Consider the following 115,343-nt stretch of genomic DNA (forward strand, 5'->3'; position numbering starts at 1 on the left):
ACGAGGACGTTCCCCGCCTGATCCAGGACCGGTTCGTTGCCGAGCATGAAGCGACGCTCGCCCCCGTCGGGCGCGTGATCATCGACGGACAGCGTACACAGCGTTGCCGCGTTCTCCTGTTCGATTGCCTCGGCATAGGCTTCCTTTCCGACGAAATCGGCGTCCTTGACCCCGTGAAAAGCAAGTCCTGCTTCCGCAGGATCGTACTCCAGTTCCAGCTCGTGCCCGAACAGCCGGTACCCCTTTTCGAGACGGCCGGTTGTCCCGTAAACGCCCATTCCGGCCGGACGAACGTCGTGGTCCTGACCGGCCTCCCAGAGCACATCCCAGAGCCGACGCCCCTGTCCCATCGGAGCGTAGATCTCCCAGCCTCGCTCGCCGATGTAGGAGAGTCGCATCGCCCAGGCGTCGACCTCGCCGATCGTGACTTTCTGTGCGGTGTACGGTTCGAACGCCTCGTGAGACATGTCCTCCTCGGCGACGCTGTCGACGAGGTCCCGGGCGTTCGGTCCCCAGACGCCGACCGTACACAGCGACTCGGACCGATCGATCAGCGTAACATCTGCCTCGTCCGAGATGTGGTCGCTGAACCACGCACGGTCTGAGCCGCCGGCAGCACCGCCGGTAATGACCCGGTACCGCTCCGGACCGAGTCTGGCGATCGTCAGGTCGGAGACGAACCCGCCGTTCTCGGCGAGTATCGGCGTATAGACTGTCTTTCCCACGTCGACATCGATACGACCGACGGCCATCCGTTCCAGATAGTCGACGACATCCGATCCCCGGAAGTCGAAGATGCTGAATCCCATATCGCCGATCATCGACACGTGTTCGCGGGTGTGGAGGTGCTCGGCGAGGATGATCGGTGACCACCAGCGAGCGTCCCACTCGTTCGGTCGGCGGAAGTCGGCTAGTTCGTCTTCGTACCGATCCAGCAGGTCGCTGTTGGACTCGTACCACTGGGGACGCTCCCAGCCGGCAGTCTCGAAGAACCGCGCCCTGAGATCCTGCTGCCGATCGTAGAAGGGACTGGTCCGGAGTTCGCGTGCGGACTGATACTGCTCGGCCGGATGGACGATATCGTAGATCTTCTGGAACCCCTCGCTGGCCCGCTCCTCGACGAAGGATCGAGAGTTCCCATACCCGTAGAAGCGGTTGACATCTGCGCCGTGAAGATCGATATCCGACCAGCCGCGGGTCATCCACTGGGCGACCGCCTCACCGATCGCCGGAGCCTCCTTGATCCAGACCGCGGCACACGACCAGAGTCCCTCGACGTCCTGGAGCGGGCCCAGTAGCGGTCCGCCGTCGGGCGTCTGTGATAGTAGCCCGTCGATCTCGTGGCGGATACCGGCCAGCGGATCATCGAGGAGGTCGGGGACCATCTCCAGCGCGTCGGCCATCGACTGTTCGAACGCGTCTTCGGTTAGGGGCGGTTGTGTCGGGGAGAGTGGTGCCTCGTCGATCGACGGAACGTCCTCGATATCCCAGAGGATCGGGCGGTGCTGGTAAGAGCCAACCTCCAGGTCGTTGCCGTGCTGGCGTTCGTACATCTGGGTGTCCATGTCTCGGACGACTGGGAACGAGATCTCGCCCTCGTAGTCCTCGAAGAACGAAATGGGGCCGACGCTGACCATCTGGTGGACTGCCGGCGTCAGCGGGATGTCGACGCCGGCCATCTCGGCGATCTTCGGACTCCAGAGCCCAGCCGCGATGACAACCTCGTCGGCAGCGACGGTGCCCCGATCGGTCTCGACTGCCGCTATTGTCCCGTCCTCAACGTGGAGGTCGAGTACTTCGGTGTTTGGCGAGACGTGGAGACCACCGTCGGTGTACTCCTCGGCCCGCGCTCGCATCACCTCGCCGGCGCGGAGGGGGTCGCAGGTGCCCGCGCCGGGACTGTGGAACCCCGCCTCGACGAGATCAGTATTCACGTATGGGACCAACTCCTCAACCGCCTCCGTCGTCAGCAGTTCCGCAGGTTCTCCCCACGCTTTCGCCGACTGGACCCGTCGCTTGAGTTCCTCGACACGCTCTTCGGTGCGTGCGACCTCGATGCCGCCGCTTTCGGTGAACGTGTCCATATCTCTGTACTGCTCGATACTCCGCTGAGTAAGGTGGGTCATCTCCTTCGAGTGCTCCACCGGCATCAGGAAGTTCGAGGCGTGGCCGGTCGACCCACCGGGGTCAGGAAGCGGCCCCTTGTCGATGACGACAATGTCTTCGCGTCCCTCCTGAGCCAGATGGTAGGCGAGACTGTTCCCGACGATGCCGCCGCCGATGATCACCGTCTTCGCCTGTGAGGGCAGCGAGTTCGAGCTCATTGATGTCCCACCATCGTTTGATATCTCTGTACGCTGCACTCCCGGTTCCCGACTACGGCTTGCGGACTGGTAGCTTTCGACATCGTAGTTCCGTCTCGGAATAGGGTGGTTCGCCGGATAAATCAGCCACCACTGTACTGAGGGTCTTTAAATTACGGTCCGGTATTATACAATCTCAGCGGCTCTTCTTGCCGATCATGACAAAGACAGACCAATCACCTGAATCCGGTTCGGACGGTATCGAAACTCGTCATAATCTTTTTCTGATAGAAAGGGGGGACTGTGCTGGGGCTGTCAATCCGATTCGCCGTCCTCGATGACGGTGTACGAACCGAAATCCTCGACAGAACCGACCAACGGTGCACCGAACGCAAACCAGACGTGCGTTTTGTCCGTCGTCCGATTGAGTAGATTTCACACTGTGTCGGGATTGACACGAACGATGCCCGATCGGGGGATATCGTGGACCTCCCCGTCGATAAGGAACTGTCCGCTGTCAGCGCGACGAACACCTCCTCTTGGCCGTCATGAGCGTGACCGTCGTCTCGCAACTGGTGAACTGGTCGTCTGGTACCGACGCCGGTCGAACAATAGCGTAGCTGTCGCTCAGAGACATTCCGTCAATTACGGCGGTCAGTGGCCGCTCGTGTCGCTACGCCGGACCGACTCCCGGAACTGTTCGCGGTCCTCGTCACCGAAAGTCCCCACCTGCTCTCTCGTCGTCGTTTCGGTCGCTGTCTCGACGCCACGCATCACTTCACACATGTGGGTCGCGGTGATCTCGACGGCGACGCCGTGGGCGTCCAGTTCGTCGGCCAGTCCAGTTGCAATATCCCTGGTCAGTGTCTCCTGGGTTGTCAGTTGACGCGCCGTCCACCGCACGTAGCGGATCAGCTTCGACAGACCAACCATCTCCTCTCCTGGCCGGTAGGCGACGTGTGCGACGCCCTGGAACGGGAGCATATGGTGCTCGCACATGCTATTGAGCGGGATACCAGTCTTGACGACGAGACCGTCACTCTCGCTCTCGAACGTTCGCATCTCCGGCTTTGCCTCGGAACGTGCTCCCTCGGTCAGCGTCTCGAACATTTCGGGCACGCGCCGACTCCACGTGTCGGAGATCCCGCTTTCGTCGGGGTCGCGTCCGATGGCCTCGAGAAGGAGTCTTGCCCCTTCTCGTGCCTTCTGTTCGTCGAACTCCCTGTCGGCGATCGTTTCGCTGCCGGTTTCGTATCCGTGATCGGGGTGTCGCTCCCGTGAATCCATTATAGATACCAAGTGGCAAACGAGATATAAATCCTCTGACGACCGTGGAAAGTGCCACCCTGTGAGGCCTCGGCTAACAGTATTAACAGTGTGAAATACAGGAGATAATCCGCCGAATATGTCGAAAGGAAACAAGGAATTGTTTGGGCACCAATTTCGCCGGGTCGTCATACCGGAGCGGCGGCTATCGTCACGCCGAGAGAGTTAGCAAGGTCAGTCGTCGCCGGGGACACTCCCCCTACCGGCGTCCGGTGTCTTCAGGACCGTCTCGTCCGTCTCCGGGCCGATGGGGTCGATGCGGACGCTCGACACTTTGTACTCGGGGATGCCAGCCGTCGGGTCGAAGGTCTCTCCGGTGAGTTTGTTGACCGCCCCGGCCGCGAAGTGCATCGGGATAAACAGCGTGCCGGGGCCGACGCGGTCGGTGATCTGTACCTTCACGACGATATCGCTCCGCCGGGACTCGACACGGACGTACTCGCCATCGTCAATACCTACCTGGTCGGCAGTCTCTGGGTTGACTTCGACGAAGCTCTCGCCGACGTGGCTCATCAGGCCCTCGACACGGCGGGTGATCTGGCCGGTATGCCAGTGGTAGAGGACCCGTCCTGTCGTCAGCGTCAGCGCGTACTCCTCGTCAGGAATATCGCCCGGATGGCCGCCGTCAGCCGGGACAAACCGCGCTTTGCCGTCCTCGAAATTGAAGTTGCCGTCCTCGTAGTCGTAGAGGTACGGCGTCCCATCGTGGTCTTCGTCCCAGCAGGGCCACTGGAGGCCGTGTTGGTCACCTTCTTCCAGGCGATCGTAGTTCACGCCCCCGTAAATCGGGGCTAACGAGTTGATTTCCTCCATGATATCGCTGGGGTGGTCGTAATCCCACTCGTAGCCCAGTCGGTCGGCCAGTTGCTGTGTGATCTCCCAGTCCTGGCGGGCTTTCCCGGGCGGGTCAGCCGTCGGCCGGACTCGCTGGATACGACGTTCAGTATTGGTGAACGTGCCGTGCATCTCCGGCGATGTCGCCGCCGGCAGGACCACGTCTGCGTGGTTGGCTGTCTCGGTAATGAAGATGTCTTGAACGACGAGGAAATCCAGTTTCTCGAGTGCCTTTGCGGCGTGCTGAATATCCGGTTCCGAGAGTGCGGGGTTCTCACCGACGACGTACATCCCACGGAAGTTTCCTTCGTGGGCTTCGGAAAACATTTCGGGAACTTTGAGGCCCGGCTCTTCTGGTGGGCGCTCACCCCACACCTTGGCGAACTTCTCGCCGACTTCGTCGTCGCTCGGGTCCTGGTAGCCGGGGAGACTTCCGGGGAGTGTCCCCATGTCGCCGCCGCCACCTTGGACGTTGTTCTGGCCCCGGAAAGGTGAGAGTCCGGCACCAGGCTTGCCGAGCTGGCCGAGCACCAGCGCGAGATCGGCCATTGCGAGCAGGTTCTGGGTACCGTGGCTCTGCTGAGTCATTCCCATTGCCCAGCCGAAAACGACGCTGTCGGCCTCCGCGAGGGTCTCGGCGGCCGAGGCGAGCTCCTCCGGCGGAACACCGGCAAGCTCTTCGACTTTCTCGGGCGTGAACGCCGTGACCTTCTCCGCGACGGCGTCGAAGTTCTTCGTGTTGCGCTCGATGAACGCCTCGTCGTGGAGGTCGTGCTCGATGATGTACCGGATTATCCCGTTGAGCCACGCCACGTCGTAGCCGGAGTTCGTCCGGGTGTACTGGTCGGCGTGATCGGCGATGCCAACTTTTCGGGGGTCGAAGACGACGAGATCTGCACCATCCTGGACGTTCTGCTTGATGCGGGTCGCGAGCACCGGGTGGGACTCCGTGGTGTTCGACCCACTGATGAGGTAGGCATCGGCCTCGCCGATGTCCTCGTTAATCCGGTTGGTCATCGCCCCGTAGCCAAGCGTTTGCTGGAGGGCGGCGACCGTCGAGGAGTGACAGAGCCGCGCGCAGTTGTCGATGTTCTTCGTTCCCAGCACCTGGCGGGCAAACTTCTGGACGAGGTACGCTTCCTCGTTGCTCCCCTTCGAGGAGGCCAGGCAGCCAACCGCGTCGACGCCGTGTTCGTCCTGAATCCTCGAGAGCTGCTCTGCGACGTAATCGAGTGCGTCGTCCCAGCTCGTCGGTTCGAGTTCGCCGTCGTCAGTACGGACCATCGGCTTCGTGATCCGCTTCTTGCTGTTCGAGAATTCGTGGCCAAATTTCCCTTTCACGCAGGTCGAGTAGTTGTTCGCGGGTGCGTCGTCGGGGTCGTCGACCGGGACGACACCCAGCGAGTCGCCGTCCTTGCCCCACATCTCGAACCGGCAGCCAACCGCACAGAAGCCGCAGGTCGTCTCATGCTTGTCGATCTTGCTCAGTCGGTAGTCACTGACGTCCGTGGCGATATCGAACAGCCGGCCTTCTGACAGCGTATTCGCAGCAATGCTCTCGGCGGTGTGTTCGCCGGCGAGGAACGCTTTCTTGCTGTACTCGTTCGCCAGGTCGCCGGCGCGGCGCTTGGCCGCCGACGCGAACTTCGCGAGCCCCTGTTTCTCGTCTGCGCCCGCCTCGGCGCCGAAGGTCCGGTTGGGCGCAGACGTGTCGTCGATCGTCTCGGCGTCCTCGTGTTCGATGATCTTCCCGATGGAGTTGCGCTGGGTGAATCCCGGGAGCGGTAGTGTCGCCGGGCCGCCGATCCCCTTCTCGGTGAGTGACCCCGTCGGACAGACCGTGGCACAATGCCCGCAGGAGACACACTCCGAGTCATCCATCGTCTCGGCCTCGGACTGGAACCCGATCCGAGTGTCCTCGCCGTGACCTTCGATCCGGAGCACGCCCTCAACCTGGACGTCGTTACAGGCGTCGACGCAGCGATTGCAGAGGATGCACTTGTTGCGATCGATCTGGATGAACGAGGAGGTGTCGTCGATCGGTTCGTACTGGTCGCGTTCGTCGAAGACACCGTAGCGTGGGTGATCGACGCCCTCGCTGATCGCCGCGTCTTGCAGTTCACACCGGCCGTTCCCGTTACAGGTCGTACACCGGAGATTGTGATTCGACAGGACGAGATCGAGGTTGACGCTTCGGGCCTCCTCGACGTCTGGCGTATCGGTCGAAACCTCCAGACCGTCGAGCGCCGGGAACAAACACGATGGGACCATTCCGTGGTCCTCGGTCTCGACCAGACAGGTGCGACAGGTGCTTCGCGGGCCGCTCTCGTCGCTACAGTCTCCATCACGGTCGTAATAACAAAGCGCTGGAATGTCGGCGTCGTCTTCGACACCCTCGGCACCCGGGTCGACGCTGACAATCTCGTCGTCAAGATGCTCCAGGGCGTCGATGATCGTCGACCCCGGCGTTACGGTGACAGGGTTGCCGTCGACTATGAGTGTCGACGGATCGGTGTCGTCAGTGCCGACATCCGGATCGTTGGCGGTCCCCGTCTCGAATTCGCTGGTCACCGGTGTTTCGGGCTGGGGATCGACGAGGTCTGGGACTCCCGGGAACGGTTTGTCGCTACTCATAGTTTCTCCGTACAGGTGCCGCTCGGACAATGGCCGTCGATGTGCGCGCGAAACTCCGGTTCGAATTCGTCGATTGCGGTCGTCACGGGTCGGGGTGCGTGGGCCCCGATCTGACAGTTGCTCGACCGGCGCATCACCCGTCCGAGTTCCTGGATCTTGTCGGTCTCGAACGAACCCTGGTAGATATCACGCAGGAGCTCGGCGAGCTGCTTGGTGCCTTCTCGACCGGGAACACACCGACCGCTGTTTTCTGTGGCCGCGAAGCGTGCGCGTTCGCCGACGGTCGCGACCGCACAGCGGTCGTCGTCGAACAGTTCGACCACGCCGTCGGTGCCCAGATCCGCGGCTCGCAGCGACTGAGCGGTTGGCGCAACATCGAGATCCCTCGTGATACCGCCGAGGATTCCGCCGACACAGGCCATCTTGAATCCGTTTGGGAGGTCGACTGCCTCGCGTGTTGCATCGAGGCTCGCGGCAGATCCGAGTTCGATCGTCGCCGGATCAGCCACGTCACCAGTGACGGTGACGATTCGAGTGCCGGGGTCGGACGAGTCGGGGTCGACACTGTCCGTCCGTGCGATTACCCGCTGGACCTGTGCGACCGTCCGTGGCGAGTGGACGACCGTCGGGCGACCGTAGAGACCGTATTTTGCCGGCGAGGGCGGCTGGAGGCGTGGTTCGATACGGTCGGCCCCTTCGAGGGCCTCGATCGCCGCAGTTGGTTCACCCGCTCGGAACTCGTCCGGACCCGCAACCAGCTGTGGAACCACAGGCAAAGACCCTGCTGCCGCGTCTACGGCCCGGCGGAGGCGGTCTTGCAGTGCGGTGTCGTCCTCGTTCAGGAGGATCACCGCGTCCTCGGCGCCGACGTAGTCCGCAATAGCTGCTAGCCCATCAAGGACGGCCATCGGTGCCCCGTCAAGCAGCGTATCGTCACTCCGGGGGAGGGTACTTGCTTCGTTCGCGTTGACGACGACGACCGGCTCGCCATCGGCCTCGCGTGCAGTCTCCCAGACATCCGCGACGGGATCGTCGGTAGCCGTGTCACCGCGCCCTCGTCCGAGGAGTCCGGCGTCGGTCGCTTCGGCAGCCGTCCGATCGTCAGAGACGAACGACCACTCGTCCGGACCGAGCGGATCGATCCAGCCACAGGGCCCCAGTACCGTGCGTAGCCCGACCGCCAGGGGCCCATCGTCGGGCATCGGAAGCGATGTCGCTTCCGGGTCGTGGTCGACGACCGCATCGGCACCGTCTGTCGGCAGCGTACCACTTTCCAGTGTTTCGACAAGTTCTCGGACGACCGACGGCTGTGGGTCGCCGTAGAAGGCTGTCCGGCCCTCGCGGGTAATCATGACAAGCGGTGTGTATGCGACAATTCCTGTCGGTCCGGTTTCGATGACCTGGGCAGAATCGGCCGCATTTTGGGCCGCAGTTACGAACTGCTCGGCAGCGACCCGGCACTCGGTCGAGATCCGAACAGCTGTCGACCAGTTCGGGTCACTGTCATTTTGTGACATAACAACGGGTATCGACTGACGGCGTAAAAATCCCGACACTACCGCTGTACTGTCATTAGAACAATCTGTTCGGGTTCATGTTGGTCACCATCCTCGAATGACCATATAAATTATACGACGCCGTCGGATAGGCCACGCTGAAGGTCGAGGTTCTTTGAATGAGCAAGCCATTACCCAAACCGTGACGACGAATCCACACTTCGAGGAGGTCAAAGACGAGGCGTCGGAGGCACTCACCGAGGAAGAGTTGCGGTCTGTCTACACGGGGATTGTCCACGAAGACGGCCGCCACGAGTACTATCTCGGGAACGATACCGAAACAGCAGAGGAACTACGGGAATCTGCGGCAGTTCACCTCGGAATGTTGCTGCGTGTTCTCGCCGACCGCTCGGAGAGCAGCGTAGACGAGCTTACTGATCTCGCCGCCGAGCGGGCTGATCAGATGGAACTGCGGTAGTCTGCGAGCGCTATTCTGTCGACGCGATCGCTTCGATCTCGACGGCGGCGCCCTTCGGCACTGCACCTGCACCGATCGCACTCCGAGCAGGAGGTTCGACCTCGAAGAACTCGCTGTAGGCTTCATTGAACGCATCGAAGTCGTCAATGTCGTCGAGGAAGACGGTCGTCTTGAGGACGTCCTCGAGCGAAAGTCCCTCGGATTCGAGAATCGCCGCGACGTTTTCCAGACACTGTCGCGTTTGGTCGCCGACCGACTCGTCGTCGAGCAGTTCGCCGTCTGTGGTCAGTGGCAACTGGCCAGCAGTGATCAGGATATCGCCGTTCGTAGTCGCCTGGCTATACGCGCCCACTGCGACCGGTGCATCGTCAGTGCTGATAGTACGCTTCATCTAGCGACTCGTACCTCGCCACTCGTCATAAATCCCGGTCGCTATCGGGAACTCTCGCATATCCTGCTTCGCTGCTAACCATTTGTGTTAGATCGGTGTTCCGCACTGGGACTACTGGTTGATGATCAAGATAGCCGCCACCGCCAGCCCGATACCCGCTATCTTCGTGCCCGTTATCGGCTCGTTAAAGGCGACGACGCTGATCACAGCAGCGGTGATAAAGTACATTCCTCCGATCGTCGAGACGACGGTTGTCGAACCAACTGTCGTACCGACGAACGTCGAAACGACGCCTACCGCCGCTGCGATGCCAGCAGCAGCCGCGAGGAGGATCCCTCGATTCGTGACGACGAAGGATGCGTCGGTACCGACCGCGTAGATGCCCGTTACGACAGCAGCGGTCGCGTAGGAGATGAAGGCCGCCGTTTCCGGATCCATCGTGCTTGAGGCCGCGCTGCCGAACGCGATCCAGAACCCCCATGCGATCATCGTTCCCAGGCCAAACAGGACGGCTGGGTTCATAGACACCCACCGGATAGTGGAGTCGCTCGGTGTCTTCGGTACATAGACTGCCGCCCGTTAGCGGTCGGTCGCTGTTGTCGGGACATTATTGATTCGGTATGAGAGCCTGATGTTTCACTCTACTCACTGACGCGTGTCTTTTTATATCGAGTAGTATAACAGTATGATTGTGGCAGACGCACGAGACGGACCCTCTGAACCGGCGCTGGACGAGGTATTCTACCATGTCGAGAGGGTCCCGTTCGTCGAATGGGGCGAGTTCTCCGGTGCCAAGCCCACAGTGATCCTGACCGGCATCGTCACACTACTCGCGTTCGTGACGGGGTTGTCGAATCTCAGCCAGGCCACGCTGACACTCAACGGGCCCCTCACCGCAGTTGTCGACGTACCGATGGGATTCGCACGGTTCGGTGGCGTCCTGTTCGCGTTCGTTCTCGGCATCGTAACGGTTGGCCTGCAGCGACGGAAGCATCTCGCGTGGCGGGGCGCAATCGTCGTTGTTCCCGGACTCTTGGCGCTCCTTCTCACAACGGTACAAACGACGGACATCCCACTGATTCTGACCATCGCCGTGACGTATCCGCTCTTGCTCCGTAATCGAGAGCGCTTCGATCAGGGAATCGATCTCTCTCCGCTACAGATCGCGTCACTGTCGGCAATCTTCGGCGTCGTCCTGTACGGGACCGTCGGCGCGTATGGGCTCCGCAACCAGTTCCTCGAACTGAACAGTTGGAGCGATGCGCTCTACTACGTTATCGTCACGATTGCCACCGTCGGATACGGCGATATCACACCCCTAACAGCCCAGGCCCGATGGTTCTCGCTCTCGATCATCATGTTTGGCACCGGCGCGTTTACCGTTGCCGTAGGTGCGCTCATCGGTCCAGCTATCGAATCGCGAATGGCGAAAGCGGTCGGAGTCATGACTGCATCAGAACTCAAACTTCTCGAGGACCATGTGGTCGTCCTCGGATATGGCGACGTCACTGAATCGCTCCTCGACGAACTGACTGACGAGACGGAAGTCGTCGTGGTAACACCAGATGAGGAAGTCGTCGCGGAACTTCAGGGACACGACGACCTGAATTTGCTTACCGGCGATCCAACCGACGAGAGTGTCCTCGAAGACGCAGGCGTAGACACCGCAAGCGGGGTCGTCGTCGGCAGCAACGACGACGCAAAAGATGTGTTGGCAGTTATCGCAGCAAAGAACGTCGATCCCGAGATCCGTATCGTCGCGGCGGCAACACAGGAAAAACACATCGAGAAGTTCCGCTCCGTCGGCGTCGATGAGGTCATCAATCCCCGATCGATCGGTGGTCGGCTCCTCGGCCAGTCGGTACTCGAGGGGGCAGAGTCACAGACACTGCTTGGCACTGACGAGGTGCAGCCAGAGGACCCCAGCGAGGCCGATACGGCCGACTGACCCGTATTGGGGGTAGTAATATACGTATTCGTTACATAGCGTCGAAATGTGGCTGCTTCCAACACCCGTGGTATCGAGGCAACTGTCGCCCGACTGTTGATACCACTATGTGTAACCTCGGGCGCAGTGATCCTCGCGGGGTTCTTTTTTCCGACGTTCGTTGGAAGCGCGGTGACCGGTCTGGCGTGGCTCTCGCTGTCACTCGTGTTCTTCAGTTCGGGACTCGGATACATCGCGCTCATTCCATACTCGTCGGACGCCGAAGAGACATCGGCGGCTGAAATTCTCCTCCGGGTTCGTCAGACGAAACTTCGGAACGCTGCCTCGGAGTTTTTCTCCCGGAACGAACCCGTGGCGCTGCTCGTCCCGGTCACGACGTTCGCCCTCTTTTTTGGCCTGCAAATCGCCCTTCCGGCACAGACAACGGCGGCCGTATCGGGCGTCTCAACGGCGGTCCTGCAAAACGGCGGGCCGCTGTTTCTCGCTGCGATGCTTCTGGCCGTCTGCTACTGTTTCTTCCTCCTGCTCGGACCCTGGGGTGATATCAAGCTCGGCGGGTCCGAGACGGAGCCGACATACACGTATCCCACGTATTTCACGCTGATTTTCACCGCCGGTATCGCCGCTGGACTGGTGTTCTGGGGGCCGGCAGAGGCGCTCTTCCACTACGAGAGTCCACCGCCATACTTCGATGCTGCGGCCCAGTCGGGTGGCGCTATCGACAGTGCCCTCGTGTACAGTCTCTTTCACTGGGGCGTTTCCGCCTGGAGCGCCTACGCCGTCATCGGCATCCCCATCGCTTACTTCGTGTTCAACCGCGGCGCACCGCTTCGCGTCTCGACGATTCTCGCCCCGTTTCTCGGGATCGATGGGCTCGATTCCCCGTGGAGCAAAGTCGTCGACACGCTCGCCGTGTTTGCGACGATCGGGGGCATCGCTACCTCGGTGGCGCTGGTTAGCGAGCAGTTCCTCGCTGGCATCGACTACCAGTGGGACGTTTCGATGGGCGAACTCGGACCGATCCTGTTCGTCGGCGGGCTGACGCTGATCTTCGTCATTTCGAGCGTCACCGGGATCCATCGCGGTATCAGGCGGATCGCAGGACTCAACATCGTGTTGTTTGCTCTGTTTGCACTCCTCATCGTCGCCGTAGGGCCACGTGATTTCATCGTCCAGCGCGGTACGGCGGCGCTGGGGACGTACGTTGCCGAGTTCGCCCCACTCAGTCTCCACATTGGGGACGAGTGGGTCGCCAATTGGACCGTCTGGAACTGGTCGTGGTGGTTCTCCTGGGCCCCCTTTGCCGGATTGTTCATCGCCGCACTCTCGCGAGGCCGGCGGGTTCGAACCGTCGTGTTCACGAGTGTGATCGCGACCTCGGCTGCGACGATCGTCTGGTTCCTGCTACTCGGCGGGACGGCACTGTTCGTTCAGCACTCCGGACAGGCCGACGTACTCGCCGCAATCGCAGCACGCGGTGGGTCGGAGGCCGTCGCCGGCTTCCCGTTGTTTGCCTCGCTCCCGCTCGGTGAGCTCCTGATGTTCCTTTTCTTGGCGCTTATTCTGGTGTTCATGACTACCTCGGCGGACACGTCGACGCTCGTCGTCTCGATCCTGTCGGCCCGACGCGGCGTGTCACCGTCGACCAGCCATATCGTCTTCTGGGGCGTATTACAGGGGACGGTCGCTGTGGCGGTGCTGACGATCGGCGGCGCGGAAACGCTGCAGGCGCTCGCTGTCCTCACCGGAGGTCCATTCGCTGTCATCTCACTTGTTGCGGTGGGCGGGTTAACCGTCACCTGGTATCGCCACGAACGCGGCCACACGTCGCTGATTAGGCGTGTGCTCGATCGACTGCCGACGATTCAGGCGCACCACGATATCGACCCACCAGAAGAGGACTAGACAGACAGGGCTGGTTCGACGCCTACGCACTCGCGATGTTGGTACAGAAGTTCTCGACGATACGCTTGCCCGCGTCGGTGAGGATGCTCTCGGGATGGAACTGGACCCCGATGTGAGGTCTGTCGACGTGCTGGACGCCCATGACGATCCCCTCTGTATCGTTCGTGTGTGCGGTCTCGGTCAACACGCCCGGGAGATCCTCGTCGTCGACGGCTAAAGAGTGATATCTGCCGACTTCGAAGGGGTCGTCGATACCGTCGTACAGTGCCGTGTCGTCGTGGCGGACCTCTGAAGATTTCCCATGTACGACCTCCGGTGCGTGGCCGACGGGTGCACCGTGGGCGGCACAGAGGGCCTGGTGACCCAGACAGACTCCCAGCGCCGGGTACGTCGTTTCTGCGAAGATATCGACCGAGACGCCTGCATCGGCCGGTGTGCCGGGGCCGGGAGAGACAATGATCCCCTCTGGATCGAGCTCGCGGATGCCTGCAATGTCGATCGCGTCGTTTCGCCGAACGGTAACGTCATCGAATTCGCCGACGTACTGCACGAGATTGTAGGCGAACGAATCGTAGTTGTCGATGATGAGTATCATCAGGTCCCCTCCATCGGATCGGTAGTGGATTCGACGGAGAACGAGCCGTGTTCGCCGAGCGCCTCGTCGACGGCCGTCACGAGTGCCCGCGCTTTATCGAGCGTCTCTCGGTACTCTGCCTCCGGATGCGAATCGTGGACGATCCCACTACCCACTCGGAGCCGGTACTCTCCCTCGTAGTGGACCAGAGTCCGGATCGTGATGTTCAACGTCGCCTTCCCGTCGAACCCGAAGACCCCGATACTACCGGTGTAGGGACCGCGCCGTGTTTGCTCGACCTCGTCAATGATCTCCATCGTCCGCGGTTTCGGTGCGCCGGTGATCGTCCCACCGGGGAAGACGGCCCCAACGGCGTCAGAGATACTCACCTCGTCACGTAATTGCCCCTCGACAAGGGAGACGAGATGCATGACTTCGGAGTACCGATCGACCCGGCGGTACTCGTCGACATCGACGGTGCCGTACTCGCTTACTTTCCCGAGATCGTTACGCTCCAGATCGACGAGCATCGCGTGTTCCGCCCGCTCTTTTTCGTCACTACAGAGGTCTTCCTCAAGCTCCTCGTCGGCTGCCGGGGTCTCGCCGCGGGGGCGCGTTCCCGCGATCGGTTCGGTCAGGAGTTGATCACCATCGACGTCCAATAGCAGCTCCGGGCTCGCACTGACGAGGTCGACACCGGGGAATTCGAGTAGTCCAGAGTAGGGTGCCGGGTTCACTCGTCGGACGGCGTCGTAGGCCTCGACCGGGTGGACCGCCGCCGGTGCGGTCAGTCTGTGGGAGACGTTCGTCTGGAACGTATCACCGTCACGGACATACTGTTTGATCTGGCGGACTCGGTCGGCGAAGGCCGCTTCGCCACACTCGCTCTCGAAGGCTGCCTGATTCATCGCCATCGGCTGTGCCTGGATGTGCCTGTCACCGTGAAGCGCATCTTCGGCGAGCGTCCGAGCGGTCTCCAGACCGTTCTCGTACACCTCGGCGAGGTCCCCGTCGACAACAGGACACGCTGTCACGCGCAGTTCAGTCTCGCCATCACGGGGTTCCGTCCAGGCTGCGACAACGTCGAAGACCCCTAATTGGAGGCGGGGGAGTCCATCGGCGACCGTTGTCGTCGGTAGCTCCTCCAGTTCCCGAGCGATGTCGTAGGATAGCCAGCCGAACGCCCCGCAGGGGTACGGAACGTCGCAGTTGCCCCGAACTAGTTGCTCCCGATTGAGGAGCTCATCGATAGTCTCGATGCTCCCACTTCCGTTCTCGCTGCTGTCCGCCATTTCCGGACTGACCTCGACTCGTTCGACTGGATCGACACCGAAGTAGCCCCATCCCGACTGCCCGCCAGTCGTTTCCAGGTAGAAGCCATCAGTATTACTGTCACGCGCACGACGGTACGCCTCGAACGGGTCTGAAACTGTGACTCGCACTTCGATCGGAACGCGAGCACCGACCGGTGCCGACCTCGCGGTCTCGACGAACGATATCTCGTCGGTAACGATATCTATGTTATCCATTTTTATAATTTTATGTTGAGAGATAGTTTTCTCTCAAATATGTGCCTGTGTACCACAAGCGCTGATCCGGACAAAAACCTTGCGTACGCCGCATACTTCGAGATTTCATCGCCGCTCCGCCGATGGCCGATCGGCTCAATAACCGACGTTATTTCAAGGGGTGGACTATTCCACAGTGTCGGTTATAATACATGGTGCCGAGTAAGATAGCGAACGCTGGACAGCAAGCCGGGAGCTGATTGCCTATCAGTTTCGACCGTGCCACCGGATACTGCCTCGCCGACAGCGACACCACCCAAACAATGACCACAATAATCGACGGCAACGAGATTGCCGACCAGATCACGGCCGATGTAACGGCCTGCACCGAGACGCTCGCGAGCGAAGACGTAACACCGGGACTCGCGACGGTGCTGATGAGCGACGATGGGGCCAGCGAGACATACGTCTCGATGAAACAGAAGGCCTGTAAAAAGATCGGCATCGAGGGCTTCCACCACGAGATCGATCCGGACGAGCCCGCAGAAGTCCTCTTCGACACGATCGACAGTCTGAACGAGGATCCGACGGTCCATGGCATCCTCGTCCAGATGCCCGTCCCCGATCACATCCCCAAGCGTGAGGTCCTCGAGCGCATCGACCCGATGAAAGACGTCGACGGGTTCCACCCCGAGAACGTCGGTCGACTCGTCGCTGGCAACGCACGCTACAAGCCGTGCACGCCACACGGCGTCCAAAAGATCCTGTCGAAATCCGGGATCGAGACGGAGGGGAAAGACGCTGTCGTCGTCGGTCGGTCAGACATCGTCGGCAAACCGATGGCGAACCTGCTCATCCAGTATGGAGCCGGTGGGAATGCGACAACGACAGTGTGTCACTCCCGGACGAAGAATCTGGCCGAGAAGACGCGGAGAGCCGATATCGTCATCGCTGCGGCCGGTGTCCCCGAAATGATCGACGGATCGATGCTCTCGGAGGGCGTGACGGTGATCGATGTCGGGATCAATCGCGTCGACGCTGACACCGAGAAAGGGTACGAACTCGTCGGCGACGTCGAGTTCGAGAGCGCCAAAGAGAAGGCCAGCGCGATCACGCCGGTGCCAGGCGGCGTCGGGCCGCTCACGATCGCGATGCTGATGTACAACACCGTCAAGAGTGCGAGCCTGCAGTCGGGTGTCGATGTCGATCTTCCGTAATTCTCGTTGACACGCCCGATCGATGGGCTCGTTCATACCACTGAATCTTTCTCAGCAACGAATTTCGGTATCTCGCAACGATACTGCTCGCGCCCGCAGTGACGACGCAACCGTGATATGAAATTTGTTTTATAGTTTGGGTTCTCCGGATCGGTCTACACCGAACTCTAGTATGACAGAGTAGCCCGATCACCGCTTTTCCACAGCGCTACACACGGGACACGTTATTTCGACAGTCCCGCTTGAATCCCGGCCCGATTCGATCATGTTGTGGCCCCGTGCACAGCGTTCGTGCATGTACACCTCATGATCACCGTGGTCCCGCAGGAGGAGATCAGAGGTCTCCGCCGTCAGGACGATGCCGTTACAGAAGTAACACTGTTTACTCATGGGTGATACATACCGAGTCCAAATAGAAATAGCTATTCCCGATCCAGAAAGGATGGCAACTCCCCGATTTTGATTCTCGATAGCGTCCGCCCTCATCTGTAATTATTTGCTTTGGGAGCGACAACAACTAATCATGAAATACAGTTACACTGGCGACACGCACGAACAGTTGTCCAGCGCCTATCAGGCCGACACTGACCCGTTCCCGACCCACACACAGATGGAGTTTCCTGAGCGGGAGCACCGACGTAGAGAGGTCGAGATTCTGAAGGAGCTGTTCTTTCCCACATGCTGGAACGCGACCAATCTGGTCCGTAACGAACTCGCAGTACTGAGTCACCTCGACGAACTCGGTGGGCTCTTTTTCGCGGGAATCAGGCCGTACGCGAACACCGACCCTGCGGAGAGGGTCGCCGTCATCATCGATCGTCTCCCGTCGATCCGTGCACGACTCAAAAAGGACATCGAGGCGGCGTACAAGGGCGATCCCGCGGCCAAGACGTATATGGAGATTATCCGGTCGTACCCCGGTTTCCTCGCGATCCTGGTCCAGCGGGTCGCTCACGCCATCTACGATACCGGGGCGACTGAGTACGCCCGGGAGCTAACCGAATACGCGAAGACAGAGACTGGGATTGACATCCACCCCGGTGCCGAGATCGGCGACTACTTTTTTATCGACCACGGGACTGGCGTCGTCATCGGTGAGACTGCGACCATCGGCGAGTGGGTACGAATCTACCAAGACGTAACACTCGGAGCACTGCACTTCGAGGAACACGAGAGCGACGAAAACGCGTTAAAAAAGGGGTACAAGCGACACCCGGACATCGGTGATCAAGTCGTTATCGGGGCCGGGACCAAGGTGCTGGGTGCGATTACCGTCGGCGACCACGTCAGTATCGGCGCGAACTCGTGGGTTACAGAGGACGTCCCAGACGATACGAAAGTATTCGTTACCGATCACCCGACTCAGGAGCGAAAGGATACAGACCGTTGAGGCTGCGATTCAGCTGGGTCGGACGAGCATCCAGACGGTAGATGCCTACCCACTGACCATCGAGATCGGTGTTCTGGGCGTGGGCGCCAATCTTGGTGTGACGTCTGTTAGTTGCATTTTGGCACACCTACTCCTTCAATATTATCGGGGCAAATGGTCGACACACGAGCCGTCGACGACGCCACCGTCGAAACGTGGCACCCCCAATCTGTATGAATTCACTCCCCTACCCGGTGATCGTGACCGGCCGGTCCGCTGAGAGGAAGATATCCTGCGTCGTGCTTCCCAGCAGTACTTTCTGGACACCCGATCGTTTCCGACCACCCATCACGATACTATCGGCATCAGCGTCGTCAGCATGTTCGAGAATTGTCTCAGCGACCTCTCCTCCGGTTGCAACCCGCTCGACAGCGAATCCTTCGGCCTCCAGATGCACGGCGGCCTCGACGGCTGCGTCGACATCAGCGAACTCGTGCTCGGGAGCCCCCTTGTAATCTTGATGCGGGAATACGTACAGCACTGTTATGTCGATCTCTTCTGGGTTGCTAGCGAGCTTAGTTGCATATTCGGCCTGTTTCAGCGCTCGGTCCGTGTCAGTGTCGACGGGGACGAGCAGGTTCTCAATGGAGTCACCGAATACCATTCCGTCACCAGTTATTGTGACTGGCACCTCTGCGGAAAGCGCAACGTCTTGGACCGTACTCCCCAAAAGCATCTTCGCAACTCCAGACCGCTTTCGTCCGCCCATGACGATTTCGTCGATACCGCGCTCCTCTGTCATATGCATGATCCGACTGGAGACGGTCCCGTTGTCGATGACCCGGTTGACAGGGATATTCTGTTCTTCCAGATACTCGGCCGCTTCGACGGCCGCGTCCACTTCTGAAAACTCCACGGTATCAGCTTTCTTGAACTCGTCAGGGGGTGTTACATACAGTACAGTCACATCGACTTCCGTGGCCGTACGCGAGAGGCGGGCAACGTGTTTTGCCTGATGGAGTGCTCGATTTTCGTCTGTATCGACTGGAACGAGTACTTCGTACATCACAGTTATATATCCACCCTTTGTGACAAATAACCAAGGGGGGAGAGTTTCCCGCCCCCCTGTTTCGAGGAGTTCTGACGGACAAGACGATAGCGACTATCTGGATCGGGAACGACGCTTGAAAAGGCATCCAACAGTCCAGATGTAACTACCCTCTAGTGCACGTGTACATGGGTCGAACGGCCACGGGGGATTATTATCACGCCGCACCCAGAGAAGCCATATGAATGAAGTTGATTTACTGGTTATCGGCTCCGGATCGGGACTAGATGTCGCAAGCGTCGCCGTGAATCAGGGCCAATCAGTCGCAATCGTCGAGAAAGGTCCACTTGGGGGGACATGTCTCAACCGTGGGTGCATCCCGTCGAAGATGCTGCTTTACCATGCGGACATGGTCGAAACGATCGAACGGGCCGCCGAGTTTCATATCGATGCCGAAATTACCGACGTCGAGTTCTCGGAGATCGTTCGCGAGGTGAACCAAGATGTTCAGGCTGATTCGAACTCGATCCAGCGGGGGTTGCGTTCGTCCGATCAACACGATCTGTACGAGGGGGAAGGCAGATTTGTCGACGAACGGACAGTCGAAATCGTTAGCGGCAACGACGAGGGGAGTCGAATCCGGGCCGAAACTGTGCTTATCGCCGCCGGGACCCGGCCCGGAATTCCGGACACTGAGGGGATCGAGGAGGTCGACTACCTGACGAGCACCGAAGCACTCCAGCTAGAGACCCCACCGGACCATCTTGTCATCATTGGCGGGGGCTACATTGCGGCGGAACTCGGCCACTTTTTCGGGACGTTCGGGAGCGACGTGACGATCGTCGGACGTCGGCCGACGCTGCTGCCGGAAGCCGACGAGGAGGTCGCAGAGGCATTTACCGAGCGCTACGACGAACGGTTTACAGTTCATACCGGCCACGCGGCCACCGCGGTGTCGGAGGCCGATGGATCGGTAACTGTCGAGGCTCGGCCCGACGAGTACGGTGAGGATCCCGGCGTCGTCGGCGAGGAGTCCGTAACGGTAACCGGGGACGAATTGCTCGTCGCTGCGGGACGGACACCGAACACGGATCTCCTCGATCTGGATGCTGCGGGCGTCGAAACGGACGACCGCGGGTTCGTCGAAACCGACGAGTATCTCCGGACGACAGCCGACGGAGTGTGGGCGCTCGGTGATATCGTCGGAGAGTACCTGCTGAAACACAGCGCAAACCACGAGGCGCAGGCCGTCGCCCGGAACATCTTCGGATCCGAACTCGAACCAGTCGATTACACGGCGATGCCCTTTGCGGTGTTTGCCTCTCCAGAGGTTGCCGGCGCCGGTGCACGCGAAGGAGAACTCAGGGAAGAGGGCAGCGAGTACGCCACCCGGACGTACCAGTACGACAAAACGGCCCGTGGCAGCGCGATGAAGGCCGATGGATTCCTGAAGGCGATCATCGATCTCGATGGGGAGATTCTGGGCTGTCACATCATGGGCCCGGAGGCCTCGAACCTCGTTCAGGAGGTCGTCGTGGCGATGAAAGCCGGCTCTGGCAGCGTTCAGGACATCCGTGATTCGATCCATATCCATCCGGCGCTGTCCGAAGTCGTCCAGCGCGGCTTTTCGGGACAGTTCGAGCGCGGAAACGGCGGTCACTCACACTGATCGGCGATTGACTGTCCCGGTGAGCCGTGAGTCGGGGACATAGGCACTGATCCTTGTTGACACGGGCTGAAGATGATATATAAATCTTGCTCGCAGTCGTATCTCCCTCACACGACTACATCCAACATATACCGTCACGACCAGTAGGAAAAGACGTAATGACGAAAGCAGCAGTTATCATTCTCGCAGGGACGGAAGGCCACGAAAACGTCGGTCGACTGGTGAACGGTCTCGAAACGGCCAAGGAGTTCGCCGAGACCGACGGCGACGACGTCGAGGTAATCTTCGACGGGGCGGGGACACAGTGGGTTCCCGAACTCGAAGACGAAGACAGCGACTATCACGACCTGTATCAGACCGTCCGCGATGACGCCGCCGCCTGTGAGTTCTGTTCCGGTGCGTTCGGAGTCGAGGACGCCGTCGCCGATTCGGGCGTCGTAACGCTCGATGACCACGACGGTCACCCCAGCGTCCGTTCGCTGGTCGACGACGACTACGAGATCATCACGTTCTGAGGACCACCTGCGACCGTCCGGCTATCCTGTGGCTGCTCCTGGCGGTGCTCCGCCAGCTGTCGGTTCATGCATTGATCGGCGGCACGGCCTTGCTCGTGGCACCCTCTGGAGGGATGGTCGACCTCTCAGCGGCCCCACTCGACGGGACGCCATTCGGGGACTTCCTCGTCACGGGGTTCATACTCTTCGTCGTGTTTGGGGTCGTCCCGGCAGTCGTGTGCTACGCACTATACACGCGACGCTGGTTGGGGTGGCTCACAGGCGTCGGCGTTGCCGTCGCGATGCTGATCTGGGTAGTTGTAGAGGTGGCCGTGAGCTTCGATCGGCCGACAATTTACCTGAACCTCGGAACTGCCGGGGCGATCCTGATGCTTGCCTCGCGTCCGTCAGTTCGCCTCAAGGGGCTGGACACAGAGAGCTCATGACTGCGGTGAACCTGCGACGCGATTTTAAGGGAACACCACTGATTGGACATACGATATGGAACTCGTTTCAGTCGCTGCAGTGGCAGCAAACGGCGTCATCGGACGGGGCAACCAACTACCGTGGCCGAGTATTCCGGCCGACAAGCAACAGTACAGGAACCGGATCGCGGACTGGCCGGTGATTCTCGGTCGACGAACGTTCGGCTTTATGCGCGATGACCTTCCGGGAAGCGCTCAGATCGTGTTGAGCCGATCAGAGTCCGACTTCGATATCGAGTCGGCCCATCACGCAGCAGGGGTCGACGAGGCAGTCAGGATCGTCGACTCGCTCGGGGAGGGTCGCGCCTACGTAATCGGCGGGGCAGACATTTACGAGCTATTCCAGCCAGTCGTCGACCGAATGGTGCTCAGCCGTGTGCCCGGCGAATACGACGGCGATGCGTACTTCCCGGACTGGGATCCTGACGAATGGGAGGTCGCCGAACGCACGTCATACGACGAATTCACCCTCGAAGAGTGGGTCCGAGAACGGCGCTAACTAGCGTGTGGCCTCTTACTCGTGGCGACTGCCAGGTGAACGGCGAACACAATATATCACTCCTGGTACAACTCGAGCGTGTAGATGCGCTGTCTGGCATCCATAAACGAGATCCGTGACGTGACGATGTCGTTCTCCTCGAGTTGGGTGAGCGCAGAGCGAACGGTCCGCCGCGGGAGGAGCGTCGCTTCAGCGAGACTTGCCTGTGTACTATCGCCCTCGTATTCGAGAACCTTCGCGACTAGCTTTGCACTCGGCGGCAGATCGCGTAAGTCGGACGATTCTGGCTGGGTTGAGTGGGATGACTGGTCGATCATTACTACCAGATACACGAGTGGAACCGTTTTAACAGCAGGTCGGATATGCAGCTCAGTCGCACATCTGTCCACTCGTCGGCCGTCACTCGCCCCCAGCGGCCCACTCCAGAAGCGGTTCGAGCCGAGTGCTCACTTCCTCACCATCCCGGGTCAGCGAATACTCGACACGAGGGGGGATCTCGTTGTACTGGGTTCGAGAGATCAGACCAGCGTCCTCGAATTCATCGAGTCGTTTCGAGATGGTGGACGTACTGGCGCTCGCGAGATGGTCCTCGATCTCCGCAAATCGGAGTGACTCGTGAGCCCCGATGATACTGATCAGTTGCATCGCGTATTTCTGACTGAGCGTGTCGATGACACCGGTTAGCGGACAGTAACAGGTTCCGTCCACATTGCAGGTGGGAGCGGGTTGTGAGGTTGGATCTGCCATAGCTTCGTAGCCTCCTACGTACTCCATTGCTTTGGACTCTACAGTATAATTACTTCGCATTCTAAATCAAGCGTAATGACTCAGAACGTCCGTTCGTATGACCTCGTGATTCTCGGCGGCGGGGCGGCCGCCTTCGCAGCCATCACCGAAGCGAGTCGCCGCGGACTCTCGACGGCGATGGTGAACACGGGGCTACCCATCGGTGGGACCTGCGTGAACGTCGGCTGTGTCCCCAGCAAACACCTCCTCGCGGTCGGCGAGACCGCAGCCACTGCTCGGGAGAACCCGTTCGATGCCGTCCAGTACAGCGACAAACCGACAGTCGACTGGGCTAGCGCACTTGACGGTACCGACGAACTCGTCGACCGGTTCCGACAGACCAACTACGTCGACGTCGCCGACCACTACGAGACCGATATCTACGAGGGGTACGGACGGCTGGTCGACAACAAGGAGCGTAACTCCTCCGGCAATCAGCCGAGAGCAGACAGTACCCGGACACGGTCCGGTCCGACTATCGAAGTCGTCGATGGAACCGACGCAGGAGTACGGATTACCGGCGAGAAGGCGCTCGTCGCTACCGGGAGTTCACCATGGGTACCGTCAATTGAGGGCCTCGACGACGTTGACGAGCGAAGCTCGTCAGCCCATCAGACGCAGTCTGATGACGTCGAGTACTACACCAGCGAAACCATCCTCGACGAGCGCGACTTACCCGAAGACATCGTCATCATCGGCGGTGGATACATCGCGCTCGAGTGGGGGCAGATCCTCCACCGCGTTGGCGTCGATGTCACTATCCTCCAGCGTTCCGAGCACGTCCTTTCGGACATGGAGGGCCTGCTGGGGCGGGAGATACAACGGTCCTTCGGGGAGCAAGGTATCGAGGTGGAGACCGGTACCGACTTCCAGCGCGTACACTCGCCGGAAGTCAACGGGACAGCGCCACAGGACGGCCTCTCCGTCGAGACCGTGATCGACAGCAATACTCGCGAATTCGCAGCCGAGAGCCTCTTTGTCGCGACTGGCGTCCAGCCCAACAGTACAAACGCCGGGTTGGACGAGGCCGGCATCGAGACTGCCACCGACGGCACCGTCCGGGTCAACGAGTACTTCCAGACGACGAACCCCGACGTGTACGCGGCCGGTGACGTCATCGGCGACCCCGAACTCGAGACAGTGGCCGCCAAGGAGGGTAACCACGCTGTCAGGAACGCGTTCGGCAACGCGGAACAACGCTCCGCGGGCCGTTCGAGCGGCCCACGAGAAGACAACGAGGGGGCCACTATCGACTACGGTGCGGTTCCCGAAGTCGTATTCACCAGTCCAGAGGTGGCCTCGGTGGGCATCACCGAACTCGACTACGCCGACGAACACGGCACCTGCTCGTGTCGAACCGTCCAGATGGCGGATGTCCCCAGAGCAAAAGTGGTCAAAAACACCGACGGCCTCGTTCAGGTAGTCAAACACCACGAGACCGATGAGATTGTTGGCGTCCACATGGTCAGCTCCCGCGCCGCCGACATGATCATGGAAGCCACCCTGGCTGTGAAGTTCGGCCTGACCGTCGACGACATTATCGATACTGTCCACCCCTTCCCGACGTTCAGCGAGGCGTTCAAACAGGCCTGTCAGGCGTTCCGGCGTGATACGTCGACGATGAGTTGCTGTATCGAGTGAGACACGGCCACGGATCGGAAAACCCGCTCCATCACCCGCCCTTCCAGATCAGCCACCGTGGGTAGCGTCCCCGACCTTCCCTGACCGCGGTAGCTAGCTCCGTTTTGTGATCCGGTAGTGTAATTCGGCCACCAACACGGCATGGGTTGATACTGAAGCGCCTTCCTACTATACGTGGATGATAGTACTACACGCGACGTTTCCACTCGACCCAGCGAGCCGCGATGATGCACTCGACCTGATCGAGAATCTCGTCGAACAGTCACAAGAGGAAGACGGGATTATCGAGTACGAGGCCGCCACGGACGTCTCAAACCCAAACATGGCTCGATTCTTCGAGCAGTACGAAGACGACGCCGCGTTCGAGGCCCACTCTCAGACAGACCACTTCCAGGAGTTCGAGGAGGCACTCCCCGACCTGCTCGCGGGAGAGCCCGAAGTCCTCCGGTTCGAGGTCGAATCAGCGACCGAGCTCGAACTTTAAAAGGACTGTTCCGCACGTGTTTTTTGCCGTGAGCAGTTCGGCACGCACTGGTCAACAGAAGGCGTTCTGGTGAGTTCTGCTACGACCGGGGAAGCGTCGGTTTCGTTCGGCAAACCAGACACGGGAGCGGATAGTGTAAACAAGGCAGTCAAAAAATAATACTACGAACTCACCGCCAGCGTCCGTTTCGGCTGTCAGCGAGGTCGCTTCAGCACCGCGCTCTCGAACGTGGCCGGTACTGGTTCGAGTGCCGTTATCGATTCCCACCTCCGAGTGGTCGGACGTATGCGACCGTTAGCAGCGCTATAACTGCCACGGTGATCCCAAATCCGGGGATCGTATCCGACTGGTCGCTATCGGCGTCATCGCTCGTTCCGTCGTCCGTTTGCTGCTCGGTCGTCGGGTCTTCTGTGCTGTCGTCCGGAGAGTCATCAGACTGATCCTCATCGCCCTCGTCTGCCTGCTTATTATCACTGTCGTCGCTATCGTCACCAGTCTGGTTCTCCTCATCGTCGTCCCCACTGGTGTCATCCGCACCGTCATCATCCTGGTCCCCATCACTGTCGTCTCCGTCCTCGTCAGCCGGTTCCTCGTCGTCCGCCTGCTCCTTCTCGTCCTCATCGGACTGATCGTCTTCATCGTCGTCGATGAGGAACGTCAGGTCCTGTTTGACGACTCCATCTGCGTCCGAGAGTTCGATGCTCTCGACGGCCTGTTGACCGCTCGGGGACTGAACGGTGAACACTACCTCCTCACCGGCACCGCTGTCGACGGTCAGTTTGCCGTCACCGGCCGCGGGGCCACCGAATGCACCGTTTCCTGAAACCTCGACCGAGTCCTGAACCTCGTCGTCGACGATGGCAAAGACCGTTGCGCCCGCTGATACCGGAGCGCCCGACTCGTCCTCGGCCGTTCCGTAGATGTTGATTGGTTCACCGGGAGCCTCCTGACCGGCCGCGACTGCAGGCCCGCCGAGCAACGTAAGCGAGACGAGGACGACAGCCACGACGGCACCGATTGCGATGCGTGTGGCCTGTGTACCGTCTCTACACCGACGACACGCATCAGATCTGGCGAGATGACATCGACTCATATCACCAATTGACCCGAACATGGCCACGCTGTCTACGCGCCCCCGTTACGAAGTTCGAAGAGGCCAGGGAACGCCTCGGTGTCGAAATCGTCGGTCACCGGAACGAACTCGACTCCGTCGTTGCTTTCGTCGTCCTGAACCTGATCGTCATTGAATCGGAACGTAGCACCCAACGCATCAGCAATCTCGTTGTGATTAGCTGTCTCGTCGAAGTCATTGTAGTCCGACTGATCGTGAAGGAAGACGACGCCACCGTCGTTAACGAACGCTGTCAGTGCGGTGAGTTCGCTGTCCGTGAACGCTCCCGGCGAGGTGATCACGACCGCGTCGGCGTCCGGGAGATCGTTTTCGATGTCCGTCGTCGCCTGATAAGTGTAGCCGTTCGCTTCTGCTGTACTCGCAAACGTGGCGAAGGAACTCCGGTCATAGAACTGACCGTGGCCTTCGTCGTGGAGTACGGTGCCACTTCCGCCGAGTTGGTCGTCGTAGAGGTTCAACAGGAACTCGTCGTTACCGTAGGCCTCGAAGTCGGTGCCGTCACCGACCAGCGGCGCGGTTATCCCGACGACAGTACCGTCAATCGCAGCGAGAGGAATGTCAGTTCCGTCGGGATACGAGACGGCGTCACCGTTTCCATCGCTGTCGGTGTTGTACGCGGTCGACTTCGCAGAGACGGCTGTCACCGACTCGTCAGTGAGTGGCTCGCCGTTCTCGTTCAGCAGCGTCGACGCCGAGTCGAACACCAGTGGGTCGATAGTCTCGTTCGTCACCGGTTCCGTGGTTGATCCGTCATCAGTGACGGGTGTGAACAGCCCCGGGAACGCGTCGTCGAAGTTAGCTGTAGTCGGTACAGCCGAATCGCCTGCGAGGTTGTTCGTCTCATCGGTGACAGGATTCGCTGTGAAGCCGACGTCCGTCCCGAGGTCGGACAGCAACGGGTCGAAGTTGTCGAGCGCGTCCGTGTCCGCAGCAGTGCCGACGAGGATGGCTGCCCCGCCAGCGTCGGTGTACTCGTCGATCAGGGATCGTTCGGCGGCAGTCAGTTCGCTCGTCGGCGTCGAGATGATCAGCGCACGGGCTGCCGGCTCGCCGCCGTCAGTGAGCAAGTCAGGTCCAGCCTCGCTGGTCAGCTCCGTCGTTGCTTCGAGTCCAATGAACTCATCTTCGGCCGTCGATTGCCCCTCGAGATAACGCATGTAGTATGCGGTGTCCTCAGCGGAGACCGCGAAGTCGGCGGCGAACTGGCCGTGACCGCCGTCAACGACGACCGGGCCAGTCCCCGTTCCGACGGTGTCAATCACGTTCGTCATGAACGGGTACGCACCGTATTCGTCGGTCCCAGGGCCACCCTCCCCGCTCTCGAAGCCTTCTTCGATCAGCGGGCCGCCGACGACTGCAACGCCTGCCTCGGCATCAAGTGCGACCAGTGGGTCGCCGTCTTCCGAGCGAACCGGAACGTCACTGCCGGTTACTTCGACCGGGTCCGGGAAGAACAACTGTTCGACAGGCTCGTCACCGACTTCCGGTGTGGCCGCCGGATCGGAGATGTTCCACATCCCGCGGTTCGCCTCACGCGCGCTCGCTTCGAGGTCCAGATATTTGTCGTGACGCTCGAGTCCGGAGTCGTACACCCGCGCCCAGCCGTCCTCGATCACTGCGGCGTTGTAGACGGTGCCATCCGACAGTTCGAGAACGCCGAGCAGTCGTCCGAAGTTCCCGCGAAGCCCTTCGTTATCGTCGAACGAGAGTGTGACCGTCTCGCCTTCGAGGGTGTCCTTCGCGTACGCACTTGCGCTGTCAGCCTTCGTTTTGAGCGCCGGTCCATCGTCGATTCCCTCGTACTCCACGAGTCGTTCGTCCGTAGACCCGGTTTCGGGCGTGTCGATCCCAAGAATGCGAACCGTATCGACTGTCCCGTCCTGGAACTTGACGTCTGCAGTGTCGCCATCAGCAACGCTAACGACTTCGACCTCGTAGCTCTCTGACGTCTCGAGTTCCTGGCCGAGGCCGCTTCGGTCGACGAACAGTTCGGGGAACGCTTGGGTGTTGGCGTTCGTCGTCTCCGGCAGGAAGCTACTGCCGGCGTTTGCCGTCTCGTCGAACACCTGATCGTCGTTGAACCGGAACGAGGCGTTCACCGCATCAGCAATCTCGTTGTGGTTGGCCGTCTCGTCGTAATCACTGAAGTCCGATTGGTCGTGAAGGAAGACGACACCACCATCGTCGACGAAGTCGCTCAATGCGTCGAGTTCGCTGTCAGTGTACGCCTCCGACGGCGAAGTGATCACGACCGCATCGGCGTCCGGAAGTTCACCCTCCAGATCCGTCGTCGCCTGGTGGGTGTAGCCGTTCTCCTCGGCGTACTCTGCAAACGCCTGGAAATCGTCACCGCCGTTGTCCGCGAGGGTGTAGTACTGGCCATGGCCCTCATCGTGAAGCACGGTACCGCTTCCACCGAGCAGTTCGTCGTGGAGGTTCAACAGATACTCCTCGTTGCCATACTCCGCGAAATTGGTCCCAGTCGTCGCGAAGGGGCCAGTGACGCCGACGACAGTGCCGTCGACAGCAACGACGGGGATGTCCGCCTCGTCGGGGTAGGAGACGGCATCGCCGTTGCCATCTTCATCGCCATTGGTCGCCGTCGACTCGGCGCTAAGCGCGATGATTGAGTCGTCAGTGAGCGGATCTCCAGCATCGTCAAGCAGGCTCGAAACGGAGTCGAGAATGATCGGGTCCGTGGATTCAGCCAGTTCGAGCGTCGCGGTATCCTGATCGTCGGGCGTCGAAACCGTGTGCTCGACCGTCTCACCGGGGCCGGCCCCGAGCGTGCTCGCGTCGACCACGAACTCGACGGTCTGGCTATCGTCACTGGCAACGGTTACATTCTGCGTCGCGACCGTTTGGTCCGCGACGACGAGTTCGACATCGACACCAGTCTGCTCGGTATCAGCAGTGTTCGTCACCGCTGCCGGAATGGTAATGGTCTCACCTGCAGGTGCGACTGCTGGCGCGTTGTTCTCAATCGTGAGAGCACTCTGTGACCCACTACCGGCGAGAACTCCCGTTCGATCCACACGGTCGTACGGCGGATCGACGATTGCCCGGTCGACCCCACTGTCGGACCCGACGTACACCCAGTAAGGCTGGTACGCACCGATCTCTGTGCTCGGAGTGAGTTGTGAGTCGAATTCGACATCGAACACCGTCAGCGTCCCGGCATCGACGTCGGGAAGGTCCGTCTGGAGCGAGCGCGAATCGCCCTCTTTGGAACTGTCGATTGCGAAGTTCGAACCGACGAAGTTCCATCCTGTAGGCATTTCGACGACCCCGGGAGCCGGGGCGTCGTCGGTGTACGTGTAGCCGAGACGCGCCTCATCGCCGTTCGCGACCACGTAGATCCCACCGTGGAGGGACCGCGCGGACTCGAAGGTGAAATCTGTGACGGTGTCGTAGGTCCCCTTCTCGGCATCCCAGGCGTTCACCGCAGCGACGTGCTCGACCGAGAGTGTCGCTGACTGCGGCACTGAGGCGAGATTGTAGCCATCATCGAGGTCGACCGCCTCGTGCACAACTGTGACCGTTGTGGGCTCCGAGACTGTGGCACCGGCAAGTCCGACCTCGGAACTCTGGTTTGCGGCTATATTTAGCGTGCCAGGGTCAAACTCTGCCGAGGCGGTTCCGCTCTCGACAGTGGTCTTTGCAGCTACCTGGTCACCAACGGTGAATGCCACCGTCTCACCGTCAACAAAGGTACCGTCTCTGGTCACATCGTTTGCCGTGACAGTGACCATCCGTTCGTCTTCGACCGTACCGAGGAACTCGACGTCTATCTCGGTCGAAGCCACCGAGAGATCCGCAGTCTTCTCCTGAGTATCCAACTGCGAGAGCGATCCGTCGACCGGCGCGCTCGAACTTCCCGCCATCGCACCGACCCCCGCCGTGGCCGCCATGATTGTGAGTATCAATACTGCTGCGAAAACTGACAGCCGGACAGCCGTGGAATACAATGAATCGTCAGGAGTCATACGATTCCCCTCCGAAGATACCAGTCGCCAACCAGTTTCTGTTCGTTACCTGTGCCGACATCACAGTTGAGTGACTTATCACGTTTCCAGGATTCGCTTGGTGGTATTTAATTTCTACTAGTTGTAATATATATCAGTTATTCCAGTATAGAATACTATGTTCCGGTCTGTTCGGGTGCCAAGGCTGTACAAAACTCTGTGGAGTAGAGTGCGCCCCAGCAGTCGGCCGCAGATTTATTTGTCCAGATGGGTGATTTCTACCGCTGAAGGTTCCACCACTCCTCCTGTGTGAAATACCCCGCGCACGGTGGCGCGGGGCGTCCGTGTTTAGTCCTGCACAGCTGAGGCAACGGTCTTTAATTCCTCTCGCGCTTGACTCTGAGAGTCTTGCGCCGACGTTCCGTGTCGGTGAACACCCGAAGCGTAAATTGCTCCGTGAGAGTCGGGGCCTCCACCAGCCCCCGATGCCGCCCGTCTCATCTTCTTCACGCGGGGAAGCTTGTTGAGAGACGGCACATTTCCAGTTTCTTCGTCTAACCAGTTCTGCACAACGCACACCGCCGCCTTCCTATCAGCGTGGTCTTGAAAACCACACTTCTCGCACTTGAACCGTTTCTTGTGGCGATTCCCTCGTTCAGTGTGCTGGCACTCCGTTCTCGGGCATCGCTGACTCGTGTACTCAGGGTCAACCTCGTCAGAGGGAATCCCGTCCCACGCAGCTTTGTACGACACCATGTTTTGGAGTGCAGCGAACGGCAGTGAGTGGAGGCGACGGTTCATTCGCGTTCCGTAGTCGATGGAGTCTCGCATGTCTTTGAGGTCTTCAAAGACAAAAAGCGGGTTCGTGAACTGCAACACCCATTCAACTACTCGACGCGATACTTTGTGCAGACAGTCGTGAACATAGTCGCGTTCTTCAGTTTGAACGACCGTCTCGAACGCGGTCTGTCCTGCTTTCTGCATCCGCTTTCGCTTGGTGAAAAACTCGTGGCGCTGTTCTTTCACCGACGGATACTCAAACACTACTGAGTCCTTTATTGCGCCGTCACGACTCATCGCAGCGAGAGCGATGCAGTCCTCGTTCACATCTACGCCAACAATCGTATCTGCATCGACTTTGTTGGCGACTCGATGCGTCTCGTGTGTGACGGTAACGTGGAGCCGCCACTCGTCGTGTTTGTGAACAACTTCAGCCGTTCCAACCCGCCACTCATCGTCGTTGAACGCTGTCTGGAGTCGGTCGAAGTGGTCGGGGCTGCCACGGAGTTCACCTTTGAGGTGGGTGCCTCTCGTGGCCGTGACTCGGAACCGAATTAACCCACCATCTTCGGGGAATAGGCGGTAGCCTTCTTCGTGGTTCATCACCATCGGGTACATCCCGTCGATGTAGGGGTATGGCCGACCCCAGTCGTCGTCTTTGTTGTCGTGGTACGTTTCGATTTCCCCCAGTGCCTTGTCAACGATGAGTTGACTGGTGTTTTTGACGTGGTTCGCGTTATCCACGACAGTTGATTTGATGTCACTCCAGTCACCGCCTTGTCGGTCGAGGCGGTTGGTTTCGTTGCGGATACGTCGTGATTCGAGACAGCCGGTTTGCAGGTCGTCGTCACTCCCCGTGTGGATGTCTAGTCCGAACGACAAGGTTTGGGTGAGTTTGGACGACTGCACTGTATTCTGGTATGATTTGGGACTTGTTAAAAGTTCGTGTTGTGACGCGCTTCACCCCCGACCACGGTGGGTCGGGGTACTCGCGCTGCTATCCTTTATAGATATTCAGTTTTGGATTCGGGCGACTAGTGCCGGCCCTTCCAGCTGTTGGAGACGACAGAAAAGGATCCTCTGGGAACCGGCTATGGAACGTTCCGACGACCGTTGCTAACGTTGCACTCCGAGCGGATTCTTGCAGCTTTTGCAGAGAAAGAGATCCTTGTTCTCGTGGAGATTGAACCCGCCGTCATCCTCCACCTCGAACTCTGGGACCTCGTGTTTGTGTGCCTGTTCGAGTTCCTCCATCGATTCAGCCTCGTCACCGCATTCCGGACAGGTGATTGTGTCACCCATACACACAGATTATGCAGGGAAACAATATAAAAATAACCACGCAGTGCGGGTCGGATATTGTCACACACGCTGTGTGACACGCCGAACCCGTGCGCGACTGGCACCTCGGACGCCGTTCCGTCCCTGAGGTGTGAATAGCTCAAATATCGTTGTTGACCCCTTCCCACGTCTTTATCCCACGGCTAAAGCCGTGGGCTTTCGCCTGTACTTTCGTAATGATTCGTTCACCAAGGAAGTCACAGTTGGGTTTCTCCAAACGCTTCAGGAAAAGTCTGGCAAGAACTTCATCATGGTACTGGATCAAGCGCCGCATTTCATCGGCAACAAGATCAAGGACTTCGTTGAGGAGACAGCCATCGACGTGGCATATTTTCCCGCAGGATCGCCTGATTTGAATCCAACCGAAACGTGCTGGCGACAGTTCAGGAAGACCGTTGAAAATCAATACTTCGGAAGTCTCGACGAACTTCGAGCCGCTATCCGGCCAGCACTGGGATCAATCGATCCATCTTGAATCTATCATAGCTCTGTCGATGAGTACAGCTTTTGTGGACCCAGAGCCGATACCGGAGCTACTGATGAGGCCCGGTATTCAGCACTATCTCGCTAAATTATAACTTTTAAATACTATATTAAGAATTGAGCTATTTGTTGTTAGATGTGTTTGATCTACCGTTCATAAAGCCGAACTACAGCCCGAATATCCACAGAGCCCGAATCACATTGCGGTTGATAAAACCGCGATCCTCCTCAATAGCCAGCAGTATTGACTGTATGCTGCTGTCGATCCAGAGACCCACAAAATACTCCATACACGCTTGAATCAGCCACTATTTCCGTTCTCGCTCAGTCGCTCCTCGCCGCACTATAGGAGAAACACAATATTAAGAAAACGGTGTTTCTCCTCGATGGTGCGACCTCACTGCAAACGGCGCGCAAACGACCGACCACGATTTCAGATACGGAAAACGAGGAAATCGAAACAGTGTTGAAACTATAATTTAAGATATAAAACGACCAACTTCTTTGTCAAAAAATAATTTTAGACACGCCGGAACGAAAACTGCCGATGACTAGCACCGATCCTTTGCCTTCACATGGAATCAGCGTATCTGAACACGATCTATTTAATAAGCCTCGATGCATTGTACCTCACTATCGAACGGACCCGAAGCAGTGATCGCAAATCGAGATGGATGTTCGTAGTGTAATTCGACGATATACCTAAGTATACTACCATTATTACGTCGTTTTCTTCTATAAAAAGACTATAGTTAGCCATTGAATCGTTGGTCTCGGATGATTGATAGGCGTAGTTTATGAAGGAGGATGTTGTGGTATTTCACCAGGCGCAGTAAAAACACGTTTTCGGATTCGGAAGTTTATGACTGCTAATAGCACAGATCCGTTTGAAAAGACGGATTTAGACCCGAAGTTCGAGGCGCTTGTCGAGGAGACTCCCGACTTTGCGCTTTTTTTGCTCGACCCCGATGGATACATCATAAGTTGGAACAGGGGTGCCAGACAGATCACGGGATACGATACCGAAGAGATCCTCGGTGAAGAGGTCTCTATTCTTGCTCCTACAGATCTCGACGAACGCAACGAGCCATGGACCGCAATCGAGGAGGCGACCGAGAATGACGGATATCGTATCGAAGACTGGTGCCGTCGAAAAGACAGGTCCTCATTCTGGGCGAGTGGAGTTATCAAGCCAATCCAAGCGGAGGATGACTCGCTTCGTGGGTTCGTAGTAATCGCCCAGGCCCTCACTGAGCGCAAGGAACATACGGGCAATCTCGAGGCCATTTTCGACCATACGGTATCTTCCACCCCCGCCTCAGATGAGTAACGGTCTGTACCGGCGTCTGGATCGTGCCCGTACTTTCAACACTCATTAGTTTAGTTATACAAACTCGTTTTCGGTTACGGTTAACTATCCCCTCGATCAAAAAGACATATGCTCATCGTAGGAAGTGACGATGGAATATATCGGACGGATACTCTCGAATCAGCAACCGCTGCTACCGCAAAAAAGGTTCACGATACCGGGCGCGTTCTGCGGGTGCGGGAGTTCCCTGACCACCGAGGCGTGTTCGCTGCTACGAAAACCGGACTGTATTATTCGACAGACGGGACCGAATGGACGGACCTGAATGTCCCGCAGGAACAGGTGTATTCGGTAGGTTGTCGCTCCCGTGATCAGACATTGTTCGCGGGCACGCGGCCAGCGCACGTCTTCGTCGCGGATACGGCCGATCAAACCCCACCGTATCAGGATCTGGAGTGGGAAGAGATCAACGCCTTCCGTGATCGGGCGGAGCGAAACGAGTGGCAACTGCCTCGGCACGAGAATACGGCACAGGTCAGGGATGTTCTCGTCCCTTCGGAAACCCCTGATCGAATACTCACTGGCATCGAAGTCGGAGGAGTCCACATCAGCGACGACGGAGGCGACTCGTGGCACAAGTCTGAGGGTGCGGACGACGACATCCACGAACTCCACGTCATCGGGCCGGACGAGTTCGTCGCGGCCACGGGCTTTGGCCTCTTTCACACAGAGAATGCCGGGGAATCCTGGACGAGGCTCGATACCGACTACGACCAGCGATACTTCCGGGCCGTGTTTTCCGTCGACGACACGGTGTATGCCGCAGGCGCGCTGAAGAACTCGTCGACGTGGGACGACGATGACGCCGATCCCGAACTGTTCATTTCGTCCGACGGAGGGACGATCGAACCAGTCGCGCACCCGTATCCGACCGAGACAGTTACCGGGATTGCGTCGGTAGACGGCTCTGCTCTCGTGGCAACACATCGAGGGAACATCCTGCGGGAGCGTTCCGACGGGTGGGAGAGAGTCGGATCGTTCCCGGTCTCCGAACAGACCACAGGACGGTATACCCCGCTTCTGTGTGTCGATTCGTGACTCGATCCGCATCTCTCCTTTGAGTTCAGCATGTCACTCCTGGTCGTCGATTATAGTATTTTGCACATCGCCCTCATCTGCCGAGTGTTTTAGATTTTATACATGTTTTCTCCAAATTTGTCGACGAACATCTGTGATTCGAGTTGAGATGCGACAGCACGGCACAAAACTAAACCGATGAATGTTAACATGATAATTTACCAGCACAGACACTATCGAGTGTTTTAAACTGGATCTTGAGTGGATAAACCTGCATAAAAAGGCTATATCCCAATTCGAGAATTGTATGATTATTCATCATTATGTAAATCGTTCAGACTATCTATGTCTCTACAAATACTTTCGTCACCTGTCTCGACGGCTACTGAATTATTCTTTGAAAAAAGTTCTTTGCCACCGACATTTCCATCCATGGTAGTTAGTTCGCCGAACAGACTCGCATCGAGGGGGACTGGGTTGACACATCGGCGATCCACAGCAGCGACGGTAATGTTCGATACCCCGCCGTAATAGGCCTCTATAAGCAGATCCAGACTCCGGACAGCGACACTGGGCATATCACCAAGCAGTATAAGGATAGCATCCGCGTTGTGGGCTCGTACTGCTCTGACACCTGCTCGGACTGATGTGCTCTGTCCGGTATTGTTATCAGTGTTTTCGATACATTCGGTGGCGTGGTCGTCCAGCGCTGGCTTGACGCGCTCGCTATCGTACCCAGTCACTACTGACACCCCATCGACGAGACTCAGAACGACGGTTTCAACGGCGTGTTCGACGACAGGTTTCCCACAGTATTCTGCGAGTATTTGTTCACAGTGCCGAACCGCTGACTGCTGCCAGAATCTCTCCCCAGACCGCTGGCTGTTCCGGGAGAGTCTCCCCGGACAACTGGTCGGGCGTAAGAACGGGCGTCGAATCGTCGGTAGTAATACAGCGGAAACCGTGTTGGCTTCCCATATCAATCCGCCGACGGTTCGGCTTTGGATGTCTCAGCCCCACCGTTCATATACAGCCCCAGTTCTTTCTTGTTCGTCTCGTCCGGCGACATGGTATGGACGATCTCACCCTCGTACATCACCGCGATACGATCACTGAGTTCGATGATCTCGTCGAGTTTTTCGGAGATCAGGAGGATCCCTGTTCCCTGTTTACGTTGTTTGAGCAGGTTCTCCAGAATCGACTCGATAGCACCGACTGATGCGTTCGACCATGCGACTTCGCTGGGTGTCCACTTCTCGTAGGCTATCCCCACAGTCGCAGCCGGAACTCGAAACCGAAGTTCGGGAACGATCTCGTTCTCACGAAGCGCAGTCTCGTGGGGGGCAGTGACGAACGATGCACCATCGAGTACCCGCTCACCATCGACACCCGTCACGGCGACGTCCGGATATAGCAGTGTCACTACAGTGGGAGGATCTGCCTCCGCCAGTGCGCCACAGAAAGTCCCGCGATTTCTCACCTGGACATCTCCGATGCTCTCGGCCACCTTCGACAGCGCGGGAATAGTCTCCGAGACGGCATCGTTCGTCGCCACATCGACGTGGCATGCGAGACAGCCGATCCAGAGTTGCTCTGCATCACGTTCGACGTGCGATAGCTCGTCGATCTCGTTGATATCGACGAGGATATCATAGGGGAGGTCACGCTGTCGAAGGTGTGGGATCAGGCTCTGTCCTCCGGAGAGCACTGTGGCATCTTTCACGTGTTCCGCCAAGAACGAACAGGCTGCCTCGACAGTTGTAGGAGCCGCGTACTTCACATCGGACATTGATGATTCACGCTAAACTGCCCGGCTACCGATATCTAACTGTATCAATTCTCGTTCACCGGGCGTGAATATTATACAATTAGATTTTCTAAGCAGAAAATCAACCCGGATATACAGTATTTGTTCAATGGATTGACCGTTTACTGTCGTAGCGAACGCCGCTATCTTGGACGAAGCGCGCTATTTGGGAGAACGAAGACAGCGAGTGAGAACTTTGAAATGTTCAGTATAGGAAATTCCGTCCACGCCAACGATTCTCATAAGATAACCAACGGCCTGTCGTTACGAAAATGGAAGTCGGCCACACGGCTTTGATTTTACATAAGTACTGTCGTAAATCTATCCCGGTGTCCGGGTGAGCAATTATTGATATAGGACCCCGAGAAGCAAGATACAGCCGTGTTGTTTCCGGTTTGGGCCGCGTCGACGACCACGAGTACGTGCCTTGCCGTTATGTATCACGGAACGGATTGATCGGCGGCACGCAACAAAGAGATCATCACGAGATTTCTATACTGGGAACTCTCGACGGATTTTTGGTCAAATATTGACATCGTTACCAGTATAGGGTTCAGATACCGATTGTTGGAAATTCACCGCTCATATACACTACAAACATCGACTATTCCGCGATATCTTTTTATAATCCTACTCGATAGTGAGACACACGCAATGTCGGGTGCCACTAGATCACCAGATCAGTTCGTTCAGAACCTGATGGACGAGCACAAGTCAACAGCCGAACAGCTCGCAGACGAGTACTACAATGACGAGTATTTCGACCGACTCGGGGGCCCGAGGCCACGATCCATACGGAGTTCCCAGCATTCGCCTGGAAGGGGTTCTATTACGGACTGTTGCCGCCCGTCCGTCAGATCGACCTGATTTACCGGAGAGGCGATCCCTACTACAACGATCGGAAGCTCATCGTCGGACTCGGTAAGCAGATCCAGGACGAGATCAAGGACGCGCGTGTATTCTCGAACCTGTCCGCTCAGTTTGGCGTTGACGCCGACAACCGCGCCTTCGACAGGACGGATCCGGAGACGTCGATAGACCTCGGCGAACTCGCGAACATCGCGATGCTCGGCAACTCCGAAACGCTCGGGCCCGAAGAGGAGGGGCCCGAGGCGTTACGTGGGAGCATCTCGCTGGTTGGTCGCGGGAAGTACCGGAGGTCGAGTTCGTCGACCCGGACACCGGCGGGGGAACGTCGCTCACAGTTACACCGTCGGCGCACTGGCTGTCGTCGTCGACGTCGATCCGCGAACCGGCGATATAGACGTCGCCATCTGTGAAGACATCGGGAACGCGATCAACCCGAGGCTCGTCGAGGGGCAGGTGCAGGGAACGATCGTTCAGGGCCTCGGTGAGACGCTGGTCGAGGAGTACGCTTACGATGAGGATGGGAATCTACAGAACGGATCGATGCTGGAGTATCATCTCCCCACGGCGGCCGACGTGCCGATGATAACCAACATGGAGAAACTCGAAAATCCCGATCCGACGACCTCGCATGGGCAGAAAGAGGTTGGCGAGTGTCCACTGGTCCCGGTCAGTGCCGCCATGACGAACGCCGTCTGTGACGCGACGGATATTCGCTTCACGTCGCTTCCCCTGACGCCACAGCACGTCTTACCGAAGCTAGTGCAAGCCGATCTGCGGGAACTCTGAACAGCGGTTTACAGGAAAACATCGAATGTTGTTCGCAGCCGCGATGATCGACTACTCGTCCGATGGAGAGTCTCGTGGATGGATCGGGGTATCCCGATCACGGAGGTGGGCTGGCTTGCAGTCGTTGTGCACGGTTAGGACCTCCGAGACGATGCTCATCGCTATCTGACTGGGCTCTCCACCACCGAGAGCCAGACCGATCGGCGCGTAGAGCCGGGCCAGCTCGGCATCGGAAATCGGGCCCCGCCCGTTTTCCAGTGCGTCCCGGATCTCTCCAAATCGCTCCGACGGACCCATAATCCCGATATACGGCGTCGGCGTATCGAGCAGACAGTCGACCGCCAGCCGATCGTCGACGAGGTTGTGACTCATCACGACCGCGTACGTCTCCCGGTCGAACGAGAGCGTCTCGGTGAGGCGAGGTGCTGTGGCCGAAACAACGCGGTCCGCACACGGGAACTCCTCGGCGTTGGCGTGGCCGCCCCGGAACGTCGCGACCGTGACCCTGAAACCAGCCCGTTTCGCGAACTTCGTGACGGGATAAACGTCGTTCCCGCTGCCGAAGACGTACAGGTCTGGCGGGGGCCGAATCGGATCGACGAATAGGCGCAAATCCTCGGATTTCGCCGGGAGAGAGAGTAGTTCCGATCTGTCGCCAGCGACACTGTCCTCAACTCGCTTGCGGATCCGCTTGTCAAGCCACGCCGGGCGCTCGGCAAGTGCATCGAGGTCCCCGTCCGGAACGTAGAGTCGATCACGGACGGTTCCGTTTCCTGCCGACCCGTCGATCAGAGTCAGTGACAGGCCAGTACTGCCGTCTATATACCCGTCCACGAGGCGACCGAACCGGTCGTCGAGCGGTTCGAGGAGCAGATCGATCACGCCGTTGCAGCCGAGTCCCAGCCCCCACTCGTCGTCGGTAAGGTCGAACCGTTCGAATCGTGGCTCGTCTGAGGCGCGAACGTCCTCTGCGAGTCGAAGCACCTCGTCCTCGATGCATCCTGCCGTAATGCTGCCCGCACCGGACTCGTCTGTGACGAGCATCTTCGCTCCGGGACGGCGGTAGCCGTTCCCGTCGACGGCGACGATTGTCGCCACTACGCCGGGCGTATCCGTCGCGAGCGCGTCTTCGATCCGCGCCATCACTGTCGGTTCCGAAAGACTCCAGTCGTGGGGCTGTCCTGGGTGTTCACTCATATCTTTGTGGTGGATCCGGGGGACTGATTCTGTGATACATTGTTGTTTGTTCTTCCCCAGTCGGTATTATTGTTTTCGACGAAGCCATTGCTTCGGCTCGCGTGCATGGCCCGTGGGATCGATCCGTCCTGATCAGTGTCGAGAGCGACGTCGACGTCACCCTCGACGACGGCGACAGCAGATCCCCCGGACGAACCACCAGCGAGGTGTTGATTGCTGTGTGGGATCAGTATCGGTCCCATTGCCGTGGGCACCCCGCTCCCCGAGACCGCAAGCTCGTCCGGGGTCGTTTTTCCAACCACCTCCGCGCCGGCATCGAGAAGCCGAGTGACGATAGTCGCATCGAACGAATGAACGAATCCCTCGAACGCTTTTGATCCGGCGGTCAGTTCGATCCCACCAACAGCGATGTTGTCCTTTACTCCGACAGTGACTCCCGATAGAGAGCCTGTCTCCGCTCCGTCGATCAGACACCGACGGACAAACGCATTGAGTGGGTCTTCCGATGAATCTGGGCGGTAGCCCATTTGTCGATCTCTATGATGAGTCGTGCCCGTAGGCGATGGAGCAGGAAGTGTCTCTAGCTGTTCTAATACGCCCAACTTCGAGCCGATGAGATCAGCGTATTCGGAAGCTTGATCATCAGTTAATCGTATCCCATGTTTTGACGCATATTGTAGGACATCCCCCGATGTAGGTGGTCGTATGAACTGTTGTTCCCAATTCATGTGTAGGACTTACACAAATGATATATAAAGCCACCGGCACGGGCAAGTGTAATCGACGACATCAAGCCCGAAGACACTCAGAGCAGCGGCCAGGGGTGCATAATTTCACCCAATTGATAGTCGATCTACCAGTTCAGCATGATGTAATATCAGTTTATAATTCTGGCAGAAACGCTCGGATGTCGCGCGTCGAATATCCCTCAAACTGCCTGCTCCAAAGATCCCCGCTCGCGATAGAACTCGGATCGGATGAGCCGCGGCTCTGATCCACACAGCACCCACCGGCACGGGAGAGCTAGTGCTTCGAGAGTCTCTGAACCGCTTGTCTCGCTGGTACCGTCGAGTTTCTCCGTAGCTTCAAATACCGTGCAGAACAGTAGTGGGATGCCCCAGCGACCGAAATTAAGGTAGCTCCCCAGATATATATGATTCGTAATCGAAGCACGGAGTATGGACCGCCAGGCCGCACTCAAGGAGACTCAGTGGGAGTTGTGAGATGCAGGGGTTCGTTCGCCGATATCTGCTGGTCGTGGTCCGGTTTTTCCCCTTCGCCGTAGCCTTTCTTCGTGACCGACACCGGTTCATCTTCGTCGGTTCTCCACGCCGGGTCGACGACCAGCGACATCGTCGCAGAGCCGAAAAACTCCGAGACACGCTACTGGAACTCGGCCCGGCGTTCATCAAGATCGGCCAGGTCCTGTCGACACGTCCTGACATCGTCCCGCCGACGTATGCTGCGGAGTTCGGAACGCTTCAGAACGAAGTCCCCGAAGTGGCTGGCGGCGACCCGAAGACGGTCCTGCAAGAAGAGCTCGGCGACGTACTCGACCTCTCTGCCGTCGAGCCCATCGCCGGAGGGTCGCTCGCCTTCGTCTATTCGGTCACCTACGAAGACGAACGGATCGCCCTGAAAGTGCGCCGGCCAGGCGTGAAATCGATCATCGAACGCGACCTACGTGTCGTTCGTGGTCTACTGCCACTGATCAGCCCCTTCCTCCCGGAACGCCAGCGATACTCGGTGCGGAATGCAGCCGACGATTTCGAGGAGGTGATTTTCGACGAACTCGATTTCGACCGGGAGCGGACGATCATGACCGAAATTCGGGCGAACTTCTCCGACGACGAACGAGTCCTGATTCCCGACGTCTATGAAGACCTCTCTTCCAAGCGCGTGCTGGTCATGGAGTACCTGACTGGTCGGAAGATTACTGATGACGACGCGTTCGACGGCGTCGACGTCGAACCAAACGAGATGGCGACTCGAATGATCAAGATCTATATGCAGATGGGAATCGTCGATGGCGTGTTTCACGCCGACCCCCATCCGGGGAATCTCGCCGTCACTGAGGCGGGCCAGTTACTGATCTACGATTTCGGGATGAGCGAACGGCTCTCAGAGACAGTCCAGGAGGACATTGTGGGGCTCTACCGTGCGCTCGTCCGGCGCGATGTCGACACGCTTGTCGACGCGCTGATTGCACTCGATGTGCTCGAAGCGGGTGTCGACCGTACCGAGGTCAGACGTGTCCTCTCCCTCGTCATCGAGACGTTAGAGGGCCAGTCGGAAGTCACCTGGCGTTTGATCATCACCGAGTTGACGACACAGCTTCGGGACTTTCCGTTTCGTCTCCCGCCAAACGTGATGTTGTTGATCCGAGTTGGGACCGTCGGCGAAGGCGTCTGTCGTCAGCTCGACCCGGAGTTCGATTTTCTTGCGGCCGTTCGGTCGTTCCTCATCGAACAGGGCCTCATCGAGAGCGAACTCGAGACGCTCATCGGAGAGTCGTGGGGCGATGTCCAGCAGTCGATACCCGCACTGGCACGCATTCCTGCCCGCCTCGATCGAACGCTGGATCAGCTGGACCGGAGCGAACTGGTCGTCCGAACGAAGCCCGTTGACACACGCGGTCGGGGTGACCCGCACCTCGGCTACGCCGTCCTAGCCGGTGCATTGACCGTCACCGCCGCCATCGTCACGATATACGACCCACTCTACGCCGTCCCGTCCGGACTTCTCGCCGTCATCTTCCTGCTCGTGTATGTCGCTCGCCGTCGCTTGTGATAGCGCAAAGTCGTCCACTCGAACTAAGACATAGGACACGAACAATATTATACTATGTTAGCTATGATACGTGATGAGAAATATATTTTAAATGTTTTGTTAACCGTATATTTCATATTTGAGCGTCTCGGTCGAAACCCTTGCTGAGAAACGTGACAAGCGAGTAACGCAGGGTCAACTGTATGCCTCCTGAAGTGACAATGTGGGGGTAGACCGCTGGTAGAGGGCGAAGAAGTCACTACCCGAGCACTCGCCCTCCAACTCCATCTCGATGAGGACGGGCAACTACGTCTGTGCGATATCTCTCTTGAGTCCGCCGTGCGAGAAACGAAACTATCCGCCGGGTTTGCATTAACCAACAAACCTATCATACTGGTGTCTGTTGTTGGTTAACAGAGGACGGTCTCCAATGTCCGAGGAACAACCGACACCGCCGGCGGATCTCCCTGACGATGTCGTCGATACACTCGACGAGGCTTCCACCGAACGTCTCCGAGAGATTGCCGAGTACGCGGAGGAGCTAGCAGAGTATCATAGCCGAGAACCAAGTTCTGGCGAGGACGACAGAGTGCAAGACCCGTCCGAAGATCGTCCCGACGAGGTCCCATCGAGAGCGACGGTGACGATCAAGGAGATCAACGACAACCGATACTACTACTGGCAGTGGCGCGATGGAGAGACGATCCGGTCCCAGTACAAGGGGCCAGTGGACTCAGATTGACATCCTCCCCACCCTAAAGGACGGGGCTTTCTCCTTGAATTTCCGTAACAGGAGGAGTTTTTGGGGCTACTGTATATGTGAGGTCCCGACGGAAAGAACAGTATGCGTCCGAGTTCACTCATGCTGTTAGCGCTAGCACTCTCGGGATGGGCAGGGGCACTCATCGCACAGGTGAAAGCCATCCGGGCGGATAGTGCGGAGGCAAAAACGAACTGGACAGCAACACGCAATCGGTGTCTGCTTCTGTCGAGCGTCTCGATGAACTCGCTGGTGCTGAAAACCATGTATCGGTACACAAAACGGCTCAGGCGCTGAGGAACGCACTTGGACGATCCGATTTCGGTGTTCTACCAGGCCTGCTTCGTTGGTAGCAATGTTAGCTGATTACAGGCGGTAAGCCCCCTTCCTCAAGGAGCCGCCAACGGCGGGGAGTAGGCAGGGGTAGTTCACCGCGTACGGATCTGAGCATCCAAACATGATACTCTGGTAAAATGTCCTGTTTCGCATCAAAATGTACATGTGGATTGTTACCGAAGTGCACAGTATGAGGTATTTCGTGACCGGAGCCACGGGATTCGTCGGGACAGTCCTTGTGGACCGACTCGTGAGCAATAGCCACGAGGTAATCGCGTTAACTCGCGACAGCACCAATGCCCGCCATCTCTCCGAGTCGGTTACGGTAATCGAGGGAGACATTACCGACAAGGGGAGCATGCGTGAGGCGATGGACGGCGTTGACGGTGTGTTCCACCTCGCTGCTTGGTATGAAATAGGGCCGGGTCCATGGAACGAAAACACTGCCGAGCGTATCAATGTCGACGGGACACGGAACGTCCTCGAATTGATGGACGAACTCGAGATTCCGAAAGGCGTCTACACAAGCACCGTCGCGGTGTATGGAAATACCGGCGGCAACTACGTCGACGAATCGTATCGTTCCTCGAACGCGTTCCCGACGGTCTACCAGCAGACGAAATGGCGGGCGCATTACGAGGTCGCGGAGCCGATGATGGAGGACGGGTTGCCACTCGTGATCGCTACGCTGGGGGCGATCTATGGACCGGGGGACAAGGACTACGGCGGCACTCCCCGAACTGCCTTTCAGGGACATCTCGAGCAAGACCTCTCCATGGTCCCGGACGATTTCGTGTTGCCGTGGGAGTACGTCGAAGATACGGCTGCAAACCTCGTTCGAACGATGAATGACGGAACGCCTGGGGAGGAGTACATCATCACCAGCGACCCACGGAGCGTCGCTGAAGTGCTCCACATCATCGAAGACCTGACGGATATACCGGTACCTCGGACGGTTCCAGGGACGTTCTTTTACTGGTTGAGCCGTGTCGTCAGTGTCGCCGAAGCGGCTACACGACCTCCGGAAGGATTCGAAAGTGAACTGTTGGAGTTCTTCAGTAGCGGCGAGGTTCTTGTTGATAACTCGAAGGCCAGACAGGAACTGGATATCGAGCATCGGCCGCTGGAAGAAGGGATGCGAGAGTACGTCGAATGGGAAATGGAGCAACTGGGAATGGAGATGCAGACAGGACGAAAAACGCCCGCGTAAGATCTGTTCTGTTTCAGTATATGGACTTGCTAAACGAACTGAAAAGATTTTTTGGTCGAGATCGTACGTGATTCGTGTAGTTGCCTGAAAACTGATTAACCACGATCATCTCGGCTTGGTTTCAGGCTCGATATACACCTTCCGGGCATCCGGGTAGGCGTGGGTAATCGCCTCCTCAATACCGTTGATACGGGTGTCGATTTCCTCGGTACCAAGACCCGAATCGAAGACTACGTCTGCGGTGACAAGCACGTTATCAGGGCCGAAGTAGACAGTCCGAAGATCAATGAGATCTGTCACACCGTCCGACTCTCGGACGAGCTCACGAAGCCGTTGTTCTTCGGACTTAGGGAGGCTTTCGCCCAACAACAGACGCTTGTTCTCCCACGCCAACGCGACGGCGAATCCCATCAACATGATCCCGATAAGCAGGGCAGCCGTCGCGTCGTATATTGGATTGCCGGTGAAATCGGAGAGGAATACGCCGACCAGAGCCAATGCCAACCCGACCAAAGCGATAGTGTCCTCGGTAAAGGCTGTGAGTGTCGTCACATTCGACGTTTTCTGGAACGCCTCAACAAGCCCACTCCAGCCGTGCTCATCAATGTCGGCTTGCATACCCGCGTATGCCTTCTTGAAGGCCCACCCCTCAAACAGTATTCCACCGGCGAGTACGGTGTAGTTCACCCAGATGCCGGGGAAAGAGAAACCGAACTGTGTCACAGTCCCAGCCAGTGCAGCCGACTCGTGATGCAGGACAGCGTTGTACCCGTGTTTCGCACTCTCCCACCCCGCAATTCCGAATAGGAGCACCGAGACGAGGAAACTGTAAAAGAATTGGGCTTTCCCGTACCCGAATGGATGTGCACGGGAGGCTGACTTATCTCCGTACCGGATGCCGATCAGCAAGAACACCTGGTTGCCGGTGTCGGAGATAGAATGGTATGTCTCCGAGAGCATCGCGGGGCTTTGAGTGAGAATAAAGCCGACGAACTTCAGGATAGCAATAGCTCCGTTCGCAACCAGAGCAGCGAGTACGACTGATTTGCTACTTGCCACTGGACAATCGTTCGGCCGTACACCTCAAATAACTTTCTCGGTTATTCGGGCCTTTCCGAGGAACTTGCGTTTCAGCATCTCTTTATTTTCGCATATATACTGAAATCTATACTGAATAGACGGTATCGGTCTGCTGAGCTCACCCTCTGTATCTTACACGCGGTTTCTTACACGACGTAGGTCAGTCGGTACTCTACGTCGGTATGTGGGTCATGTAGGAGGACTGCAACCGAGTCAGCATATATCACTTGCGGGGGACTTCAACAGAGCCACCGATTCAGACCTTTTTGGCTTCCTCAGAATCCCGACTCGAGGAACGCGAATCCATACGTAAATAGGCCCCGACGTAGCCGCCAACGCCACTCAGTGCGACGACCATCGACAGCAGCCAGAGCCCCACGTCATACGTCGGTTCCTCTGTCGTGTCTCTCCCGACGGTAACGAGGAAAAAGGCGCTGATCAGCAGGTTGATCCCGGCCAGTATCGCGGAAAGGACCTGATCGGCTGGCTGTGTGACGAGGAGGGCAATTGCGATGATCAGAAAGAGAAACCCGGCTCCGACTCGTTGCCGTACGTCGATCTCTCTGAAAACGGCCATCTGGAGAGTATCGAATCGACGCTTATAATCCTATCAGGCAGTTCAAGTGCGCAGAGAATAGTCTGAAGAGACACGAAGACGCTGCGGCGTCGAACGTACGATCTTCCCTCGGTGGCGGTCGGTGACACAACCATGGCACAAACACGACAGGGGCAACTTCCCCAGAACCTGACGCTCCACGTGGGCGAGGAGGAAGCGATACTGGAGCGAATTGCTGAGGCGCCAGCACGGACAGAGTTGGTTCTGACGCCGGTGGAGCTACATCGACGGAACATGCAGCGGCGGCTCCGCGAGTCACAGACGCCGAAGCAGGGAGTCGAGTTTGCCGATCCGACGGCGGTCGGCGAGCGGCTACTCACCACTGCAACGCTGTCGGCGAGTACGCTCGACCGGATCGATCGGCTGTCGGTGATCCGCGCGGTGCTTGCAGACGAGGAGGTGTCGATTACGCCGCCTGCCGTCCCGTCGGACGCCCGGACAGTCGAGCAGATCCGGACGGAAGTCGAGAGCGTGACCGGCTTTCACCCGGTACGACTCGACGCCATCCAGGACGTTGCCGAGGGGCTTGTCGCCCCCGTCGACGCCGACGCGATGGAACTCGTCGAGGTAGCGGTCGACATCGAGCGAGTACTCCGACAGCGTACTCCGAAGGCGGTCTCCGAAGTCGAATCGGTCCGGCGTGCGACGAGGGAGCTGCTCAGGTCGGACGGGGAGGTCTGGGACGCGGCGTACCCGGCGGTAGAGCGTGTCTCGCTCGCTGGAATCAGCAGCATCCCGATTGCCGATATCGACCTGCTGCACGCGCTCCTGGATTCGACGTCCGTCCCCGTCGATATCTACTGTCGACGCGGTACTGGGTCGTTTCTCTCGCGCCGCGTGGCCGAGATGCTTGACGTGGCTCAACCGGGAGCAGTGGTGTTCGAGTCGTGACGCCAGCGGACCGTCTCGCGCTCGCGGAGCCCCTCGATGACGCCGACGTACCAGTCGCGGAGATGGAGGCGACGACCCGCCGGGCAGAGGCTCGCGCCGTGATGGCGACCGTCGCCGCGCTCAGGGGCCAGGGCGTCCCTGTGCGCGATATCGCCGTCGTCGCGCGTGATCTCGACGGCTACGAAGCACCGCTGTACCGGGCGGCGATCCAGTACGGACTCACGCCGGTGTTCTGGACACAGCTACGGGTCACGCAAACGCGTCCGTACGCGCTTGTCGAAGCCGTGTGCGAGACGCTCGACGGCGGCGAACCCACCGCGGAGACGCTCTGCCGACCGCTCGAACACCGATGGAGTCCGGCGTCCGAAACGACACAGCCGTGGCCCCTCGATCCGAAGGACGTCGGGGCGGCAATCGAGGCGTTACCCGACGGTTCACGAACGCTTACGGAGTGGCGTGACGAACTCGCGGCGAATCCGACAATCGACGAGCGGTTCGAGCGCTACGTGGAGTGGCTCGACGACTGTCCCGAACCAACACCGGAGGCTGTCACTGACGTCCTCGACGCTGTGATCGACACGTACGAACAGCGCGGCCTGCCCGTGACGAAGGCAATCGATACGCCGGCCCTCGCAGAGACCGAACAGGACGCCCGGGCGGTGGTTCGCGTGAAGACGCTCGTCAGGCATCTGGGCCACAAATACGCGGATCGACTCGAGGAGGGAACTATCGAGCGGTCCTGGAGTGCCGTCGCGGAACTGGCGCGGCTGATGGTCACACAGCGCCCGGGGCGGCGAGAACACTCGAACGCACGCGCCGTGGACGTCCTCGAAGCGAACGACGTCTGGTTGCTGGACATTCCCTACGTGATCGGCGTCGGACTGGTCGATGGCGAGTGGCCCCAGCAGACCGACAGTGTGGTGCCGCCGGAACTCCAGGAAGCGATCCTTCGTGGGGCAGGTCGAGCAGGCACGCTTGCGCCACGGGCGGCATGGACCGACGGCCGTGACCGCGATCAGTTCGACGACACGGTACGGGCTGCCGGTGCCGGACTAATACTGACACGGCACACCGAGACGACTGCCGGAGAGGAACGGCGTCCATCCCCGCTACTGGAGTATCTCAGCCCCGAGGTCGTGCCGGTCGACGAGCGCCGGCGACTCCTCAGCGACGATCCGCAGCTTCCGACTGCGGTGCAGGCGATGTGTGAGGCTGTGGAAGGTGAGAAAAACGAGGACCGACGCAATAGCGAGGAGGGCAGACGATGAGCGAGGAGCCGATCCGTCTCGAGAACGCCCAGCAGGCCATCCGGGAGGCGTACTTCGAGCACGAGTCGGGACTGTTCACCCTCAACTGCGTCCCCGGGTCGGGCAAGTCCGTCGTTGCACATCACATCGCCGCAGAGGAGATCCTCCGCAGATACGTCGCAGGCGACACGACGCCCGAGCAACACGTCGCAGTCGTCTCGTTCAACCGGAACGAGGCGTCGAGCATCGTGCCGGAGATCCGCAGCCGTCTCCGGGAACTCGTTGAACACGACCTCGTCCCGGCTGCAAGCCAGATCTCGACCGCCGAACTCGATCACCTGGTACAGCGACTCAGTCAGGCACCACACGTCGGGACGATCGATAGCATCCTGCGGGACGTCGTGAGCGAGATTGCGGCCGATCTCGGCTTCGACGAGATGCCAACCGTCGGTAACGAGGCCCGGTTGCAACGACTGCACGCGACGTGTTACATGCGGGTTCGCGAAGCGCCCGATATCGCACAGCGGCTCGACAGGCTGGAAGCGGCGTATCCCGACGCCGAGTACAAAGACAGTGTGCGCGAGATGCTGACGGCCGCCGTCTCTCACTGTCGGGACCGTCGCCTCTCGACGCGCGAGTTCCGCGCAGAACTCGACGGGACTCTCGAAGACGTATACGAGGGAGGTCGGCCGGAATCGTTCGACGACGTCGTCGCCGCGGTCGAACGCTGCATCGGGACCTCCGGCGGGGCGGGCAGGTACGACGACCTCGACGAAGGCGAGCGCGAGAGGATCCGCGATGCGGATGCACGGCTACACGACGACTGGCAAGCCCGTCTCGACGACTTCTGTACGGTGTTTTCGGCGTATCGCAGTATGTATCGCCGACTCCTCCGCGATACTCACATCGTCTCGCATACTGACGTTGCCTATCTCGTCGACGCCTACTTCGACGGTCGTCTCGACGACCGATTCGAGGACGTGAACGACGCCCATCGCGAGCGGGTCAGAGCGCGCTACCACACACGGGTGCAGAGCCTGATCATCGACGAGGCACAGGATGTCTCGGCGATCCAGCACGCCGCCCTCTCGCATCTTGTCGCAGCCAGTACGCGCGTGTTCTGTGCTGGGGATCTGCTCCAGAGTATCTACCTGTGGCGGCACGCGGACCCGACGCTATTCGAGACGGCGACCGTCGACGGCACCTATCTCGGGCACGACTGGGACGTCCACGAGCACCGGACGGCGACGACGACATACCGGTGTCGGCCCGACGTTGCCAGTGCGATCAACGAGATCGCAGAGCCAGTCCTCACGGATCCAACACGCGGGGATATCGGCGACCTGAACGTGACCTATCCGGGCCTCGACGCCGACCGGGAGCCGACCGACGAAAGGAACGTCCACATCGCCGCGTTCGATCCGATGAGCGCGAGGCCGGACTCCTACGCCTGGGTGGATCCGGTCGACGGGATCGGCGAGGCAGATATTCTGGCGACGCTGCTCTCGAACGGGCTCGGCGACGGAACGTTCATCGACGAGGACGGCGAGCCGCTAGGGATTACCGTGCTGTTCCGGTGGTCCTCGAAGATGGAGACCTACGAGGAGACGTTCGTCGAGGCAGGTCTCAGCGTTCGCAACGCCAGCGAGTCGCTGTTCGAGTGTAACGTCGTCAGGAGCGTTCTCGATGTGTGTAAGTGGCTCGTTGCCCCGATGGCACCGGATCGGACACGCGAGCTCGTGCTGGAGGCACCGCTTGGTCTCGAAGCGCTTGCGGACGAGTTCGAGGCTCACGAGTGGGACATCGACGCCGTCCGCATGGAGTGTGCGCTCACTGACGAGCACCGGCACCTACTCGATGCGTTTGTCGCACTCCGCGAGCGATGCGACAGTTTCCGCTCCCGGCCTGCTGCGGCGTACGTCGAAGACGCCATCGAGCGGCTTGCCCTCCGGGCGGATCCTCACGACATGTTCGAGGTCGAACCGTCCCGGCGCATCGCCAATCTCGATGCGCTCGTCGAGACGCTCGAGGAGTGGGAAGCCGACGACCAACTCACGCCGGCCGAACTCACGGAACTGCTTGACCCGTTCCGCGAGAACGCCCATATCGGGCCGAACCAGCCCAGTACCGCCGAAGCGGACCACGACGTCGAGTTCCGAACGGTCCACGACATGAAGGGGGATCAGGACGACGTGGTCGTCATCGCGAACCCCGGCTTCGATCTCTGGAAGCATGGCCCCCACGCCCAGCGGTTCATTACGCAGGGACGGATCGCAGGGCTCGCCCCGCCAACGGAAGCCGATACACAGTCAGTGAATGCCGACACACCCACGGACATCTCACTGCCGCCGTACCGGAACGGTCTGTACGATCCGGACGACACGCGGGCCCGCGACGTCGGGCTACGCTGGGCGACGGCCCACTGGTCCGACGATTTCGGCGAGTCGAAAACAGCACCCTCACTCGTCGGCCCCGACCGGCTTCGTCGGACGGCGGCGAATGAACGCGCCGAAGGCTGGCGTCTGCTCTACGTCGCGCTCACGCGCGCACGTGACCACCTCGTCATCCCACTCCCGCGGTCGGACCCACACGAGTACAGTCCCCGTGACCGCTGGCTCGACGCGATGCAGGAGGGACTCGCGTTCACCGGCGACGAGAGCAGTGGCTACACCCGTGATACTGCGGCCGAATCGAACGACGACGCGTTCGAGATCGGTATCAACGACGTCACACTCGGTGCCACGTGGTCGAGCGCGACCCCTGCAACCACCGAGGACGTCGCCATCACCGCACCCCGTCGCGACGCGCTGGCTCCGTGGGTACCCCGGTTCGTCAACCCGAGCACGATGTATCCACTCACCGAGGCCCCGGAGGAGTACGTGCTCGATCATCTGCTCGGGCGGGCGCTGCATACGGACACGAACGACGTTCCCGAGGACATCCCCCTGCAGTTCGATCGACTGGGACCGGACGATGTCGGTACCTGCTTGCACGAGGTACTGACCAGGGTCGTCGAACGCGAACTGTCGGAGGACATACTGCGATCGGCAGACGGCGAGGTCCGGCACCTGTTCGACGAGGTTCTCGATGACGAAGCTCCCAGATCCGGCGTCGACGAGCGCGAATCACTGTTTGCGTTCTTTCAGGAGGAGATCCTCGACGAGTTCCTCGGGTCTGCGCTGTGGGAGCGACTCCAGTGTGCTGTGGACATCGCCGTCGAGACACCGATAGATGGACTCGTCACCATCGACGGCGTCGAGGTGGAACTCCACGGAACGGCCGATTTCGTCATAGAAACAGCTAGTGGCGACCGACACGTCGCCGACGTGAAGATCGCCCTTACCGATCTAACGCCGGACACCCGCCGTCGCTACGAGTTGCAGGTCGCCGCCTACGCGTACCTCTTCGAGCAACACGAGCACCAGCGAAAACACCACCACGAGCAACACCGGAAACAGACTGCACAGGTCCGTCGGGCAATCGAGACCTTCGGCGTCGAACGCGATACGATCACGTCGTCGTGGCCGCCAGCGGTCGTCGAACGGCGATTGGCCATGCTGCTAGACCTGTGAATGTCAGGTTCATCACTGCCGGATCGAGAGGGATAGCACCGACCTGCTTCGGGGGTGGAAGGCAACGACGCAACTGCGCAGTAAAAGGTACATACTGTACGCCTGATGGGGGAGACGGTTAACGAGGTCAGCAGAGAAACCGTCCAATATGCATTCCTTAAGATGGGGCACACCTCGAAGTGGAGAGCCCCCGTTTTCACATCGATGACGGGGGGTGCCGGTGAGTTACACTTCGATGCCGGGGTGTATGACGCGCGGCATACACTTCGACGACGGGGAGTAGCGAGAGAAGTTGTCGCGTGAGATACAATTGAGTTCGTAGAAGTCGAATCTCCATCAATTTACACATCGATGACGGGGGGTCTCCCCTCGAATGTACTTCGGAGACGGTTCTAACCGATTCGAGTCGGACCCGCCGAATACAGGGGGTAAACAGAGTATACCGTGTGTATAAACATCGACGGAGGTCAATCTTTTTAACCCTCCAACGTACAGAACCTGTATGGCCGGCAACGATCAGGATGAGACCGCTCGCTCACCCCCTGATGAACAACTCCGTTCGGACCTGGACGACGATGTTGACCCAGTTTCTGAGACGATTCCGGAGGAGGTCGACGAGACAGCCAGCAAAAACCTCGATCCCGAGACCGAGGAGGCGGCTTCTGGGGAAGGAAGCCAACGATCGATCAGGGAGATGCTCGACGACGAGGGAGCGGAGTCCGTCTTCGTCAATCGCGACCTCGTCGAACCCGACACGATCATCGACGAGGAGCGGATCGTCGGACGGGACGATCAACTCGAATCCGTGGTCTCGTTCCTGAAACCGACGCTGCAGGGGAACCGTCCGCCGAATATGCTGTTATACGGACCCGCCGGCACGGGAAAATCGCTCATTATCGGTGCGGTGACCCAACAGATCATCGATCTCTGCGAATCGAAGGGCGAACGCTTCGGCGTCGTCGACATCAACCTCCAACCGATCAACACCCTCGATCAGGCCGTCTACGAACTCGTCCAGACCGTCGCGAGCGATGTCGGTGCGCCGGTCGGTGTCCCCGAGACCGGCGTGTCGACGAAACGGAAGTACCGTCGCCTGTACGAACTCATCAACGGCTACTACGACTCGGTCATCTTTATCCTCGACGAAATCGACCTTCTGGTCGGCCGTCGCGCCAACGACGAACCCGCCCACTCGAAGCTACTGTACCAGCTATCGCGTGCCAGCAACACGAACGAGATCGAAGGCCGTGTCTCCGTCGCAGCGCTGACGAACGACCCGAAGTTCATGCAGGATATCGACGGCCGTGCCGAGAGTTCGTTCAACCCTCGCGACGTCTACTTCCCCGATTACGATGCGACACAGTTGCGCGAAATTCTCGATAATCGCCGGGACGCCTTTCGCGAGGACGCCCTCGAGGACGGCGTGATCCCACTCGTCGCCGCGTTTGCCGCACAGAGCCACGGCGATGCTCGAAAGGCGATCGACCTGTTTCGTGGTGCCGGCGACCTCGCCGACGAGCGTGGCGACGGCGAAGTGACCGAGGATCACGTCCGAGAGTCACAGGAAGAGATCGACAAGGACCGCTCTCTCAAACTCGTCGAGGGACTGACGATGCAAAAGAAAGTCTCGCTGTACGCCACTGCCGCCGTTGCATCCTATTCGAACCAGTCACGAAGCTCGGTTCCGAGTCCGGTCGGCTTCAAGATCTACCAGTGGGTCACCGACGAACTCGATGCCGACCAGATGACCCGCGAAACCTACGTCAAGTACGTCAAAGAGCTCTCGACGTATGGACTGATCTCGACATCTCGAAAAAGTCGCGGTCGTGGCGGCGGCATGTACATGGAGTTCACGTTCACCGGCGATCCCGAGGGCATGATGAACCGCATCGTCGACGATACCCGGCTAGAGGCGATCGCCGAACAGGAAGAACTGCTTCGCACAGTCGTCAACACGCAGCTACGAGACTTTCACGAGCAGTGATTCTTTACGGGCAGTGATTCTTTTCGCGAGCAGTAAATCGCTTCTCCGGATATTCTACGGGTTCTAGGCGTCTTACTCGGGGGAATTCGGACGACGTCGTGGGAACACCCCCTCCGTCATCGATGTGTAAACACGAACGAGATGGAACCACTCGTCCCCACACACCCCCCGTCATCGAAGTGTAAACTCGGGCAGTATCACCGCGGAAGACAGATATCGTCGACACCCTCCCCCCGTCATCGATGTGTAAACAGCAAGGAAGCAGGGGTGGGGGTCGGGGCGAGAGCGGGAGGGTCGAGGCAGGAGTGAGAGTTCGTTCGTCGAGAACGGGCTGCTAAAGGGCGTCTCGCTGAGGAATACTCCGGTCAAGAGACGAACCGTCGACAGGGCAACGACCAACTGAGTTACTCGGTCTTACTCGGTCGTTCCGAGAATATCTCTTCACTTACTCGTAACTAGGTCTATTACGGATACTGTTCAAGCTCTTGCTATATAAAACCCCGTCAGACTATAGTTACTTTTTAGATAATGTTGAAAACTATTGTCTAGGAGTTCATCGACCGTCTTAACCGTCGATGTCGTTCAAACCGTCGTTCCACACCCCCCCTTCCCCCACCCTCCTCTCGTGGTTTTACACATCGATGACGGGGGGAGGGAGTGGGGGGTCGTTCGCTCCATGCGAGTTTGTTTGTGACGTCTCCCGAAGTGACGTCTCTTGAGTAGTCGCTCTTATGTAGAGCTGCGGAAAGCCCCGATAACAAGACAGTCAATGGCTGAATCGACGGATTTACCAGATAGATTGAGTGAGCGGATAATGCCGAAGGTGTGAGCGGCCTGTTCCAAGCCCTGCTTGGACAGGCCGCGGAACTTCTGCAGCCACGGCTGGACAAGCGAAAACAGGCATTCAGCCTGGTTAATATGGATGCCTTCGGGCGATACGTATCTCTCCTTGTGAACGACTGTTTGGTGATCAAAGTCCATTTGTCGGTACGCTTGGAGTCCGTCGGTCCAGACCTCTCCCAGCGGCTGGGAGAGGTCTTCAGCCTCTTGAATCACTGGTTCAAGATTGCCTTCGTAGTCGATGCCGAGTTGGCCGCGAATTACCCGAAGCGAGTCGCGGCATGCCGCGACGAGCGTCAGCTGATCACCATGCCGTCCCCGCCAGCGTGATCGGCCTGTCTGGGACGAGCCGCCGCGAGAACGACTGTTTCGCGGCGGCTCTTGGCCTTTGTAGCCCGAACAGACTCTACCAGACTCGTCGACTTGTGTTGGTCCGTCGATGGTCTGGTTGAGCAGTTTCCAAACAACGGGGAAGCCGCGCTGAACCGTGGCTTCCACCTCTCGAATCGCCGTGTGAACGGTTTTGTAGGCTCGGCCGAGGAACGGCGCAATCTGGTTGATACTGAGCAGCGTGTCCGCGTAGAGTGTGAACGCGAGAAGCACCTCACCGCAGGAGAGGTGCTTCTCGTGGAATGGCGTGCCGTGGGTGAAAACCGGCTTAAAATTGCAGTCACGGCACCAGATTCGGTCGATTCCCTCCCACGTGACGATGCTCTGGTGACCGCACCGTGGACAGGATGTATTCTCCCAAAATTCCTTGAGTCGCCGCTCGATGCGGGCATCAAGCGGCTCGGTATTGATTTCGATGACGCCCAGCTCAATCAGCTGCCGAAACATCCCGCCGAACGCTGGCTGAGCAGAAGCCATATCGCCAAATTAGCGTCGGTTTAGTGTAACTATACGGTCTTTCCGCAATTCTACATAAGAGCGATTCCTGGTGAACGCCGCCAGACTCGTCTCGTGGGTCCCAGCGAGTTCCCGACGAATCTCCGTCCGATCCCACCCTAGCGATGAGAGGAGGCTCTCGACGGCTCTGACGAGTTGGGTCTCGTAGTACGAGGCGTCGTAGGTCTTGACGTCCTCGTGAGCCAGCGCGACACGGGCACGAGTCGATTTCTCGTCGTCGACGACCACGTACTCGATATCCTGCCCCGGGTGGACTGCCAGATCTTGCTCCCGAGCCCGTTTTAAGGCCGCCATGTTCTGGGTATTCTGCGAGTAGCCTTCCAGCGGCTTGGAAACACGATTTCGCTCGACGAGTCGCTCCACTGCTACGGTGTCCGCCTGTAGTTCGTTGATTGCTCGTTCGAGACGCCCGATTACGGCGTCCGGTGACCGCGTGGCATCGAGAATTTTGAGACAGTCCCGCTGGACGTCTTCGATGAACGACGGGGTCGACCGTTGTCGGGCTTCGATCCCGCGGAGTTTGAACTCGTCCTCACCGGCGACTTTGCCGAAGTACTTCGTCAGCGCGCCGGCGTCGCTGTCGCGCTGTGGGACGAACGCCACCCAGTCGTAGTGGGCTTCGTGTTCGAGCCGTATCTCGACAGCCTCCGTGATCGCCGTCGCGAGGATGTCGAGATCCTCGCGGTCATCGTCGTCGACGTCAGGATCCGGCGTCACCCAGATCGAATCGACGATGCCGTGGACGACGCGCCAGCCGCCGGCCTCCAGGCGCTGTTTCGCGGTCAATAGGATCTCGCGAGCGTACGCGTTGATCGCCTCGTGGCACTCGATTCGGCCGAATTTGGCGTTGCTGAACCCCTGGTAGCCAAAGCAGGCGACGAGGATCCACTTGAGCGCGCCCGAGCGCCCGTCGAGTTCTGCGAGCCGTTCCTGATCGGGCTCCTCACGCTGTTGTTCGCGACGGATCTCGGCCTTGATCTCGTCGCGAGCGTCGATGATCGGCTGGAGGACGTCGACGAGGTAGCCCCGCTCGTCACAGATCGAGTAGCCGAGTTCGGGCACGTCGTTGCGACCCGTGTGACAGTCACACCGGATCACGTCCGGCGAGACGTTCCGCGTGCAGATGATGTTCGGATAGAGGCTGGAGAAGTCGAGTTCGTGGACGTCCTCATGGAGGCCGACCTCGGGGGCGAAGATGAACCCGCCGCGGTCGGCGTCGTGGAGCGTTCCCATCGGCTTGTAGAACTCGTGGCGCCAGGAGTTCCACGGCACCAGCACGCCGCGGTCGTGGGCCTCACAGATCTGGATCGCGGTGAGGACGTTGCCGATTGACGCCCATGCGAGTTCCTGGACTGGCTTTTTTGATCGGGAGACGAGATCGAGCGCGCCGTCGAGGTTCGTCTCGCCGTAAAAGAACGTGTTCGACTCGTCGATGATCGCCCGGCCGGGCACGTTGTACCGGGCGGGGGAGTGGCCGACGCGGCCGTAGCTCGAATACGTCGACCGACTCGCGAGCCGTTGGTAGTCGACGCCGGGCCACCGACTCAGCGAGAACCCCTCGTTGGCGTCCGTGGCCATTTCGGACAGCGTCGGGATGATCTCGCTCGTCGAGCAGATCAGGATATCCGGGTCGTGTATATCGAGTGCCGCCTGGACCGCGGTCAGGATGTCCTCCGGTGGTCCCACGACGCTTTCGCCGCCGACGGAGAGTTCCGTGTAGGTGTCACCACCCGTTTCGGTCATCGGCACACCCAGTCGGAGCGTGGACAGGTCCGCCGCTGGCGTCGGATCGAGTCCATTCTCCAGACAGTACCGAAACTCCCGGGAGAGGTCGACGTTGAAGCAGGCGAGATCCCCGACCGGCGACGTCGATAGCTGGCGCGCCTGCCGGGCCAGCGACGTGACCCGGTCGATGTGGTCGACGTCGACGGCGAGTACCGCTTCGTCGTCGCGACGGAAGCCGGGACGCCGGTCGAGCACTTCGGTGCTGACGACGTCAGGATGGCGCTCGTACACTGGCTGGAGCCTCGTGATATCGCCGGCGGCATCGGGTGATCTGGGTGCGACGTAGAATCGCGGCGTGTAGCTGTCACACTCGGTTGCGACGGCGCCGTCGGCCGTCGCCGCCCATTCGAGGACACGGCCATCGTCGAGAAAATCTATCGTGAACGGCATGACCCCCCGGACTCCTTGCACATATCATGCAGTAGAGAACTGTTCCGGATGAGTGCTGGCGTGTCGCTTCCACGTTTCCGGAATCAACAGCTACGGGGAGTGTGCCAGCCATGGACCGACGTCGCGTCCGCAAAACACCCACATTATTAATTATATTAAACTCGAATTTCAACTGGGATGAGCACCGACGAACATACCCACAGTACGGAGGATCATGATCACGAACACCATGAAGTCGAGGGGCCGGGGTATCCGACGCCGGCGGCAATGCGAACCGAGAGCGGTCGGGAGAAGACGGCCTACGTGATGGCACCACGAGTCGGCATGGAGAACGCCGGACCCGACTTCGTCGGCATCGTCGACCTCGATCCGACATCGGACACCTACAGTGAACTTATCGACACAGTCGAGATGCCCAACAGGGGCGACGAACTCCACCACTTCGGCTGGAACGCCTGCTCGTCGTCCTGTCACGCCGAGGGGCTGTCTCGACAGTATCTGGTCGTCCCCGGCCAGCGGTCCTCGCGAATCCACATCATCGACGCGGAGGACCCGCGCAACCCCGAGATGGTGAAAGTCATCGAACCTGAGGAAGTGTTCGAACACGACCTGTCAGCACCGCACACCGTCCACTGTGTCCCCGGCGGCAAGGTCGTTATCAGCATGCTCGGTGACGCGGAGGGCGAACTCCCCGGTGGCTTCCTCCAGTTAGACCAGGACGACTTCAGCATCGACGGCCACTGGGAGGCCGACCGTGGCGACATGGAGATGAACTACGACTACTGGTACCAGCCCCGGCACGACGTTCTCATCTCCAGCGAGTGGGCCGCGCCGAACACGTACTATCCGGGCTTCGACCTCGAAGACGTCGAAGGAGGAGAGTACGGCGACAGCATTCACATCTGGTCGTGGGACGACCGCGAGCATCTCCAGACGCTCGAGTTCGGCGAGCAGGGCCAGATCCCGCTCGAAGTTCGGATGAGTCACAACCCCGAGGAGACGCAGGGATACGTCGGAGCGGCGCTGTCCTCGAACATCATCCGCTTTTACGAAGACAACGGCTCCTGGGACTGGGACGTCGTCATCGACGAGGAGCCACGCGAACACGAGGACTGGGACATGCCAGTCCCACCGCTCATCACGGATATCCTGCTGTCGCTGGACGACCAGTACCTGTTCTTCTCGAACTGGCTCCACGGTGACGTGCGGATGTACGACGTGAGTGACGCGGCCAATCCGCGACTGGTCGATCAGGTGTGGGCCGGCGGCCTGTTCGGCGACCGACAGCAGGTACAGGGCGAGGAGATTCGCGGCGCACCGCAGATGCTCCAGTTGTCCCGGGACGGACGGCGACTCTACTGGACGACGTCGCTGTTCTCCTCGTGGGACAACCAGTTCTTCCCGGACATCGCTGACGAGGGGTCGCTGATGCTCAAGGCCGACGTCTATCCCGACGAGGGACGGATGGAACTAGACGAGGAGTTCCTCGTCGACTTCGGCGACGCGCCGGGTGGACCCGCACGCGCTCACGAGATCCGCTGGCCTGGCGGCGACTGCACGAGCGACGTCTGGCAGTAGATGGCCGCCACCCACGCCGTCGAACTCGTCTGGCCGGACGGGCGGACCGAGACGCTGCGAGTCGGGGACGACGAGACTGTCGTCGACGCGGCGAACGAGGCCGACGTGGCGGTTCCGTACGGCTGTCTGTACGGTGCCTGTGGCACCTGCACCGCAGCACTGCTCGACGGCGACGTGTCCCACCAGAAGCCCGCGCGAGCGCTGAAACCCCGCTCGCTGGACGCCGGGTACGTGTTGCCCTGTATCGCCACGCCCGACTCCGACTGTCGACTGCGCGTCGGTCACGAGATTCAGGCCGAAGTCGTCGGCACTCCCTGGAAGTGAGCGAGGGACTCCCCCCTGGAACTGTTACCCCGTCTGTTCGGCAGTCTCCGTATTCTCCGCCCCCAGCAGGGCCGATGCGATAGAGGCGTTCGCCCCGGCGAACGCGTTCAGAATATGGAGGGCAGCGAGTGCGAGCAGGGCCCCAGCGGGCACTGCAACCGCCTGTTCAGTCGTGGTCTCGATGCTCTGTGCGACCTCCCAGCTGCCGACCGTGATGTTGAACGCGCCGTCGGGGAACACCGGCGTCAGCATCAGTTCGATGCCCGTTCCGAGGAAGGTGACCAGGAGAATAAACGAGAGTATGCCAATCCAGAACTTGAGAGCCACGAAGCCCAGCCCTCGCCACGTGGAGGCGGCCTGGATATACGCCTTCACAGTTCCGACGATACCCTCCCCGCTTTTCTGGACATCATCCGGAGCCGCGATGTTCGTTCCGAGGAGCGCGTTCGCGAGACCGCGCTCAAACGAGGCGATGTAGCGGAGTCCGATCACCGTTACCAGCAGGATGCCTAGCCCGACGATCAGCACCGACAGCCCGAGGCCAAGCGCGAATCCAACCGTCAGGAGCACGTAGTATGCCAGCCCGAGGGGGAAGGCAAGCATGAGGTACAGCAGGTTCTTGTACGTCTGTGCGTCCGCGACTACTCCAACGATACCCGAGATGCCGTCTCCAGTAGTTGCACTGGCGCTCGTTGATTGGCCCATCTCGTCATGGGATACGACGACAACAAATAAAGCGTACTTGCAGAGTTTCGGAGCGTGAAACTCCGCTCCGGAACGGGTCAGTGATCATACCGATCATTCTGCCCGTTCTATTCGTTTCGTTCGTTTTGTTCGTTTCTCACAACCCCTCTCAATCCCGTATTGGGGTTTCTCTCCGGCTCGTCGGCGGTGCCGCGGCGACGATCGACGTCGCACAGACAACACGGTCACTTCCCCGATTCGGACACAGATCGAAGACTCAGCTATCTACCACAGGGTCGAGCGATTTCATCGAGAAGTCAGACTTCGAGCAGTAGCGCTCGGCCAGATCCATCAGCGCCCGCGTTCGGCGGATATCTGCGACGTTGTGCAGTACGACCGCCTCGAACTCGCCGGCCTCCCAGGTGTCGACGGCCTCCGCGCTGTCCTCGAACGGATCGAAGTCACTTAGCCCGTCCCCGAGGAGTTCGTCGTAGACCTCCACGAGCGCGTTTTCCGTCGTGTTAAATCGGGATTCGAAGACCTCCATCGCCTCGATGTATGGGATGTCCTCGAACGGCCAGCCGAGGTCGTGGTAGTTGAGTCGCGTCCGGAGAAAGGGGAGATCGAAGCCGCCGTTCCACGTCTCGCCGTTGTACGCAACGAGTTTGATCTCCCGGTCGGAGAGCGTCGACTCGACGAAGGCGGCGACCGCTTTCAGGAGTGCGTACTCGCTCTCGTGCACCGAGAACGATACGGGGGTTCCCACCTCGTTGTTGATCCGTTGTTCGAGATCTGGCGGACACGTCTCACCGTCGGTGTTGAGAAACACGCGGGAGCTGATGGCTGCGTCGAAGCCGACGACCGTCAGCCGGTCCGTCGTCCCGAAGCCGGTCGTCTCGATGTCGAACGCGACGGTCGCCAGTCGTGTCATCGCGGGGGCCGGTCAGTTCGGTCCTCCGTGCGTTCCTGTCGGTCGCGTACCGTTTCGAGCGCCTCCTCCAGGTCGTCGAGCCGTTCGTCGTGGGCATCCAGCCGTGTCTCCTGTTCGAGGTCGATGCTGAGAAGCGCCGGCAGGAGCGGGTTCTGGTGGTTCAACAGCCCGCTGGCGTCGGCGTGCTCGCGAGCGTACATGAATAGCTGATCGAAGCGGGGCTGGTCGCGACGCCGGAGCGCTCGCCGGAACGTCGCCCAGCGCTCCTCGATGGCCCGCAATGCGTCCCGATACGTCGGATTGGTTCGGCCCATCGTCACCGCCCTCCAGTTCCCGCTGCGGTCCACGCGTCGAGTAACGGGTTCGCCGTGAGCGTCGCTGTCTCGCCGGCAGCCGTTACACCCGTGCCGACGCCCCCGGCTTCCTCCCTCCCAGAGGGTCTCGCCGGCTCCACCCCGACCTGCGTTGCCCGGGCGTCGAGTAGTTGCCGCCAGTAGGCGAACGTGGTCTGGTAGTACGCCCCGCCGTCGACAGGATAGACGAGCGTCTCGAACTCGTCGCCGACGAACCGGGGCCCCATCCGGGTCTGCTCGCACTCCAGACGCTGATTGGCAGCCGTTGCGACCGGTTCGGTGAACTCGTCGACGCTACTGCGAGTGACGAGCACCGGCACGTCGTAGCCGTCGGCGTAACTGGCCAGCCGTGCGAGCGTCCGCGCCTGCAGCGTTTCCGCGTGTGCCGCCCCGAGCGTGTCGTCGCCCCGATACTGCGCGTCGACGGCTGGCGCGACGATGAGCGAGGGGGTATGCGGCGACGAGCCCTCGTCACGGTCGGGCGGTCGTCGATGTCGTCCGGCGGCAGCGGTCGTTTCCCGGATAGACTGATTCACCGCTGTCGGGAGGTCACAGACCGCGCCGTAGTGCTGGTAGGCGGTGAAGCCGCGGGCGACGTGGATGCGGTCGAGCAGCCGCCGGCTGGGTGCGATCCGGCTGAGCGTAGTCGTGGTCGCGTGGCCGTTCGCGTCGACCCAGAACGCAGGCCCATCGTGCAGGAGTAGATGGTCGAGAACGAGCGACTGGAGTACCGGGACGCCTCGCCCGCCGTCGACGTCCAGAAGCGTGATCCCGTCGTCGAGCGAGGGAAGCAACCGGTGCTCGCTTGCCGGATCGGCGCGGTCGACGAGGTCCTGATTGCGATCCGCTCCGCGAGTCGGTCGGTCGACTGCCAGTCGGCTCGGCGTCGATTGGGACTTTTCGTGCATACTCCACTAGATGCCCACAGCCCCGATAAGCCGCGGTGTGTCGTTTCCGGATTTCTGGAAACACTGTCGTGAGGGCCGATTACGGCACTACCGCCGTGTTTCTGTAGCCCGGTAGGGTGTTTCCGAAAACGGTTCTCGGAATGGACTGTCACGACTCCGACCCACGTAGACCGCTGGCTTCGAGCCATGCCGCTCGTCGACGATGTCGGACGGGAGCAGTCGATGAGAGGTCGGCGCTACTGCGCTCCCGGAGTCAATCGCTCGTATATGTTGAGACGGCGGAGACCATCCTCTATCCCTCCCGCAATGAGCAGGATGCCCAGATACAGGAACCAGGCCCCGAAGTAGAGTGCGTGGGGGTCCTCCACACTCGCTGTGAACTCTGCCCGGACGTCGAGGATGATAAACAGCACCAGTAGCGTCGCCGGCGCAATTAGCTGATGACGGACCAGGAGATAGAGCGGCACAGCCGCGAGTATCCACATTCCGACAGCACCGAACAGGAACAACAACCACTCGAAGCCACCCGAAAGCGTCACCCCGAGGCGGGCGGCAAACCAGGTCATTACCGCAGCATGCACTAGTCCACCCACAGCAGCGATCGCGGTCGCCCGCCGCTGGCTAGCGGGAATCGACAGCCACGAGACGGCCTCGGGTACCGACGGAAGCGGCTCCCACGTGTTCCGGACGACGTACTCGAGGACCGCGAGGAACACGAACCCGACCGTCCAGACTGACGCATTGACCATGTAGCGCACGATGTAGAGGCCGTTCTCCACCACCATGATGCCGGTTGGCTCGGCAAGCCCCTCGAGTTCGGCGACGTCGCGAAAGGTGGGGCCCGGCGGTGTAAGCTCCATCCAGAGGACGTATCCAGTCGTGAGGAGCAGCGCGAGGACGGGTGTGACGAGGCGATGTCGCATCGCGAGCCATACTGGAACCGCCGCCACGACGACCAGGCCACCGTATCGCCAGCCGACTCCGAGAAGCGAATAGTTCGATAGGCCGACATCGTATCCAAGCCCGGCGGCAACGACGAGGAGTCCTCCCGCGTGCACCAGGCCGAGAGCGAGACTGATCGATAGCGCTCGTCTGGAGGGCATACGTTCGACTTCGTCTGCATCCGGCTTTGTTGTTACCCCTCGCCGGGGACGTAGTCTACAGGCGGAGCAGGCTGAGTGCCTCGTGGTCCTACGGAAATCAAAGATTACCGTGATGACGAGAATCAAAGATTCTCGAACCACCTGACCCCGAGGCAATTCACCTCACCACCGAGACCGAACTGCTTCCGAAAAGAGTGTTTCAAAATCGGCTGTTCCTGCCGTATTGAAATCCTCACTAAGTTATATATTTCAGAAGCCGTACTGGATACAGAGTGCATGTTTCGGACCAAGCCCTGCCTGAATTCAGGTCGTACAATTGGGCAGTACAGGTCTGTATCGAGCAGTCTAAAAATCTGTCCGATCAAGATTCGGCTTTGAATGTCCCGTCCTATACGCCACACTCACTGCCGCCGAACTCTATCCCCATTTCACTTTCACTGGAGTGGATATATAAGAAGAAGTTGTTCTTGGAACTCTCGCGCTGGTTGCACGTTACCTCGTAGCGACCCCGATAGGTTTCGCCGTCGAGGATCACTCGGGCGTTAATGGCGTCGCCGTTTTTCACCTGTGTCACTTCCTGCAGGTGGACCCCCGGTGGGTCCTCGTGATCGGGGCCGTTCGCGGCGATGTCGACCCGGCCGTCGATTAGCTTCTCCTCGTCGTTCTTGCGGAGCGTGAGTTCGGCTGTGTACTCCCGTTCCCGCCAGTTGGTGATGCCGAAGTGGAACGGACCTGCATCTTCGAGAATCGAGGAACAGCCAGCCGTCACTGCAACACTCCCGCTTCCCGCCGTTGCGAGAAACTGTCGTCGGTTCATGTCAAATCCTTGTGGCGGTCCAGAAATAAATGCTCTCAAAGATCAAACCTCGGTTTGACCTTTCGGCAACCCCGATTTACACGGGCTACGCGGAGGTAACGGTATCCAGGTCGAACAGTTGCAGATCGTCCCGCTCGGACACGGCTTCCTGTACGGACCGCGTTGCCCCGCTACGGGTGAATAACGCGTATTCCGTGTCGGTGTCGCCGGTCTCCGGCGTCCCTCGGCTCTCTGCAGCATGCTCTTCGAGTGAGGCGAGGGCGCTGTAGTCGAGCGGCGAGTTGATGAACTTGCATTCCCCGACGACCATCGTGCCGTCTGTAGTGACTCCGACGACGTCAACCTCGTACTCGTTGTACCACCATCGACCGATATCGAGGAACGTCTCCTCCGGGTATAGCCTCGGCAGGGCATTCTGGCAAAGTCTCTCGAATTCCTGACTGACAAAATCCGGGACCTCCCGTTCGATCAGCCGCAAGCCTAAAAACACGCTCTTCGGGAGCGTAATCGTCGGGAAGGAACTCCTGGGCAGCGGCGAAGCCGAGCGGCCGGAGATCGAGTTTCTCCGTGAACCGTCCGTACAGGGGACTGTTCCCCAGTAGCGTCGCTTCCTCCATCATACTGATCGACGACCCGACCAGGACAAGTGTTCCTGACGTGTTCTGGAAGCGCTGGTCCCACAGGCGCTGGATACCTGATGGAAGGCTTTCGTCGGCATCGATGAGGGAGGGGAATTCGTCGAGGACGACGATACCGCCCTGCTCACCGAGATACCCCAGGAGGGATTCCCAGCTCTGTTTGATCTCCGTGATCCCGGGAAACGTCTCGGCGGCGACATCGACGAACTCGTCGAGTTGTATCTGCGACGTGGTTTCCGTAGCCTGATAGACGACGGCGTCGTCACGGTCAGCAAGCGAGTGCTGGACGAGTTGAGTCTTCCCGAGACGCCGTCGGCCGAAAATAACGACTATCTCGGCATCGTCAGATTCGTAACACCCTCGTAGCCGCGAGAGCTCCTCTTCCCGATTCACGAAGTATCTCTGCGTTCGTTCGCCCGGAAATAATACTTCCGGATAGACTAATCTGGAATAGCCTATCTCAGAATAGCCTATTCTAAAATAGGCTAATTTGGCTCTGTTGAAATCCTCAGAGAGTTACATGTTCGCCGCATAATTCGACGAGATGAAGGCCCTCCCGAAGTCGCAGATTCTTCGTTTTACTGAGAAAGCGATCCATCTGGCACGCCGAGCAGTCTCTCGATACTCCTCGAAATTCTCCAAACACCGCTATACACTCCCGCAACACGTTGTTCTGTTGTGTCTCAAAGTTCGGAAGAACACAACCTATCGTGGCCTGCTTGACGAACTGATCGAGATGCCACGCATCCGTCGTGTTCTCGGGCTAGCCGAGCTTCCTACGCCATCAACGCTCTGTAAGGCATTCAATCGACTTGATATGGCCGTATGGCGTATCATATTGACTCTCTCAGCGACGCTACTTCCGACGAGCGGAGTTGTTGGAGTTGATGCATCAGGGTTTGACCGCAGTCACGCTTCGAAACACTACACAAAACGCGCTGAACTTACGATTCAGCAGCTCAAGATGACGCTGCTGGTCGATGCGAAGGTAAACGCGATTCTCGATTTACACGTGACGACGACTCGGAAACACGATAGCCAGATTGCTCCGTCGTTGATCAAGCGCAATCCTGAGAATATTGACATTCTGCTCGGTGACAAGGGCTACGACGACCAGAAAATCAGGCGACTTGCCCGGCAACACGAGGTTCGGCCACTGATTAAGCATCGTGAGTTCACGCCACTCCATCGGGCATGGAACGCGCGCTTAGACACTAATCTCTACGGCCAGCGGAGTCAATCAGAGACGGTTAACTCAACGCTCAAGCGGAAGTACGGTGCGTTCGTCCGGTCACGACGCTGGTGGAAGCAGTTCCGCGAACTCGTTATAAAGTGTATCGTCCACAATCTGGAGCGAAGCCTCGCCACTTCACACGAAAGGGGCGAATGTCCATGATTCCGAGAGAAACAGACTGCTAAATATTGAGAGAAGGTATAGCACAGCACTACCGCCAGATGAATGTACTGCGGAACGGAAGTCACTCCTCCTCCCGGTGAAATCTACTCGGGTGTCTCAACATTCCACTCCTCGTATTCCGTGGAAAATTCACGCCCTGTACAATCCGTGTCCTCCAATCCAAACAGGCGGAATTCAACGTCTTCAAACGGAATTCCCCACACTCCAAGGTCAGGTGGGAACTGAGCATTCGACGCTATACTTGCGTATGCTTGCTGTTCCTCCTCTTCCGGAATCTCGTATAATTCTCCCGTGATGATAATGCTTCGCCAGATCGACTCGTCTTGAGCATCCTGTTCGTACACAGTGAGACAGACATTCGGATTCGATTCAAGAACTCGATTCTTCCGACCTTCGTATCCACCACCCCATTGCATTGGGAACACTGGTTTCTCGGAATCGTATCCAAAAGACATTGGAATCGCATATGGGTGCGCACTTTCAGCCATTGCGAGGACACCAATCCCTTGTCGAACGAGTACCTCGTCCATTTCTTCCTGTGTAAGACCCCTCATATGGGAAGAAAACTCGGCTGTATTGTCTTAGTGTTATTCCATCAGCAGTCAATTACCTCGGAAAATCGCTGTGCATTCAGCAAAATTGCTGAAACCTATCATCAATAAAGGATTTCAACAAGGCCGCTAATTTAGAATTGGCTATTTTTCCACTCAATAACGCCTCTCCACTACTGCGAGGTAGCCGTCGAGTCGACGAGCGAGTACTCCCGATCCCGACTCGTCCCCGCCGCTTCCAGAAGGTTGTACTGGGCCATCTTCGAGAGATACGTTCGGATGGTTCGCTTCGTTCGCGGATCGTCGATCTCCTCGGAGTAGCGGTCGTGGATCTCGCTCGGGCCCAGTGGGCCGTGCTCGCGAACGATCTCGTAGACCACCTGCTGGTGTGGGGTCAGCGAGTCGAGACTCTTCTGTCTGATCTGGGCGCGTGCATCGCCTGCGGCGTCGCGCAGGAGGCCGTCTGTGATGCGTTCGTGATTCTCGCGGTCGGCCGTGCTGGCTGCCGTTCGGAGGATCCCGATCGCGAGTCGCGCGTCGCCGGCGGCGGCGTCCGCGATGCGATAGAGTTGGTCGTCGTCGACGACGTCCGGATCGAGCCCCCACTTCGCGCGGGCGGCCAGGATGTCGTAGAGCTGTTCGTCGTGGTACTTGTCCATCCGGACGTGCTCGCTCGAGCGCAGGCGGCTCACGAGCCGGTCGTCGACGCGGCTGTACAGTTCCTCTTCCTTGTTGGCGATACAGATGATCGCAAACTGTGGGAGGCTGTGCAGATCGTAGAGGACGCCCGGATCCTCGAGTTGATCGACCTCGTCGAGAATGATGACGGCTCGGGGCCCGTCGTACTGCTGGAGCCGTTCGATCAGTTCGTCGTGCGGGGTCGACTGCCGATGGATGTCGATGGTCTTCCCCAGATCGTCGAGGATCTGGTAGAGCGCCCGAAACCGAGTGTAGTTCCGCCAGCAGTTCACGTAGGTCCCTTCGACGTCGAGGACCTCCTCGCGAAGGCGCTCGGTGACGAACTTCGAGATACAGGTCTTGCCCGTCCCGCTGGGCCCCGTGACGAGCGCGGTGTCAGCCGGTTCGCCGTTCGTGATCGGTTCGAGGACGCTCGAGAGGTGGTTCACTTGGGCGTCGCGATGCTCGACTTCCCGTGGAACGAAGCCAGCACGCAAGACGCGAGCATCGCGGATCATCTATCGAAGGTGTTTCGCGTCGAGTTGTAAAAGTGTATCTGGGCTGTTTCCGGAAAGAGGGAAGTTCGGCCTCTCGTAGCACCCAGGCGTTATCCAGTCCTGCGGTTGCTGGCTCCGAAACGCATCGCTTCCTGAAAGTTTCAGGGCAGTCTCTAGTTGCTGCCGAGTTGCCCTTTTAAGTAGAACCGTTCGACCTCGCAGTGGTCGTTCCACCGGCACTCGACGCCCTTGGTCATGTACAGCGAGTAGAACTCCTCGCCAGCCTGCTGGACCTCGGCGGCTGTGTACGGCTCCAGTTGTTTATCGGCCACGTCGTCCTCTGTGGGATAACACTGGGGGGCCAGCGAGAAGCGGTGATGACAGGCCGGACAGGTGAGCGGCCGGTGAAACTCCAGGTCCTCGGCGTACCGGTCGCGCGCCACGGCCGTCGCAGTGGCCTGGACCCACGTCGTCTGACAGTGCTCACAGGTTCCAGTTGCCGTCTCGAAGCCGAGCCAGTCCCCGTACTTCTCTCGTAGTTCTGCGCGAGCATCGTCCCGGTTGGCCGGATATCGAGCGTCGTCGGCCAGGATCGGATACCGGTCCGGTTGCATCGGAATCGCAACCGTCCCCTCTCCACAGCGACACTCTACGTGAAACACTTTCTCCCCGGCATCGGCTGTCGTCTCACTCATGGCCGTCCCGTCATGGTTCGTGCCACGGACAGATATACTGCTGGACGGCCGTGAGCCGACCTTCCGATCAGCGTCCGGTGAAGTAGTCGGCTGCCTGGGTTCCGGGACCGATTTCTTCGACGGGTTCGCCGTCACAGTTGCAACACTGGGGTGGTCTCTCGACGTCCGCATACACCGTCTCGCACGCACCACACATGAAAAACCGGAGTCCTAGCACAACAACACGTTGGGAACACGCGTTCAAATCGATGTCGGCGATACATGCCCGTTCGGCCGCTGTATCCATCACCCGCTACCTGATCGCAGTTCGGCACACTGATCCGGAGCGTACAAAACAGACACAGATCTTGCACGGCCCTAAATACCACTTTGCGGATCTGATCCAACCGATTTCACTCGGAGACGCCGACGACCTGCTTGCCGATGTTGTCCCCAGAGAACAGTCCGAGGAACGCGTCCGGTGCGTTCTCGAGTCCATCGACGATCGTCTCGCGATGGGTGAGATCGCCGGAGGCGACCCATGTACCGAGTTGTTCGCTGGCTTGCTCGAATCGGGTTGCGTAGTCACTGACGAGGAGTCCCTGTACTTTCGCACGAGATGCGATGAGTTGCGGGAGCTTTCGCGGCCCCGTCGGGACGTCTTCAGCGTTGTAGTGAGCGATCTGTCCGCAGACAGCGACCCGTGCGTCGAGATTCAGTTTCGTGAAGACCGCATCCGTGATCGGACCGCCAACGTTGTCGAAGTAGACGTCGACGCCGCCGGGTGCGGCATCGTCGAGTGCCGCCCGATAGTCGTCGACGTCTTTGTAGTTGATTGCGGCGTCGAAGCCCAGCTCGTCGGTGAGCCACTCGACTTTCTCATCGGAGCCCGCAAAGCCGACGACGCGACAGCCGTTTAGCTTCGCAATCTGGCCGACGACGGAGCCGACTGCACCGGCAGCACCGGACACGACGACTGTGTCGCCGGGAGTGGGCTCGCCCACGTCGAGCAGTCCGAAGTACGCTGTCCGACCGGGCATTCCGAGCGCGCCGAGGTAGGCGGGGAGGCCGGCGATAGTCGGATCGACGGGGGCGACGCTGTCAGCGTCGAGGAGGCTGTAGTCCGCCCATGTTCCGTTGCCCGTCACGAGGTCGCCAGTATCGTAGGTATCACTCTCGCTTTCGACGACTTCGCCGACGACAGCACCGTTCAGCGGTTCGCCGATATCCCACGGCTCCGCGTACGATTCAGCGTCCCGCATTCGACCCCGCATATACGGGTCGACAGAGAGGTAGCGTACCCGGACAAGCAGTTCACCGTGTTCCGGCTCCGGAACGCCGCCCTCGTGCAGCTCGAAACTGTCCATATCCGGCTCACCATCGGGACGCTCGGCAAACACCCACTCGCGGTTCGAATCTCGCATGCCCCGCCGTACGCTTCCCGGACCGAAAACGGTGCTGTTTTGGATAGACTGGCCGCCCTCGGCTGGAAACTCGAACAGGACGGTCGGACCGAAACCGACGGCCGACCTCGGAACTGTTCCCGGGCTCAGGCGGAGCGCTCGCCCGGCGCGAGCCCGAACGGCTCGCCGCGAACGTGGTTCTCGACGAGCAGCAGGTACGCTGCCTGGCTCCACTGGAGGTTCGAGTTCCACCGGACCCGTCCGCTCCCGTCGACGCGCTCGGGGAGCAGGCCGGCACTGGTCGTCCACTCGATGGCATCCTCGAACACGTGGTCGGCGACTGCATCGGGATCGTTGCCGCCGAGCCACCGGGCCACGTCTGCGTACGCCTCGCACAGTGGCCACCCGCCATCCTCGGCGGTCCCCGTGGGTGTGTAGTGGTCGCCGGGATAGCGGCCCAGACAGGGCGTCTCTCCCGCTACCCACGGTTCCTCGTCGGCGAGCGAGAGCGTCGCCGAGATGGTCTCATCGCCGGCATCAACGACGTTCCACGGCCAGACAGCCATGAACGCAGCGGCGTCCGGTCGGGCGTCAGCCGGCGGGTCGGACGAGGTCTCCGGGCTGTCGGCGGTGACGAACGCGTCACCGTACGGCGTGGATTTGAAACAGTACTGTTCGATGTTCTCCGCCCAGACGTTTGCTCGGTTGCGACACCGCTCGGCGAACGTCGGGTCGCCGTGCGCCTCCGCGAGTTCGCTCATCGCGCGAAGCCCGGCGATCGCGGCGGCGGTGCCCTCGGTGCTGTGCCCCCAGATCTCCTCCCACGGATCCTGGTGTTTCTCCGGGAAGCCGTACTGGTTGTCGTACGAGAGGAGGAACTCCGCCGCACGACGCGACATATCGTAGTGGGTGGCCAGCAGGTCGTCGTCGCCGGTCTCCTGCCAGACGAGCCAGTGGGCGTATATCGGCCCACCGACCTGGTCGAGCTGGAGCGCCCGCCAGTGCGGCTCGCCGGTGACGAAATAGTTCTGCCACCATGTCCCGTAGCGATTGATCCCCCGGCTGTCGACGACATCATTGATGATCTGGTTATCGTCGAACCACCGAAGCGCAAGCCGTGCCTCCTGCTCGGCGCCGGCCGCGATCAGCGCCTGCGTGATGATCACCTGATCGCGCGGCCAGATGAACTTGTACGTCATGTCGATCGGCTTGAACGCCCCCGCGATGACGCCACAACAGCCGTCCTGTGCGGATTTCATCGCCGTCAGCGACCGCTCGTACAGGCCGTTGACCGTGGAGTCGTCGGTCGGGCCGTCCGAGACAGTTGCGTGCCACGTCTCCCACGCGTCCGCGAACGATTTCCGCTCTGACTCGTACCCACGGTCGAGGACCGTCAGCGCGTGCTCGACTGCCGCATCGGCCCCGTAGCCGAAGCCGACACCGGTGAGCCAGGACGCCTCGTCCGTCTCGCCGACGTACAGTCCCACACCAACATCGAGGTTCCCCTCGCCCCGTTCAGTGTCGTCGATGAACCCGTCGGACCCCTCGTATATATCCGCCCACGCGCTCCGTCCCGGGCCCGTCGATACGCCGGTGTGGCCGATCCGGTTGCCGTCGAACTCCCGGCGGCCGTCGTGGTCCTGTGCGATCGCTAGCCACCGGTCGCCGTCCGTTGCGACAACCAGTTCGGCACCATCGCGCTCCGTGACGTACGCCTCCTGGACTGCGTTCGGGTCCTCGTGGTTGTGGCCCTGGATTCCGAGGTCGGTGACGGTGTAGAACGTTCGCTCTGCGACCGTCTCGAACGCGGCGTCAGTGCGGAGCAGCAGCGCACAGGTGTCGACGCTTGCGACGACATGCTGCGTGAGCGTCCCGGTCGATCCGGCCTCCTCGAAGCGGTTCTCGAGGGTTATCTCGGGGACTCGGCTCGACGCGAACGAGATGTCGCTCTCGACGGCATCGTCCCGGGCGTCCAGCGTGTGTCTCTCGTCCGCGTTCCACGCCAGCGTGTGGAGGTCGTAGAACAGTTCGATATCCGACCGAAACGCGGAGGTTTCCTCGATGATCGACCCGTGGCGGTCCTGCTCGGGGTCGTCGTACCGGTTCGCGGTCAACATGACGTTCGCGCCCTCGTCGTGTGGCGCGCTGAGGATGGCGTCCTTGTCGCTCGGTACATCCGGCGCGTTCGACTCGACTGGCATGGTTGGTCGACGACTGACTGATCAATAAAAGCGGGGCGACTGTGTAGCCTCGTTACCAACCCCCCGGTCACTCGTCTTCCGATGACGAATCGACTAAGATACGGTTCAGACGGTGTATCGTTCTGCCAATGTAAGCAGTGTCACTGCTCCTGACTCAGGGTAACAGAAAATCCTGAATCGCCGTGACCACGCTGCCTGAGGAGTCCGTATTCGCTCGCTCTTCAGTAACTTGTTCGATTTCGTCGAACAGCGTTTTTACTCTACGTCCGATTTCGTCTCGAATCTCGCGGACGGTTTCCAAGTCCTGCCCCTCGGGATTAGTGAGATCCCATTCATATGATTCGACGCCATACTGGGCAGGATCAAATTCCGAAATGAAGCAACCCATCGTAATCAAGTAGTCAGTTTCCTTCAGGTCGTCAAGGTCGGCGATCCATTTCGGACTCCGGCCTGAGATATCTATTCCAACCTCGCCCATCGCTCTGACGACCTCTTCGTGAACGGTATCGCCCGGCTCTGTCCCCCCAGAGTGTATTTCGATGACATCCTCTAAATCTCGCTCGGAGCGCTCACGCTCGGCGAAGGCGGCTGCTATCTGGCTCCGCCCTGCATTGTGGACACAAACGAAATCAAGCCGGATCTGGTCATTCGACACCATAGTAGGGAATAGACTTGCATGTATAAAATGGATTATATGAGGCGTACATATTCATATATACTTTTGACGCCGCCAGCATTCCGTACGACTTCTGCATAGCGGCTGTATCACCGCCGAGAACGTGAAATGAACAATGTCGCTTGGGTAATTCCCTTTCTGTATCATCTCGATGACAATCAGAGACGCCTACGAGACGACGTTCGACGAGAAGGCACGGTGTAAAACAACGACAAGCAAACCCCCCGAGTGCAGTGGACAGGTGCGATCGAGCGGAACCGAGAGCGACAGCAAGGCCGTCACTGAGTGGAGCGATGCCCGCAGGCCCATGTATGTCAGCCCTCAGCCATTCTGGTTCGCTGGAGCGAACAATTGAGGGGCAGGCGGCAGTACAAAAACCGTCGCCCATCGGATTCCCGGCGGCCGCAGGCGCCAATGTGACCACCCGAATTCGGACGCCAGCAGGGAGAACAGTGGTGGGGCGAAGGGTATCTGTGAGCGCATGAGTCTCATCGATGTCAAGCCACTCGCTGGGCTAGCTTAGCTCCCGACATACTCCGTCATCTCTGCTCGCTCCGGAGCGACCCCGCCGGCCGGTATCATTCGCCGTCGTCGAACGAGTTCGCCTCTGCGGTGAGCGACTCTGCAATCTCCGACAGCCACGCCTCCCGATCGCTTGCGTCGACGAATGCTGACGCCGCCCCAGCAGCATCGGCGCCGTGGTCGAGACTCGCCAGGAGATCGACTTCAGTCGTGTGAGCAATGCGGCCCGGGAGAGCGCCGACATCGCTGGCGACGCTTCGGGTGTGACTGCGACTGCCACCGGTCAGGACGTCATTGTCCAGGTACAAATTGACCTGCTCACGGAGAACATTCTCCAGACGCTCGTCATCGCGCTGGTCGTCATCCTCGCTCTCATGATCGTCCTGTACCGGGTTAAGGAGGGGACGGCCAGTCTCGGCGCACTGACTGTGCTTCCGATCGGGATGGTGGTGGCGTGGGTGTTCGCTGCGATGTTCTTGCTAGACGTGCCATTGACGCTGTTCACAGCGTTACTCATGAGTTTGGCCATCGGTCTCGGAACGGACTATACGATCCACATCAGCGAGCGGTTCGCACAGGAACTGGAGGGAACGCGGAAGTGGCGGAAGCGCTCGAAACGGCTGTCGCGGGGACTGGCGGCGCACTGCTCGGCAGTACTGTCACGACGGTTGCTGCCTTTGCCACACTCTCGCTCTCAACATTCCCCCCGTTGCGCCAGCTGGGCATGCTGGTAGCGATAGCCCTGCTTTGCTCGTTCGTGATGGCAGTGTTCGTACTGCCGAGTCTCCTCACGCTGTGGGTGCGATATGTGGGGTGGGAGCCGACATCTCCCGAGACGAAGTCCTCCGCTCCCCCGAGTGAAACCGAAGCGATGTCTGATGACGGGTTCGACCGGCGGTCCGAGACCAGCGGCGGCGGCAAACGTGACTGAGGACAGTCCAGAGCCGGCCAAACCTGGCGTTCCAAAGGGCTCCAAGTCGTTCGATGCACTGTACGATCGCTCGGTCGAATCACTCCTGAACGTCCCTGTATCAGACGAATGTGTAGACTCGACGGGCGGCCGGACCCACCTGCTCACTGCTGGTGATCCCTCCGCGTAGCCAGTGATCGTCTTTCAAGGGGGCAACGTGACGACCCCGGTGATCTTGTCCTGGGTACAGAAGGTGGCTGATGACTACTATCTCATCGCGCCGGATACCCCAGGCCAACCTGGAAAGACGGCTGTCGATATGTCCGCCAATCTCGGGCCGTGGGTCGTTGAGGTCCTCGACGAACTGGGACTCGACAGCGTGGCAATGCTTGGAATCTCCCACGGTGCCGGAATCGCTTTGGAGGCTGCTGTCGAAGCACCGACCCGGATCAACGCCGCTGCGTTGATCGCCCTCTCCGGCTTTGGAACGTCGCTCTCTCTCTGAATCTCGTGCGGATTATTCTCAGATAATAAATTCGAGATCGAAGAAGGGAGCGGCGACGACGCACAGCAAAACGAGGATTGCCGCGAAACGGAGTACGCCTACCGCCTGTAGCTGGGTCTCTGGGAGGGACTCGGCGATTCCGGACAACGCAGTTCCGACGATAATAAATAGTAACCACCGGGTTTCGCCAGCGTCGCCGACGCTCCAAGCATACACGAACATGCACAAGAAAGTAAGCGACACGCCGAACTGAAAGAGTGCCATAGGACGGCCTTGTGGCTCGTTGAACAGCACCTCGCTGATATAGGGGACCATAAGCGACGCGTTCCTGCTTAAGATACAAAATAATTCCTCAACGCGATCCCAGTAAAACATCCTCTCTCATGCTACGCGATTCCTCTGCAGAGACGGTAGGTGACATACTGCGAGATGCGCAGTCTTCAGCGAACAGCTGTTTTGGAGGAGAATATGTCTGAAGAAGAGGATTTCAACAAAGCCCTGTATTCCAAAATTCAGCCCAACGACTGTTGCGCGTGGTTAGCTGGCATAAAATTGCGAATTGATGGGGTAGTGTAACTGTTACAGATCCCAGTATCTATAAGTAACTACCAGTAGTAAACAGTAACATCAGATGCCACGGTCGTACTCAATTGGCGAGTTCGCAGAGGAACTCGGTGTTCACGCTCAAACCGTCAAACGCTGGTGTCGGAACGACGACCTCGATTACACCCGAACACCGGGCGGTGAACGACGTATTCCACACCGGGAACTCCGTCGACTTGCTGGTGATACTCGTCCGACAGACCGTGTTGCACTCTACGCTCGTGTCTCCAGTCACGGCCAGAAAGACAACGGCGACCTTGACCGGCAACTCGACCGACTTACAGACTACGCCCACGAACACGGGTGGAGCGTCGAAAACACCTACACCGACGTTGGCAGTGGCCTCAACGAAGACCGTCGTGGCCTCAACTCACTCCTTGATGACGTACGAGAAGCCAACTATGGACGCATTCTCGTCACTTACGAAGATAGACTTACTCGCTTTGGCTTCTCGTATCTCGAACGGTACTTCGAGTGTTACGGTGCCACCATCACCGTTATCGAAGACGAGACGGACAAATCAGCACAGGAAGAACTCGTTGATGACCTCATCAAGCTCGTCGCCAGCTTCTCCGGCAAACTCTACGGTATGCGTTCGTCAAAAAAACAACAGATCGTCAACACCGTCGAATCCGAGGTGAAACCCGATGAGTGACCACCTCTCGCTCCCGATTCGCCTCCCAGATGAGGACAAAAAACGATTCGAGCGACTGGCAACACTCACACAGAGTGTCGCCAATCATGTCCTCAAAGATCACTGGTCGCCAGTCCATCTAGACGGCATTTCCGAGGCATCGCATCAAGCGTGGAAATACTTCGATGAACACGAACCGTTCGAAGAACTTGGCCTGTATCTTCCCTCGCGGTTTCGACGGTGCATCTTGCAGAAAGTCGGTGAAACGCTCCGCAGTCACGCCGACCGCCGAGACGCCTTTCAGTCCATCCAGTGCGTGTTGCCCGACCACAAAATCCGACGCATCCACCGTCGTCGCATCAAAGATCAGCTCTGGGAGGGCGGCGACTACCTCTCGTCAGGCTACGTGGACATCCTCATCGACCAACTCAACAGCTACTACGACCGCCACGGCACGTATCCAAACAGGTATCTTGAGATGCAGGACTCCCCGGAGTATGACAACGGAGTACTTCCGTTCTCTGCGGATGACGGCCCAACCAGCGGCCAAGCCGTCAAATACCAGTACGACTCCAGTAGCGAGACGCTGACCATCCGACTCAAAACGCCAGACACACTTTCACCGGAGACACGGGGCGATTGGTCGTGGACAGAGTACGAGCGCGACGGCTACGAGGCATTTCACGATCTACTTTCCTACGGCGATCTCTCGGCTCCCGAGTTCCAGCCGTCTCGTCGCAAAACTGGTGACGCCTACTACGAACTTTCGTTCCCCGTCGAAGTTGAACACGCAGAGGCGACTGACGGCACAGACTGCGTACTGGCGCTCGACGCCGGGATGCGAAAAGACATGACTGCCGTGGTGGTGACTGACGACGGCGAACAACTGTCCACGCCACAGTTCATCCAGTTCACTGACCGCGAGAAGATGCGACGACTCCACCGTGAACGAACGCGCCTGAACGACCGCCTTGCCGCGTTGCGCCGTGACGGTCGCTCGCATACTGACGAGTTCGCTCATATCCAGAGCGAATACGAACGGGTGAACAACAAGATTCGACACAAGCGCGAGCAATTGACACACGACGTGGCCAACCAAGTCCTCGCACTCGCCCTCGTCTACGACGTGGACGCGATAGTTCACGAGGATTTGCGCTCGCTTTCTCCGCCGAGTGGCGAAGGCGCGTTGTCGTGGGAGCTGTCGTCATGGGCACGACGGAACATCATCGAGAACATCGAGTATCGGGCAGAGAGTGCTGGTCTCGCTGTTGAGCGAGTCTACCCGGAGGGAACGAGTCGGTCGTGTCCTCGGTGTGGCTCGACCGGTCACACCTGCAAGTCACCCGATCATCACCACGGACAGTGGTGGGGCGGGCATTTTCGGTGTGATAACGCCCGGTGTGGCTTTGAGGGCGACCGCGACTACATCGGGGCGCTGAACGTGGCTCGCGTGTTCTTCAGCGAGACGGACGAGCTAGACCACGGTTTCACGTCCTCCTATACGGGGGATTCTGAAATCGTGCTAGCTGGCCGTTCCGCTGGCACGCGGCTCACGTTCGGGGCTGGCATCGTTGCCTACGAACCCGAACAGGTAGCGGCGACCGCTGGTGGTGGGTCGGCTGTCATAGCGCCCGCTGTCGCCTTGCCCGAGTCGAATGCGGATGGTAGTGATGGACGTGGCCCAGTCGTCCAACAGTGTACCCGTTTCCTACGGTGTGCTACTGAAAGCTACTGAAAATTGGAACGGTTGAAGTCCGCGAACAGCGTCTACGAGTCGGCTGATTGCATTCTCTATATTCTGGAGGAGAAAACGGACCGTCCGCAAAGATCGCTCTAAGTAGTGCTCCACCGCGGCGTCGCTCGGTAGCGCGAGGCCCACCGATTGCCGTGTGTCACTCGGTCGCTCGGAAGTGAGCATCGAGGCGTTTGGCCCACGATTCGTTGGCGTCGCGCGTTCGACCGGCGATGTGGGGCGTATGGACGACGTTGTGCCGGTCGAGCAGCGGGTCGTCCAGCGGCAGCGGCTCCTCGTCCCAGACGTCGGCAGCCAGCGCAATCTCGTCGTCGAGGACGCGCTCGCGGACCGCTTCCATGTCGATCACGCCCGCGCGGGTGATCAGGACCACAACGCAGCCCTCGGGAAGCGCGTGAACGTGCTCGGCCGTGATCAGCCCCTCGGTAGCGTCGGTCAGGGGGACCGTCGGCGCGAACACCTCGGCGTCCTCGACGAGTGCTTCGAGCGAGTGCACCCGGTCGGCACCCGAGCGGTGGAAACAGGGCTCGTCGGCGTAGGGGTCGTAGGCTGCGACGTCCGCACCCAGCGAGTCGACGGCGTCGGCGTACGTGCTGCCGATGTTTCCGACGCCGGCTATCCTGACGCGGGTGCCGGCGACGGTGCCGTTCGTAAACGCGGGATCGTCCGCGAACTGATGGCCGTTCGCGCCCGGCACCTCGTTGTCGAGCTTTTCGAGGTCCCACGGGGCGTGGCTCTCGATCATCCCGGCGTGCTTTTGTGGGATCTTTCGGAGGGCGTCGATCGTCAGGCCAAGGCCGAACTCGGCAACCGACTGCGCCCAGAACCCCTCGTCGGTGTGGTCATGGACGGCGACGTCGCGGCTCTCGAGGCGCTCGTGTGCGTCGCCGTCGACGGCGTACATCGAGTCGGTCATGACGAACGCCGACTCCAGCGCGGTGAGCTGCTCGGCGTCAGTCTCGGTGACTGGCACGCCCAGCGCCGCGAGTTCGGTTACCTCCCCCGGTTCGTCCAGGACGTCGACGAGCCGATCCGGTGTCTCGTCGAGGCGCCGAAACTCGACAGAGCCGCGCTCGGCCCACAGCTCCCGGAGGTGATCGGCCGCGAGCGGCCAGACGTCATCGAACAGCGGGCCGACGACGATCGTCCGGGTCATCGTCGGTCACCCTCGTCCTCGAAGAGGAACGTTATAGTGTCGAGCATGTCCGCGGGCATGCGCTCGGGGAACGACGAGTAGGCCGGCACCTCTACGGTGATCCAGCCGTCATAGCCGATCGTGTCGAGGGTGTTAAGCGTGCGCTCCCAGTTCACGTCACCCTGGGGCGGGTAGGTGACCCGGTGGGCGTCCGTGAGCCAGTCTTTGACGTGGATCTTCGCGATGCGGCCATCGAGTGTATGCAGCCACCGGCTCGGTAGTCCCGAACGGAGCGCGTTCCCGACGTCGAAGTACGCCCCGACCGGGCCGGCGTCCTCGACGTCGTCGAGAAACGCCGCGAACTCGTCGGGAGAGGGCAGGAAGTTGTTCTGTACGTTCTCGATTGCTACGCCGACGCCACAGTCAGCTGCGTAGCTGGCGAGCTTGCGAACCGACTGGACGGCGCGCTCGTAGTCGGCGTCGTAGGTCATGCCGTCTTCGATCACGGCAGGGACTATCAGTACGTCTTCGGCGTCTAGCGCCGCCGCGGCGTCGATCATGTCGCGGCTGATCTCAAGACCGATCTCACGCAGTTTCTCGTCAGCGCTCGAGAGTGGGTACTCCCAGTGGCTGATCGTCGAGATAGCGGGCACCTCCAGGCCGTGGGTTTCGACCACCTCAGCTACTTTTCGGCGTCCCGCCTCGGTCGTCAGGGGGCCGTCGCGCTCGACGTTCGGTTCGATGCCGTCGTAGCCCGTCGCGGAGAGAATCGAGCAGGTTTCCTCGAACTCGTCGGACGGGAAGCCGGCCTGGTTGAGTCCGTAGCGCATTTCAGTTCCCTTCCTCCGACCAGCCCTCGGGCTGATCGAGTACGATCCGGGTCGCCTCGATGTCTTCGAGGGTCGCACCACGGCCGCCGATACCGTACTCCCGACCGTCGGCTTCGAGTACGATCGTCGCCTGGCCGGCGAGCTGTGTCAGTGTCAGGGAGCCGTCGTCGTTCGGTGGGGCTGCCGAGATGATCTCGGTGATCTCCCCCGAGAGGTTGACATCCTCGCCCGTCTGGAGGTCGAACCCGTTAACGGTGGCTGGGATCGCTGTCTCGTCGTTGACGATCGGCGCAATGTCCTGGACACACTCGCGGACGTTGACATACTCCAGTTTCGTGCCCTCCGCGACTGAGTCGTAGACGTGTGGCCAGGTCCCCCAGAGTGCGCCCTGGAAGTACCAGTGGAACACGTACGTCAGGGTAAGATCGTCGATGATAATGCCGTACTGATCGGTCGGGTGGGACTGCGAGGAGAAGAACGTGTGTGAACGGTCGATCAGTGCGGTGAACGGTGCCGGGAGCGTTCGGTGGCGGACCTCGGTGGCAACGTCCGCGAACTCCATCTCGTCGACGGCGTGGGGATCCTCCAGCCCCGTCGCCACGCAGAGCTTGACGAACACGCCGCGGTCGATGGCGTCTTCGAGCGCCGGTCGGACCGCCTCGAACTGCGACGGCGAGACTGCGATCTGGATCCGGCTTGTCGCGTCCTCGGCCGCGGCTCTGAACTGCTCGACGACGGAGTCGAATCGCTTGACGATCGAAATCTTGTGGCCGCTGATCTCGGGGCGCTCCCAGCGATCCTCGATCGCCTCCGCAGTCGTCGCGAGCTTGTTCGCGCGCTGCTGGAGGTCCGACATCACCTCCGAGGGATCGCGCGGCCGTGCCGACAGCGTCGAATCCTGCTCGAACGTCTCGACGTAGTCGTCGCGTTCGAGGTCCTCGATGACATCGTAGATCCGGGATTTCGGGATGCCCGTCTGCTCGGCGATCTTGACGGCGGGCGCTGTACCCCGCTCCAGCACTGCGAGGTACGCGTCGGCCTCGTACTGGGAAAGCCCGGCTTCCCGTAACCCGTCGCGGAGCTCGTCCTCGTCCATTATCGCACCTCTTGGTAGCAAAGGGACTTAGATGCCGTGCCGGTCGCGGTCGGAGGAGCTGGGCAATCAGTATTCACTGTAGTAACCAACTAGTAGCAAATGTATATATGTTTGCGTTAGATAGCCGCCCTTTGAGCAGCATCTTGGCGTTCACCTCCGTCACACCGTCATGGGGTACACGCACGATTAGCCGCCGACGTGGGATCTGCAGCGCGGAGCAACCGGGCGACGCTATTGCAGTGGGCGGGTCCCAGCGGATGGACGATGCTGGCGCTTGATACCGGGGAGTTTCGGACCGTTCTGCTGTGCTATTCGGCCGGTTTCGATCGTAAGTGAATTGAGTAGTTACTCTAGTGAATACAGTGGCCCAAAGATTTAAGTGGTTGTTCCATACATTTGATGATGGATAACCATGACAGATCCGAAGACCGGACGCGAACGGCGAACGGTGCTGAAAGGGATCGGCGCAGCGATGCTCGCCGGTGGACTAGCGGGCTGCATAGGTGGGGGCGGAGACGATAACGAAGACACCGAGACGACGTACTGGACGACGCAGGTCGAGCAGGATCGCCAGGAGGTGATCGAGGGCCTGATCGAGAGCTTCGAGTCCGAGAGCGACGGAACGATCGACCTGGTCCCCGTCGAGGAGGGGGACCTGCCGACCCAGATCTCTTCGGCGACCGCATCGGGGACGCTACCCGCGTTCGGCGAGTGGGGGCTCGACCCCATGCAGAACCTCGGGAGCGAGGACCTGCTATCGACGGAGTCGGCGGAATCAGTCGTCGATAGCATCGGGCGCGACGACTTCGCCGAGGGCGCGCTATCGCTCGCGACCTCAAGCGACGGGAACCTGCTGGCCGTGCCGGCACACGGCTGGGTGCAGGGGTTCTGGTACCGCCAGAGCGCATTCGACGATGCGGGGCTGGACGCGCCGACCACCTGGGACGCCATACTCGACGCCGCGGAGACGCTACATGACCCGGACAACGATGAGTACGGCATCGTCGTCGGCTCCGACGAGACGCCGTTTGCGCGGCAGTGTTTCACCCCTTACGCTCGCTCAAACGGCGCGCGAGTGTTCAACAGCGACGGGGAAATCGTGTTCGACAGCGACGCGATGGTGGAGGCGCTCGAGTTCTACGGCTCGCTGGCGGAGTTCAGTCCGCCCGGTGCCAACACGTTTGAGACGGCTAACAACACGTACCTCAACGAGCAGTGTCACATGATCATGTACTCGTCGTACATCATGGGCGACGTTTCGAGCAACACCGATGGGATGGCGGACGACACGGCGTTCGCACCGTACATCGAGCGCGATCGGCGCAGCTCGTTTGGCCAGCTCGTCCTGTTCAACATCCTCGATACGGCCTCGGACGCCAATCGCGAGACCGCCGAAGCGTACGTCGAGCACGTGCTCAGCGGCGACCAGTATGTCGACTTCCTGCACATGGCTCCCGGCGGAATGAACCCCGTGCTCACGTCGACGGCCGAGAGCGAGGCCTACCGCGACAACGAGACGCTCCAGGAGTGGGGCCAGGAGACACTGAGTAACATCTCCGGGGCGTTCGACAACATCGAGCGGTTCGGCTACGTCGACGGCCAGATGATCCCCGCGTTCGGCGACATCACGAGTCGCAGCCTCATCGCGCAGGCGGTCAGGCGCGTCTCCGAGGGCGAGGATGCCCAGACGGTCGCGGACGATGTCGCCAGCGAGATGCGCGACGTCATCAACTGACTCCCCCGTAGCTATTTCGAACTATGATCTCACTAACCCGTAGCGGCGATCGAACGATCGAGGAGAAGGAGGCGTTGCTGGGGTACGCGCTGATCGCACCGGCGTTACTGTTGATCGCTGCTGTGATCCTCTATCCGGTGCTGTACAACGTCTACCTGAGTTTCACCATCGTACCGCTGCGGCCGGACGAGGCGCCACAGTGGATCGGACTGCAGCACTATTACGATCTGTTCGGCAGCAGCGCGTTCTGGTCGGCGCTCCGGACGACGATCATGTTTACGTTCTTCAGCACGACCCTGGCAACGCTCGGCGGCCTCGGGGCCGCGTTGCTGTTCAATCGCTCGTTCCGGGGTCGTCGGTACCTCCGTGGAATGGTGCTGTTGCCCTACGTCGCGCCGCTGATCTCGGTTGCCTTCGTCTGGCGGTTCATGCTCGACCCGCTATACGGCGTCCTCCCGTTCCTGGGCAGCGACGTGTTAGGGCTGTATGCCGGCCAAATAGACATTCTGAGCAACGGCGACACCGCGATCTGGGCGGTGATCCTCATTGACGCCTGGCGATACTTCCCGTTCGCGTTCTTGATGCTGATCGCGCGCGTGCAGGCGATTCCCGGCGACATGTACGAGGCAGCGAAGATCGACGGCGCCTCAAAGTTCGCGCAGTTCAAGGACATCACGCTCTCGGAGCTGAAGTACATCCTGGCGACGGTGTTCTTGCTGCGGTGGATCTGGAACTTCAACAAGTTCGCGGATATCTGGCTACTAACCCGTCGCGTCGAGACGCTACCGATCTACGCGTACCAGGTGGCGTTCGCAAACTACGATCACGGACAGGCGGCCGCGATCTCGATGGTGCTATTCGTAGCGCTCATCGTGTTCGTCCTCGCGTACGTCGCCTGGGCGCTGGACTGGTGATACGATGAGTACGAAACAATCCACTTACCGACACGTCGTCGACTCGTTCAAGACTGCGCTCGGGCTCAGCGAGAGCACGCTCGAGACGTCACTCGCCGAACGCGTCGTGTTCTACGTCGCGCTCGGGCTGACGCTACTGATCACGCTGTTCCCGTTCTACTACATGGCGCTGGCGAGTCTGCTACCCGAGTCCAGCCTGTACACGCTGCCGCCGACGCTAATCCCACAGAATCTGACGCTCGAACACTACCGGACCGTGTTCGGGCCGGAGACGTTCCCGTTCCTGACGTACTTCAAGAACAGCTTCGTCATCGCGACGACTACCGCGGGAGCGTCGGTGCTCGTCGCCACGTTCGGCGCGTACAGCTTCGCCCGACTCGACTACCGGGGGCGCGGGATCATGTCCCGTGGCGTCCTGATGGTGTATATGTTCTCGGGCATTCTGCTGGTCGTGCCGATGTTCCAGGTGATCGTCTGGCTCGGCTTCGTCGACTCGCTGGCCAGCCTGTTCATCACGTACCTGGTTCAGACGCTGCCTGTCTCCTTGTACATGCTGGGCAACTACTTCCGGTCGATCCCGGAGGAGATCGAGGAGGCGGCGATCATGGACGGCTACTCGCGGCTAGAAGTGATCTTCAAGATCACGCTGCCACTATCGGCACCCGCGATCGTGGCCGTGTTCTTCTTCACGTTCATGATCGCGTGGAACGAGTACCTGTTCGCCAGCATCTTCCTCCAGTCCCAGAGCGTGTTCACGCTGCCGATCGGCATCGAGGCGCTGTCCTCGAGCTTCCGGCAGGTCTGGGGCCAAATCATGGCGGCGTCGCTGCTGACGAGCATCCCGCTGATCGTGATGTTCACCTACCTGGAGAAGTTCATGGTTGAGGGCCTGACCTTCGGGGCGGTGGAGGGATAACATGGCGACTGAACGCACCCCTACCGCCGCCGACGCCGCGGACGCCGCCTCACTTAGCTCTGACGAGAACTCGGAGGTCCGACTCCGGGGCATCACGAAGCGGTTCGACGACCTCGTCGCAGTCAAGGACCTCGACCTGACGGTCCGGGACGGCGAGTTGCTCGTCCTGCTGGGCCCCTCAGGCTGTGGCAAGTCGACGACGCTGCGGATGATCGCTGGACTGGAAGTACCCTCCGAGGGCAGCATCGAGATCGGCCGCGAAGAGGTCACCGAACGGCTGCCCCAGAAGCGGGACCTCTCGATGGTGTTCCAGAGCTACGCGCTGTACCCCCACAAGACCGTTCGGGGGAACCTCGCCTTCCCGCTCGCGAAGATGGACGTCAGCGAGGAGGAGGCCGACGAACAGATCCGCCGGACCGCAGAACTGCTGGAGATCGACGACCTACTGGACAACAAGCCGGGCCAGCTCAGCGGCGGCCAGCGCCAGCGCGTCGCACTGGGACGAACCATCGTTCGCGAGCCGAAAGCGTTCCTGATGGACGAGCCCCTGTCGAATCTCGACGCCAAGCTCCGGGTCCAGACCCGCTCGGAACTACGCAGCCTCCAGCAGCGCCTCGGCACGACCACCGTCTACGTCACCCACGACCAGGAGGAGGCGATGAGCCTGGCCGACCGGATCGCCGTGATGAACAACGGCGAACTCCAGCAGATCGGGACGCCGAAGGAGGTCTACGAGAACCCGGTCAACGAGTTCGTCGCCGGGTTCCTCGGAGAGCCGTCGATGAACTTCCTCGATCCCGACCGTCTCGAGCGGGGCGACGCCGACGGCTCCGTGACCGGGCTCGACGACCCGTTCTCGGGCACGGCGACCGTCGGCATCCGACCGGAGGACGTGACAATCGCCGAGGAGGGCGGCCAGCAGGCCAGCGCCGGTCGGGCGTACGAGCTCGACGGCGAGGTGCTCGTCGTGGAGCCGCTGGGCAACGCCTACGAGATCGAGGTCGACTGCGGCGGCGATTGGGTCACCGCACGACTGCGCGACCGGCCCGGCGCCGTCAGTTCCGGGTCGACCGTGACGCTCCAACTGCCGGACGACGCAGTCCACCAGTTCGGCGCCGACGGCGAGGTGATCAGATGATCCCGGACGGCTGCGCCCTGGCGGTCCGCGACGGCGCCGTCTGCGTCGTTGGGGAGTACGGAGACGTCCGGTCCGATCGCGCTGAAACTGGCGTGTACGCCAACGACACGCAGTACCTCGGCGAGTTTGAGGTGGCAGTAACCGACCACGACGAGCCCGAGAACGGCTGGGACCGGCTCGACCGGCGGGCCGGTCCGGACGGCGTAACGACCGTGCTGATCGGCGCCGCGCCGGGCGAAGGTCGAGGCGATGCCCGCAAGTTCCTGGTAAAGAAGAATGTCGCCATCGACGGCGACGTGATGACCGTCGAGACGACACTCCGGAACTACACGCCGAAGAAGCGCGTGGTCGACGTCGAACTGACCGCTGCTTCCGACTTCCGGCACGTCTTCGAGTCTCCGGGCTTTTTTACGCCGCGCGACCCGGTCCATCGCGACCTGAGCGCGACGGACTGGAAGGGCGGCAGCCGACTAGCCGGTACGTCGCCGGACGGGACGACCCGAAGCGCAACAGTCCAACTGGCAGGAACGAGCGACAGCACGGCCGAGACGGCAGCCGACGCCGTCCGCACGACGGTCAGCCGGACGCTCAGGATAGCGCCGGGAGAGGAGGCGTCGGTCGTCGCAATGGCACGGTTCGGGCCGACGCGCGGCCGGGTCGACCTGTCCTTCGATCCGTCGGTATCGATGACGTCATACCCTGGACTGTTCGACGCCGCGGCCGACACCCTGCAGGCGCTCTTGCTGCCCGAGGGTGTCCCTGCTGCGGGTGCGCCACGATTCGTCGCGCCGTTCGGGCGGGACGCACTGCTGGTCGGCTTCCAGACGCTGCCGTTCGCCCCGGAACTGACCCGGAGGGTGCTGACCTACTTCGCCGGGCGGCAGGCCTCGACGACCGATCCCGAGACGCTCGCCGAACCGGGCAAGATCCCCCACGAGGGGCGACGGGGCGATCTGCCGGCGCTCGGCCGGTCGATCCGATCGCCGTACTACGGGACGGTCGACGCGACGCCGTTGTTCGCGGCGCTCGTCGCCGCCTACGCTGAGTGGGCCGGCGAGGACGCGATCACCGACGAACTGTACGACGCTGCCCTCGGGGCCGTCGAGTGGACGGTCACGACCGGCGACGAAGACGGATTCGTGTGGTACGAACCACACGACCACAAGCACGGGCTCACCCACCAGGGGTGGAAAGACAGCGACAGGGCAATCGCACGGCCTGACGGCACCCCAGCGACGCCGCCCATCGCGCTCGCGGAAGTACAGGGGTACGCCTACCGCTCGTTCCGCGGCGTCTCCGACCTCGCGGCGGCCCGTGGTGACGACCGGCTTGCGGAGCGGCTGACCGAGCACGCAGAGCGCCTCCGCGAGGCGTTCGATCGGGAGTTCTGGCTGCCTGACGAGAAATGTTACGCGCTCGCGCTCGACGCCGATGGCGCGGTCGACGCCGTCGCCTCGAACCAGGGCCACGCGCTCTGGAGCGGGATCGTCCAACCGGAGCGTGCTGACGACGCGATCGGGAGGCTGTTGGCGCCGGATATGCTAACCGACGCTGGACTCAGAACGTACTCTGCGTCCCACGACGCGTTCGACCCGCTGTCCTACCATCGCGGCAGCGTTTGGCCGCACGATACCAGCATCGCCGCGATGGGCTGTGCGCGCTATGATCGCGCCGACGCCGCCGCGGCACTGGTTGGGCGGGGACTGAACGCACTGGAGACCGGCGCGACCGCCGATCCCGGCCACTGGGGGTTCCCCGAGTTGCTGGTTGGCCTCGACGACGTCGACGTGGACGCGGGCCGGGCCCGCCACCCCGATTCCTGCGAGCCGGCTGCCTGGAGCGCCGGGAGCGCCTTCGGCTTCGCCCAGGCCGCGCTCGGCCTCGGTATCGAGTCGGGGATGCCGACCGTCGAGCCTGTCACTGGCTTCGGCTCCGGGCAAGGGCTCGGAACGACGGAGGTGACGCTCCACTGCCACGGGCGGCGCTACGACGTTCGTCACAGCGGCGATTCGACGGTCGTGACGCCGACAGGGAGGGCGGCGGGCAGGGAAGCGCCCGACGGCGACCACGATCACCCGGAGGTGACTACCGATGGCTGAACTCACGCTACACGACATCACGAAAATCTACGACGACGCCGAAGGAACCGAGACCGCCGTCGACGAAGTGTCCGTGACCGTCAAGGACGGCGAGTTTCTCGTCCTTGTCGGGCCCTCGGGCTGCGGCAAGTCGACGACGCTGCGGATGATCGCCGGCCTGGAGACGGTGACAGAGGGGACGATCGAGATCGCCGACCGAGAAGTGCAACACCTCGCGCCAAGCGAGCGGAACGTGGCGATGGTGTTCCAGAGCTACGCGCTGTACAAGCGCATGACCGCCCGCCAGAACATGGGCTACGGGCTCAAGCATTCGACCGACATGTCGGCCGACGAGCGCGAACGACAAGTGCACGAGAGCGCGGAGATGCTGGGCATCGAGGAGTTACTCGACGACAAGCCCGAGGCGATGAGCGGCGGGCAGAAACAGCGCGTTGCACTGGGCCGGGCGATCGTCCGCGACCCGGACGTGTTCCTGCTTGACGAGCCGCTATCGAATCTCGACGCCAAACTCCGGTCACACATGCGCACGGAGCTCCAGCGCATCCAGTCGGACCTCGACGTCACCGCGGTGTACGTCACGCACGACCAGACCGAGGCGATGACGATGGCCGACCGGATCGCGATCATGAACGACGGCGTCGTCCAGCAGGTCGACCCGCCGGAAGTCGCCTACGATCACCCGAACAACGAGTTCGTCGGCGCGTTCCTCGGCAGTCCGGCGATGAACGTCTTTGACGCCGTCGCCCGCGAGGATGAGGATGGGTACGCCATCGATGTCGGAGGCACTACGCTCGGCAAGGTTCCCCGCGAGGCCCTCGAGGACGACATCGGTGGCGAGTCGGTCCGATTCGGCGTCCGGCCCGAAGATCTCCACCTCGACGAACTGCCCGAGGAAGCGACCGACGGCTCTCGGTTCCCCGCGACAGTCACGGTCACCGAGTATCAGGGGAACGACAACTTCGTCTATCTCGACGTCGGTGACCGGTCGCTGACGGCGCGCGTGCCGCCGGGCATCTACCCCGACCCGGACGACGAGGTGACGGCCCGAATCGCCGCCGAAGACGTCTATCTATTCGATCCGGAGACGACGGCTTCGATCAAGACGCGCGGTGTCAGCGGTGAGCGCACCGACACGCAACCTATCACTCGCGGCTAATCCCCCGCTTTCCCTACCTATGAAACACTCGCAGCAGCCGACGACGGACAGTATCGTTTCCCAGCATGTCGACGCGCCGATCGACGACCCGGCATTCCATCTCGACGTGCTGGACGAGCTGAGTTACGACGCCGACGTTGACGGCGCGGTGCCCCTGGCTAGCGATCCCGACAACCGGTACCCCTACGTCTACCCGCGCGACGTCGCCTCGATCACGCGCGCCTGGCTGACGGCGCTTCGCCACGGCGTCAGGCCGGACGCCTGCCGTAACCGTATTGTCGAGGCGGCCCGCTTTCTGATCGCCGTCGAGGACGACGGCCGGTGGTACCAGCGGTACGGGCTCGACGGCACCGACCAGTCGATCTACCGCCAGGAGGACAACGTCGCCCACGGGATCAGGATCATCTCGCACGTGGTGCTTGCACTTGACGCGTCCGACGACCTCGAATCGGCGGACGAGGCGTTCCTGTCGGACGCAGTCGAGTGTATCGACGCCGCAGTGGGGGTCGCCCGCTCGGAACTGTACGACGCCAACGCCCACCTGATCGAGAGCACGACGAGCATCCACGAGGGAGCCATCGAGTCCGGCTACACGCTGTGGGTGAACTGCGCGTTCCTCGCCGCCGTACAGCAGGCGGCCGACGCGCTCGACCGGATCGAAGCCGCCGGGCGAGCGGGGGATGTCGCCCGAACCGAGAATAGGGCTGGAGGCGTTGATACGGGCGCCCTCGACGACATCGCCGAGCGGGTCGACGAGCTTCGATCCCTGCTGGAACCGGGCATCGAGCGCTGCTTCGCCGTCGACGGGACCCCCGTGCCGCGCCGGTACACCCCCGACGGCGAGCGCGACGAACGCCCGGATATTACGCTGCTCGCACCTGCCTACTTCGGGCTCGAAGAGGTGTTCGGCGAGCACATCGAGCGGGCGGGCGAGCGGGCGGTAGCGAGCCTTCAGGACCCGCGACTTGGCGGGCTTCAGCGGTTCCGCGGTTTCCACCGCGATCACGACGTCCACCAGCACGGCGGCAACGGACCGTGGATGCAGTACACGGCCTGGCATGCGCAGTTCCGCTACGACCGTGGCGAGCGCGAGCAGGGCGACGAGGTGCTCTTGACGATCACCGGCCACGCCGACGCGGCGGGTCACATTCCAGAACACCTCTCGACGCGCGAGCGCTTCGAGCAGTTCGTCGAACAGGAGTGGGATACGGGCATGGACTTCGAGAAGGAGTTCGACAACGACGTGCTCCGGGACGTTCCGTTCGACCGCATCGCGGAAGAACTGGGCCACATGCGCACGGCGTACAACGAGATGGCAGCCGCCCTCGAGAAGCGAGACGTCATCTCCTTCGCTGCGCCGCTAGCGTGGTGTCACGCCGAGTTCCTGACGGCACTGCTCAAGCGCGAGGCGCAGTCCTGATCCGCACACCTGACGTATGAACGCACACAGGATTTCCATCGAGAATCGATCGGCGCTGGCGTCCAGCGACGCTGCAGACGTCGCGCTGGACTGTCTCACCGCCGGGATCGAGGCGGCTCATCCTCGGACCGTCGTCAGCGATACGCTGTCGCTCGACGAGGCCGTACTGGCAGTGAGGAGCGTCGACGGCGCTACCGCGACATACGAGCTCGACACCTACGAGCGGGTTCTCGTGCTCGGCGGGGGAAACGCCGCTGGGCACTTTGCCGCAGCGCTCGAAGCGCTGCTGGGCGAACGCATCGACGGCGGTGCCGTGGTGACGGACGATCCCGTCGAGACCGAACACGTCGAGGTGCTTCCGGGCGATCATCCCGTGCCAAGCAAGCGCGGCGTCGAGAGCGCCGCCCGTGTCCTCGATCTGGCTGACTGCGTCGGATCGGACGACCTCGTGATCGGCTGCATCACGGGCGGAGGCAGCGCACTGCTTCCCGCACCTGCGGGCGAGCTATCACTTGCTGACCTCCGGACAACGACGGATGCCCTGCTGGCCAGCGGAGCGCCGATCGAGGAGATCAACGCCGTCCGGAAACACCTCTCGGCGATCAAGGGTGGACGGCTTGCCCGCGCTGTGGCACCGGCGACCGTCGTCGGACTGGCGATCAGCGACGTCGTCGGCGACGATCCCGCAGTGATCGCCAGCGGGCCGCTCTCACCGGATTCGACGACGTTCCGGGACACGCTCGACGTGCTCGACCGCCGTGACGTCGATGTCCCGGACCCGGTTCGCGAGCACCTCCGTGCGGGCGCAGGCGGTGATTTTCCCGAAACGCCAACGGCGGACGACACGTCGTTCGATCGCGCTGCGGTGCACGTCGTGGCGAGTGCACACACTGCGTTGGATACCGCCCGCGAGGTTGCGACCGAGCACGACTACGAGACGATGGTCCTCTCCGCTCGCGTTCGAGGAGAGGCCCGCGAGGCCGCGAAGACCCACGCCGCCGTTGCTGAGGAGATCGCTACAATGGGCGACCCGATCGAGACGCCCGCGATCGTCCTCTCGGGGGGCGAGACGACCGTCACGCTCGGCGACGACTACGGACAGGGGGGGCCGAATCAGGAGTTCGTCCTGAGCGGAGCGGTCGAACTCGGTGTCCCAGCAGTCGTCGCCGCGGTCGACACAGACGGGATCGACGGTGCGACCGATGCCGCCGGCGCCATAGCGGACGCCGACACTGTCGACGATACGGCGGCCAGAGACGCACTCAGCCGGAACGATGCCTATCCGGTACTCGAGAACGCCACCGCCTTGCTCAGAACGGGAGCGACCGGAACGAACGTCAACGATCTACGGGTACTCGTGGTCGAAGAAAGACAGTAGATAGCGGAGTGGCGTCGGCATTTTGATAATCGGATTGGGATCCCGTCTTTCCGTTCGGCGAGGTCGACGTCCAACCCCTCCTCGATCGTGCCGGGGTTGTGGTCTCAAAGTTCCGTCCCGCGGCAATTAATTGGTCCCGTATTTCGCCATTCGCCATCCGCGCACACCTCCTTTTGATCTCAGTGAATTGGTCGGAGCCGACCAATATGATCCAGTCGTCGAACTGCGGGCGGAGTTGGTCGCCAATTCGTCGGACGCTGTCCGTCGATTCGACGAGTGGCTGGAACGTGTTTCTGTCCCCTTCGAACCGCTGGTCTTCGAGATCACTGACGACTGACTGGACGGCCCGGTGGGCAGCAGTTTTGTCTTTGTCGACATTCACCAGTAGGTCGATGTCGCCGGATTCGACGCGGGTGGTGAACTCGTCTGGGTCGGGGAAGCAGAACTCCCGAGCAATAACACCCACGCACCGGTCAACGATTACGAGAAGCTGCGGTCGGTAGACGCAGACGCAATCTGGGCGTTCAACAACCGAGAGACGGCCGTCGAAGTGCTGGACCGACTGGCCGACGCGGACCGGCTCGAAGAGAGCGTCAGCGGACGGGACGCCCGGTCGTTCTCGACGATCCAAGACGCTGTGGCGGACTTCGATGCAGCGGGGATGACCACCGTTCGAGGGTTCAAGAATCTCGATCGGGAGGTCAACCAATGACGTGGCGACAAGCGACTTGCGAGGAGATATACGCGTACTACGCCGAGGAGTTCCCCCGCTACATCGACAACCTCCCCGGATTCATTACGTCGACCGGCCCGAAACAGTACGCCGTCGCCTTTCGAGAGCCGCACCCGGTTCGCAAAGACGCCGTCCCTGACAAGGACTTCATCCGCCGGGATACGTGGCAGACGGATGCATCCGGGGAACGGATGATCCCCGAATTCGGCGACTTCGAGGACGTTGTGGAGTTCATTCGGCACCCGGCTCGCAGCGACCCCCTCGGCCGAAGCAAGTTCGCGCTCGCTGACCCGGAGGTACTGGAGCAACCGGATCCACGGCCCGACGCCGTCTACTACGCACTGGATCACTGGGAGCGGCCGTGGGTTCTCCTGATCGATATCGACGCGAAAGAGATCGCCAGGGACCGAGCAGCGGACATGGTCTCGGAGGACCTCGGCAACCGGGACGACGATGCGCTCCTCGACGCCGCAGGGATCCTCGACGCCGCTCCCGAGGGGTATCCGTATGCCTTCGAGGATGTCGACCGCGCCATCGAGTACGGGTTCGAGGTGCGCGACATCTTTGCGGACGACTTCGACGCCGAGGAGACGATGGTCGTATACAGCGGGCAAGGTGTCCATGTCTACCTTCTAGATACCGACTCCGCACATCGGTACGACGAACAGAGTCGCGAAGTGTTGAACGACCTCCTCCTCGAGACCTACGAGATTCCCATCGACCCCGTCGTGACGGCCGACCGCCGGCGTGTCGCCCGCCTGCCTTACTCGCTTCACGCCGACGTCTGCAGCATCGTCCAACCCATCGAGAGCCCGGAGTTCGACGTCCGGTCGGCGACGCCCAAGGTGATCGACGAATGAGTCCCAGTACGCCTACCGAGGACGAGGACATGGCGTATCGAGTTGCGGCACTCCCGCTGGAGAACGGTGATACCCGTATCAACCAACTGTTTACGCGTGGCTACAACCGATACGTCGTCGACGGTGAGGATCAACCCGAGGACCTTGTGAACGATATCGAGCGGTTCGGGACGGCCGCGTTCAAAGAGCAGGTTCGCGCCGACGCCGCCGAGGAACCGTTCGTCGACGAACCAGGGACCCTCGCCGTGCTCGCCACGTTAAGCGCGACCTGTGTTAAGAAGCATCCGAAGTTCGAGCACGCATCGGCCCGGAACATCCAGGTGCTCTACGATATCCGGGAGCTGTACGTCAACAACCTCGCCTCACTCATCCGCGCCCACGGCGATGGGTCGCTCCAGCAGGACATCGCCGACGTCCTGTACAGCAAAGAGCCCGGCGAGGATGGCCCGCATCCGGGACGGGTCTGTACGGGCATCGCAGAGATGCCGGAGTTCGGGGATGGTCTGTACCTCGAAATCCCGATGGCGGCGGCGTCACGGAACTGTCTCGTTCGGGAGGGCGAGGCATCGACGGGGATTGACGACGGCGAGGAGATACTGACGCGAGTGAAAGACAACCACCTGTACGTCCCGGTCGGTGATTTCGACAGACAGTATCGTGACTACGCTGAGCGGGCGTTCAAGAAGCTCTTGCGGGTGCAGGAGGACGGCCTCTCTGACGACCAGCTAACGTGGTTGACCACGAACGAGTCCGCGATTACGGAGCGGATCGACCGCTTCCTTGAGACGGGCCATCACGAACGGATCTGGCGGAACTGGGATCGTGGCGAACGAACGATCCGCGTGCTCAGACGAGCCCTGAGTGAGGCCCCCGACGACGTCGCGCAAACGGGAGAGTTCCACACCGCGAAAGAACTCTACCGGGCGGTCGACGCGTACGATACCGATGACGACTGGGAATCCTCCGTAACGGACTGGATCTCGAGTCCGAGCAGTCTCGCGAAGACGCTGGCCGACCACGAATCCCACTCGGCCGTCACGATCGACCGCGACGGGCGCGTCAACACGTACCGGATCGGGCGAGCCGGGGCCGGCGCAGAACAGATCGAGGGGCGGGAGATCGAGGACCTCTTCGAACTTCCCTGTATGGCCAATATGGAGGAGCGGTTGCACGAGAAGAAGCCGGTGCGGAAGGACCTCTACAACTTCGCGCGAATGGTGATGTGGCTCCCGCAGTATCAGGACCGCAGCCTCGACGAGATCGTCGCGGACCTCAAGAACGTCTTCTCCCGGTGGCCGTGGTACGACGAGCAGGAGACCGAGTACCAGGTTCGCTACGAGTTCTCGAACACGATCGACGGCGACACGCCGTTGCCGATGAACTGCGACAACGACGATCTGCAGCGCTACTGTATCGGCCAAGACCAGTGCCCTTACTCGATCTGGGGCAGTCTCCCGTTCCCGGATGAGATGTACGAGCAAGTTGACGAGGAATCAGCTGGATCTGCTGAGCAGTTCTTAACCACAGATTTCCTGCTCTGTTGAAACTATCAGTCACTGAAAATTTGTTGTAGCCATGCTGAATACAGGGTGCATATCGCGCATCCACGAGTGGTTATAAATGCGCGGTGTTTACGAACAGTAATCTTTTTTATACCGCTCCAGAAAGTTACACTGTCTTTTCCCGGTCGTAGCTGTAGCACTGTGCTACGTACGACCGGTCGCCAGCCGACACCTGGCACCAACCTATGAAGACAACAGTTGAAAAGAAATTGGAGAAGCACTTCGCCTCGCATAGAATCGTTCGCCAGCTGCACGATGTCCCACCTCACGAGGTGTACGAGGTATCTGTTGACGGACGCCGGGCGGTCTACAAGGGTGATACCGGGCTGACAGGGAGCGCCGGTATCGAAGGAGGTGTCACCGCATTCGTCGGCCAGCAAACGTCCGTTCCAGTCCCCGAGATTCTGCTGACAGAGGATGACTACTACGTTGCCGCATGGCATCCCGATGCGCCGACACCCGACGAGGGTCAGCCTACAGACGAGGGGTGGGCATATGCTACCGGACGAGGGCTGGCGACGTTACATACCGAGACGGCCAACGTGATCGAACGATATGGCCAGTTCCGGTCCCAGAACGGCAGCGTTACGATCTCCGGATACGACGAATGGGATGCTGCCGCTCTTGATTACGTCCGTTCCCATCGCCCAGTCCTTGCTCGACATGGCCACGTTGATATCGCAGATGCTGTGATCGACTTTTTGAGTGAGCATCCGGATACCTTCGAGAACACAGGCGAGCCAGTCTGTTGTCACGGCTGGGCAACGCCGGAACATGTCGCAGTGGTCAATGATCGTGTGGCGTGCATGGTTGATTTCGAACACGCTATCGCGGCGCCGGGTGAGTTTGATTATTGGCGAACGTGTATGCCGACATTTGATTCCAGGTCCGAGAACACGGAACGTGCCTTTCGAAGGGGCTACGAATCTATCCGCTCGCTTCCGAGAGGCTTTGACGACCGAAAACCAATCTATGTCATGTTGAATCTGATCTACTATTTCGAGTCCCTCTACGTACAGGACCAGCACGGACCGGGAGAAACAGCTGAACGCGCCGAGAGGCTTCAAGACAGCGTAACCGAAATGTTGGAGAAACTGTCTTAGCGGTACTCGAGAGAACAAAATATGACTTGCTGAATTCAGGCTCTATATCGGTCATGCAGTACCTGACAGCATATCGGCAGATCGATGTGGGCATACAAGATAGAACGCGCGAATCCTGTACTCCAGATCGTGCTAAAATAGTCAGTAAGCATACCCGCTTTGTTTTCAGTCTCGCTTCAATTCATCCATGCACTCGGCGCAAACTTTCAGGTCACCCTCCCCGGCAAAGTCTTCTTTGCCGTGATCGATTGAGTCGACTAGTTCCTTCGTGATAGCATCTGGCGAGATACTTTGAAGATCATCCACATCACGTCCGCATCGAGCACATTTGACCATGTGATTAAGTAACAATATCACAGCTTATTATCGTTGGCTACGACCCCTACGGTTAACGCTGTACCCTATCGTTACGGATGTGCGGAATTCATCCTCTACATTCGGCACGTTAGGTCTGCCAGACTTTTATTATTTCATCGGAGCCAGACTTCCCTCAGAATTTTGAGGATTGGGTTGTAGACCAGAATCAGATCCTTCTGAATCCCCGTCTGGCAATTTTCAGCGGCTAACACGACCGGAATCGTGGGAATCGGGGATGTTTCACACTCAGAAGTACTGAGCAGGGGGTCCTCGGGGTGCCCCGAACATGTGGAGCAGCGAACCGAAGAAATCCAGATACGCCCGATATCACCATTATTACCCCGCCGTCGAGCAATTTTTGGAATCCTAGAATTATCCCCGAACTCGTCGAGGTGTTTTCTACTGCTTCAAATCGGCCCGACGGGGCTTTTCTACGATCTGCAGGCGTGATACCGCCTTGCATATCGCGGATTTCGTCCAAAGGAAGAGGCGATATGCAATGTGCGAAGGCCGCTGGCTCTCTCGGGCCGAGGGGCCGCCCCAGACGTGTGGATTCCGAGATGTATCAGATTTAGTGGATAGATTGAGCGAGTGGCTCCCGGTGGTGTTTATCGCCCCCACCAGGGGTGGAGGGGAACATCACGTGCCCTCCGAGAGACGATGGCTTTAGAACGTACGACCCAGACACAGACGACGCATCGAGAGTCAACCAATCCTGATGATGAGGGCCCGTGGTCGGACCTCGAGCTTACGGTTCCGAACGACCGTGATCGTGTGTCGATCGTCGCGCTCGTTGAGTGTGCTCTCGTCGAACTCACGCATGAGGACGTAGGGGCAGTACTCGTCGAGCAGCAGGTGGGACGCACGAAGCGCACCCAGTACGTGACCATCGACGACGTCGGCAAGCGCTTTCGGAAGCGGTACTTCGACGACCGGCTGGGCTGGCATGAGACCACCGTCCCCCGGCAGACTACACGAGATGAGCTCGTCGCGTGGCTCACTCGATCGCCGTCGAGTGTAGCCGGATCAAGCGGCGACAGTGAGACGATCAAACCGGATATCTTCACGGTAAAGCCGACGCACGTCCTGTAGGGGCGTCATCACAGGTTTAACCAACACTACTGGTTGGGAGGCGCATTTTGTTGGTTAAACACGTTGGAAATAGAGGCTCTGTTGACATCTTCTTCATTAGACAGGAGCGACGTGTTGAATATGGGGCGTGAATCTGACATGGAATCGCCTACAAATTCGATCAGACTAATTCGGTCGATACAGGGTCCACACATACCGCGACGAGTGACCACCTATCTGGAATCCATCAGAACCTCGGTGAAACATGCAGAGGATATATTCAACGATTTACCCATTGCTCTGGTGATCGGCAGAAGGGTCAGTTTCGACGTTAGAATCGACGACTAGGGAAAGTCTGTTGTATTCCGTGAGGGGTGTTTACATTCAACGGAGATAGAATACGAGTATGGGTCCCGGTACTGCGTTGCGGGTGTTATCGTGGAATGTCCAGGGTGCGGTTCCACCGAACGGGAGTATCGAGCGAATCCAGAATCAAGTAACATATCTTGAGGATAGTGCGGGCCTGCCGGATATTGTGTTGTTGAATGAGGTGACGACGATTCAGCGAGAGCGTTGGCGAGACCTCTTAGCAGAAATTGGATACGGGGAGAGTGTTGATTCATTAGAATGGGCGGCAGAACTGCGTGAAAGCACTATCCCACCCCATCAAGATTACAATCACGTGAACGGTAATTTGATCGCTGTCCACAAAACGAGTCCTGCAAGCAATCTTGAGCGGATGTCGGCGAGCATCCGATATGGGCCATGGGAGGGGGCAGATCTGAAGGATTGGGATACGAACGTTCCTGAAAAAATCCTGAACGCCAAAGTTTCACTCGGAGATACTACGCTTGAGTTGTGGAATGTGCGGGCGGTGCCGGGCAGTATGCATGGTGAGGAGAAAATCAAGATTCTGGAAAATGCGTACAATCGAATCGTGAAAGGGAGCAGTATGCCTTGTATTTTGGCGGGCGATTTCAATAGCCCGAATCGAGAGTTGGCAGATGGGACGATCATTCCTTGGCGGTACGAGGATGAAGGGAACATCGCCGAACGGTGGGTAGAGGCTGAAATGAATATTCTACGTGGATTAGAGGAAAAGGGGATGGTTGACGTATTCCGGGAGCAACACGGTTACGGCGATTTGGATATTCTGGACGTGAGTCACGCTACCCAAACGGAGGAACCGTTAGCTGTGTCACCAGCGGAGGTTGAAGGAAAGCGATTTGACCATATGATAGCTTCGACCGACCTCAACCCGCAGGAGTGTTGGTACGAACATGAGGGCTTCAGTTGTAGTGACCATGCCCCTCTCGTTGTGGAGTTCAGTCCATAATCGGGAATCTCTTCGGTGACCGGCCCGCGCATTGTATCTTGCATACCAGTACCGATATTATTCTCACCTGTTAGTATCCTCACCGAACAGTTCGCACAGCTACTGAGCGGGTAGTTTACCGGATTTAACGTGAAACAAATAAGGTCGTTGTGCTGCATTCACCGTCTATATTCAGCACTGCTGTAGAGAATTATCACTAGTTGAAGATTTCAACAAGGCCGAGACAGGGAATTACGACCCCGGTGAGTTCGCAGTAGGTTTGTTGTCCCCTGATGAGTGAGGGGACCTGTTCAAAAGCGTCTCCTCGATTGTTCGGTGATTTCGATGGCGATCAGAGATATCTACGAGACGACGTTCGACGAAGACGTACAGAGTAGACCAACCACAGACGAGTGCCCCGAATGCAGTGGGGCAGTGCACCCGAGCGAAACCGAGAGCGTCTGCGCGTCGTGTGGATTGGTCGTCGACGAGCAACGGATCGACCCCGGGCCGGAGTGGCGACCGATCGATGACGACCAGCGAGCGCGCACTGGTGCGCCGCTCACGGTGACTCGGCACGACCGAGGGCTCTCAACGGAGATCGGCCACGGGGGCGAACGCTCGACGACACAATCCCCGAGACGACGGCGACAGGTCCACCGGCTTCGACGCGAGCACAAGCGGGCACAGTGGCGCTCGAAAGCGGAGCGCAACCTTGGCCACGGACTCGGCGAGGTTCGTCGCGTGACGAGCGCGCTGGAGCTTCCCGAAACTGTCCGAGATCGGGCCTGCGTCATCTTCAGGCGGGCACATTCGGCAGATCTCCTCGTGGGGCGGTCAGTCGATGGGATTGCGGCAGCCAGCGTGTACGGGGCCGCGAGGTGTCTCCAGCATCCGGTAACACTCGACACAGTGGCCTGTGTCGCCCGGGTCATACAGAACCGGGTTGCGAGTTCCTACCGGACGCTGAACGCTGAACTCGAACTCCCGACGAAGCCGATGGGGCCAAACGCCTACGTGCCCAGGCTCGCCTCGGAATTGGATGCATCGGCGCAGGTACGCCGACGTGCCGAGCGCCTCGCAGAGGCAGCGGAGTCAGCCGGAATCACGATCGGCAGCAATCCGGTCGGCGTCGCTGGAGCGTGCATCTACCTGGCGGCGTGCGAGGCGGGGCAGGCCCTGACACAAGCTGCGGTTGCGAACGCGGCGGATGTCTCGACGACCACGCTGCGATCCCATCGAGACGCACTACGAGAGGCGCTCTGAGTAGGGCCACAATGCATCCACTTGAGCACCTTTCGTACACCGACCGTGTTGCAAAGCGTGCCCAGTACGAGGCCTACGAGTTCGAGCTTGTCCCAGACGGCGTCCGCGTTCGGAACTGTAGTCACGCCGATCCAACAGCTCACGAGTACGTGGTGACTGTCGAGAATGGCGTGCCAGCCAGTTGTGAGTGTCCAGCGGATGAACACTACGAGGGCGCCTGCAAGCACCGGGTTGCGGTCGCCATTCGCCAGCCGATCGTCGACGCCGCTGTGGAGCGGCAGGTCCGTGCCGACGGTGGGGAAGTCTCTCTCGAAAGCGAGACGGAGCGAGAGTCAGGCAGGCCGGACCAGTGTCAGTGTTCGGACGATCCGGATCGGCTTCCCTGTTGGGAGTGTGTCCGGACTGGACGGCGGAGTATATAATAAGGAGCTATTGTAGAGCTAGACTTCACTCTTGCTCGGAGAACGAATCGAGTTTTCGTAGGATCTTCGTGTAGACATCAGGGGCACAGTACCAGCCTTCATCAATCATTGCATCGATCACTGTCCGAGCTTCATCGACGGAGATTGCGTTGGACTGTGCGAACTTCAAGATGAGAAAGGCTGTTCCGCGAGTCGTGATCCCTTCGATCGCTGCAACGTCGCGACCATACGTTTCATCCATCACAGCTACACCGTCGTGAGCATCAGCACAGGTCAGGACAGCGGCGTCGGCCTCACTGAGGTTTGGATTCGACTGCAGCTGCGAAAGTAGCGGGGTTGTCTCAACTGATTCAATGTCGAATAGAGTAGTTTCGACCCTCTGCTCAATGCGGCGGGCATCCGGATATCCTGCTTCGATACCTGCTGTGACGACCTCCTCATAGACTCGTTCGGGGATCACACATGGTTCATTCAGATGTTGAACCAGCGCGAGTCGATCAACTTTCGCGAGGTAGATGAGCGGCGTCGCGTCGAAGACCCACATTCACAATGCCTCGAGGTCGTCGTCGATATGGTCGTCAGCAACCCACGTAATATCGTGTTCCTTGGCGAGCTGAGCGAAGTCCCAGACAGACATCCCCGCCAGTTCGGCCGCTCTATTGAACGTGATCTTACCAGCCGAAAGTTGGTCAAGTGCCTGTTCGCGACGCCACTCTTCGAGGCCCTCAGAAAGGAGCTTCCGGACCGCAGTACTACGATCAAGACTCTCGTCCTCGAGATAGGCCTCGAGTTCAGCCTCTAACTCATCAGGCACGCGTGCCGAGATCGTTCCCATGCTGTATACTTTGTATTCATCGTATACATATGCTTCGGCAACTCAACTAACACCGACTGAACACTGCTGTACACGGCCTGTTTGTTCGCGCCAAGATGCGTGCAGCGCGCAACAGTGTGGGCAGCGTGATTCATCATGAGAGGTCCCGATCCCCACGACGACACAAGTGCCGACTGCGAACAATTCGAGCGAAAGCTACTCGCTCAGGACCACAACATAGCTAGCATCGAGACGGCAGACGTCGACAACACGACAGCTCGCAATTTTATCAGCGAGCTCATCGACGCTGACGTCGTTGCACCCGTTCCCGAAAACCAAGTTCTGGTTCACGAGCCGAGCGGCACCGCATTCGACTCATCGACGCAGCTGGCCGTCTTCCACCGGGGCTGGACGGCCGATCGCGACGTCGATGCGGAGGGCAAGTGATGCAGCTGACGCTCGTCGGCTGTGCGTTCTGCGACGCTCCGTCCAGCACCGAGACTGGCGAGGTCCATACTTGGGGCCAAGACGAGCGGGTCACTCACCCGATCTATGTTGATTGCGTCATCCAGACGCGACCGGATCCCGACGAGCGTGATCACGTCGCCTGTGACGGGTGGGGGCTGGTCGTCGATGCCCTCGCGGCACTGACGCGGTTCCGCGTCGAGTTCGGCCACCTCGAAGGCCCGTTGCAGCTGTGCGAACACTGTAGCCCGGGCGGGCTGGCGACGTACTGGACACGCGATCTTGAGAAGCATATGGTTGAGCAGTAGGCATCTCCCGCATCTCCTCAAATGTCTTTAAATTGTATTATCTAGAAATACGTCGATACATCTAATACACTTACTGACAAAGAAATACATATGCCCATCGACATCGAGACGTTCGAATCCTCCCCTGAAGACCGACTCCAGAATGGTGGGGAGACGAATGCCGACCGCGTGATGCGGTTCCTCGCCGCCCACCCTAACCAGGCGTTCACCCAGAGCGAGATTCGCGAAGCGACCGACGTGAAAGCCGGGAGCATCAGCGTCGTTCTCTCGCGCCTCGAGGAGCGTGGGCTCGTTCGCCACAAAGGCAACTACTGGGCCCTCGGTGAAGCCGACGACGTGGCCGCCTACACCAGTATGGTCGAGAGTTCGCGCGCCGCAAACGACCGCTTCGGTGAGGAGGACATGGACGAGTGGCTGGAGCACGCCGTCGACGACGAGGATACTGAATGACCTATCAGCGCGGCGATGTCGTCTGGGGGCCGGATCCGTTCAAGTCGGGTGAAAATCCGCGGCCGTGGCTGATCCTGAACAATGACAGCCATCCGTTCGGCGACGAGGAGTACATGCCGGTCACGCTGACGACCACCCCCCACGACGAAGGGATTCCTCTCGAGGACGCCGACTGGGTCGAGGGCGGAATGCCTCGGCAGAGCTACGCCTCACCGTGGGCTGTTGCGTCGCCAAAGCACGCCGCGATCGTCCGGCGGCAGGGTCGCCTGAATGAGTCGTTCGTCCGGACCGTTGTCGACGCTCTCGAAACCTACCTCGAACCACCGACCAAGGAATGACCGACCATGTCCCCATGTACGATGTCCAGGAGCCAACTGGTAACCCAATGCACGCGTCCGTTAATACGGTCTGTGAACGCATGCTCGAACGGGCTACAGATCCACGAACGAATCACCCGGATGCGCATCTCGATGCTACGATAGCCACGGTAGTCGACCGTTACGGGGATGCAATCGTCCGAGCGGTCATCCGCCTGATTCTTGTTGACGGCGTCCTCTTTCGGACCGCCGCTGCTAACAACGATGTTGCTGCACTCGATGGGGTTCGAATTGGAACGGTCGCGACCCGGGTTCTTAGCGAGCTGAATACAGAGTCCCAGACATAACTCTGTGAAAGCCCTCGGCCGCTCGACGTCCCGCGACCGCGCGAGACGCAGTCTCGCTGCCCTCGTTTGTTTCGTCGCCGGCGCGTAGCGCCGGCTTCCAGCGGGACCTCCGGTCCCGCACGGCTCACGAGAACACCGCTGTGCGCCTCGTCCCTGCGGTGCTTGCGGGGTCGGGGGACGTTCACGGCGCTTTGCGTCGTGAGCTCGGGAGACGGTGTCTCCCGGTGGCCGAGGCGGCCTCACCCTTTCTGAGTCCGCCAGGACGGTAGATGGCTGGCCGAGCAACGTGGCCGGCTAGACAGGTATGTACGTGACGGCCCGCCCCGCTCGCCGCTGCCGCCCTCCGCTTGCTCACGGCTCCCTCCGGTCACCGTTCGCATCGCGGCGCTCACGATGTTCGCGCCGCGCTTCGCTCGCGACCGACCATTCCGGGCTGGCGCGATCTCGCTCCGCTCGACCGCGTTCCGGGCTAAAATGCATGTGCCCTCGGCGCCAGCACCAAGCTCGCTTTCGGTTGCGTCTCCGTCGCTCCCGCTGGTCACTCGGTCGACGGACACGAAACCGGCTTGAGTGCTGGCCGCTCGCTCCGGGCGGGTCGCTGGCGCGCGGTGCTGGTTGGGTGGCCTTCCTTTGGCGCTCTCGCTCGCGCCCAGGAGGGCGCTCGCGAAGGCGCGAGCGAGAGCGCGCAGATGGTTCTGTCGGTCATTGTCGTCGGAAAACCGCGATGTACGAGCATCGCGGTGGTGGCGCGTGAACGCCTTCGGTCTTTGGTGAGATCCAATGTCAAGTAACAACTCTAGTAGCAAGGTCGTTACGGTGGATGAACAGGCATTCGAAAACGCGGACGAGCAGGCGGTCGATGAGGATGGCTTCCCGGTCGTCGACGAGACGCCGGCGTTCGGGGCGACAGTTGAGCAGGAGACGCAGGCGAAGGTGGATGCGAACCACCCGGATGGGATCGCGGACACGAGCGAGGACCGGATTCACGGTGTCACCCTCGAACAGGAAGAGCGCATTCGGGCGCGGGAAGCCGAACTGGAGCGCATCAGTGCCCAGGCCGAGCTGGGACCACAGGATGGTCGGGAGCAGCGCACGCGAGATATCGCGGCGAAGCGGAGCACTGAGCGGCGTGCAGAGTTCCAGAAGCGGGCGGCGAGCGTGGATCCGAGGGCCGATCCAGAGCGCGACGATCCCAGGGCTGAACTCGCACAGGAGGAACTGGCGGCCGTGAACAAACACTCCCGAAGGTTAGCGAACAAGCTCGATGGCTGGTCCCGAGCGGCGATCAGTCGACGATTGGGCGAGGCGATCGTTGGTGGCAAGAGCATCACTGGCGCGGTCGTCAGCGTGCTCGAAGCGTGCGAGAGGGCGCGTGGCCATGCAGTCCCGATCGGAGAGCTCGAGGAGGTCGCTCGAAACGAGGTAACCATCGACGGGCGGGTCGAGACGTTATGGGATCCATCGCATCCAAACATAGCGCAAGTCGGGCTCATTGCGGACGACAGTGGGCGAACACGAGTGACGATCTGGGAGGCGTCAAACGCGAAGTGGCTCCAAGAAGGTGAGCGCGTTCGCATTCACGGGGCGTCCCGGAACTGGTACGAGGGGCGTGTCTCATTGGCCGTCACTGGGTGGAGCACCGTTATGTTCCCAGAGCGCGGTCGGTGGTGGGACGCGTAGCCAGGTGAGGCGACCTTCTTTTTTATTGTGTGCCGGACCGACCCAGGCCCCGCCTCCCCACCCTCCGCTCCCTGCTCGCTTCGCTGCGCACGCAGCCACAACCTAGCGTATTCGAATGTAAGCGGATTCATACTAGATTAGAGCCGCTTTCATTCAGCAAATAATATAAACAGAAAATGAGCCAAAAAGATATTAACTACCCAGTGGATTGCACACGGTATTGGCAAAAGAATCCTACATAAAAAAAGACTCTATCGACGTCCTCCACGTTGACGACAACAATCAGATGCGGACGCTCTTCCAGGATAGCCTCGAACAGGTCGACGGGGCGTTTACCGTTACTTCCGTTGGGGATCCAGTTGCAGTCCTCGATAGGCTTGATACCGATATCGAGTGTATAGTCTCGGATTACGAAATGCCGACAATGAACGGCCTGGAGCTTCTCCGGGCAGTGAGTGCCGACCGGCCAGACCTCCCGTTTATTCTTCTGACGGGGAAAGGGTCCGAGGAGGTCGCCAGCGAGGCGATCTCAGCTGGGTTGACAGACTACTTTCGGAAGTCAGATATCGCACAGCAGTTCCCGGTGTTAGCTCAACGCATCGAGAACGTGGTGGAAGGCGAGCGAGCGGAAATGAGCTATCGCGAACTCTTCAAGCTAGCCGCCGAGGGTTTCGCATTAAACCATCCCGAGACCGGAGCGTTTATCGACGCTAACCCGGCTTTCCTGGAGATTTTTGGCGTAGAGCGAGCGGAATTGTTGTCGATGGGTTTGAACGATCTCTGGAGTATTCCGCGACAGGACCATCAGGAAACGACGTTGAGCGATCACTTCCAGCGAGCGGCGACTGATGGAATGACCAGCACGGAGGAATGCTGTCAGCGAGCGAGCGGCGAGCGCTTCTGGGTGGAATTCAAGTTCAAACCAATCGAGGTGAAGGGTCGCTCGCTGGTCCTGACGCAGGCCCGCGACATCACTGACCGTAGGCGGTACGAACAAACGCTATCGGCGCTACATACAGCAGTCACTGATATCGTCGCCGCCGATCAATCGCGTCAGGTGACCGGAAGCGTCCTGTCCACGGTCGACAACCTGCTTGCTGCCGATCGAGGGGCAGTGTTCCGCCACGTATCGTCAAAAAATTGGTTGGAGGTCGTGGACGCGATGTCACTTCCGAGCGTTGCTAGCGAGGTCCCACTCGATCCGGATCACCCGCTTGCCCGTGCCTTCATCGACGGCCGTCCGATCGAGGTAGATGATGTGTCGACCTTTGGGTCCGCGGCAGGAGACGACACAGGTCACGGACTGACGTTGTTCATGCCGATTGGATCTGCAGGCGTGCTCGCGATCGGGTATGACGACAGGAGATCGGTTGCGCCCCACGATAGCGAGTTCGTGGAGATCCTGGCTAACGCCGCTGCGGCGGCGTTCGAGCGGTTCGAGAGGGAACAGGAGATCAATTCGGGCCAACAAGAGATCAGTCGACAGAGCGAGGAACTCCACCGTCTGGAACGTGTGAATGCAACGCTTCGAGGACTCAACGAGTCCCTGTTACGAGCCGAAACCCGAGACGAGATATTCGAGGCAGTTTGCGACCAGGTGAGCGATATCGAGGGCGTGAAGCTCGCGTGGATCGGCGTTCCGACTGAAGAGAGCGTGCTGGATCGTCGCGCGTGGGCGGGTAATATTCCACAGTATCTCGACAATATTACGTTAGAGCTCGATTCGAGCGAAGAGCCAGCGATAGTCGCCTTCCAGACCGGCCGCTCGGTTCGCGTCGCAAACACGGCGATCGATATCCGTCAACAGCCGTGGAAGCAAACCGCGCTCTCGTACGGTGTCGAATCCGTCGTTGCGATCCCGATCGAGGTAGATGGCGTTACGTCCGGCGTGCTCTCGGTTCTGTCGGCCGATCAGAACGCGTTCAGCGGGCGCTTCGAGAGAATGTTGTCGGCTATCGCATCCTCGGTGGGCGAAACACTTCAGTCCGTCGAGCAGCGTCACGCGCTCCAGTCGGGTGCCACAACTGAACTTGCGTTCGAGATCGATGGCGTTGATCATCTTTTCGGGCGGCTTGCCGCTGACGCCGATTGTGAACTCGACGTGACAGGGGTTATTCCCGAACCGGGTGCCACCTGTCGGGTGTTCGCTGCTGTCGAGGAGGCGTCGCTGAAGAGCGTAACGGAGGTTGCTGCCACGATGAGTGCGGTCCGATCGGCAACTATCGCGACCGACAACGGGCCAGACGGTGTCGTCGAGCTTCATCTCGAAACCCCACTTCTCGGAGCGCAGTTGCGGGAATACCCGGTCAGAATTTCGGAGCTATCTGCATCCCCGAACTCCGTTCAGGTCGGTCTGGAGATCGCACAGACGGATATCCTGCGGGATGTCGCGTCGGATATTCTGGATCGGTATCCGAGCGCACAGTTGGTCTCGAAAGGCACACAGAACGCCGACGGCAGCGATTACGAGCGACTGGTTGCGTTTCGCGAGTCGCTCACGACGCGCCAGCGCGAGGTCGTTCATACCGCGTATCTCAACGGCTATTTCCAGTCCCCGCGTCACTGCACCGGGAAAGAACTCGGGGAGAAACTCGGTATCTCTTCCCAAGCGGTGTACCAGCATCTCCGGGCCGCGGAGCGACAGCTGTTCGACGAGGCGTTCCGCCAGACCCGGACGGTGTCGGCGAACGACGAGTAAACTGTGCTGGCGGGTGATTCGAAGGGGTGGGGGTTTACTATCCAAGCATCTCGACGGCCGGCGCTTGGAACGTCAACGGAGACGCCTGTCCGTCTCCAGCTATAATGGGGTTGTATGCAACGAAGAGCTGTAATCGGAAGCATCGGAGCGATTCTCGGAACAAGCGTCGGTACGGCTGCATACACCAGCGCCAGCGTCACTCGAGATGCGTCTTTCACGGTCGCAACAGACGCTTCTACAGCACTCATCGGCCTCAACGCCGGGACGACCGACGGTATCACTGAAACCGGTGACCTCCTCAAGATCACGCCGGCCGATCTGAATACAGACGGTTCGTTCACTTTCGGCGACTCGACTAGCCTTGATACGGCTCACGCCTTCTCGATCACGAACAACGACGGTAGTGAGCGCAGCTTTACGCTCGGGTACGGAACCGCGGGTGTCACCTTTGATCTCTTCGAGGAGGGCACAAATGGGTGGACAGATGCTGTCTCTCTTGGTACGGTCGACGACACGACAGACGTAACGTGGACGGCCGCTGCCGCTCAGGAGGTCCGCGTTGTCATGACCGTTGACACTACAGGGGTAGCCTTGGGTGCGACAGATCTGGACGGGACACTCACCTTCACGGCGAACTAATTCGACGGTCCAGCGAATGATTCGTCGAGCGCTGGCGTTCGTAGCGGTTGGTGGTCTGCTCCTGCTCTTACTGCCAGGGACGCCGCTCCAGCTCTCGTACGTATACAGCGACAGTATGGAACCGACCATCGGGCAAGGTGACGGCTACGTCGTCGGTCCGACTGGCGACGTCACCTCGGGCGACATCATCGTGTTCGACTCCACAACCCGCGACGAGTACGTTACCCACCGTGTCGTCGCCCTTACCGACGAGGGGTATATTACCAAAGGTGATAACAATCCATCGACTGATCAGGATGCCGGCCATCCTGTCGTGACTGACTCCAGTGTCGTCGGCACAGTCCTCACCATCGGCAACAAGCCGATCGTTATTCCACGGCTTGGAAGCGTCGTCGCCGTGCTGTCGACGTACTGGCCACTCGGCGTGCTCGCGGTGATACTCGCCGGCGGATTCATCGAGCGGAACCCCCGTGCTCGCGATGTCGTTCGCGTCAACGATCTGATGACACCGCTTGTCATCACTGCTGTCCTCGGAAGTGCTCTCGCGCAGCCTACGGGGCGCCGACCTACGAGATGGCGTTTACTGCGGTCACGACCGACGGTGGAGGCGGTGGCCGCATCATTCCGGTCGGAGAGTCGGTGACTCGGTCCGTCGAGGTGGCAAGCGCCCCACGATTCACCTACCAGTTCGTCGAGGGGGCTGGCGTTACGGTTCTCGATATCGGCGCGAACGGAGGCAGCTCCGACGTTGTCGTCAGGGTCCCCGCCCAGACGAGTACCGGCGCCCTCGAGGGTACGGTGAGTTCCCACTACTATCCGGCCGTCCTGCCCTATGGAATCATGAGCAGCCTTCATACGCTTCACCCAGTCGCGGCGGCGATCGCCTCTGTCGGCACGGTCGTCACACCGCTTTACGGGGTACATTGGCTCGTGGTGGATGGCAAAGCACCGATCGAATTGCGATCCCGGTCACGTACTTCGTGGTGGGAGTTCCGATGAGTAGCGGTCGTTCTCGGGCGCGGTCCCGCCGCGTACTTCCCGCTACCGTGTTACTACTAGTCGTGTTACTACTTGGCGCGACGCTGTTACCTGCGGCCTCGTATTCGACCGCGGATGTCGACCGGGGGGCGACCCTCGGCATCACTGACGACCCACAGGCTCTCATCGCGCTCGACACCGCGACAGGCGTCAGAATCGGTCACACGGACCAGCTCGTCGTCGTCACGAACAACCTCCAAAACACCGCCACGATGACGGTGACGCTAAACGACGCGTCGGCCACGAAAGCAGATCTCGTGGTCGACGGTATCTCTGTCGGGGACGAGTATACTGTCGATCTCGACGCGACCGAGAGTGTCGCTGTTGACGTTGCGATACCGGACGACGACACCTACGTCGATGAGAAAATCGTGTTCGATACATCCGCTGACAGCGTCGGTATCGACGCCGTCGCCACGAATCGGAGTGCAACGATCGAGGATACCACTCAATGATGGCCACTGGCGCCGCCAAAGTTCGATATCTCCTTTCAGAGAACGGCCGGATGCTTAGTCAACTCGGCGCTCTCTTGCTGTTAGTCGGCTTTATCGGTGTCGCCGTCACGATGGTGTTCCCGCCGACGATGGCTGTGACTGAGGTGACCGACCGGTCGCTCGTGGAAACAGGGACCACCACGACAGCGACGGTCGAGAACGACCACGCGATGTACCAGGCTGGCGAGGAGCTAACCAATGAACCTGTGTATCTCCGCGGAGTCTCCCCGAGTGTTACGGTGACCGCGACGACACGAGCACCGCCGGATGACGTCGTTGTCGACCAGCAGGTCTCGATCCTGTACACGGCATCCTCGACCGAGGACGGCGTATTTCGACGGCAGAAACACGCGATAACGTCTACATCCGGAACGATAGAAGGGAACGCCGCCACCGTCGATAGTGTGGCAACGGTTCAGAGCGCGGATCTCGCCGACACGCTGCGGGAGATGCGTGCGGAGATCGGGGATGCTGGCAGTGTCAACGCGTATCTCCACGTCGAAACCACTTATTCCAGTGACGATTATGAAGGATCTCTCGAGGATCGGGCCGAACTCACCGTCAGTCCTGACTCCTACCGTGTCCCAGTTCTTTCGGTTAGCAAGGAACACCGAACGACGGCGTCGTACGCCGCCCCAGTTAGCGACAAAGTGTTCCAGACGACGTCTCCGGTGGCTGGCTCCGTCATTGTCCCCCACATGACCCTGGTCTTCCTGGTCCTCTCGGTGATCGGTGGTGTGGTCCTCGGCGCCGCACGATACGGGCGCAGGGAGTTCGATGCTGATCGCGAGCGTGACAGGATCCATCGCCTGCGCTACGACGAGTGGATCTCTGGCGGAGACCTGCCGACAGCGTTCTCCAAGCATCTAGAAGTTATCCCGATGGATTCGCTCGAAGGCCTCGTCGATATCGCTATCGACTCCGAGACACGCGTGATCCACGACTCACAGCAGGGTCGTTATGCCGTTTTCACAGACGCGGCCGTGTTTGTCTTCCGTCCGGATACCACTGCCGGGTTTTTATTCAATAGGGAGGTGCAAGACACCGACAAATAACGGTATCGAGATCTCACTTCAGACTGCCGAGGCTGATGGACTGGATGCAAGCGATGAGCGTGCAGTACTTCAGTTCGGGACCTATGACGATCTCGTCGACAGCCTCACTCCGCTGCGCCTTGATCTCATCCAGGCGATCGCCAAAGAGCGTCCATCCAGCATGCGTGAGGCTACACGACTCGTCGACCGCGACGTCTCCGATATCCATGCAGATCTGAAACAGCTGGACGTGCTGGGTATCCTCGAGCTCAAGGAGGGAGGCCTTGGCGGAACGATCCAGCCAGTTGTCCCCTTCGATAAAATCGAGATGCACATCGATTACCCACTTCTCGACGACGTCGACGTAGACAGTACTCCCGCTAGCGCGGACTAGCCACTTGTTTTCACCCTCTGAAAGGGTGCGAGGGCTATCAGATGGCTCTCAGTGACACGACCAACGAACGGGAGGTGTCCAGAAAGGAAGCCACGGAACCATCCAGAGAGCGACTCGACCGTCAGCACTGCGAGCGATCAACTGCCCATCGATTCAGTACCCACGACTCGGTCCCTGATGAGACGTGGACGGGGCAACCGATCTGGGAGTGCCACGTATGTAGCACAGCTCGTCACGGGCCCGCTCGCGAATAGTGGAAAACGGACTCGTCGATTAACCAATAGAGACGAACGAGACCGCGTTTTGTTGGTTAACACTGCGAACGCCCGCAAGGCCGACGTCAGTCACGGTGGCCTATCCGCGCCGGCGAGCGGTGAGGCGCTTCCAGTGGAGCAACAGTTCCAACAGGGTAAACGGATGCACTGTGTGCTCAGCAATCTCAATCGGCTCGACGTCGACCGGTTGGACGACGCGGATCGAGAACGAGTCGAGATCACGAGAAGCCTCCTGGGAGAGGTGAGCCTTCTCACACGGCCGGATGCCGGAGACGAGACGAACATTCACGCGGACCCCTCACTGGCGTCTCCATCCACGCTCAGGGGAGGCGTTCCAGAGCCGGTACAACATCCCTCGATGAGGGTGTACGGAGCAGTCGACGCACGCTCGGCAGTTCCAGTATCGGAAAGCGATCCGGTGCGCGCGACACGGTCACGCGGGGTGTCCGGCAGCGTATTCTGCTATCATGTGGGTCGGTACCTCTTCACAGACTAACAGAGACCACAACGGTGCAGTCCCTCGATTAGTCCGAGTTAAACGGGATTAAAACCGTGAATCCGAGGGAAGACGACTGAATCCAGATACAGCGTTTGGACGGTTCATACGGGTTGGCGAGAGAGGTGGCGACATAATGAACACCGAACGTATCGCACTGGTCGTGGTCACGCTGGCGCTCCTCGTCGGTGGGGCCGCGACATTGTTCGCACCGACCATTCTTTCCGAGCCGGGTACCGCCCCCGGCCACGCGGAGGCAACGACCACCGCCGTCATGGATGGTGGGCTCGCGTCGTTGTTCGGATTCACGCTCTGGGGCGTGACGCTCCTTTTCGGGGCCACCGCACTCGTTTGGTTCGTCCTCACGACTGTCGTTGGGGCGGGCTACGAGGCGCCGCCGAACGAATACGGCCTTGAGAACATCCAAGTTCGAATTATGACTGTCGACGCCGCTGAGGTCGTCCAGGAGACCGTCGATTCCCTGCCCGAGGGGCTCGAGGACGTGCACGTGATCGCGGAATCGGCCATCGACGTGACTGGAGCGACAGTCCACGTCGTCCCAGAGGACTTCACGTGTCGTGCAGTCCGGAAGGGCCGCGCACAGGAGTGGGCGCGGCAGGCGCTGGACTGTCAGGAGGAGTTCGTGTTGTATCTCGACGAGGACAGCATCGTCGAGTCACTAGACGGGCTCCCGGATGCAGATATCGTCCAACTCCGCGAGAAACCTCGCCGCACGGGATCGAATCTGAGCTATCTGGCCGATATGTACCGGATGGGCGTCCAGTTCGAACAGCGCGCATTCGCGCGACTCTCGATTCCGCTGTTCGCGTGGGGTGGCGGGATCGCTGTTCGCACCGAGGTCGAAGAGAAGACGACATGGGATCGTGAGACGCTGGTCGAGGACACCGCGTTCGTCTGGGCAGCGTTTCAGGAGTTCGACGTGACGTTCGCACTGGCGGATGCGGTCTGCCGGAACGAGGCGCCGCCATCGCTGTACGAGATCCTGCAGCAGCGTCGCCGCTGGGCGGCTGGCAACGTGCAGGCATCGGCGATGCTCCCGCTGCGGTACGAGGTACTGACGCGGGTGCGGAACTACGCCTGGGCGCTCTCGCCGATCGTCACCCTGCTCGTCGTCCCGCTGTCGCTCCTGAGCGTGACGATCGTCTATAGCGGGTTGTTCTTTGTGGCGTCCATGGGACTAGCGCTGTGTACGCTCGGCTGGTTCCTTCTGGGTGTTATCTACTACGGTGACAACCACCGTCAGTGGATACTGGCACTCCCGCTGGCGCCGGTGATCACCGTTATCCACTCGATGGGGACAATCGCAGGTCTCCTCAACCCACCGGAGACGTTCCGCGTGACGACGAAGGTAGGTAGCAAGTGATCAATTACGTCCAGCAGCTGTCTTGATTTTCAGGCAAGCGACGCATCTGCGGGTTCGGTTGGCGTCGAGTGTGTCGGTATAGCTCCTGATGGGTGAGAGGCGCTGGCCTATCCCGCTCGTGTTCGATAGCGACGGACGAGACAACCGACCGAAAGGGACAACGATACACCAGAAATCGTCCACTGGTCAAACACGACAGCCACAAACGCCTGGTTATCGCTGAGTTGCTGGAGGGGGCGGAACAGACCGACGTACGGCGTCGAAGCCCTCCGCGCGGATTTCAGTTCCCCCGAACCGATCGACGAGTAGTGTTGTTCGTCCCCCGGAAGGGGTGCGGGGCGAACCAGTCGCGGGTTGCCCTGCAAGGTGATTGCTCGATGGGACATCGCGCACTCGTTGCGTACGAACGAACCGACGGACAGTACACGCTTCACTACAGTCACTGAGGTACTGAGAACCTGAAGCTGAAGCACCGAATCTCGGCTGAAACGCCGTTCGGTGGCGAGGACACCGACTCGAAGTGGGTAAAACAGCTCATCGCGGAACTGGCCGATGGCCTCGAGGCAGATGCCGTCGACGGCTACCTCGCCGGCGAAGACCGACCGGCAACTCTCGTCGAGCCGAAGCCCCGCACCACCGGCCTCACGCTGGAGGAGATCATCGCTGACCACCTCGACTACCTCCACCACGAGGCGTTCTACGTGGTGTCGACGACGTTCGAAGTGACTACGTATCGGACGCTGTGGTTCGGCCTCCAGTACGACTCGGAGACAGTCGAACAGGGAGAGACGGTCGGGAACGGCGCGCTTGCGACGGTGCGCTGGTACGACGGCGAGCCGGTCGGCGACGGCCACCTGAAAGGGCAGTTCGCGGCCCTCAAAGACGTCGGCGGCGACATAATCGACAAAGGCGTCTTCACACCGTCGGCGGCGAGGCAGTATCTGAAACGGAAGCTGGCCGAGTGGGTCGCGATCAACAAGAACTGCTCATTCCGACCAGGGAATCGCCGTTCAGAAAGGGCGATCCGGCTCTATTGAGATCCTCTGCAGTTGATACGAGTCGCGTACAAGATACAGAGGTTCCGTTCACCACCTGGGGGAGGTATCGCAGCAAGAGGCTCCGTGCAAGTCAGTCGAAGCTATCGGTCCGATATTGCAACGAAACCTGCCATCTGACCGCGCATGTTTTCTTTAGTCGAGTATATCGGGATTGTCCTGGTCAAGTGGGTCTTCGAGGTCACCGATGATCGTCTCCAGCAGGTCGGTGACGGTAACCAGCCCGACCACGTCGCCGTCTTCGATGACGAGGGCAATCTCCTGCCGTTCGGCCTGGAACTGATCGATCGCGTCGCTCACGTCGGTATCCGGTGAGAGTGTCATCGTCGGTGCTGCCAATTCAGTAAACGCACCGTTGCCAGCAGAC

General features: G+C 59.9%; 103 protein-coding genes and 6 pseudogenes (2 of these 109 cut by a window edge). 63 read left to right on the forward strand and 46 right to left on the reverse strand.

The window, feature by feature from the left end; all coding sequences use genetic code 11:
- From ACFQL3_RS01080 to ACFQL3_RS01095, 4 genes are all read right to left on the reverse strand, one after another.
- Nucleotides 1-2,324 carry the 5' portion of a GcvT family protein gene (locus tag ACFQL3_RS01080; RefSeq protein WP_377050629.1) on the reverse strand. The gene continues 211 nt to the left of window position 1, outside the view, so 2,324 of the gene's 2,535 nt are visible here — the first part of the coding sequence; the start codon lies at nt 2,322-2,324; the stop codon falls past the left edge of the window.
- Between the two features lie 633 nt (nt 2,325-2,957).
- Entirely contained in the window at nt 2,958-3,590 is a 633-nt protein-coding gene (gene folE / locus ACFQL3_RS01085) for a GTP cyclohydrolase I (protein WP_377050631.1), read from the reverse strand.
- 213 nt (nt 3,591-3,803) lie between these two features.
- Nucleotides 3,804-7,097 carry a formate dehydrogenase subunit alpha gene (gene fdhF, locus ACFQL3_RS01090; protein WP_377050633.1) on the reverse strand — a complete coding sequence of 1,098 codons (3,294 nt, stop codon included), beginning with the start codon at nt 7,095-7,097 and terminating at the stop codon, nt 3,804-3,806.
- Nucleotides 7,094-8,614, reverse strand: coding sequence for an NADH-ubiquinone oxidoreductase-F iron-sulfur binding region domain-containing protein (locus ACFQL3_RS01095; RefSeq protein ID WP_377050635.1), 1,521 nt, complete (start codon nt 8,612-8,614; stop codon nt 7,094-7,096). Before ACFQL3_RS01095 ends, fdhF begins: the two co-directional genes overlap by 4 nt.
- Nucleotides 8,615-8,795: 181 nt before the next feature.
- On the opposite strand from ACFQL3_RS01095, the gene ACFQL3_RS01100 reads away from it, so the two are divergent.
- Nucleotides 8,796-9,071, forward strand: coding sequence for a hypothetical protein (locus tag ACFQL3_RS01100; RefSeq protein ID WP_377050637.1), 276 nt, complete (start codon nt 8,796-8,798; stop codon nt 9,069-9,071).
- A gap of 10 nt (nt 9,072-9,081) precedes the next feature.
- Here ACFQL3_RS01100 and ACFQL3_RS01105 read toward each other — a convergent pair whose 3' ends face one another.
- On the reverse strand, nt 9,082-9,462 hold the full coding sequence (locus tag ACFQL3_RS01105) for a Rid family detoxifying hydrolase (protein WP_377050639.1): 381 nt from the start codon (nt 9,460-9,462) through the stop codon (nt 9,082-9,084).
- 111 nt (nt 9,463-9,573) lie between these two features.
- Nucleotides 9,574-9,984, reverse strand: coding sequence for an EamA family transporter (locus ACFQL3_RS01110; protein WP_377050641.1), 411 nt, complete (start codon nt 9,982-9,984; stop codon nt 9,574-9,576).
- A 163-nt stretch (nt 9,985-10,147) separates the two neighbouring features.
- Here ACFQL3_RS01110 and ACFQL3_RS01115 point away from each other — a divergent pair, with 163 nt between their 5' ends.
- Both ACFQL3_RS01115 and ACFQL3_RS01120 read left to right on the forward strand, forming a co-directional pair.
- Nucleotides 10,148-11,410, forward strand: a complete 1,263-nt coding sequence (locus ACFQL3_RS01115) for an NAD-binding protein (protein ID WP_377050643.1) — start codon at nt 10,148-10,150, stop codon at nt 11,408-11,410.
- A gap of 48 nt (nt 11,411-11,458) precedes the next feature.
- Nucleotides 11,459-13,315: a BCCT family transporter gene (locus ACFQL3_RS01120; RefSeq protein WP_377050645.1), complete on the forward strand. Its 1,857-nt coding sequence runs from the start codon at nt 11,459-11,461 to the stop codon at nt 13,313-13,315.
- 22 nt (nt 13,316-13,337) lie between these two features.
- Here ACFQL3_RS01120 and ACFQL3_RS01125 read toward each other — a convergent pair whose 3' ends face one another.
- Together ACFQL3_RS01125 and pabB are read right to left on the reverse strand one after the other, a co-directional pair.
- The gene (locus ACFQL3_RS01125; RefSeq protein WP_377050647.1) at nt 13,338-13,910 is read right to left on the reverse strand and encodes an anthranilate synthase component II; all 573 of its coding nucleotides are present in this window, start codon (nt 13,908-13,910) and stop codon (nt 13,338-13,340) included.
- Nucleotides 13,910-15,418, reverse strand: a complete 1,509-nt coding sequence (gene pabB / locus ACFQL3_RS01130; protein ID WP_377050649.1) for an aminodeoxychorismate synthase, component I — start codon at nt 15,416-15,418, stop codon at nt 13,910-13,912. Before pabB ends, ACFQL3_RS01125 begins: the two co-directional genes overlap by 1 nt.
- A gap of 302 nt (nt 15,419-15,720) precedes the next feature.
- On the opposite strand from pabB, the gene ACFQL3_RS01135 reads away from it, so the two are divergent.
- Entirely contained in the window at nt 15,721-16,614 is an 894-nt protein-coding gene (locus ACFQL3_RS01135) for a bifunctional methylenetetrahydrofolate dehydrogenase/methenyltetrahydrofolate cyclohydrolase (protein ID WP_377050651.1), read from the forward strand.
- 189 nt (nt 16,615-16,803) lie between these two features.
- Here the strand turns inward: ACFQL3_RS01135 and ACFQL3_RS01140 are convergent, their stop codons facing one another.
- Nucleotides 16,804-17,004 carry a hypothetical protein gene (locus tag ACFQL3_RS01140; RefSeq protein ID WP_377050653.1) on the reverse strand — a complete coding sequence of 67 codons (201 nt, stop codon included), beginning with the start codon at nt 17,002-17,004 and terminating at the stop codon, nt 16,804-16,806.
- A gap of 133 nt (nt 17,005-17,137) precedes the next feature.
- Here ACFQL3_RS01140 and epsC point away from each other — a divergent pair, with 133 nt between their 5' ends.
- On the forward strand, nt 17,138-18,004 hold the full coding sequence (gene epsC / locus ACFQL3_RS01145; RefSeq protein ID WP_377050655.1) for a serine O-acetyltransferase EpsC: 867 nt from the start codon (nt 17,138-17,140) through the stop codon (nt 18,002-18,004).
- Nucleotides 18,005-18,230: 226 nt separating this feature from the next.
- Here the strand turns inward: epsC and ACFQL3_RS01150 are convergent, their stop codons facing one another.
- Complete coding sequence (locus tag ACFQL3_RS01150) at nt 18,231-19,049, reverse strand: universal stress protein (protein ID WP_377050657.1); 819 nt, start codon at nt 19,047-19,049, stop codon at nt 18,231-18,233.
- Between the two features lie 223 nt (nt 19,050-19,272).
- Between ACFQL3_RS01150 and ACFQL3_RS01155 the strand changes: the two genes are divergently transcribed.
- The 4 genes from ACFQL3_RS01155 to ACFQL3_RS01170 all read left to right on the forward strand — a co-directional run bounded on the left by ACFQL3_RS01155 (nt 19,273) and on the right by ACFQL3_RS01170 (nt 22,178).
- Nucleotides 19,273-20,700 (forward strand): dihydrolipoyl dehydrogenase, encoded by a 1,428-nt coding sequence (locus ACFQL3_RS01155; protein ID WP_377050659.1) that lies wholly within the window; start codon nt 19,273-19,275, stop codon nt 20,698-20,700.
- Between the two features lie 158 nt (nt 20,701-20,858).
- A complete protein-coding gene (locus ACFQL3_RS01160) occupies nt 20,859-21,215 on the forward strand; it encodes a hypothetical protein (RefSeq protein ID WP_377050661.1) in 357 nt (118 codons plus the stop codon).
- A gap of 113 nt (nt 21,216-21,328) precedes the next feature.
- Nucleotides 21,329-21,640 (forward strand): hypothetical protein, encoded by a 312-nt coding sequence (locus ACFQL3_RS01165; protein WP_377050663.1) that lies wholly within the window; start codon nt 21,329-21,331, stop codon nt 21,638-21,640.
- A gap of 55 nt (nt 21,641-21,695) precedes the next feature.
- On the forward strand, nt 21,696-22,178 hold the full coding sequence (locus ACFQL3_RS01170; RefSeq protein ID WP_377050665.1) for a dihydrofolate reductase: 483 nt from the start codon (nt 21,696-21,698) through the stop codon (nt 22,176-22,178).
- Nucleotides 22,179-22,234: 56 nt separating this feature from the next.
- Here the strand turns inward: ACFQL3_RS01170 and ACFQL3_RS01175 are convergent, their stop codons facing one another.
- Together ACFQL3_RS01175 and ACFQL3_RS01180 are read right to left on the reverse strand one after the other, a co-directional pair.
- On the reverse strand, nt 22,235-22,495 hold the full coding sequence (locus ACFQL3_RS01175; protein WP_377050667.1) for a PaaX domain-containing protein: 261 nt from the start codon (nt 22,493-22,495) through the stop codon (nt 22,235-22,237).
- An 82-nt stretch (nt 22,496-22,577) separates the two neighbouring features.
- Nucleotides 22,578-22,925, reverse strand: coding sequence for a winged helix-turn-helix transcriptional regulator (locus ACFQL3_RS01180; RefSeq protein WP_377050669.1), 348 nt, complete (start codon nt 22,923-22,925; stop codon nt 22,578-22,580).
- A 75-nt stretch (nt 22,926-23,000) separates the two neighbouring features.
- Here ACFQL3_RS01180 and merA point away from each other — a divergent pair, with 75 nt between their 5' ends.
- Nucleotides 23,001-24,605 carry a mercury(II) reductase gene (gene merA, locus ACFQL3_RS01185; RefSeq protein ID WP_377050671.1) on the forward strand — a complete coding sequence of 535 codons (1,605 nt, stop codon included), beginning with the start codon at nt 23,001-23,003 and terminating at the stop codon, nt 24,603-24,605.
- Between the two features lie 178 nt (nt 24,606-24,783).
- Nucleotides 24,784-25,089 carry a putative quinol monooxygenase gene (locus ACFQL3_RS01190; protein ID WP_377050673.1) on the forward strand — a complete coding sequence of 102 codons (306 nt, stop codon included), beginning with the start codon at nt 24,784-24,786 and terminating at the stop codon, nt 25,087-25,089.
- Nucleotides 25,090-25,342: 253 nt separating this feature from the next.
- Here the strand turns inward: ACFQL3_RS01190 and ACFQL3_RS01195 are convergent, their stop codons facing one another.
- The 4 genes from ACFQL3_RS01195 to ACFQL3_RS01210 form a co-directional block, all read right to left on the reverse strand.
- On the reverse strand, nt 25,343-26,182 hold the full coding sequence (locus tag ACFQL3_RS01195; RefSeq protein WP_377050675.1) for a PGF-CTERM sorting domain-containing protein: 840 nt from the start codon (nt 26,180-26,182) through the stop codon (nt 25,343-25,345).
- A gap of 32 nt (nt 26,183-26,214) precedes the next feature.
- A complete protein-coding gene (locus ACFQL3_RS01200; RefSeq protein WP_377050677.1) occupies nt 26,215-30,132 on the reverse strand; it encodes a DUF4350 domain-containing protein in 3,918 nt (1,305 codons plus the stop codon).
- Nucleotides 30,133-30,534: 402 nt separating this feature from the next.
- A complete protein-coding gene (locus tag ACFQL3_RS01205; RefSeq protein WP_377050679.1) occupies nt 30,535-31,875 on the reverse strand; it encodes an RNA-guided endonuclease TnpB family protein in 1,341 nt (446 codons plus the stop codon).
- 207 nt (nt 31,876-32,082) lie between these two features.
- Nucleotides 32,083-32,268, reverse strand: coding sequence for a hypothetical protein (locus tag ACFQL3_RS01210; protein WP_377050681.1), 186 nt, complete (start codon nt 32,266-32,268; stop codon nt 32,083-32,085).
- A 130-nt stretch (nt 32,269-32,398) separates the two neighbouring features.
- On the opposite strand from ACFQL3_RS01210, the gene ACFQL3_RS01215 reads away from it, so the two are divergent.
- The 4 genes and pseudogenes from ACFQL3_RS01215 to ACFQL3_RS01230 all read left to right on the forward strand — a co-directional run bounded on the left by ACFQL3_RS01215 (nt 32,399) and on the right by ACFQL3_RS01230 (nt 35,197).
- Entirely contained in the window at nt 32,399-32,782 is a 384-nt protein-coding gene (locus ACFQL3_RS01215) for a transposase (protein ID WP_377050683.1), read from the forward strand.
- Nucleotides 32,783-32,801: 19 nt separating this feature from the next.
- Nucleotides 32,802-33,345, forward strand: a pseudogene (locus ACFQL3_RS01220) (IS6 family transposase).
- Between the two features lie 307 nt (nt 33,346-33,652).
- Nucleotides 33,653-34,120, forward strand: coding sequence for a PAS domain-containing protein (locus ACFQL3_RS01225; protein WP_377050685.1), 468 nt, complete (start codon nt 33,653-33,655; stop codon nt 34,118-34,120).
- A 357-nt stretch (nt 34,121-34,477) separates the two neighbouring features.
- The gene (locus ACFQL3_RS01230) at nt 34,478-35,197 is read left to right on the forward strand and encodes a WD40/YVTN/BNR-like repeat-containing protein (protein WP_377050687.1); all 720 of its coding nucleotides are present in this window, start codon (nt 34,478-34,480) and stop codon (nt 35,195-35,197) included.
- Nucleotides 35,198-35,487: 290 nt separating this feature from the next.
- On the opposite strand, the gene ACFQL3_RS01235 is transcribed toward ACFQL3_RS01230, so the two are convergent.
- Nucleotides 35,488-36,159, reverse strand: coding sequence for a nucleotidyltransferase family protein (locus ACFQL3_RS01235; protein ID WP_377050689.1), 672 nt, complete (start codon nt 36,157-36,159; stop codon nt 35,488-35,490).
- Nucleotides 36,156-36,965, reverse strand: a complete 810-nt coding sequence (locus tag ACFQL3_RS01240; protein WP_377050691.1) for an FAD binding domain-containing protein — start codon at nt 36,963-36,965, stop codon at nt 36,156-36,158. The genes ACFQL3_RS01235 and ACFQL3_RS01240 overlap by 4 nt, the downstream gene beginning before the upstream one ends.
- Before the next feature lie 857 nt (nt 36,966-37,822).
- On the opposite strand from ACFQL3_RS01240, the gene ACFQL3_RS01245 reads away from it, so the two are divergent.
- Together ACFQL3_RS01245 and ACFQL3_RS01250 are read left to right on the forward strand one after the other, a co-directional pair.
- Nucleotides 37,823-38,263: a hypothetical protein gene (locus ACFQL3_RS01245; protein ID WP_377050855.1), complete on the forward strand. Its 441-nt coding sequence runs from the start codon at nt 37,823-37,825 to the stop codon at nt 38,261-38,263.
- Nucleotides 38,205-38,639, forward strand: a complete 435-nt coding sequence (locus ACFQL3_RS01250) for a molybdopterin cofactor-binding domain-containing protein (RefSeq protein ID WP_377050847.1) — start codon at nt 38,205-38,207, stop codon at nt 38,637-38,639. Before ACFQL3_RS01245 ends, ACFQL3_RS01250 begins: the two co-directional genes overlap by 59 nt.
- Nucleotides 38,640-38,690: 51 nt before the next feature.
- On the opposite strand, the gene ACFQL3_RS01255 is transcribed toward ACFQL3_RS01250, so the two are convergent.
- Together ACFQL3_RS01255 and ACFQL3_RS01260 are read right to left on the reverse strand one after the other, a co-directional pair.
- Nucleotides 38,691-39,836: an XdhC family protein gene (locus ACFQL3_RS01255; protein WP_377050693.1), complete on the reverse strand. Its 1,146-nt coding sequence runs from the start codon at nt 39,834-39,836 to the stop codon at nt 38,691-38,693.
- Nucleotides 39,833-40,564: an amidase family protein gene (locus ACFQL3_RS01260; RefSeq protein ID WP_377050695.1), complete on the reverse strand. Its 732-nt coding sequence runs from the start codon at nt 40,562-40,564 to the stop codon at nt 39,833-39,835. Before ACFQL3_RS01260 ends, ACFQL3_RS01255 begins: the two co-directional genes overlap by 4 nt.
- Nucleotides 40,565-41,060: 496 nt before the next feature.
- Between ACFQL3_RS01260 and ACFQL3_RS01265 the strand changes: the two genes are divergently transcribed.
- The 3 genes from ACFQL3_RS01265 to ACFQL3_RS01275 all read left to right on the forward strand — a co-directional run bounded on the left by ACFQL3_RS01265 (nt 41,061) and on the right by ACFQL3_RS01275 (nt 44,911).
- Nucleotides 41,061-42,626 carry an ABC1 kinase family protein gene (locus tag ACFQL3_RS01265; RefSeq protein ID WP_377050697.1) on the forward strand — a complete coding sequence of 522 codons (1,566 nt, stop codon included), beginning with the start codon at nt 41,061-41,063 and terminating at the stop codon, nt 42,624-42,626.
- A 409-nt stretch (nt 42,627-43,035) separates the two neighbouring features.
- The gene (locus ACFQL3_RS01270; protein WP_377050699.1) at nt 43,036-43,347 is read left to right on the forward strand and encodes a hypothetical protein; all 312 of its coding nucleotides are present in this window, start codon (nt 43,036-43,038) and stop codon (nt 43,345-43,347) included.
- Nucleotides 43,348-43,891: 544 nt separating this feature from the next.
- Complete coding sequence (locus ACFQL3_RS01275) at nt 43,892-44,911, forward strand: NAD-dependent epimerase/dehydratase family protein (protein WP_377050701.1); 1,020 nt, start codon at nt 43,892-43,894, stop codon at nt 44,909-44,911.
- A 105-nt stretch (nt 44,912-45,016) separates the two neighbouring features.
- Here the strand turns inward: ACFQL3_RS01275 and ACFQL3_RS01280 are convergent, their stop codons facing one another.
- Nucleotides 45,017-45,970, reverse strand: a complete 954-nt coding sequence (locus ACFQL3_RS01280; RefSeq protein WP_377050703.1) for a cation diffusion facilitator family transporter — start codon at nt 45,968-45,970, stop codon at nt 45,017-45,019.
- Nucleotides 45,971-46,247: 277 nt separating this feature from the next.
- A complete protein-coding gene (locus ACFQL3_RS01285) occupies nt 46,248-46,568 on the reverse strand; it encodes a hypothetical protein (protein WP_377050705.1) in 321 nt (106 codons plus the stop codon).
- 132 nt (nt 46,569-46,700) lie between these two features.
- On the opposite strand from ACFQL3_RS01285, the gene ACFQL3_RS01290 reads away from it, so the two are divergent.
- From ACFQL3_RS01290 to ACFQL3_RS01305, 4 genes are all read left to right on the forward strand, one after another.
- Nucleotides 46,701-47,498 (forward strand): hypothetical protein, encoded by a 798-nt coding sequence (locus ACFQL3_RS01290; RefSeq protein WP_377050707.1) that lies wholly within the window; start codon nt 46,701-46,703, stop codon nt 47,496-47,498.
- Nucleotides 47,495-48,766 carry a hypothetical protein gene (locus tag ACFQL3_RS01295; protein ID WP_377050709.1) on the forward strand — a complete coding sequence of 424 codons (1,272 nt, stop codon included), beginning with the start codon at nt 47,495-47,497 and terminating at the stop codon, nt 48,764-48,766. Before ACFQL3_RS01290 ends, ACFQL3_RS01295 begins: the two co-directional genes overlap by 4 nt.
- Nucleotides 48,763-52,317, forward strand: a complete 3,555-nt coding sequence (locus tag ACFQL3_RS01300) for a UvrD-helicase domain-containing protein (protein WP_377050711.1) — start codon at nt 48,763-48,765, stop codon at nt 52,315-52,317. The genes ACFQL3_RS01295 and ACFQL3_RS01300 overlap by 4 nt, the downstream gene beginning before the upstream one ends.
- Nucleotides 52,318-53,011: 694 nt before the next feature.
- Entirely contained in the window at nt 53,012-54,301 is a 1,290-nt protein-coding gene (locus tag ACFQL3_RS01305) for an orc1/cdc6 family replication initiation protein (protein ID WP_377050849.1), read from the forward strand.
- Between the two features lie 729 nt (nt 54,302-55,030).
- Here the strand turns inward: ACFQL3_RS01305 and ACFQL3_RS01310 are convergent.
- Together ACFQL3_RS01310 and ACFQL3_RS01315 are read right to left on the reverse strand one after the other, a co-directional pair.
- Entirely contained in the window at nt 55,031-56,008 is a 978-nt protein-coding gene (locus tag ACFQL3_RS01310) for an IS1595 family transposase (RefSeq protein WP_377050713.1), read from the reverse strand.
- Between the two features lie 9 nt (nt 56,009-56,017).
- A complete protein-coding gene (locus tag ACFQL3_RS01315) occupies nt 56,018-58,222 on the reverse strand; it encodes a type B DNA-directed DNA polymerase (RefSeq protein ID WP_377050715.1) in 2,205 nt (734 codons plus the stop codon).
- Between the two features lie 177 nt (nt 58,223-58,399).
- On the opposite strand from ACFQL3_RS01315, the gene ACFQL3_RS01320 reads away from it, so the two are divergent.
- Together ACFQL3_RS01320 and ACFQL3_RS01325 are read left to right on the forward strand one after the other, a co-directional pair.
- Complete coding sequence (locus tag ACFQL3_RS01320) at nt 58,400-59,800, forward strand: selenium-binding protein SBP56-related protein (RefSeq protein WP_377050717.1); 1,401 nt, start codon at nt 58,400-58,402, stop codon at nt 59,798-59,800.
- Nucleotides 59,801-60,124, forward strand: a complete 324-nt coding sequence (locus ACFQL3_RS01325) for a 2Fe-2S iron-sulfur cluster-binding protein (RefSeq protein ID WP_377050719.1) — start codon at nt 59,801-59,803, stop codon at nt 60,122-60,124. It abuts the gene before it with no gap.
- 24 nt (nt 60,125-60,148) lie between these two features.
- Here the strand turns inward: ACFQL3_RS01325 and ACFQL3_RS01330 are convergent, their stop codons facing one another.
- From ACFQL3_RS01330 to ACFQL3_RS01360, 7 genes and pseudogenes are all read right to left on the reverse strand, one after another.
- Nucleotides 60,149-60,829 (reverse strand): sensor domain-containing protein, encoded by a 681-nt coding sequence (locus ACFQL3_RS01330; RefSeq protein WP_377050721.1) that lies wholly within the window; start codon nt 60,827-60,829, stop codon nt 60,149-60,151.
- Nucleotides 60,830-61,085: 256 nt separating this feature from the next.
- Nucleotides 61,086-61,739, reverse strand: a complete 654-nt coding sequence (locus tag ACFQL3_RS01335) for a hypothetical protein (RefSeq protein WP_377050723.1) — start codon at nt 61,737-61,739, stop codon at nt 61,086-61,088.
- A complete protein-coding gene (locus ACFQL3_RS01340) occupies nt 61,736-62,053 on the reverse strand; it encodes a hypothetical protein (RefSeq protein WP_377050725.1) in 318 nt (105 codons plus the stop codon). Before ACFQL3_RS01340 ends, ACFQL3_RS01335 begins: the two co-directional genes overlap by 4 nt.
- Nucleotides 62,054-62,055: 2 nt before the next feature.
- A complete protein-coding gene (locus tag ACFQL3_RS01345) occupies nt 62,056-63,000 on the reverse strand; it encodes a hypothetical protein (protein WP_377050727.1) in 945 nt (314 codons plus the stop codon).
- A 236-nt stretch (nt 63,001-63,236) separates the two neighbouring features.
- The gene (locus tag ACFQL3_RS01350) at nt 63,237-64,103 is read right to left on the reverse strand and encodes a hypothetical protein (RefSeq protein ID WP_377050729.1); all 867 of its coding nucleotides are present in this window, start codon (nt 64,101-64,103) and stop codon (nt 63,237-63,239) included.
- Between the two features lie 388 nt (nt 64,104-64,491).
- A complete protein-coding gene (locus ACFQL3_RS01355) occupies nt 64,492-64,920 on the reverse strand; it encodes a hypothetical protein (RefSeq protein ID WP_377050731.1) in 429 nt (142 codons plus the stop codon).
- Between the two features lie 85 nt (nt 64,921-65,005).
- Nucleotides 65,006-65,951, reverse strand: a pseudogene (locus tag ACFQL3_RS01360) (ATP-binding protein).
- A 151-nt stretch (nt 65,952-66,102) separates the two neighbouring features.
- Here ACFQL3_RS01360 and ACFQL3_RS01365 point away from each other — a divergent pair.
- On the forward strand, nt 66,103-66,954 hold the full coding sequence (locus ACFQL3_RS01365) for an IS5 family transposase (protein WP_377050733.1): 852 nt from the start codon (nt 66,103-66,105) through the stop codon (nt 66,952-66,954).
- A gap of 104 nt (nt 66,955-67,058) precedes the next feature.
- Here ACFQL3_RS01365 and ACFQL3_RS01370 read toward each other — a convergent pair whose 3' ends face one another.
- The 7 genes from ACFQL3_RS01370 to ACFQL3_RS01400 all read right to left on the reverse strand — a co-directional run bounded on the left by ACFQL3_RS01370 (nt 67,059) and on the right by ACFQL3_RS01400 (nt 74,485).
- The gene (locus ACFQL3_RS01370) at nt 67,059-67,505 is read right to left on the reverse strand and encodes a pyridoxamine 5'-phosphate oxidase family protein (protein WP_377050735.1); all 447 of its coding nucleotides are present in this window, start codon (nt 67,503-67,505) and stop codon (nt 67,059-67,061) included.
- A 194-nt stretch (nt 67,506-67,699) separates the two neighbouring features.
- Nucleotides 67,700-68,722: a Cdc6/Cdc18 family protein gene (locus tag ACFQL3_RS01375; RefSeq protein ID WP_377050737.1), complete on the reverse strand. Its 1,023-nt coding sequence runs from the start codon at nt 68,720-68,722 to the stop codon at nt 67,700-67,702.
- Nucleotides 68,723-68,874: 152 nt separating this feature from the next.
- A complete protein-coding gene (locus ACFQL3_RS01380; protein ID WP_377050739.1) occupies nt 68,875-69,396 on the reverse strand; it encodes a hypothetical protein in 522 nt (173 codons plus the stop codon).
- 392 nt (nt 69,397-69,788) lie between these two features.
- Nucleotides 69,789-70,799: an NADP-dependent oxidoreductase gene (locus tag ACFQL3_RS01385; RefSeq protein WP_377050741.1), complete on the reverse strand. Its 1,011-nt coding sequence runs from the start codon at nt 70,797-70,799 to the stop codon at nt 69,789-69,791.
- 125 nt (nt 70,800-70,924) lie between these two features.
- Nucleotides 70,925-72,979: a glycoside hydrolase family 15 protein gene (locus tag ACFQL3_RS01390; protein ID WP_377050743.1), complete on the reverse strand. Its 2,055-nt coding sequence runs from the start codon at nt 72,977-72,979 to the stop codon at nt 70,925-70,927.
- Between the two features lie 154 nt (nt 72,980-73,133).
- On the reverse strand, nt 73,134-73,637 hold the full coding sequence (locus ACFQL3_RS01395) for a low molecular weight phosphatase family protein (protein ID WP_377050745.1): 504 nt from the start codon (nt 73,635-73,637) through the stop codon (nt 73,134-73,136).
- 596 nt (nt 73,638-74,233) lie between these two features.
- Nucleotides 74,234-74,485, reverse strand: coding sequence for a hypothetical protein (locus ACFQL3_RS01400; protein WP_377050857.1), 252 nt, complete (start codon nt 74,483-74,485; stop codon nt 74,234-74,236).
- On the opposite strand from ACFQL3_RS01400, the pseudogene ACFQL3_RS01405 reads away from it, so the two are divergent.
- The 3 genes and pseudogenes from ACFQL3_RS01405 to ACFQL3_RS01415 all read left to right on the forward strand — a co-directional run.
- A pseudogene (locus tag ACFQL3_RS01405) lies at nt 74,441-74,704 on the forward strand (RND transporter); the annotation flags it as partial. The gene ACFQL3_RS01400 and the pseudogene ACFQL3_RS01405 sit on opposite strands and share 45 nt — an antisense overlap.
- Before the next feature lie 71 nt (nt 74,705-74,775).
- A complete protein-coding gene (locus tag ACFQL3_RS01410; protein WP_377050747.1) occupies nt 74,776-75,108 on the forward strand; it encodes an MMPL family transporter in 333 nt (110 codons plus the stop codon).
- A 172-nt stretch (nt 75,109-75,280) separates the two neighbouring features.
- The gene (locus ACFQL3_RS01415) at nt 75,281-75,592 is read left to right on the forward strand and encodes an alpha/beta fold hydrolase (RefSeq protein WP_377050749.1); all 312 of its coding nucleotides are present in this window, start codon (nt 75,281-75,283) and stop codon (nt 75,590-75,592) included.
- An 18-nt stretch (nt 75,593-75,610) separates the two neighbouring features.
- Here ACFQL3_RS01415 and ACFQL3_RS01420 read toward each other — a convergent pair whose 3' ends face one another.
- The gene (locus tag ACFQL3_RS01420) at nt 75,611-75,907 is read right to left on the reverse strand and encodes a hypothetical protein (RefSeq protein WP_377050751.1); all 297 of its coding nucleotides are present in this window, start codon (nt 75,905-75,907) and stop codon (nt 75,611-75,613) included.
- 316 nt (nt 75,908-76,223) lie between these two features.
- Here ACFQL3_RS01420 and ACFQL3_RS01425 point away from each other — a divergent pair, with 316 nt between their 5' ends.
- Nucleotides 76,224-76,850: an IS607 family transposase gene (locus ACFQL3_RS01425; RefSeq protein ID WP_377050753.1), complete on the forward strand. Its 627-nt coding sequence runs from the start codon at nt 76,224-76,226 to the stop codon at nt 76,848-76,850.
- Nucleotides 76,843-78,564 carry a zinc ribbon domain-containing protein gene (locus ACFQL3_RS01430; protein WP_377050755.1) on the forward strand — a complete coding sequence of 574 codons (1,722 nt, stop codon included), beginning with the start codon at nt 76,843-76,845 and terminating at the stop codon, nt 78,562-78,564. The genes ACFQL3_RS01425 and ACFQL3_RS01430 overlap by 8 nt, the downstream gene beginning before the upstream one ends.
- Before the next feature lie 157 nt (nt 78,565-78,721).
- On the opposite strand, the gene ACFQL3_RS01435 is transcribed toward ACFQL3_RS01430, so the two are convergent.
- The 3 genes from ACFQL3_RS01435 to ACFQL3_RS01445 are packed head-to-tail and all read right to left on the reverse strand — an operon-like array spanning nt 78,722 to nt 81,643.
- Entirely contained in the window at nt 78,722-79,738 is a 1,017-nt protein-coding gene (locus ACFQL3_RS01435) for an NAD(P)-dependent oxidoreductase (protein ID WP_377050757.1), read from the reverse strand.
- A complete protein-coding gene (locus ACFQL3_RS01440; protein WP_377050759.1) occupies nt 79,735-80,547 on the reverse strand; it encodes a sugar phosphate isomerase/epimerase family protein in 813 nt (270 codons plus the stop codon). The genes ACFQL3_RS01435 and ACFQL3_RS01440 overlap by 4 nt, the downstream gene beginning before the upstream one ends.
- A 1-nt stretch (nt 80,548) precedes the next feature.
- Entirely contained in the window at nt 80,549-81,643 is a 1,095-nt protein-coding gene (locus tag ACFQL3_RS01445; RefSeq protein ID WP_377050761.1) for a TrmB family transcriptional regulator, read from the reverse strand.
- A 412-nt stretch (nt 81,644-82,055) separates the two neighbouring features.
- Between ACFQL3_RS01445 and ACFQL3_RS01450 the strand changes: the two genes are divergently transcribed.
- From ACFQL3_RS01450 to ACFQL3_RS01525, 16 genes and pseudogenes are all read left to right on the forward strand, one after another.
- Nucleotides 82,056-83,378, forward strand: a complete 1,323-nt coding sequence (locus ACFQL3_RS01450; protein ID WP_377050763.1) for an ABC transporter substrate-binding protein — start codon at nt 82,056-82,058, stop codon at nt 83,376-83,378.
- Between the two features lie 23 nt (nt 83,379-83,401).
- Nucleotides 83,402-84,292 (forward strand): carbohydrate ABC transporter permease, encoded by an 891-nt coding sequence (locus tag ACFQL3_RS01455; RefSeq protein WP_377050765.1) that lies wholly within the window; start codon nt 83,402-83,404, stop codon nt 84,290-84,292.
- Between the two features lie 4 nt (nt 84,293-84,296).
- Nucleotides 84,297-85,208: a carbohydrate ABC transporter permease gene (locus ACFQL3_RS01460; RefSeq protein ID WP_377050767.1), complete on the forward strand. Its 912-nt coding sequence runs from the start codon at nt 84,297-84,299 to the stop codon at nt 85,206-85,208.
- A gap of 1 nt (nt 85,209) precedes the next feature.
- A complete protein-coding gene (locus ACFQL3_RS01465; RefSeq protein WP_377050769.1) occupies nt 85,210-86,346 on the forward strand; it encodes an ABC transporter ATP-binding protein in 1,137 nt (378 codons plus the stop codon).
- Nucleotides 86,343-88,445, forward strand: coding sequence for an MGH1-like glycoside hydrolase domain-containing protein (locus ACFQL3_RS01470; protein ID WP_377050771.1), 2,103 nt, complete (start codon nt 86,343-86,345; stop codon nt 88,443-88,445). Before ACFQL3_RS01465 ends, ACFQL3_RS01470 begins: the two co-directional genes overlap by 4 nt.
- Entirely contained in the window at nt 88,438-89,601 is a 1,164-nt protein-coding gene (locus tag ACFQL3_RS01475; protein ID WP_377050773.1) for an ABC transporter ATP-binding protein, read from the forward strand. Before ACFQL3_RS01470 ends, ACFQL3_RS01475 begins: the two co-directional genes overlap by 8 nt.
- 19 nt (nt 89,602-89,620) lie before the next feature.
- A complete protein-coding gene (locus ACFQL3_RS01480; protein WP_377050775.1) occupies nt 89,621-91,021 on the forward strand; it encodes a glucoamylase in 1,401 nt (466 codons plus the stop codon).
- 16 nt (nt 91,022-91,037) lie between these two features.
- On the forward strand, nt 91,038-92,399 hold the full coding sequence (locus ACFQL3_RS01485) for a glycerate kinase type-2 family protein (RefSeq protein WP_377050777.1): 1,362 nt from the start codon (nt 91,038-91,040) through the stop codon (nt 92,397-92,399).
- 391 nt (nt 92,400-92,790) lie between these two features.
- Nucleotides 92,791-93,111 (forward strand): annotated as a pseudogene (locus ACFQL3_RS01490) (hypothetical protein); the annotation flags it as partial.
- Nucleotides 93,108-93,992 carry a DNA primase gene (locus tag ACFQL3_RS01495; RefSeq protein WP_377050779.1) on the forward strand — a complete coding sequence of 295 codons (885 nt, stop codon included), beginning with the start codon at nt 93,108-93,110 and terminating at the stop codon, nt 93,990-93,992. The pseudogene ACFQL3_RS01490 and the gene ACFQL3_RS01495, both read left to right, overlap by 4 nt.
- Complete coding sequence (locus ACFQL3_RS01500) at nt 93,989-95,536, forward strand: primase-associated protein (RefSeq protein WP_377050781.1); 1,548 nt, start codon at nt 93,989-93,991, stop codon at nt 95,534-95,536. Before ACFQL3_RS01495 ends, ACFQL3_RS01500 begins: the two co-directional genes overlap by 4 nt.
- A gap of 203 nt (nt 95,537-95,739) precedes the next feature.
- Nucleotides 95,740-96,657: a phosphotransferase family protein gene (locus ACFQL3_RS01505; RefSeq protein ID WP_377050783.1), complete on the forward strand. Its 918-nt coding sequence runs from the start codon at nt 95,740-95,742 to the stop codon at nt 96,655-96,657.
- A gap of 1,017 nt (nt 96,658-97,674) precedes the next feature.
- Nucleotides 97,675-98,106, forward strand: coding sequence for a hypothetical protein (locus tag ACFQL3_RS01510; protein ID WP_377050785.1), 432 nt, complete (start codon nt 97,675-97,677; stop codon nt 98,104-98,106).
- 385 nt (nt 98,107-98,491) lie between these two features.
- Entirely contained in the window at nt 98,492-99,421 is a 930-nt protein-coding gene (locus tag ACFQL3_RS01515; protein WP_377050787.1) for an endonuclease/exonuclease/phosphatase family protein, read from the forward strand.
- Nucleotides 99,422-99,745: 324 nt separating this feature from the next.
- Entirely contained in the window at nt 99,746-100,666 is a 921-nt protein-coding gene (locus ACFQL3_RS01520; protein ID WP_377050789.1) for a transcription initiation factor IIB, read from the forward strand.
- An 11-nt stretch (nt 100,667-100,677) separates the two neighbouring features.
- Nucleotides 100,678-101,088 (forward strand): SWIM zinc finger family protein, encoded by a 411-nt coding sequence (locus tag ACFQL3_RS01525; protein WP_377050791.1) that lies wholly within the window; start codon nt 100,678-100,680, stop codon nt 101,086-101,088.
- 25 nt (nt 101,089-101,113) lie between these two features.
- Here the strand turns inward: ACFQL3_RS01525 and ACFQL3_RS01530 are convergent, their stop codons facing one another.
- Together ACFQL3_RS01530 and ACFQL3_RS01535 are read right to left on the reverse strand one after the other, a co-directional pair.
- Nucleotides 101,114-101,632 (reverse strand): DUF3368 domain-containing protein, encoded by a 519-nt coding sequence (locus ACFQL3_RS01530; RefSeq protein WP_377050793.1) that lies wholly within the window; start codon nt 101,630-101,632, stop codon nt 101,114-101,116.
- The gene (locus tag ACFQL3_RS01535) at nt 101,633-101,923 is read right to left on the reverse strand and encodes a UPF0175 family protein (protein WP_377050795.1); all 291 of its coding nucleotides are present in this window, start codon (nt 101,921-101,923) and stop codon (nt 101,633-101,635) included.
- A gap of 135 nt (nt 101,924-102,058) precedes the next feature.
- On the opposite strand from ACFQL3_RS01535, the gene ACFQL3_RS01540 reads away from it, so the two are divergent.
- From ACFQL3_RS01540 to ACFQL3_RS01555, 4 genes are all read left to right on the forward strand, one after another.
- Nucleotides 102,059-102,349 (forward strand): hypothetical protein, encoded by a 291-nt coding sequence (locus ACFQL3_RS01540; RefSeq protein WP_377050797.1) that lies wholly within the window; start codon nt 102,059-102,061, stop codon nt 102,347-102,349.
- Nucleotides 102,349-102,675 (forward strand): DUF7558 family protein, encoded by a 327-nt coding sequence (locus tag ACFQL3_RS01545; RefSeq protein WP_377050799.1) that lies wholly within the window; start codon nt 102,349-102,351, stop codon nt 102,673-102,675. The genes ACFQL3_RS01540 and ACFQL3_RS01545 overlap by 1 nt, the downstream gene beginning before the upstream one ends.
- Before the next feature lie 90 nt (nt 102,676-102,765).
- The gene (locus ACFQL3_RS01550; protein WP_377050801.1) at nt 102,766-103,125 is read left to right on the forward strand and encodes a MarR family transcriptional regulator; all 360 of its coding nucleotides are present in this window, start codon (nt 102,766-102,768) and stop codon (nt 103,123-103,125) included.
- Nucleotides 103,122-103,463: a type II toxin-antitoxin system PemK/MazF family toxin gene (locus ACFQL3_RS01555; protein ID WP_377050803.1), complete on the forward strand. Its 342-nt coding sequence runs from the start codon at nt 103,122-103,124 to the stop codon at nt 103,461-103,463. The genes ACFQL3_RS01550 and ACFQL3_RS01555 overlap by 4 nt, the downstream gene beginning before the upstream one ends.
- A gap of 677 nt (nt 103,464-104,140) precedes the next feature.
- Here the strand turns inward: ACFQL3_RS01555 and ACFQL3_RS01560 are convergent.
- Nucleotides 104,141-104,269 (reverse strand): hypothetical protein, encoded by a 129-nt coding sequence (locus tag ACFQL3_RS01560; RefSeq protein WP_377050805.1) that lies wholly within the window; start codon nt 104,267-104,269, stop codon nt 104,141-104,143.
- A 300-nt stretch (nt 104,270-104,569) separates the two neighbouring features.
- Here ACFQL3_RS01560 and ACFQL3_RS01565 point away from each other — a divergent pair, with 300 nt between their 5' ends.
- The 11 genes and pseudogenes from ACFQL3_RS01565 to ACFQL3_RS01615 form a co-directional block, all read left to right on the forward strand.
- Nucleotides 104,570-105,469 carry an SOSS complex subunit B family protein gene (locus ACFQL3_RS01565; protein ID WP_377050807.1) on the forward strand — a complete coding sequence of 300 codons (900 nt, stop codon included), beginning with the start codon at nt 104,570-104,572 and terminating at the stop codon, nt 105,467-105,469.
- A gap of 220 nt (nt 105,470-105,689) precedes the next feature.
- Complete coding sequence (locus ACFQL3_RS01570; RefSeq protein ID WP_377050809.1) at nt 105,690-108,167, forward strand: bacterio-opsin activator domain-containing protein; 2,478 nt, start codon at nt 105,690-105,692, stop codon at nt 108,165-108,167.
- Between the two features lie 114 nt (nt 108,168-108,281).
- Nucleotides 108,282-108,806 carry a hypothetical protein gene (locus ACFQL3_RS01575; RefSeq protein WP_377050254.1) on the forward strand — a complete coding sequence of 175 codons (525 nt, stop codon included), beginning with the start codon at nt 108,282-108,284 and terminating at the stop codon, nt 108,804-108,806.
- Nucleotides 108,807-108,822: 16 nt separating this feature from the next.
- Entirely contained in the window at nt 108,823-109,449 is a 627-nt protein-coding gene (locus tag ACFQL3_RS01580; protein WP_377050811.1) for a signal peptidase I, read from the forward strand.
- Nucleotides 109,446-109,805 (forward strand): hypothetical protein, encoded by a 360-nt coding sequence (locus tag ACFQL3_RS01585; protein ID WP_377050813.1) that lies wholly within the window; start codon nt 109,446-109,448, stop codon nt 109,803-109,805. The genes ACFQL3_RS01580 and ACFQL3_RS01585 overlap by 4 nt, the downstream gene beginning before the upstream one ends.
- Complete coding sequence (locus tag ACFQL3_RS01590; protein WP_377050258.1) at nt 109,802-110,299, forward strand: hypothetical protein; 498 nt, start codon at nt 109,802-109,804, stop codon at nt 110,297-110,299. Before ACFQL3_RS01585 ends, ACFQL3_RS01590 begins: the two co-directional genes overlap by 4 nt.
- Nucleotides 110,296-111,393: a DUF5305 family protein gene (locus ACFQL3_RS01595; protein ID WP_377050259.1), complete on the forward strand. Its 1,098-nt coding sequence runs from the start codon at nt 110,296-110,298 to the stop codon at nt 111,391-111,393. The genes ACFQL3_RS01590 and ACFQL3_RS01595 overlap by 4 nt, the downstream gene beginning before the upstream one ends.
- Before the next feature lie 4 nt (nt 111,394-111,397).
- On the forward strand, nt 111,398-111,766 hold the full coding sequence (locus ACFQL3_RS01600) for a transcriptional regulator (protein WP_377050831.1): 369 nt from the start codon (nt 111,398-111,400) through the stop codon (nt 111,764-111,766).
- 387 nt (nt 111,767-112,153) lie between these two features.
- Nucleotides 112,154-112,336, forward strand: a pseudogene (locus tag ACFQL3_RS01605) (hypothetical protein); the annotation flags it as partial.
- 337 nt (nt 112,337-112,673) lie between these two features.
- Nucleotides 112,674-113,921 (forward strand): glycosyltransferase, encoded by a 1,248-nt coding sequence (locus tag ACFQL3_RS01610; protein WP_377050261.1) that lies wholly within the window; start codon nt 112,674-112,676, stop codon nt 113,919-113,921.
- Between the two features lie 377 nt (nt 113,922-114,298).
- Nucleotides 114,299-114,939, forward strand: a pseudogene (locus tag ACFQL3_RS01615) (DUF6735 family protein); the annotation flags it as partial.
- A gap of 172 nt (nt 114,940-115,111) precedes the next feature.
- Here ACFQL3_RS01615 and ACFQL3_RS01620 read toward each other — a convergent pair.
- On the reverse strand, nt 115,112-115,343 hold the 3' end of the coding sequence (locus tag ACFQL3_RS01620; protein WP_377050851.1) for a CNNM domain-containing protein. Its footprint extends 836 nt past the window's final position; 232 of the gene's 1,068 nt are visible here — the last part of the coding sequence; the start codon falls outside the window, past its right edge; the stop codon is at nt 115,112-115,114.

The organism is Natronoarchaeum sp. GCM10025321, from assembly GCF_042663585.1.
Classification (GTDB): Archaea; Halobacteriota; Halobacteria; order Halobacteriales; family Natronoarchaeaceae; genus Natranaeroarchaeum.

What these genes read in the sequence shown, in the direction of transcription:
- folE (WP_377050631.1), bottom strand. Translation starts at nt 3,590, where the DNA reads ATGGATTCACGGGAGCGACACCCCGATCACGGATACGAAACCGGCAGC.
- fdhF (WP_377050633.1), bottom strand. Translation starts at nt 7,097, where the DNA reads ATGAGTAGCGACAAACCGTTCCCGGGAGTCCCAGACCTCGTCGATCCC.
- ACFQL3_RS01095 (WP_377050635.1), bottom strand. Translation starts at nt 8,614, where the DNA reads ATGTCACAAAATGACAGTGACCCGAACTGGTCGACAGCTGTTCGGATC.
- ACFQL3_RS01105 (WP_377050639.1), bottom strand. Translation starts at nt 9,462, where the DNA reads ATGAAGCGTACTATCAGCACTGACGATGCACCGGTCGCAGTGGGCGCG.
- ACFQL3_RS01110 (WP_377050641.1), bottom strand. Translation starts at nt 9,984, where the DNA reads ATGAACCCAGCCGTCCTGTTTGGCCTGGGAACGATGATCGCATGGGGG.
- ACFQL3_RS01115 (WP_377050643.1), top strand. Translation starts at nt 10,148, where the DNA reads ATGATTGTGGCAGACGCACGAGACGGACCCTCTGAACCGGCGCTGGAC.
- ACFQL3_RS01125 (WP_377050647.1), bottom strand. Translation starts at nt 13,910, where the DNA reads ATGATACTCATCATCGACAACTACGATTCGTTCGCCTACAATCTCGTG.
- pabB (WP_377050649.1), bottom strand. Translation starts at nt 15,418, where the DNA reads ATGGATAACATAGATATCGTTACCGACGAGATATCGTTCGTCGAGACC.
- ACFQL3_RS01135 (WP_377050651.1), top strand. Translation starts at nt 15,721, where the DNA reads ATGACCACAATAATCGACGGCAACGAGATTGCCGACCAGATCACGGCC.
- ACFQL3_RS01140 (WP_377050653.1), bottom strand. Translation starts at nt 17,004, where the DNA reads ATGAGTAAACAGTGTTACTTCTGTAACGGCATCGTCCTGACGGCGGAG.
- epsC (WP_377050655.1), top strand. Translation starts at nt 17,138, where the DNA reads ATGAAATACAGTTACACTGGCGACACGCACGAACAGTTGTCCAGCGCC.
- ACFQL3_RS01150 (WP_377050657.1), bottom strand. Translation starts at nt 19,049, where the DNA reads ATGTACGAAGTACTCGTTCCAGTCGATACAGACGAAAATCGAGCACTC.
- ACFQL3_RS01155 (WP_377050659.1), top strand. Translation starts at nt 19,273, where the DNA reads ATGAATGAAGTTGATTTACTGGTTATCGGCTCCGGATCGGGACTAGAT.
- ACFQL3_RS01160 (WP_377050661.1), top strand. Translation starts at nt 20,859, where the DNA reads ATGACGAAAGCAGCAGTTATCATTCTCGCAGGGACGGAAGGCCACGAA.
- ACFQL3_RS01165 (WP_377050663.1), top strand. Translation starts at nt 21,329, where the DNA reads ATGGTCGACCTCTCAGCGGCCCCACTCGACGGGACGCCATTCGGGGAC.
- ACFQL3_RS01170 (WP_377050665.1), top strand. Translation starts at nt 21,696, where the DNA reads ATGGAACTCGTTTCAGTCGCTGCAGTGGCAGCAAACGGCGTCATCGGA.
- ACFQL3_RS01175 (WP_377050667.1), bottom strand. Translation starts at nt 22,495, where the DNA reads ATGATCGACCAGTCATCCCACTCAACCCAGCCAGAATCGTCCGACTTA.
- ACFQL3_RS01180 (WP_377050669.1), bottom strand. Translation starts at nt 22,925, where the DNA reads ATGGCAGATCCAACCTCACAACCCGCTCCCACCTGCAATGTGGACGGA.
- merA (WP_377050671.1), top strand. Translation starts at nt 23,001, where the DNA reads ATGACTCAGAACGTCCGTTCGTATGACCTCGTGATTCTCGGCGGCGGG.
- ACFQL3_RS01190 (WP_377050673.1), top strand. Translation starts at nt 24,784, where the DNA reads ATGATAGTACTACACGCGACGTTTCCACTCGACCCAGCGAGCCGCGAT.
- ACFQL3_RS01195 (WP_377050675.1), bottom strand. Translation starts at nt 26,182, where the DNA reads ATGAGTCGATGTCATCTCGCCAGATCTGATGCGTGTCGTCGGTGTAGA.
- ACFQL3_RS01200 (WP_377050677.1), bottom strand. Translation starts at nt 30,132, where the DNA reads ATGGCGGCCACGGCGGGGGTCGGTGCGATGGCGGGAAGTTCGAGCGCG.
- ACFQL3_RS01210 (WP_377050681.1), bottom strand. Translation starts at nt 32,268, where the DNA reads ATGGGTGACACAATCACCTGTCCGGAATGCGGTGACGAGGCTGAATCG.
- ACFQL3_RS01225 (WP_377050685.1), top strand. Translation starts at nt 33,653, where the DNA reads ATGACTGCTAATAGCACAGATCCGTTTGAAAAGACGGATTTAGACCCG.
- ACFQL3_RS01240 (WP_377050691.1), bottom strand. Translation starts at nt 36,965, where the DNA reads ATGTCCGATGTGAAGTACGCGGCTCCTACAACTGTCGAGGCAGCCTGT.
- ACFQL3_RS01255 (WP_377050693.1), bottom strand. Translation starts at nt 39,836, where the DNA reads ATGAGTGAACACCCAGGACAGCCCCACGACTGGAGTCTTTCGGAACCG.
- ACFQL3_RS01260 (WP_377050695.1), bottom strand. Translation starts at nt 40,564, where the DNA reads ATGAATTGGGAACAACAGTTCATACGACCACCTACATCGGGGGATGTC.
- ACFQL3_RS01265 (WP_377050697.1), top strand. Translation starts at nt 41,061, where the DNA reads ATGCAGGGGTTCGTTCGCCGATATCTGCTGGTCGTGGTCCGGTTTTTC.
- ACFQL3_RS01270 (WP_377050699.1), top strand. Translation starts at nt 43,036, where the DNA reads ATGTCCGAGGAACAACCGACACCGCCGGCGGATCTCCCTGACGATGTC.
- ACFQL3_RS01275 (WP_377050701.1), top strand. Translation starts at nt 43,892, where the DNA reads ATGAGGTATTTCGTGACCGGAGCCACGGGATTCGTCGGGACAGTCCTT.
- ACFQL3_RS01285 (WP_377050705.1), bottom strand. Translation starts at nt 46,568, where the DNA reads ATGGCCGTTTTCAGAGAGATCGACGTACGGCAACGAGTCGGAGCCGGG.
- ACFQL3_RS01290 (WP_377050707.1), top strand. Translation starts at nt 46,701, where the DNA reads ATGGCACAAACACGACAGGGGCAACTTCCCCAGAACCTGACGCTCCAC.
- ACFQL3_RS01300 (WP_377050711.1), top strand. Translation starts at nt 48,763, where the DNA reads ATGAGCGAGGAGCCGATCCGTCTCGAGAACGCCCAGCAGGCCATCCGG.
- ACFQL3_RS01305 (WP_377050849.1), top strand. Translation starts at nt 53,012, where the DNA reads ATGCTCGACGACGAGGGAGCGGAGTCCGTCTTCGTCAATCGCGACCTC.
- ACFQL3_RS01310 (WP_377050713.1), bottom strand. Translation starts at nt 56,008, where the DNA reads ATGGCTTCTGCTCAGCCAGCGTTCGGCGGGATGTTTCGGCAGCTGATT.
- ACFQL3_RS01315 (WP_377050715.1), bottom strand. Translation starts at nt 58,222, where the DNA reads ATGCCGTTCACGATAGATTTTCTCGACGATGGCCGTGTCCTCGAATGG.
- ACFQL3_RS01320 (WP_377050717.1), top strand. Translation starts at nt 58,400, where the DNA reads ATGAGCACCGACGAACATACCCACAGTACGGAGGATCATGATCACGAA.
- ACFQL3_RS01325 (WP_377050719.1), top strand. Translation starts at nt 59,801, where the DNA reads ATGGCCGCCACCCACGCCGTCGAACTCGTCTGGCCGGACGGGCGGACC.
- ACFQL3_RS01330 (WP_377050721.1), bottom strand. Translation starts at nt 60,829, where the DNA reads ATGGGCCAATCAACGAGCGCCAGTGCAACTACTGGAGACGGCATCTCG.
- ACFQL3_RS01335 (WP_377050723.1), bottom strand. Translation starts at nt 61,739, where the DNA reads ATGACACGACTGGCGACCGTCGCGTTCGACATCGAGACGACCGGCTTC.
- ACFQL3_RS01340 (WP_377050725.1), bottom strand. Translation starts at nt 62,053, where the DNA reads ATGGGCCGAACCAATCCGACGTATCGGGACGCATTGCGGGCCATCGAG.
- ACFQL3_RS01345 (WP_377050727.1), bottom strand. Translation starts at nt 63,000, where the DNA reads ATGCACGAAAAGTCCCAATCGACGCCGAGCCGACTGGCAGTCGACCGA.
- ACFQL3_RS01350 (WP_377050729.1), bottom strand. Translation starts at nt 64,103, where the DNA reads ATGCCCTCCAGACGAGCGCTATCGATCAGTCTCGCTCTCGGCCTGGTG.
- ACFQL3_RS01355 (WP_377050731.1), bottom strand. Translation starts at nt 64,920, where the DNA reads ATGAACCGACGACAGTTTCTCGCAACGGCGGGAAGCGGGAGTGTTGCA.
- ACFQL3_RS01365 (WP_377050733.1), top strand. Translation starts at nt 66,103, where the DNA reads ATGAAGGCCCTCCCGAAGTCGCAGATTCTTCGTTTTACTGAGAAAGCG.
- ACFQL3_RS01370 (WP_377050735.1), bottom strand. Translation starts at nt 67,505, where the DNA reads ATGGACGAGGTACTCGTTCGACAAGGGATTGGTGTCCTCGCAATGGCT.
- ACFQL3_RS01375 (WP_377050737.1), bottom strand. Translation starts at nt 68,722, where the DNA reads ATGATCCGCGATGCTCGCGTCTTGCGTGCTGGCTTCGTTCCACGGGAA.
- ACFQL3_RS01380 (WP_377050739.1), bottom strand. Translation starts at nt 69,396, where the DNA reads ATGAGTGAGACGACAGCCGATGCCGGGGAGAAAGTGTTTCACGTAGAG.
- ACFQL3_RS01385 (WP_377050741.1), bottom strand. Translation starts at nt 70,799, where the DNA reads ATGCGAGATTCGAACCGCGAGTGGGTGTTTGCCGAGCGTCCCGATGGT.
- ACFQL3_RS01390 (WP_377050743.1), bottom strand. Translation starts at nt 72,979, where the DNA reads ATGCCAGTCGAGTCGAACGCGCCGGATGTACCGAGCGACAAGGACGCC.
- ACFQL3_RS01395 (WP_377050745.1), bottom strand. Translation starts at nt 73,637, where the DNA reads ATGGTGTCGAATGACCAGATCCGGCTTGATTTCGTTTGTGTCCACAAT.
- ACFQL3_RS01420 (WP_377050751.1), bottom strand. Translation starts at nt 75,907, where the DNA reads ATGGTCCCCTATATCAGCGAGGTGCTGTTCAACGAGCCACAAGGCCGT.
- ACFQL3_RS01425 (WP_377050753.1), top strand. Translation starts at nt 76,224, where the DNA reads ATGCCACGGTCGTACTCAATTGGCGAGTTCGCAGAGGAACTCGGTGTT.
- ACFQL3_RS01430 (WP_377050755.1), top strand. Translation starts at nt 76,843, where the DNA reads ATGAGTGACCACCTCTCGCTCCCGATTCGCCTCCCAGATGAGGACAAA.
- ACFQL3_RS01435 (WP_377050757.1), bottom strand. Translation starts at nt 79,738, where the DNA reads ATGACCCGGACGATCGTCGTCGGCCCGCTGTTCGATGACGTCTGGCCG.
- ACFQL3_RS01440 (WP_377050759.1), bottom strand. Translation starts at nt 80,547, where the DNA reads ATGCGCTACGGACTCAACCAGGCCGGCTTCCCGTCCGACGAGTTCGAG.
- ACFQL3_RS01445 (WP_377050761.1), bottom strand. Translation starts at nt 81,643, where the DNA reads ATGGACGAGGACGAGCTCCGCGACGGGTTACGGGAAGCCGGGCTTTCC.
- ACFQL3_RS01450 (WP_377050763.1), top strand. Translation starts at nt 82,056, where the DNA reads ATGACAGATCCGAAGACCGGACGCGAACGGCGAACGGTGCTGAAAGGG.
- ACFQL3_RS01455 (WP_377050765.1), top strand. Translation starts at nt 83,402, where the DNA reads ATGATCTCACTAACCCGTAGCGGCGATCGAACGATCGAGGAGAAGGAG.
- ACFQL3_RS01460 (WP_377050767.1), top strand. Translation starts at nt 84,297, where the DNA reads ATGAGTACGAAACAATCCACTTACCGACACGTCGTCGACTCGTTCAAG.
- ACFQL3_RS01465 (WP_377050769.1), top strand. Translation starts at nt 85,210, where the DNA reads ATGGCGACTGAACGCACCCCTACCGCCGCCGACGCCGCGGACGCCGCC.
- ACFQL3_RS01470 (WP_377050771.1), top strand. Translation starts at nt 86,343, where the DNA reads ATGATCCCGGACGGCTGCGCCCTGGCGGTCCGCGACGGCGCCGTCTGC.
- ACFQL3_RS01475 (WP_377050773.1), top strand. Translation starts at nt 88,438, where the DNA reads ATGGCTGAACTCACGCTACACGACATCACGAAAATCTACGACGACGCC.
- ACFQL3_RS01480 (WP_377050775.1), top strand. Translation starts at nt 89,621, where the DNA reads ATGAAACACTCGCAGCAGCCGACGACGGACAGTATCGTTTCCCAGCAT.
- ACFQL3_RS01485 (WP_377050777.1), top strand. Translation starts at nt 91,038, where the DNA reads ATGAACGCACACAGGATTTCCATCGAGAATCGATCGGCGCTGGCGTCC.
- ACFQL3_RS01495 (WP_377050779.1), top strand. Translation starts at nt 93,108, where the DNA reads ATGACGTGGCGACAAGCGACTTGCGAGGAGATATACGCGTACTACGCC.
- ACFQL3_RS01500 (WP_377050781.1), top strand. Translation starts at nt 93,989, where the DNA reads ATGAGTCCCAGTACGCCTACCGAGGACGAGGACATGGCGTATCGAGTT.
- ACFQL3_RS01505 (WP_377050783.1), top strand. Translation starts at nt 95,740, where the DNA reads ATGAAGACAACAGTTGAAAAGAAATTGGAGAAGCACTTCGCCTCGCAT.
- ACFQL3_RS01510 (WP_377050785.1), top strand. Translation starts at nt 97,675, where the DNA reads ATGGCTTTAGAACGTACGACCCAGACACAGACGACGCATCGAGAGTCA.
- ACFQL3_RS01515 (WP_377050787.1), top strand. Translation starts at nt 98,492, where the DNA reads ATGGGTCCCGGTACTGCGTTGCGGGTGTTATCGTGGAATGTCCAGGGT.
- ACFQL3_RS01520 (WP_377050789.1), top strand. Translation starts at nt 99,746, where the DNA reads ATGGCGATCAGAGATATCTACGAGACGACGTTCGACGAAGACGTACAG.
- ACFQL3_RS01525 (WP_377050791.1), top strand. Translation starts at nt 100,678, where the DNA reads ATGCATCCACTTGAGCACCTTTCGTACACCGACCGTGTTGCAAAGCGT.
- ACFQL3_RS01530 (WP_377050793.1), bottom strand. Translation starts at nt 101,632, where the DNA reads ATGTGGGTCTTCGACGCGACGCCGCTCATCTACCTCGCGAAAGTTGAT.
- ACFQL3_RS01535 (WP_377050795.1), bottom strand. Translation starts at nt 101,923, where the DNA reads ATGGGAACGATCTCGGCACGCGTGCCTGATGAGTTAGAGGCTGAACTC.
- ACFQL3_RS01540 (WP_377050797.1), top strand. Translation starts at nt 102,059, where the DNA reads ATGAGAGGTCCCGATCCCCACGACGACACAAGTGCCGACTGCGAACAA.
- ACFQL3_RS01545 (WP_377050799.1), top strand. Translation starts at nt 102,349, where the DNA reads ATGCAGCTGACGCTCGTCGGCTGTGCGTTCTGCGACGCTCCGTCCAGC.
- ACFQL3_RS01550 (WP_377050801.1), top strand. Translation starts at nt 102,766, where the DNA reads ATGCCCATCGACATCGAGACGTTCGAATCCTCCCCTGAAGACCGACTC.
- ACFQL3_RS01555 (WP_377050803.1), top strand. Translation starts at nt 103,122, where the DNA reads ATGACCTATCAGCGCGGCGATGTCGTCTGGGGGCCGGATCCGTTCAAG.
- ACFQL3_RS01560 (WP_377050805.1), bottom strand. Translation starts at nt 104,269, where the DNA reads ATGCATTTTAGCCCGGAACGCGGTCGAGCGGAGCGAGATCGCGCCAGC.
- ACFQL3_RS01565 (WP_377050807.1), top strand. Translation starts at nt 104,570, where the DNA reads ATGTCAAGTAACAACTCTAGTAGCAAGGTCGTTACGGTGGATGAACAG.
- ACFQL3_RS01575 (WP_377050254.1), top strand. Translation starts at nt 108,282, where the DNA reads ATGCAACGAAGAGCTGTAATCGGAAGCATCGGAGCGATTCTCGGAACA.
- ACFQL3_RS01580 (WP_377050811.1), top strand. Translation starts at nt 108,823, where the DNA reads ATGATTCGTCGAGCGCTGGCGTTCGTAGCGGTTGGTGGTCTGCTCCTG.
- ACFQL3_RS01590 (WP_377050258.1), top strand. Translation starts at nt 109,802, where the DNA reads ATGAGTAGCGGTCGTTCTCGGGCGCGGTCCCGCCGCGTACTTCCCGCT.
- ACFQL3_RS01595 (WP_377050259.1), top strand. Translation starts at nt 110,296, where the DNA reads ATGATGGCCACTGGCGCCGCCAAAGTTCGATATCTCCTTTCAGAGAAC.
- ACFQL3_RS01610 (WP_377050261.1), top strand. Translation starts at nt 112,674, where the DNA reads ATGAACACCGAACGTATCGCACTGGTCGTGGTCACGCTGGCGCTCCTC.